Source organism: Streptomyces sp. NPDC001373, assembly GCF_042895815.1.
Taxonomy (GTDB): domain Bacteria; phylum Actinomycetota; class Actinomycetes; order Streptomycetales; family Streptomycetaceae; genus Streptomyces.
In genome coordinates this window covers 56,954-168,000 of sequence record NZ_JBIAWQ010000007.1, presented here as the reverse complement: position 1 = coordinate 168,000, position 111,047 = coordinate 56,954, and the positions used below count along the sequence as shown (strand labels likewise).

Genomic DNA, 111,047 nt, shown 5'->3' with positions numbered 1-111,047 from the left:
CGGGCTGATCAACTCCAAGAGCGGTCTGACCTACCAGGTCACCCAGATGGAGAAGGCCGGGCTGGTCCGGCGCCGCAGCTGCCCCTCCGACGTGCGCGGGGTCTTCGCCGTCCTCACCGACGCCGGCCGGGCCCGGCTGGAGGGGGCCGCGCCCGGCCATGTGAGGGCCGTCCGGGAAGCTCTCGTCGACGTGCTCACCCCCGCGCAGCTGGACGCGCTGGCCGACGGCCTCGGCGAGGTCAGCCGCCGGCTGCGGGAGCAGGGCGGCTGACCTCCCGCCCTCTTGGCCGTTCCTCCCCTGATCCGGCAGCCGGTCGTGGTTGACTTCGAAACCCGGCCGCGAACGGGGCCGGACGGCCGCGCCACCTGGGAGGCAGCTTTGAGGATGCTCATCAACTCCGCGGACACCGTAGTCGCCGACGCGCTGCGCGGTATGGCGGCCGCGCATCCCGACCTCGACGTGGACGTGGAGCGGCGGGTGGTCGTACGGCGCGGCGCGAAGACCGGCGGCCGGGTCGGCCTGGTCTCCGGCGGCGGCTCCGGACACGAGCCCCTGCACGGCGGGTTCGTGGGGCACGGGATGCTCTCGGCGGCCTGCCCCGGAGAGGTGTTCACCTCCCCCGTCCCGGAGCAGATGCTGCACGCGGCGTCCGGCGTGGACTCCGGACAGGGCGTCCTGTTCGTCGTCAAGAACTACACCGGCGACGTGCTCAACTTCCAGATGGCGGCCGAACTCGCCGAGGAGGACGGCCTGCGGGTGGAGCGCGTGCTGGTCAACGACGACGTCGCCGTCACCGACAGCCTGTACACGGCCGGGCGGCGCGGTACGGGCGCCACCCTGTTCGTGGAGAAGATCGCCGGGGCGGCCGCGGAGGAGGGGGCGCCGCTGGAGCGGGTCGCGGCCCTCGCCCGGCAGGTCAACGAGAGCTCGCGCAGCTTCGGCGTCGCGCTGAGCGCCTGCACCACGCCCGCCAAGGGCAGCCCGACCTTCGAGCTCCCCGACGGGGAGCTGGAGCTGGGGATCGGCATCCACGGCGAACCGGGGCGCGAGCGGCGGGCCATGATGACCTCGCGGGAGATCGCGGAGGTGGCGGTGGGCGCCGTACTGGACGGCCTCGCGGAGACGGGCGGCCTGGCGGTCGGACCCGTCCTGGCCCTGGTCAACGGGATGGGCGCGACCCCCTTGCTGGAGCTGTACGGGTTCCACGCGGAGGTCGCCCGGATCCTGGAGGCGCGCGGCGTCCCGGTGGCCCGCAGCCTGGTCGGGAACTACGTCACCTCCCTCGACATGGCGGGCTGTTCGGTGACACTGTGCCGGGCCGACGAGGAACTGCTGAGGCTCTGGGACGCGCCGGTGCAGACCCCGGCGCTGCGCTGGGGCCGCTGAGGAAGCGGGGCACACGGTCATGGACGAAGGGATTGCGGTGCGCGACGCGGAGTTCTTCCGACGCTGGCTGGAGGCCGCCACGGCGGTGGTGGAACGGGAGGCGGACCGGCTGACCGAGCTCGACTCCCCCATCGGCGACGCCGACCACGGCGCCAACCTGCTGCGGGGCTTCACGGCCGTCCGCGCCGGGCTGGCCGGGGCCGATCCGGCGGCCGGGCCCGGCGCACTGCTCCAACTGGCGGGCCGCACTCTGATCTCCACGGTCGGCGGCGCCTCCGGCCCCCTGTACGGCACGCTGCTGCGCCGCGCGGGCAAGGAGCTCGGCGAGGCCTCCGAGGTCTCGGACGCCTCCCTGCAACAGGCCCTGCAGGCGGGGGTGGAGGCGGTGGCCCGGCTGGGCGGGGCGGCGGCGGGTGACAAGACGATGCTGGACTCGCTGATCCCGGGGGTGGCCGCGCTGGGCACGTCCTACCCCGCGGCCCGGGACGCGGCGGAGGCCGGCGCCCTGGCGACGGTGCCGATACTGGCCCGCAAGGGCCGGGCGAGCTACCTCGGCGAACGCAGCATCGGCCACCAGGACCCGGGCGCCACCTCCTCGGCGCTCCTCCTGGCGGCCCTGGCGGACACGGCCGAGGGGGTCCGGTGAACGCGGTGGGCATCGTCCTGGTGTCGCACAGCGCCCAGGTCGCGGAATCGGTGGCACAGCTGGCCCGGGCCCTGGCGGCGGGCGGCGCGGCCGCCCTGGTGGCCCCGGCCGGCGGACGGCCCGACGGCGGCCTCGGCACGAGCGCGGAACTGGTCCTCGCGGCGGCGGCGTCGGTGGACCGGGGAGCCGGGGTCGCCCTGCTGGCGGACCTCGGCAGCGCGGTCCTGACGGTCAAGGCCCTCCTGGAGGACGGCGAACTCCCGCCGGACTCCCGCCTCGTGGACGCACCGTTCCTGGAGGGCGCGGTGGCGGCGGTCGTGGCGGCCTCGACGGGCGCCCCGCTGGAGGCCGTTGCCGTGGCCGCCACGGAGGCCTACGGCTACCGCAAGCGCTGACACCCGGCGGCCTGCGGCGTCCGGGATCCGGGGCGGGAACGGGGTGCACCGCGCGGCGGTGCACCGCACCCGGCCCGGTCCCTGCGGGTCAGCGCCCCCGCAAGCCGTCGAACTCCCGCCGCTCGCGCTTGGTCGGCCGCCCGGCGCCCCGGTCCCGGAGGCCGACCGCCGCGGCCTCCACGGCCGTCGGCACCGGCGGGCTGTTGTCGACGAAGCACTCCACCGCCACCGGCGGCCCCACCCGCTTCGTCACGGGCCTGCGCACCACCACCACGCGCTCCCGCCCCGCGTGGAACAGCCGGACCTCGTCGCCCGCCCGCACCTGCTGGGCCGGCTTCGCACGCTCCCCGTTGACCTTCACGTGCCCCGCCCGGCAGGCGGTCGCCGCGACGGACCGGGTCTTGGTGAGCCGTACCGACCAGATCCAGGCGTCCACCCGCGCGGTACCCGCTTCCAGCGGAGCCGGCCCGGCCGCTCCCGTGCTCTTCGTATCAGCCATGCGCCGAGCCTATCGATCCGGCGGCCCGGAAACGGAACGCTTTTTGGCGGATACCACAAGGACCATGGCATCTGCGATGGAGAACACGCCAAACGAATTGCACATGCGCTCGACCTGCCCCTACCTTGTCGCACATGCAGTCCTACACCATCGGGCAGGCGGCGCGTCTCCTGGGCGTCAGCCCGGACACCGCGCGCCGCTGGGCCGACGCCGGCCGGGTCGCGACCCATCGCGACGAGGCGGGCCGTCGCCTGATCAACGGCCGTGACCTCGCGGCCTTCTCCGTCGAGGTGGGGCAGGGCGCCCACGCCGAGGACGGGGAGCCGTACACCTCGGCGCGCAACGCCTTCCCCGGCATCGTCACGGCCGTCACGCTCGGCGACGTGGCCGCCCAGGTCGAGATCCAGGCGGGCCCCCACCGCCTCGTCTCCCTGCTGACCCGCGAGGCCGTCGAGGAACTCGGACTGGAGGTCGGCATGCGGGCCACCGCCCGCGTGAAGTCGACCAGCGTGCACATCGACCGCACCTGATCCCGGTCCGGCGCGGCACCCGGCCGCCCCCGCTCACCGCGCGCCCCGCGCGCACCCGCCCGCTCCGCCCGTCACGGCGCGGGTCACACCACGCGGCCCGGCAGCGGCCGGCCGCCGACCCGATCCGAGGAGCCCCTGCCATGCACACGATCCTCAACGGCCGCCGCGCGGCCGCCGCCGCGCTGACCGCCGCCCTGCTCGTCCCGCTGTCAGCCTGCGGCGGCAAGGACGACGAGAAGGCCGACGCCGCGGGCACCTCGTCCGCCTCGGCCCCGGCCCCGGCCGGCGCGAGGGCCGCCCACCTCACCGTGCTCGCCGCGTCCTCCCTCACCGACGTCTTCAAGGCGGCCGGCGCGGCCTACGAGAAGTCCCACCCGGGCACGAAGGTGACCTTCTCCTTCGCCGGCTCGCAGGAGCTCGCCGCCCAGGTCAAGCAGGGCTCCCCCGCCGACGCGCTGGTGACCGCCGACACCAGGACGATGGACGGCCTCAGAGGCGAGACCGACGACGCGACGGTCATCGCGAAGAACCGCCTGGTCATCGCCGCCGGCCAGGGCAACCCCTTCAAGATCGACGAGCTCAAGGACCTCGCCGACTCCAAGATCAAGGTCGTCCTCGCGGCGCCGGAGGTCCCGGTCGGCCGCTACAGCAAGCAGATCCTCGACGCCCAGAAGATCGAGGTGAAGCCGGTCTCCCAGGAGCCCAACGTCCGCGCCGTCCTGAGCAAGGTCGAGCTGGGCGAGGCCGACGCCGGCCTCGTCTACAGGACGGACTCCGCCAAGTCCGGCGACAAGGTCGTCACCGTCGACATCCCGGACGCCCAGAACGCCGTCGCCTCCTACCCGGCCGCCACGCTCAAGCAGTCCAGGAACTCCGAGGCCGCGGCCGCGTTCGTGGCCTGGCTGAGCACCCCGGAGGCGCAGAAGATCCTCCAGGACGCCGGTTTCCAGAAGCCGTAGCACCACGGTCCCCCGGGGGCTGTCCGGTCCGGGGGACGGGCAGCCCCCTTCGCCATGCCCCGAACGCGGTGCCCCGCCGCCGTAGGCTCCCCACGCTCCCCCGTCCCGCCCGTCGCAGCAGCTCCCGAGCAGGAACCCCATGAGCAGACTCCGCACCCGTACCCGGCCCCCCGTGACACTGGCGCTCCCCGCGCTGCTCGCCGTCGCGTTCCTGCTCCTGCCGCTGATCGGCATCCTGACCCGCACCCAGTGGGGCGACCTCGCCGAACACCTCACCAGCCCCGGTGTGGTCGAGGCCCTGCGGCTGTCGCTGCTGGTCTCCGCCTGGGCGCTGGGCCTGTCCCTGCTGCTCGGGGTGCCGCTCGCCTGGCTGCTGGCCCGGGTCGAGTTCAAGGGCAAGGCCTTCGTCCGCTCGCTGGTGCTGCTGCCGATGGTGCTGCCGCCGACCGTCGGCGGTGTCGCGCTGCTGCTGGGCTTCGGGCGGCGCGGGCTGCTCGGGCCCTGGCTGGAGGACGCCTTCGGCATCACGCTGCCCTTCCACACCTCGGGCGCCGTCGTCGCGGCCACCTTCGTCGCCATGCCCTTCCTGGTGATCAGCCTGGAGGGGGCCCTCGGCGGGCTCAAGCAGAGCTACGAGGAGACCGCCGCCTCGCTCGGCGCCCCGCCGGTCCGGGTGTTCTTCACGGTGACGCTGCCCATGGTGGCCCCCGGCCTGATCGCGGGCGCGGCCCTGACCTGGGCGCGTGCGCTGGGCGAGTTCGGGGCGACCATCACCTTCGCCGGGAACCTGCCCGGCACCACCCAGACCCTGCCGCTCCAGGTCTACCTGCTGCTCCAGGACCGCCCCGAGGCGGCCACCTCGGTGTCGCTGCTGCTGCTCGCCATCGCCATGGGCGTCCTCATCGCCCTGCGCGGCCGCTGGACCGGCACGCCGGCCGCCGTCCGCACGGCACCCCGGAGCCTGCCCGCGGCCGCCGAGGAGCCCCCCGCCGAACGGAACGAAGGCCTGTGGGACGACGCCGGGCCGGCCGCCGCCGACGACGGCCGCTGGCCCCTGCACGCCGAGGTCACCGGCTTCAACCGGCTGACCCTCGACGCCGATCCGGGCACCACCATCGCCGTGGTGGGCGAGAACGGAGCCGGAAAGACCACGCTCCTGCGCGCCCTGCTCGGCCTGACCCCCCGCGCGCACGCCGAGCTGCGGCTCGGCGACACCGACGTCACAGCCCTGCCCCCGCACCGCCGCCACGTGGCCTGGGTTCCGCAGGACGGGGCACTGTTCCCGCACCTCAGCGCCCTCGCCAACACCGCGTACGGACTGCGCGCCCGCCGGGTGCCGCGCGCCGAGGCCCGCCGGGAGGCGCAGGCCTGGCTGGACCGGCTCGGTGTCGGACACCTCGCCCAGCGGCGGCCCGGTCAGCTGTCCGGCGGGCAGGCGCAGCGCGTGGCCCTGGCCCGGGCACTGGCCGCCCGCCCCCGGCTGCTGCTGCTCGACGAACCCCTCGCCGCCCTCGACCAGACGACACGGGCGCACGTGCGGCACACCCTGCGCAGCCACCTCGCGGGCTTCGGCGGGGTGTGCCTGATCGTCACGCACGACCCCGTCGAGGCGGTGTCGCTGGCCGACCGGGTCCTCGTCCTGGCCGACGGCCGGACCCTCCAGGACGCGCCGCCCTCCGAGGTCACCCGGCATCCGCGCTCGCCGTGGGTGGCCCGGATGCTGGGGCGCAACGCCTGGCCGGGCACGGCCTCCGCCGAGGGGCTCGCGTTGGCGGGCGGCGGGCGGCTGGTGGTGGCCGAGGCCCTCCCGGAAGGGACGCAGGCCCTCGCGATCATCGCCCCGGAGGCGGTGTCGGTGCACCGGGAACGGCCCGGCGGCAGCCCCCGCAACGTCTGGCCCGGCACCGTGCGCGAGGTCACCGCGGTCGGCAGCCGGCTGCGCGTGCTCGTCGGCTCGGCCGAGGCGCCCGACCTGGTCGCGGAGATCACCCCGGAGGCGGCCGCCGAACTGGGCGTGGCCGACGGCGCCGCGGTCTGGACGAGTGTGAAGGCCACCGAGGTCACCCTCGTACGCCTGTAGGCGGTGCCACCGACAGCCAGTCGCGGCCGGGCGCGGCGAAGGCGTCTGCTCCGAACAGGGTCCGGCCGCCGCGGGGCGCCGCGACGGTCAGCACCCCCTCGTCCCGTGCGGCGGCGAAGCGGGGCGCGCCGAGGGTGAGGACCGCCGCCCTCTTCCCGGTCGTGCGGCGGAACTCCGCGAGGCGCAGCATCAGCAGGGCGGACTCCTTGGCGTCCAGGGTGTCCGGCGTGTACGGCAGGACGACGGCCAGCGCGGCCGTACCCGGCTCCCGGGCGGCGGTGTCCAGGGCCTGGCGCAGGGCCCGCATCCGGGCCAGTCCGGCGCCCCGGTCGAGGGTGCGGCGGCGGGTGTCGAGCGGGAGGAAGCGCACCCCGCGGTGCAGGAAGGGCGCCTTCTCCGCGCCGGTCAGAACCAGTTCGGCACCGTCCCCGTCCCCGGCCGCTTCCCCGCCCGCGGCGAACCGCCAGGGCCGTGCCCGGACCCGGGCGGCGGTCGTCACCACCGGGTCGGGCCGGGCGGTGCCGGGGGCGGCGGGCCCGGTGGGCGGGACGGTGGCGGTCAGGGAGTCCAGGAGCAGCCGGCCGGGGCGGGCCCCGGGGGCCGCCGAGAGGCGGGTGACGCGCAGGGGCTGTTCGGCGGTAGCCGGGACCGGCAGCCGGACCTCCCGCCAGCCGGTCCAGTCGACGGCGGGTCCGCGCAGGGTCACGGGCACCCCGTCGGCCCCGGCCAGCTCCACGGCGGGCCGGGCCCCCGAACCGTCCCCGCCGACCCACAGGGACAGGGCCCGGGTCAACTCCGGTACGGGGACCTGGCGGGGCGGGACCGCGGCGGCGCCGGCGCGTGCCTCGATGGCCAGCCCCGGGCCCGGGTGGCCTTCGGCGGGGGCGGCGCCGGGTCCGGTCCAGGCGGCCGCGTCCTCGAAGCCGGCCACGGGGGCGGTGGCCGAGCCGGCGCCGAGGGCGAGTTCGGCGGTGGCGCCGGTGGCCCTGACGGTGGCGGACAGCCGCCCGGCGGCCTGGGCGACGAGGGCCGTGACGGTGAAGCCGCCCCGGCCGTCCTCTGCGACCCGCCAGCGGGTGCGGTCGTAGCGCAGGGTCAGGTCCCGGGGTTCGACGGGTGCGGCGGCGCCCTGGGCGTCGTACCCGCGCAGGCTGAACCCGGCGCTCTGCCCGCGTCCTTCCAGGCCGATCCGGGCGGGGACGGCCCGGACCCCGGCGAGCGGCCCGAGCACGTCGAGCCGCACGGCCCCCTCGGGAGCCCCCGTGGCCGTCCCCGCGGGCGCCCCGTTGCCGGACGCGCCCGTATCCGCCTTCGCTCCCGGAGCCGTTGCGCCGGCCGGGCCCTTCGTTCCGCCCCCGCCGGTCCCTTCTCCGGCCGAGGCCCGGACCGTGGCCGGGCCCGGGCGGTCGGCGCGGTAGACGCCGTCCGGGCCGATCCGGCCGCGGTCGGCGCTCCAGCGCGGGGTCGCGGCGGCCGGGGCGAGCGCGGTGTCGTAGGCGGTGGCGGTGAGGGTGCGGGTCAGGCCCGGGAAGAGCCGGGTGGCGCCTCCGGCGGGCTCGACCCGGAACCCGGCGGGTGTGCCGGGGCCCGCGGGGGCGGTCAGGACCAGGCCGTTGGGCACGGGGCGCGGCCGGCCGTCGGAGGGCGAGTTCTCCAGGGTGGGGGCCCCCGCCCCGGGGTGGGTGGCGAGCAGGGTGGAGGAGCCACCGCCGTCGAGGTTGAGGGCCTCGTACGCGCCGAGCCGGTGCATGAGCGCGCCGAGGCCGGTGAGGGTGAGCCCGCCGCTGTCGCGCCGGCGGCCGTCGACGGTGACCAGGGTCAGCCGCCGGCCGTCCCGTGAGAGCCCGACGGCGGTGCGCGGGGCGGCCGCGTCGTTGGCCTCGCCGTCGTGGCCGACCGGGGTTCCGGCGGCGACCAGGGTCCCCCGCCCGCCGATCGCCGTCACGGGGGCCGGCCCCGACCCGGGCAGTGGCCGGGCGGTGACGTCCACCGCGTCACCCGGGCGCAGCGCGGCGAGCGCGGCCGCCCGGGCGGTGCCGCGGGCGGTCAGCAGGACGGTGCCGGGGGCGGGCCGGGCCGCCGGGGCGGGGCCGGTGGAGGCCACCCGCCCGTCGCGCAGCACCACGGCCGGCCCGGGCCCCAGGGCCGGGAGCTGCTTGCCGCTCCAGTCGGCGGTGTAGGCGGCGAAGCCGTCCGCGGGCGGCCTGGCGGCGTTGTACCCGGCCAGGGGGTGCGTCTTCCCGCCGGGCAGGGTCACCGTCCCGTCGAGGCCCAGGCGCAGCAGGCGGCCGGCTCCGTCCGGGCCGAAGCCGACGGCCGCGCCGCCGCCGGGGCCGGGTGAGGCGGAGTGCAGGAGCCGGCCGGATCCGATGCCGGGGCCGAGGGGGGCGCCGGTGGAGCGGATGTCGAAGAAGTCGCCGTTGACGGCGGCGACCACACGCCGTCCGGGCCCGGCGCGGTGGTGTGCGACGGCCTCGGCGAGGGTGACCGGTCCGGCGGCGCCGCCGGTGCCCAGGTACTCGGCGCGTACGCCGCCGCGCGGGTCGAGGTCGGCCACCAGCTCGTCGATCCGCAGCCAGCGGTCGGCCTCCAGCCGGTCGTACGACTCCAGGCGGATCCCGGGGGCGAGCTGCCGGCCGGTCCGGGCGGTCTCGATGCCCTCGCCGGGGCCGCCGGCCGCGGCGTACGCGGGGACAGGGGCCAGGAAGGCGGCGCTCAGCAGGGCGGGCAGCAGCGGACGAAGGCTCATCACCCCGGCAGGATCGCCATACTGTACGACCATCGGCCCGGAGCCGCACCGCGTGGACCGGCGGGTTCATCCGTTCGCACCCGCCGCGGCGCCGTTCGGCCGCTGACGGCTCCTGGCACCCCGCGGGCCCGCCCGCCTCCTGTCCGGCGGACCTCACCCTCCCGGGTGCCCCGCCTCCGGGACGGTGAACTCGCACCAGACGCACTTCCCGCTCCCCCGGGGCTCCACGCCCCAGCCGTCCGCGAGGCGGTCCACCAGCATCAGGCCGCGGCCCGACACCGCCCAGTCGTCCGCCTCGCGGCGGCGCGGCAGGGCGCTGCTGGAGTCCTCGACCTCGATCCGGATCCGGCCCTGCGCGGTCAGCCGCATGCCGACCTGACCTCCGCCGTCGGTGTGCACGAGGGCGTTGGTCATCAGCTCGTCGGCGGCCAGTTCGATCTCGTCGGCCCGCTCGCGGGCGCCCCAGGCGGCGGCCGCCGCACGGATCAGGTGCCGGGCCAGGGCCGGGCCGTCCGGGTCCCCCGGGGCCAGGTGCTGGCGCAGCGGGCCGCCGTCGGGCGGGGCGGGGGTGCCGCGGCGGCGCAGGACGAGGAGGGCCATGTCGTCCCCGCCGCCCGCGTCCCCGACGAGGCCGCACAGCACGTCGGCGAGTTCCTCGACGTCGGCCGGGCCGTGGCAGGCCGCTTCCATGAACTCCCGCAGGCCGGTCTCGAGGTCCCCGCCGGGCCGTTCGATCAGGCCGTCGGTGCAGAGCAGCAGGGTGTCCCCGGGGTGCAGCTCCATGCTGGTGACGGGGTAGCCGCAGCCGGTGCCGGGCGGGTCGCGCGGGGGCAGTCCCAGCGGGAGCCCGCCCGCCACCTGGACGCGGTGGCAAGTGCCGTCCCCGCGCCGGACCACCGGATCGAGGTGGCCGGCCCGGACCAGGTGCAGCATCCCGGTGTTCAGGTCCACCTCGGCGTAGGTGCAGGTGGCGAAGCGCTCGGTGGCGAGGTCGCGCAGGAAGGCGGAGGCCCGGGCCATCACCGACCCGGGGGTGTGGCCCTCCATGACGTACGCGCGGAGCACGATGCGCAGCTGGCCCATGACGGCCGCCGCGTCCGTGTCGTGGCCCTCGACGTCGCCGATCACCACCCCGACCCGGCCGCCGCCGAGCGGGACGACGTCGTACCAGTCGCCGCCGATGTCCCGCCCGATCCGGGCCGCCCGGTACCGTACGGCGATCCGGGCGCCCGGCACCTCCGGGATGTGGCGCGGCAGCATGGCCCGCTGGAGGCCCTCGGCGAGGTCGTGCTCCTGCTCGAAGAGGATGGCCCGCTGGAGGCTCTGCGCGATGCCGCTGCCGAGCGCGACCAGCAGGTTACGCTCCTCGGCGGTGAAGTCGCCGTCGCGGGCGTAGAGCAGCCCGAGCGCGCCGATGGGCCGGCCCTGGGCGATGAGGGGCAGGTAGACACCGCTGCGGACGGACAGCGGCTCGATGTACGGCCACAGCTCCGGGTAGCGCCGCCGGAACTCCTCCCGTGAGGAGAGGTAGACCGCCTGGAGGGTGCGCACCGCCTGGCTCATCGGCAGCCGCGCGTCGATGCGGGTGTACTCGATCTCGGGGACGTACGCGCCGAGCTTCCCCTCCGCGACCAAGTGGATCCGGCCGCCGTCGACGATGCCCAGCATGACGCTGACGGCGCCGAGATGGCCGAGGCTCTCGGGGTCCTTGAGGATGTCGGTGACGTCGTTGACGGTGCGGGCGTGGGCGAGGATCGCGGCGGTCCGCTCGACGACCCCGGTCATCCGGCGCTGGCCCTCGTCGCGCTCCCCCGCCGCGCCGGGCTCGGCCGGGTCCTGGGCGGCGTCGCGGAGGATCCCGATGATCCGGCACGGGCGGCCGGCCCGGTCGCGCAGGACGTGGCCCTGGAGGTGGGTCCAGGAGGTCTCGCCGTTCTGGCGGAAGGTGCGGAAGTAGGCGCCGTAGTGGCTGCGGCCGTCGCGCAGCGCCTGCTGGACGCGGTGGTCCAGACGGGCCTCGTCGCCGGGGACGATCCGGGTGCGCAGCCCGCCGGGGGTTCCGTCGAACTGATCCGCGGGCAGGTCGAGGACCTCGAGGGCGGTGGCGTCCAGGTGCAGGTGGCCGCTGTCGAGGTCCCAGTCGAAGGTGCCCATGCGGTTGAGCGCGAGGCTCAGTTCGGGCCGCGCGGGCCAGTCGACCGCCGGGGTAGGTCCCCGCTGGTCCATGCAGCCAGGGTCTCACCCTTCCCCGCGCCCGGCAGCGTGCCCGGCTCCCCGCCTTGCCGGGGCCCGTGCCCGGGCAGACGATCGGATCGTCCCCTCTGTCTGCGAAGGGAAACACCCATGCGGCACCTGAGCTGGGCGTACCGGGCCTCGGTCGGGTCGGTGCTGGCGTGCGGACTGGCCGTGGGTCTCGCCACGCCCTCGTCGGCGATGTCGAGACTGGTGAGCCTGAAGCTGAACGCCCCCTACGTGACGGTCTCGTTCCTCGACACCGAGCCCCATGACAGGAGCAACGTCCTCGTCCTGCGCCCCCAGGGCGGCGGGGAGACGCTGCGGGTGATCCTGGCCGACGAGATCCCCGGCGTGGGGAAGACCGTCGTCAGAAGGCTGGACGCGGGCATCCGCCCGGACACCGCCTACTGCGCGGCGGTGGAGGTCGCCACCCCGGCCGCGCAGGAGCCCTCCGCGCTCCCGTCGGAGCCGCCGACCGCGCTGCCCGAACCGGACGGCGTCGGCACCGTCTACGAGACCGGGACGGTGTGCGCCGACCCGCCCGGCCCCCCGCCGCGGCGGGCGGGGGGCCGGGCGCCCTGATGCGCTAGTAGGGGTTCTCCGGAGGGTTGGCCGTCGTGGCCGCGGGGGCGGGCGCCTTGGTGGGCGGCGGGGCGGGTGCCGTGGTGGGCGGGGCTGCGGGAGTGCCGGTGTCCTCCGGCGGGTAGGGCTCCGTGGCGGTCTCGGAGGGCGCCGGCGGAGTGGCCGCCGACGGGGCCGCGCTGGCGGTCTCCGTCGCCGGGCCCGTGGGCTTCGCCGTCGCGGTCGCCCTCCCGGACGGGGTCGCGGTCTCCGTCGCGGCGGACGGGGACGGCTTCGGCGAGGGGGCCGAGGGCGAGGCGGGCGGGGTGGTGGGCACCGGGGTCGGCGTCGGCGGGGGCGGGACGGGCTTGTCGGGCTTCGGGGCGGCCCCGCGCCCGCGTTCGAGCCAGCGGTGGTACTGGTGGTCGTAGATGACGAAGCCGCTCACGATGGTGTCCGCCGGCGCCACGGCCACCACCTTCGCCGGCTCGTACGCGCCCCACGGCGCCCCGGACCGCTTCGGGTTGGCCTGCAGCGGCACCGGCGGACCCAGCGGGTTGCCGCAGGCGCAGCGCACTCTCGGCATCCCCCGGTCGTCCACCAGCACGGCCGTGCCGGCCTGGAGCACCGCCTGGAAGGGGTAGGCGGCGCCGTTGCTGTAACCGTGGTTGGTGACCCGGGTGTCCAGGCGCAGTTGTACGGAGGTGAGCCCGCGCAGGTAGCCGGGCACGGCGCCCGCTTCGATGCCCAGGGCGCCGGCGAAGGCGGCGTTCTTGGCGGGGTCCGCCGACAGCGCCGCGATCTGCTTCTCCACGTCGCAGCTGGCTACGTCCTTCGTGCCGCCGTAGAGGCCGGGCGCGGAGCCGCTGACGCTTCGGGTGGCCGCCCTCGCCGTGGCGGTGGCCGTGGCCGCGCCCGGGCTGGGTGCCGCGCTCTGCGGCGGCGGGGTGGCCTGCCGGGCGGCCGTGGACTCCGTGAAGGGGTCGGGCCCGGAGGCCGCGGCCGGCTGGAGGAACAGCTCGCCCCCGGCCTGCCCGGAGGACCCGCCGGGCCGGGTCAGCACCACGGCCAGGGCGGCGACGGCCGCCACCGCCACGGCCGCCGCGGCCAGCCGGGGCACGGACCGCCACCAGGGCCGCCCGGGCGGCTCCCCGCCACCGCCGGATGATCCTCCGGGAGGCGCGGGCGGCGGGGGTGTCGACCCCCGGTCCCCGCCCGAGAGGGGGCCGGAAGGGGGGCCTGTGGGACGCTCCGACCGCGGCGGCTGCGACGACCCCGGCGGTTGCGAGGAGAACGGCGGCGGCTGCCCACCGGACGGCTGAGTGGTCACGGGCCCTTCCTCCCAAGCACCGAATGAAGAAAGCCGGAGTTGTCCGTATTTCTGACACTCCTGCCGCCCATTGTGTGCGGGGTCCGAGTGGTGGCCGCAAGCCGGGGATGCCACGGTTGCAGGGTGAACAGCACCTCCCCGAAGGCGTGGCGTGACGCCCTCGCCGCCGTCGCGGCGGGCTTCGCGGTGATGACCGCGGTGGCCGCGGCCGGTCTCGCCTGCGCCGGGGCCGCCGATCTGCCGGGCGGCGCGTTCCCCCATGTGGTCGCGGCCGTCGTCGTGATGGCGGCCGGCGGCGACATCGGCGTCACGGGCGACGCCGGACTGCTGGGGGGCGCCGACGCGAGCCTGTCGGTGCTCCCGCTGTCGGTGAGCCTGGCCGGCGCGCTGACCACCGGATACCTGTTCCTGCGCCCGCTGCGCCACCGCGCGGTGGCCGGGCCCCGCGAACTGCTCGCCCGGGGAGCGCGGTCGGCGCTGCTCTGGCTGGTCCTGCTCACCCTCCTCGCCCTCCTCGCGGACCACACCTTCCACGTGCTGGACAGCGGCTCCCCGCTGGAGGACCTGGGCAACCTCCTCGGCTCCAGCCCGACGGTGGGCTTCCGGGCGGACCTGCCCGCCACCCTCCTGTTCGGACTGCTGTGGATCCTGGGCCTGTTGCTGATCGCGCTGCTCGTCTCCCGCCGGGCGCCGCTGCCCGCCGGCCTGCTCCGCTTCCACACCGCGGTGCGGCCGGCCGCCTTCGCCACCGCCGTACTGCTCGTCGGGTACGTGGTCCTCGGCCTGGTGGTCGGCCTGGTGGCGGCCGCCACCCAGGGGCACGCCGCGCGAACCCTGGCCGTGCTCCTCCTCGGCCTGCCCAACCTCGCCTGGATCGGCCTGACCCTGGGCTTCGGAGGCGCCTGGCAGGGCCACGTCGAGGGCCCTTTCGGCCTGCCGGTGCCTCAACTGTTGGACCAGGTGCTGCGCGGACCCGACCTGTCCACCCTCGACGTGTCCTCGCTCGCCGAGCACGACGGCCGGGCCTGGTGGCTGGTCGCCGTGGCCGTCGCCGCCCTGCTCGCCACGGGCGTGCTGGCCGCCGTGCGCTCCCCGGCGGGGGTGCGGCCCTGGCAGCACGCCCTGCACCTGGCGGTGGCGCTCGCGCTGGCCACCCTGGCGGTCTGTCTGCTGTGCCGGATCCAGGCCCGGTTCGGGCTGTCCCTGCTGGGCATCGGGGACGACTCCGGGCTCGGCGGCACGGTCGAGCTGACCGCCTCGCTGTGGCGCGACACCGGCCTCGGCCTGCTCTGGGGCGCGGCGGCCGGCTTCCTCGGCGCCCTCCTGGCCCGCCCCCTGCACCACCCCGGCCGCGTGGACGAACCCGACCCGCCCGCCGGACCCCCTGACACAGAACGGACCCCCTGACACAAACCCCGGCCACCGCCGGCGTCAGGCCCGGCCCCGGAACACCGGCAGCGCCCACCGGGGCGGCGGAGGCGGGGGCTGCGGTCCGGCGGCCTGCGCGAGCGCCCCGGCGTCCGCCACGGCTCCCGAGACCGCGCCGGCCACCGGAGCGGCGGCCGCGGCCGCTCCCGCCCGGCGCAGGGCCCCGGTGAACTCCAGGCAGCTCCCCCAGCGGTCCTCCGGCGACTTCGCCAGGGCCCGGGCCAGCACCTCGTCCACCGCCGCCGTCAGGTACGGTCGCCGGGAGGACGGCGCGGGCGGCGGGTCGAACTGGTGGGCCCACAGCAGGGCCATGTCGTCGTCGCGCTGGAAGGGCGGCCCGCCGGTGAGCATCTCGTACACCACGCACCCCAGGCTGTACACGTCGCAGCGGCCGTCCACGGGCTTCCCGGCGATCTGCTCCGGCGCCACGTAGTCCAGGGTCCCGACGAACTGCCCGACGCTGGTGAACCCGGTCAGCGACAGCGACTTCTTCGTCAGTCCGAAGTCCGTCAGGTAGACGTGCTCGGGGTGTTCGCTGTCCGTGCCGTCCGCGACGAGGATGTTGCCGGGCTTGACGTCCCGGTGGACGAGGTCGTGGTCGTGGGCCGCGTCGAGCGCGGAGGCCACTTGGCCGGCGATCCGGGCGGCGGTGTCCACCGGCAGCGGACCCGTCCGGTCGAGCAGGGCCCGCAGGTCCTGCCCGGCGACGAAGCGCATGGCGATGTAAAGGAGCCCCTCGGTCTCCCCCGCCTCGAAGACGGGCACGATGTGCGGGTGGTCGATGGCCGCCGCCGCCTTCGACTCGTGGGCGAAGCGCTTGCGGAAGGTGTCGTTGCGGGCGAGTTCGGGGGCCAGCAGCTTCAGCGCCACCGTCCGGTCCAGCCGCAGATCGCGGGCCCGGTAGACGACCGCCATCCCGCCGCGCCCGATCTCGCTCTCCAGCAGGTATCCGGCGATCTTCTTGCCCAGCAGCCCGGAGGGCCGGCCGCCCAGGGAGTCGGCGGCCCCCATCAGCGCCCACCGTCCCCGGGCGCGTCGACGACGCGGGTCGGCTCGTGCCCCGGCTCGGGCGGTACGGGGGAACCCGCCGCGGTGGCGGCCTCCGCCGGCGGCGGCGCCGGGGCCGCCTCCCGCTCCGGCTCCGCCGCGGACGAGGCGCCCGGACCCGAGACCACCGCGTAGGTGGCCAGGCGGCTTCCGTCGGCGTACATCCACCGGCGGGAGGTCTCGTCGTAGAGCCACGCCGACTCCCCGTCGATCACGACCCCGACCCGCACTCCCCGTACGGCCCGCCCGAAGTCCTCGCCGGCCGTCCCGCCGCCGGCGTGGTCGCGCACGGCGCTCCGGTAGCGTTCCAGGGCCTCGGCGGCGCGTCCGAGCAGCGGCCCGGGGTCCTCGGTCCGCGCAAGGGACCGGCCCGCCGTGGGCGGCGGCTGCGGCACCGCCACCAGCAGCCGTCCGTCGACCCAGGCGGACCAGCCGTTGGCGCAGAGGATCTCCGTCCACTCGCCGCGCCGGGACAGCAGCTGCACGGGCAGGAACGGGTCCAGGGGCGCGGTCGGCCGGGTCACGTCGGGTGCCTCCCAGGCCGGCAGCCCCTCCTGCGGCACGACGTGGGTGGGGCGGAATTCCGGGATCGGGTCGGGGAAGGTCATCGCCGCGGCTGCTTCCTCATGACGGCCGGCTCCTGCATGCGCAGCAGCCGGGCGACCACCAGGCCGAAGACCACGGCCTGGACGATCAGCATGGCGATGCAGAACAGCCACACCCCGGCCTCGTGGTGGAAGAGCGGGTCCTGCGTGATCTTGCCGGGCATGATCCTGCCGAGTTGGAGGGTGGCGCCCATCGCGCCCATCGCCCACCGGGAGGGCGCCAGCCACGCCACCTGTTCGAGGAAGGGGACGCCGGACAGCTTCAGCAGGCTGCCGCAGAAGACGACCTGCACGATGGCGAGGAGGACCAGCAGCGGCATGGTGACCTCCTCCTTGCGGACCAGGGCGGAGATCAGCAGGCCGAGCAGCATGGCCGTGAAGGACAGCAGCGCGACGGCGATGGTGATCTCGACCAGCGGAGGCATCAGCACGCCCTTGCCCTGCGGGGCGTTGAGGTTCACTCCGGCGAGGGCGATGAGGGTCAGCACGACGGCCTGGGCGATGGTGATGGTGCCGAGCACCACCACCTTCGACATCAGATAGGCGGTGCGGGACAGCCCGACGGCGCGTTCCCGCTGATAGATGACGCGTTCCTTGACCAGTTCACGGACCGCGTTGGCGGCTCCGGTGAGCACCCCGCCGATGGTGAGGATGAGCAGGGCGTTGAGTACGGTCTCGGCGGTGAGGGTGCTCCCCGCGAGCGCGCGCGCCATGACGCCCATCATGAACGGCAGCGCGACCATGATGACGAGGAAGGTGCGGTCGGCGCCGAGCACGGCGGCGTAGCGGCGGACCAGGGTGGACAGCTGGGCGCCCCAGCTCTGCGCCTTGGGCGGCGGCGCCGGCGGGGCGGCCGCGGCCCTCCGTGCGGCCTCCGCCGCGGGCCCGGGCCCGCGGGCGGTGAGATCGACGTAGCGCCGGTGCTCGGGCGAGCCCCGGAAGGCCCCCGCCCAGTCGCGCTCCCGGTCGTTCTCGAAGACCTCGAAGGCCTCGGGCCACTCCGCGAACCCGAAGAAGCCGAGGGCCTCCTGGGGCGGGCCGAAGTAGGCGACGCGCCCTCCGGGGGCCAGGAACAGCAGCCGGTCGCAGACGTCGAGGCTGAGCACGCTGTGGGTGACGACGATGACGGTGCGGCCGTCGTCGGCGAGGCTGCGCAGCATGTTCATCACCGAGCGGTCCATGCCGGGGTCGAGGCCGGAGGTGGGTTCGTCGAGGAAGAGCAGCGAGGGCTTGGTGAGCAGTTCGAGGGCGACGGAGACCCGCTTGCGCTGGCCGCCGGAGAGGCTGTGGATGGGCTGGTCGGCCCGCTGGACGAGGCCGAGTTCGCGGATCACCTCGTCGACGCGGGCCTCGCGTTCGGCCCGGCTGGTGTCCTGCGGGAAGCGCAGTTCGGCGGCGTACACGAGGGCGCGGCGGACGGTGAGCTGGGCGTGCAGGATGTCGTCCTGGGGGACGAGGCCGATGCGGCGGCGCAGCTCGGCGTAGTCGCGGTAGAGGTCGCGGCCGTCGTAGAGGACACTGCCGGTGTCGGCGGGGCGCAGGCCCGTGAGCGCGCCGAGGAGGGTGGACTTGCCGGCGCCGCTGGGGCCCACGACGGCGAGCAGGCATTTGGCGCCCACGGGGAAGCTGACGCCCTCCATGAGGGTCTTGCGGCCGTGGTCGACGGTGACCGCGAGGTCCTGGACGTCGAGGGAGACCTCGCCGGTGTCGGTGTACTCCTGGAGCTGGTCGCCGACGAGGCAGAAAGCCGAGTGGCCGATGCCGACGATGTCGCCCTCGGCGATCACGGCCCGGTTGACGGGGGCGCCGTTGAGGTAGGTGCCGTTGTGGCTGCCGAGGTCGACGATCTCGTACGTGCCGTCGGCGAGGGCACGCAGCTCGGCGTGCCGGCGGGAGACGACGAGGTTGTCGATGACGAGGTCGTTGGCGGCGGGGTCCCGGCCGATGCGCAGGGCGGTCCGGGCGGGCAGCTGCCGGACGCTGGTGGGGCGCCGGAAGGTGCCGGTCATGGCCGGGTTGGTGACGGAGGAGGGGCGGCCCGCGGGGGAGGGGGGCGGCGTGCGGCCGACGAGCAGGACACGGGGGCCGTCGACGGCGTTGCCGAAGCGCAGCTCGGTGCCGGGGCCGACGCTCTCCACGCGGACGCGGTGGCCGTCGGGGGCCCAGGTTCCGTTGGTGCTGTTCTCGTCCTCGACCGTCCAGTGGTCCCCGTCGGGCCGCAGGACGGCGTGGTGCCAGGAGACGCGGGCGTCGTCGAGGCAGATCTCGCAGAGGGGGTCGCGTCCGACGTGGTAGGTCCTGCCGGGGCTCATCTCCGTGGAGCCTCGGGCGGTTTCCAGGACGAGTGCGGGCGCGGTCGGCACACCGGGGCGCTGGACCATGACCAGATTTTCGCACGATCCGTCCGTCCTGGCATAAGCGCAGGTCAAGCGGGTCTTATGGGTAATGACAACGGTGCCCGTTGCAGCCTTTGCCCTCTGCGCCGGGGTGCGCTTCACTTCACGCGTCGGAACCGAACAGACGGGGGACGCCATGACCGGGCGCGACAGCCACGACCACGACCACGATCACTCCCACGGCCACGGGCACGGCCACGCGGGGCACAGCCACGGCGTGGACCCGGACGCCGACCGCCGCTGGCTGGCGATCGCGCTCGCCCTGATCGGCGGCTTCATGGCCGTCGAGGTGGTCGTCGGCGTGGTGGCCCATTCGCTGGCCCTGATCTCCGACGCCGCGCACATGCTGACGGACGCCGTCTCCATCGTCCTCGCGCTGATCGCGATGCGGCTGGCGGCGCGCCCGGCGCGCGGCGGGTTCACGTTCGGGCTCAAGCGCGCGGAGATACTCTCCGCCCAGGCCAACGGCCTGACCCTGCTGCTGCTGGCGGTCTGGCTGGCGTACGAGGCCGTGCGGCGGCTGCTCGACCCGCCGCCGGTGGAGGGCGGGCTGGTGCTGGTGACGGCGCTGGCCGGGATCGTCGTGAACGTGGCCGCGGCCTGGTGCATCTCACGGGCGAACCGCTCCTCGCTCGCGGTGGAGGGCGCCTACCAGCACATCCTCAACGACCTGTTCGCGTTCATCGGGACGGCCGTGGCCGGTCTGATCGTGCTCACCACCGGTTTCGTGCAGGCCGACGCGATCGCCTCGCTGGTGGTGGTGGTCCTGATGGTGAAGGCCGGGTACGGGCTGGTGCGCGAGTCCGGCCGGATCTTCCTGGAGGCCGCTCCGGCACACCTGGACCCGGACGCGGTCGGCGACCGGCTCGTCGTGCACCCGCCGGTGACGGAGGTCCACGACCTGCACATCTGGACGATCACCTCGGGGCAGGCGGCGCTGTCGGCGCACGTGCTCGTGGAGGAGGAGGGCGACTGCCACGCCGTGCGGCGCGATCTGGAGGCGCTGCTGGCGAAGGAGTACGGGATCACCCACACCACCCTCCAGGTGGACCACGCCCAGGACGAGCTGCTCTCGGTCGGCCGGGCGGGCGAGGGGCCGGACGCCGCCGACCCGCACTGCGCGGACGCGCACGGCCCGGTCCACCGCCAGGGCCCCCACGAGCACTGAGGTCCCCCGTACCGGCCCCCGCCCCGGTTCCGATCACTGATCGGGGCCGGGGCGGGGCATGTATGGGACCGTGACGCAGCCGAAGAGGTACAAGCGGAGCGCCGGCCTCCTGCTGTTCCGCAGGGGCCGGGGCGGCGGGGACGGCGGGGTGGAGGTGCTGCTCGGCCACATGGGCGGCCCCCTGTGGGCGGGCCGGGACGCCGGGGGCTGGGCGATCCCCAAGGGCGAGTACGGGCCGGACGAGACCCCGCGCGACGCGGCCCGCCGCGAGTTCACCGAGGAGCTGGGCCTGCCGCCGCCGGAGGGCGAGTACCTGCCGCTGGGCGAGGTCAGGCTGAGCAGCGGGAAGCTGGTGACCATCTGGGCGGTGGAGGGCGAGCTCGACCCCGCGCTGATGGTGCCGGGGACCTTCACCATGGAGTGGCCGCCGCACTCCGGGACCGAGAGCGAGTTCCCCGAGCTGGACCGGGTGGCCTGGTTCAGCCCCCCGCTGGCCCGGACCAAGCTGATCGCCTCTCAGGTGCCGTTCCTGGAGCGGCTCCTGGCACTGCTGGTGGATTGACCTGACCTTTACTTGCCAGCAAACGCCACCTGCGTGGACATTGCACAGATGACGAACGTCGCGCTGGTGGGAACCCTGGACACCAAGGGTGTCGAGTACGGCTGGCTGCGCGAGAGGCTGCTGCGCGCCGGCGTCGAGGTGGTACTGGTCGACGCGGGGATCCTGGGAGAACCCGGGGTCCCCGCGGACATACCGCGCGAGGAAGTGGCGCGGGCCGCGGGAACCGAACTCCCTCGATTACGCACGGCCGACCGGGGCCCGGCCCTGACCGCGATGGCCAGGGGCGCGGAGGCGGCCCTCCTGAGGCTCCACGCCGAGGGCCGGCTGCACGGGGTGCTCGCCATCGGCGGCAGCGGGGGCACCTCCATCGCCACCCGGGCGATGCGGGCCCTGCCGCTCGGCGTGCCGAAGGTGATGGTGTCGTCCATGGCCTCGGGGGACGTGTCCCCGTACGTGGGCTCCTCGGACATCACCATGATGTACAGCGTGGTGGACATCGCGGGGATCAACAGCGTCTCCGCACCGGTGCTGGCCAACGCGGCGGAGGCGGTCGCCGGGATGGCCAAGGGCTTCGCCCGCTCCGCCCTGGACCGCAGCCGCCCGGCCCGGCTCGGCGCGGGAGCGCGGCCGCTGGTGGCCGCCAGCATGGCGGGGGTGACCACGGCCGGCGTGGACGCCGCCCGGGAGCGGCTGACCGAGCTCGGCTACGAGGTGCTGGTCTTCCACTCCAGCGGTACGGGCGGGCGCACCCTGGAGAAACTGGCCGGCCAGGGCGTCTTCGCGGGCGTGCTGGACCTGACCCTCAGCGAGCTCGCCGACGACCTGTGCGAGGGCGTCCTCACCGCCGGCCCCGACCGTCTCAGCGCGGCCGGGCGGGCCGGGATCCCCCAGGTGGTGAGTCTGGGGGCCCTGGACCTGGTGAAGTTCGGGCCGCTGGAGACCCTGCCGGAGCGCGCCCGCTACCGGCGGGTGCGGGTGCACAGCCCCTCGATCACGGTGGTCCGCACGACGCAGTCCGAGTGCGCGGAGCTCGGGCGGCGGGTGGCCTCCAAGCTGCGGGCGGCGACCGGGCCGACGGCGGTCTGCGTACCGCTGCGCGGGCTGTCCACGCTGGGCGCGCCGGGGGGCCCGTACCACGACCCGGACGCGGACGGGGCGCTGTTCTCGGCGCTGCGCGAGGGCCTGCGGGGCAGTGCCGCGCGGCTCTACGACTACGACACCCACATCAACGACCCCGCCTTCGGGCGGGCGGCGGCGGACCGGCTGCACGCCATGATCGGCGCGGTGTCGGCCGCGGCCTGACTCCCCAACGGTCGCGTTCCGGCCGGTTCATGACCGCTTCGCGGCCGTTTCCCGACCTCTGTTGACCGTATGTCCGTCCGAGGACCGGACGGGAGGAGTAGTCGGGAACCGGCCGTGGCTCAATGGTGTCCATGCGTGTGGCCGGTCGGAACCGACCGGTCCGGCTCTGGGTGGAGCCGGTGACGCCACGGAGGGGGGCGGGGATGAGCAACGGCTGGACGGTACCCGGGTACACCGAGGTCCGCGAGCTCGGCTCGGGCGGCAGCGGCCGGGTCGTGCTCGCGGTCCACGACGGCACCGGCACGGCGGTCGCCGTGAAGTACCTCAGCGACCGAATGCGCGAGGACCCGGCCTTCGCAGGGGAGTTCCGGGCCGAGGCCCGGCTGCTGGGCGGCCTGGTCTCCGCGTACGTGACGCAGTTCTACGAGTACGTCGAGGCGCCGGACGGGGCCGCCATCGTCATGGAACTCATCGACGGGGTCTCCCTGCGCTCGGTGCTGCGGGAGTCGGGGCGGACGGACGCCGAGGCCGCGCTGGTGGTCCTCAAGGGCTCCCTGCTCGGACTGGCCGCCGCTCACCGGGCGGGCGTCGTCCACCGCGACTACAAGCCGGAGAACGTGCTGGTGGCGGCGGACGGTTCGTCCAAGCTGGTCGACTTCGGGATCGCCGCGAACCGCGGCACCACCCCCGGGGTGGCGGGAACGCCCGCCTACATGGCCCCCGAGCAGTGGCAGGGGCAGCCGGCCTCGCCGACGGCCGACGTGTACGCGGCCACCGCGACCTTCTTCGAGTGCCTGACCGGCCGCAAGCCCTACGACGGCGCGAACTTCGCCGAACTCGCCGTCCAGCACATCGAGGCGCCGGTGCCGGAGACCGAGGCCCCCGAGCCGGTACGCCCCCTGATCCGGCGGGGCCTGGCCAAGCGGCCGGAGCAGCGGCCGGAGAACGCCGAGGCCTTCGTCGCGGAGCTGGAGGCCGTGGCGGTGGCCGCGTACGGGCCGCAGTGGGAGGAGCGCGGGCAGCAGAAGCTGGCCGCGCTGGCCGCGCTGCTGCCGCTGCTGTTCCCGTCGGCGGGCGACGCGGCGGCGGGCACCACCGCGGTGGCCACCACCTCCATCGGCTCGGGCTGGGCCCCGGGGCGCGGGGGCTGGTTCGCGACCGGGCTGGCTCTGGTGCTGGGCGCGGTGCTGGTGTTCACGACGGACGCGGCCGGCACCCCGCCGTCGCCCTCGGCGCTGAGCGACTTCGCCACCACGAGCCCGGCCGCGCCCGGGTCCACCCCGACGGCCGGCCCGCCGACGCCGGGGCCCTCCCCCACGGCCTCCCCGACGGCTTCTCCCACACCCTCCCCGTCGCCCCCGGGCAGCCCGAGCCCGACGGCCTCGCCGTCGCCCACGCCCACGGCCTGGCCCTCCACCGGCACCAGCCCCTCCTGGAGCCCGACCCCGACGACCGGCTGGCCGCCCACCCCGACGCCCACGCCCACGCCCACGCCCACACTCCAGGTGACCGGGCTGGGCGTCTCCCTGAGGCCCGGGGTGTACCGGGCGGACGCCACCGTCTCTTTCGCGACCCGGGGCAGCGGGCCGGTGACCGTCGTCCTGCAGTGGTTCCTGGGGGACGCACAAGGCGTCCACGCGGTCCCCGACGGCACCGACACGGTCGTGGTCCCGGCCGGAGCGCCCACCACCGTCGTCCGGTCCCACACCTTCCCGCGCGGCCGCGGCTGCTACGCCGGCGTCCGGGTCACCACCCATCCCGCCGCGGCCGACGGCGCGGCCTCCGACTCCCAGCCGCTGGTGCGCTGCACGGACCTGGAGCCCCCCCGATGAGCGATCCGCACGCCCCGCAGGACGAGGACTACAGCGCCACCGTCCTCGGCAGCCACTGGTTCAGCGGCCCGCCGCCCCCGGCGGACGCCGCTCCCGACCGGGTCGAGGGCGCCGTGCTGCGCTTCGGCCCCGGGGTGACGGCGGCCCTGCCGGCGTCCTTCCCCGTGGGGCCGGCGCCGGCTCCCGCGCCGCCCCGGCGGCGGGGCGGCGGCTGGCGGAGGTACACCCTCGCGGCCGTGGTGCTGGCCGGGGTGCTCGCGTACCTGGGCTGGCAGCGGTTCGGGCCGGCCGTCCAGGTGCGCGGGGTGGCGGTGAGCACCGCGCCGCAGGGGCCGGGCTGTGACGCGGCGGCCGACGTGGTGGCCTCCGTACGGACCGACGGGCGCCCCGGGACCCTGACGTACCGCTGGGTGCGCAGCGACGGCACCCGGTCGGAGGAGCTCACGGAACGGGTTCCCAGCGGCCGCACGGAGGCGACCCTCCACCTGATGTGGACCTTCAAGGGCACGGGCACCTACCCGGCCCGGGCGGAACTCCAGCTGCTCTCCCCCACCCTGCGGACGGCGGCGACGGAGTTCACCTACAACTGCCCGCGCTAGCTTGGGTCCGGGGGGCCGTTTCGCGTTCCCCTCCCCCGCCGCAACCGGGGGAGGGAGTCTCAGAACCGCGCGTGGGCGGTGATGTCGGCCTGGAACTCCCCGGTCATCGCGGGGGTCACCGTCGGCCTGCACTGGGCGACGGCCGCCAGGTAGTCGGCCGTGGTCGCGCCGGGCTGGGCCGCCGCGCCGCGCACGCCGGCGGCCTCCAGGTCCCGCTCGAAGGAGACCTGCGCCGCGATCCGCGCCGCGTGCTCGATGTCGGCCGGGGTGAACAGCTCGGTCGCCGCCACCAGGGCCGTCACGTCGACGTCGGCGCGCCCGGCCGTGTAGCGGGACCAGATCGCGGCCCGGGCCCCGGCGTCCGGGGTGCCGATCGGGATCAGGTAGTCGAAGCGGCCGGGCCTCAGGAAGGCCGGGTCGAGGGAGCGGATGGAGTTCGTCGCACAGACCAGCAGCCGCTCGTCGCCCTCCCGGAAGCCGGGTATCAGTTTGAGCAGTTCGTTGGTCACGCCGTGGGCGCCGCCGGACTGCGCCGGCTCGGTGCGCACGGGGGCGATCTCCTCGACCTCGTCGATGAAGACCAGCACCCGTTCCAGCTCGGCGATCCGGGCGAAGGCGTGGCGCAGGGCCGCTGCCAGGTTCCCGCCGTCGGCCAGCCGGGAGGGCAGCAGCTCCACGAAGGGCCAGCCCAGCCGGGAGGCGATGGCCCGGGCGAACGTGGTCTTGCCGGTGCCGGGCGGGCCGAAGAGGGTGATGGCGCGCGGCGGGCGCACCCCGTGCGCGGCGGCCCGCTCGGGTTCGGCCAGCGGGAGCACCACGCGGCGCTCGATGAGTTCCTTCTCCTTCTCCATGCCGGCGACCTCGGCCCACAGGTCGTTCGGCAGGAACCGGCCGCCGAGGTCGTCGAGGAGTGCGGCCGCCGGCCCGTGCAGCGGCTCGGTCTTCTCGAAGTAGGCGACGGCGGGCTGGCGGGTGTAGCCGGCGTTGAGGAGGCCCTCGCCGAGCAGGTCCTCCTCGGGCAGGACGTACGCGATCCGCCCCACGCGGGCGGCCATCAGACGGCGCTCCAGCTCGACCAGCAGGGCGCTGGCCAGGCCGCGCCCGCGCCATCCGGCGGCGATCGCGATGCGCATCACCCAGGCCCGCTCCCCGCTCACGCAGGCGAGGGCCGCGCCGATGGGGACGCCCTGGTGGACGGCGACCACGCAGGGCTGCCGGTCGGTCAGCGCGCTGATGCACTCGGCGAGCGAGAAGACCGACTCCTGGCCGAGTTCGGCCGTCGTGTCGATCAGATGGACCACCGCCGGGAGATCGCCCTCGCGGTAGTCGTGGATGAGCCAGTTCACCGGGTACCGCCCCTCGTTCGTGCTCTTGCGGCGAGGCTAGGGGCGGGCGGGCCCGGCGCTCACGCACCGCCGTGCACAACAGCGGGTGCGGAAACCGTCCGCGGCGTCCATAGACCGGTGCGTTCCGCCGAACTCCCGCCCCGGGGAGGCGGGCCCGTTCATGGCTTCCGACAGCTCCGCGCGGGCCCCGGCATTCACAGCTGATTCATACGGAATTCCGTGCCGGGGCCACAGTTTCCCCGGGGAGGCTCTGTTGCATGATCCAACGCATCCTCCCCCGCAAGGCCGCCGGCCGCCCCCGCGCCCGTGCCCGGCGGGCGTCACGGATCCTGCTCGCGGTGACCGCGATGGGCGCCCTGCTCGGCCTGGACCTGCCGCAGGCCGGGGCGGCGTCCCCGCTCGGGGTGACCGAGGGGGCCCCGGCCGACGCGGAGGCGGGGCGGATCGGGGCGCTGTTCGCGGGCGGGCTCGACGGCGGGCACTTCTGCACCGCTTCCGTGGTGCGCAGCCTCGGCCACGACCTGATCGCCACCGCCGCGCACTGCCTGGACCACCCGGACACCACGGTCTTCGCCCCCGGCTACCGGGACGGCGCGGCCCCGTACGGGCTGTGGCGGCTGACCCGCGTGTACGTGGCCCCGGGCTGGACGGACGGCCAGGACCCCGACGACGACATCGCCTTCGCGAAGGTCGCGCCCGCCGACGCCGGGGAGACCCGGGCCGTGGAGGACGTGGTCGGCGCCTTCCCGGTGGCGGCCGCGCAGCCCGCCGACGTGACGGTGACCGTGCTGGGGTATCCGAGCGTCCTGGACGCCCCGCTGCGCTGCTCCAACGCGACGAACCTGTTCTCGCCGACCCAGCGCCGGATCGACTGCCCCGACCTGAGCGGCGGCACCAGCGGCAGCCCCTGGCTGGCGGGCGGCGCGCTGGCCGGGGTCCTCGGCGGGTACCAGGCCGGCGGCGACGTTCCGGAGGTCTCGTACAGCGCGGTGGTGGGCGACCGGGCGATGGCCCTGTACTGCGAGGCGGCGGGGGTGGCCCGTTAGGCGGTCTGCGGGGGCTGCGGGGGCTCGAACCAGGTCGGCTCCTCGCCGAGGGAGCGGTGGATCCGGTTCAGGGCGAAGGGTTCCAGCGGCGGCAGGGCGTCCGGGGCGAACCAGGCCACCTCCAGCAGCTCCCCGTCGGCCGCGCGGGCCTCGCCGCCGGTGGCCCGGCAGCGGAAGGTGATGTCCTGGTACTGGCAGACGTCGCCGTTGGCATAGGTGACCGGTTCGAGCATCTGGACCAGGACGACCCGCTCGGGGACGCACCGCACCGCCGTCTCCTCGTACACCTCGCGCACGGCCGTCTCGGCGGGCTGTTCCCCGGGCTCGGCTATCCCGCCGACGACCGACCAGCGGCCGGTGTCGGCCCGCCGCCCGAGGAGCACCCGTCCCTCGTCGTCGAAGACGACAGCGGTGACACCGGGCAGCAGGAGGAGCAGGTGGCCGGCGCCGGCGGCCCGGATCTCGCGGATGAACTCGGGTGTGCTCATGCGCCGACCCTACGGGGTGGTGCGGCGAGCCCGGATCCGGCGGACGAGGACGGTGGCGATACCGCCGGCGGCGACCAGGACCAGCGCGTACTCGGGCAGCGGGCCGAGGCGGGTGGCCGGTGTCGTGGTGGAGCGCAGCGGGATCTCGGCGACGAGGGCGTCGGCCGTGAACATCTTCGTCTGCGAGACGATCGTGCCGTCGGGCCGGATGACCGCGCTGACGCCGCTGGTGACGGGGACGAGGACGCTGCGGCTGTGCTCGACGGCGCGGATCCGGTCCATGGCCAGCTGCTGGTAGGTCATCTCGGTCCGGCCGAAGGTGGCGTTGTTGCTGGGGACGGCGATGACCTGGGCGCCGGCCTGGACGGTGGAGCGCACGGCGTCGTCGAAGGCGGCCTCGTAGCAGGTGACCATGCCGACGCCGCTGCCGGCCATGTCGAAGACGCCGGGTTCCTTGCCGGGGCCGAAGTCGCGGCGGACCCGGTCGACGTCGGAGCTGAAGAGCCGCACGAAGGAGCGCATCGGGATGCGTTCGCCGAAGGGCTGGATCTTGCGCTTGTCGTAGGTGTCGACCGGGCCCTTGACCGGGTCCCACAGGATCATGGTGTTGCGCAGCGGGCCGGTCTCGGGTTCGAGGACCGAACCGATTGCGGTGGGCGCGCCGATGGTCCGGACGGCGTTGTCGATGACGGCGTGGGCGTCGGGCTGGGTGAAGGGGTCGATGTCGGAGGAGTTCTCCGGCCACAGCACGAAGTCGGGCTTCGGGACCCGGCCGGCCTTGACGTCGTCGGCGAGCTGGAGGGTGCGGTTCGCGTGGTTGTCGAGGACCTGGCGGCGCTGGGCGTTGAAGTCGAAGCCCGCGCGGGGCACGTTGCCCTGGATGACGGCGGCGACGGCCGTGCCGTCCTCGGCGGCGTCGGAGACCAGCGGGCGGGCCGCGAGGGCCGCGCCGACGGGGGCGGCGACGGTGAGGGCGGCGAGGGCTGCGGCGGTGCGGGTCGGCTGTCGGCGGGCGGTGCGCGCGGCCCCGTACAGGCCGAATCCGCACAGGGCGACGGCGAAGGAGAGCAGCGGGGTCCCGCCGGCGGCGGCGAGCGGTACGAGGATCCCATCGGCCTGCCCGTAGGCGAGCCGGCCCCAGGAGAAGCCGCCGAAGGGGGCCCGGGCGCGCAGGGCCTCGACCGCGACCCAGACGGCGGCCGACCACACGGGCGCGGCGGGCAGCCGGCTGACGAGGGCGATGCCCAGGCCGGCGAGGCCGATGAGGAGCGACTCCAGGGTGACGAGGGCCAGCCACGGCACCGGGCCGACGCCCTCGCTGGTCCAGACGAGCAGCGGCAGCAGGTAGCCGAGCCCGAAGAGGAAGCCGAGCCCGAAGCCGGCCCGGGCGCGGCGGCCGTACAGGCAGCCGGCGAGCAGGGCGAGGGCGAAGGGGGCCAGCCACCACAGGGGGCGGGGCGGGAAGCTGAGGTAGAGCAGCGTCCCGGCGAGCGCGGCCAGGACGGGGCGGGCCAGCCGGGAGGCCCAGCGCCCGCCCGCGCCCGGGGAGCCCGCGGCGACGTCGGCGTCGGTTGCGCGTGGGGCGCCCGCTACGGCTGTTCCGGCGGGCTGCGAGGGCTCGCTCTCGGCGGCCCGGGTGACACTGCTGCTCATCTGGCGGAGTGTACGTGGCCGTGTGCCAAGGGCTGGTAAGGCGGCACCCCGCCGGACACCCGTCCCCGACCCGGGCCTCCGGCTCCAGCCCGGCGGGGGCTCCGGCTCCGGCTCCGGCCCGGGGCCGTGCTCCGGCCCGGGGCCGTGCTCCGGCCCGGGGCCGTGCTCCGGCACGGCACTCCGGCACGGCACTCCGGCACGGGGCTCAGGCACGGGGCTCCGGCATGGGGCTCCGGCTCCGGCCCGGCGGGGGGCTCAGGCACGGGGCTCCGGCTCCGGCCCGGCGGGGGGCTCAGGCACGGGGCTCCGGTTGTGGCCCGGGCGGCCGCTCCGGACCTGCTCCGGTTACGGCCCGCCACCGGATTCCGGTTCCCGTCGCGGACACGGCTCCGGTTCGGGGGCCGGTCAGCGGGCGCGGGCGCGCAGGTGGGCGCGGATGACGCGGACCGCGTTCTCGGCGTCGTCGACGGTGACCGTGAACAGCTTGCCGTCGCCGAGCCGCAGCTCCAGGCCCTCCCCGCGCCGGACGATCACCGCGGTGCCCTTCTCCGGCCGCCAGCGGTACCCCCAGCCGCCCCACTGCCGCGGGGTGACCCGGGGGACGAACTCGGCGGCGGCGACATCCGCGAGGCGGATCGTGCGGCGCGGCAGCCCGATGTGGCCGCAGCGCACCTCCATGGCCTCGGCGTCGATGGTGACGGCCACGTACACGAAGGCGAGGGTGCCGTAGAGGATCAGCAGCCCGGCGGCCAGGCAGCCGATCACGGACATCAGCAGCGGAACGTACCCGGAGGCCCAGGAGTTGTCGACGGCCAGCTCGACACCCAGCGCGAGACAGGCCGCACCGGCCGCGGCGAGCAGCCACTGCGCACGGTTGGAGGCCCGGCCCGTCCAGAGGGGACCCGGGGGGTGACCCGTCATGAGCAGCAGCGTACCCACGTTCCACGGGTACGCCACCGCCCCTGCGCCACCCGGTGCACCCCCCGGCCGGGACGGCGGGAGGCCGGGACGGCGGGAGCCCGGCGGGTCGTCGCGGGGCGGACCGCCGTCCTGAAGGCTCTAGAGGCCGACGGCGGCGTCCTGTGCGACCCCGGCGAGGAGCCGGCCCTCCGCGTAGCCAAGGGCGGCGGCGGAGAGGGTGGACGGGCGGCCGCTGTGCAGGACGGTCAGCCCGCCGGTCCGGGGCAGGCCCGGAGCCGGCTCGGCGCCGATGCGGCGCAGGGCCTGTACGGCGACGGCCTCGGCGGAGCCGTGGTAGCGCAGGTCCGCGCCGCCGGTGCGCCCGGCGAGGGCGGCCCGGATGGCGTCCTCGACGAGCTCGTAGTGCGTGCAGCCGAGGACCACGTCCGTCACGTCGGCCGGGGTCAGTGCGGCTGCTGCGGCGACCGTGCGCGCGACGGCCTCCTCGTCGGCGTGCTCGACGGCGTCGGCGAGGCCCGGGCAGGGCACCTCGGTGACGTCGACGCCGGCGGCGAAGTCACGGATCAGCCCGCGCTGGTACGGGCTGCCGGTGGTGGCGGGGGTGGCCCAGATCGCCACCCTCCGGCCGGCCGCCGCGGCGGGCTTGATCGCCGGGACGGTGCCGATGACAGGGATGCCGGGCTCCAGGTCGGCCCGCAGGGTGGCCAGGGAGTGCACGGAGGCGGTGTTGCAGGCCACGATCAGGGCGTCGGGCCGCAGCTCGGCGGCGGCCCGTGCGACGCCACGAGCCCGCTCGGTGAGGTCGGCGGGGGTACGGGGGCCCCAGGGCATCCCGTCGGGGTCGGAGGACAGCAGCAGATCGGCGTCGGGCCGCAGCCGACGCGTCGCGGCGGCCGCAGCGAGGAGGCCGATTCCCGAGTCCATGAGCGCGATCTTCACCTTGTCACCTTAGTCGACGCCCCCGCCCACCACCCGAACCCCGGCCTCCCGAACCATGCCAGAACACCGCGAACAACCCCGGAATCCGAGGGACGGGCCCCGGCGCAGCCCCACGGCGCCCGGGGCGGGGCTTCGGCCCCCGCGGGAGCGCCCGCGGAGGAACACCCGACGGCGCCGGCCGCGATCGGCCCGGACGCGGGACACACCCCGCGGCCGTCGGCGACACTGCCGCCATGGGCCTCCTCATCGCCGCCTACGCCTCCCTCGCCGCCTGGCTCTGGCTCACCCTCGCCCAGGGCATGTTCTGGCGCACCGACACCCGTCTCCCCCCGCGCACCGCCCCCGCCCGCTGGCCCTCCGTCGCCGTCGTGGTCCCGGCCAGGGACGAGGCCGAGGTGCTGCCGCGCAGCCTGCCGTCCCTCCTCGCGCAGGACTATCCCGGCGAGGCCGGCATCGTCCTGATCGACGACGGCAGCACCGACGGGACCGCCGACCTGGCCCGCCGCCTCGCCGCCGAGCAGCCGGGCCTCCCCCTGACCGTGCTGACGCCCTCCGACCCACCGCCCGGCTGGACCGGCAAGCTCTGGGCCCTGCGCCACGGCATCACCCACGCGACCCGCGGCGCTCCGGACACCCCCGAGTACCTGCTGCTCACCGACGCCGACATCGCGCACGAGCCCGACAGCCTCCGCGAGCTGGTCGCCGCCGCGACCACCGCCGACCTCGACCTCGTCTCCCAGATGGCCCGCCTGCGCGTGGTCAGCGTCTGGGAGCGGCTCGTGGTGCCCGCGTTCGTGTACTTCTTCGCCCAGCTGTACCCGTTCCGCCGGATCAACCGCCCCGCCTCGCGCACGGCCGCGGCCGCCGGCGGCTGCGTCCTGCTGCGGACGGAGGCGGCCGTCCGCGCCGGGATCCCCGACTCCATCCGCCAGGCCGTCATCGACGACGTCGCGCTCGCCCGGGCGGTCCGGGGCTCCGGCGGCCGGATCTGGCTCGGGCTGGCTGAGCGGGTGGACAGCGTGCGGCCGTACCCGGCCCTGGCCGACCTGTGGCGGATGGTGTCGCGCAGCGCGTACGCCCAACTCCGCCACCAGCCGCTGCTGCTGGCCGGAACGGTGGCCGGGCTGGTCCTGGTCTACCTGGTGCCCCCGACGGCCCTCCTCGCCGGACTGGCGGCCGACCGCCCGGCCGTCGCCGCGGCCGGCGGGGCGGCCTGGCTCCTGATGGCCGGCACCTACCTGCCGATGCTGCGCTACTACCGCCAGCCCGCGGTGCTCGCGCCGCTGCTGCCCTTCACCGCGCTGCTGTACCTGCTCATGACGGTCGACTCGGCGGTGCGGCACTACCGGGGGCGCGGGGCCGCCTGGAAGGGCCGAACCTATGCCCGGCCCAGTGACGCCTGAGGCCACCCGGGCGGCGAAAGTCCGCCTTGACGGTGCGTCACCATGACGTCATCCGAGGTCACCGCGTTGTGACGGGCGGTCAGTTCCAAATGCGTGCATGGGCCAACCGACGAGTACGAGTGGTAACAAGGCGGGGTGCATGTGGCGAATCGTGCAGGTGAACCTTAAGTGAAAGCTGTGGCCCTGACCTGGGAATATGCAGGTCAGAGCGGTGTTGGCGCCACCTGGCTATAGACCGCGTGAAGTCGTGGGCTTAACTTGTCTCCCATGACCTCCCCCCGCTCCACTTATGGCGGCGGTTACTACTCCGCGCCCTCCTTCCCGGACACCCCCATCTACGACTCCCTCGTCGCAGAACGCGGGACTCCGCAGATCGCCCCGATCCGCGTTCCGGCCGCCTACGAGTCCCCCAGTGCCGGTTACTCGAGCGGTGGATACCTCCCGGCCCTCGCCTCCTCCATGCCCGCGCTCCCGCCCGCGTCGCCGCAGCCGACGCCGGCCCCCGCGTACGGCTACGGGTACCAGCAGCCGGCCGCGCCGGCCCCGATGCCGGCCCCCATGCCGGTTCCGCTTCAGCACGCGCCCGCCCCGTACGTGCCGCAGCAGCAGCTCGCGCCCCGGGCCGGGTTCGTCCCACAGCCCCAGCCGCAGCAGCCGCGTCCGCTCGCGCCGGGCACCGGGTACGAGGCCATGCGCCCGGCCGCACCGCGCCCGATGGCGGCGCCCGTGCCCGCGGCCGTGCCGACCGCCGCGGCGATTCCCGCGTACCAGGACCCGTACGGAGGCCAGTACCAGGGCCGCGGCTACTGACCGACCCGCCGCCGCGCCGCGGCCGGACCGCACCCCGGCCGCCCTGCGCCGCGGTCCGCTCGCCGCGTCCCGCACGGCCGTGCCCTTGGGTGGTGGCCGATCACCGCGCCCTGCGCGCACCGCGCTGGGGTGCCGGTGCGGGCGGCTGGCAAAATGCCCCCATGTCGAACTTGTACGTCCAGTCCCTCCACGTCCATCCCGTCAAATCGGTAGCGGGGACCGCTCCCGACGAGATGGCCGTGGAGCCCTGGGGCCCGGCCGGTGACCGCCGCTGGGCCGTGGTCGACACCGCGGACGCGATCATCACCCAGCGCCAGCAGCCGCGCCTCGCGCTCGCCTCGGCCCGTCCGCTGGACGGCGGCCGGGTCGCGCTGTCGGCTCCCGGCATGGCGGACCTGGTCGTGGAGGTGCCGGAGCCGGGCCCGCTGGAGCCGGTCGTCCTGTTCGGCAAGAAGGTCGACACGGTGGTCGCCGCGGTGGCCGCCGCCGAGTGGTTCAGCGCCTTCCTGGGGCAGCCCGCGCGGCTGGTCCATCTCGACGACCCGGCCGTCCGCCGGCCCGTGGACCCCGAATACGCGCTGCCCGGCGAAACGGTCAGCCTCGCCGACGCCTATCCCGTGCTGCTGGCCTCCACCGCCTCGCTGGCGGCCCTCAACGCCCTGATCGCGGAGGGGGACCACCCCGAGGAGGGGCCGCTTCCGATGAACCGTTTCCGCCCCAACGTGGTGGTCGGCGGATCCCTCGACGCCTGGGCCGAGGACGGCTGGCGGCGCATCGCGATCGGCGACGCCGTCTTCCGGGGGGTCCGCGAGTGCGGGCGCTGCATCGTCACCACCACCGACCAGGCCACGGCCGATCGCGGCCGGGAACCCCTGAAGACCCTGGCCCGGCACCGGCTCATCGGCAGGTCGCTCGCCTTCGGGCGCCAGCTGGTGCCGGTCGTCCCGGGCACCGTGCGCGTGGGCGACGCGGTACGCGTCCTGGAGTGACCCCGCCCCGGGCGGATCCGGCCCGCCACTGACCGCGGCGGGTGGGCGCACGGGGGGGAATGACACCTTCGAGGGGCTCCCGGGCCGGACCGGAACCAACCGGTGGCGCGGGGCCGTTGGAGCATGCGGGACGAACGGGAACCCGCCGGGGCAGGAGCACCGGATCGGGTGACGGGCGTCCCGCGCGTCCCGGAATGCGCGTCCTCGGGGCATGCGGAAGGCTGGGACGCGCAGACAGACGCAGACTGGCATGGGCAGGGGGAGCCGGACCGTGCGGACGGCAATGGGTGTGTGGCGCTGGCGGCGCAATCCGCTGCGCAGGCCGACCGACCTCGTCGAGGCGTGGGTGGCGTGCGTCGCGCTGGTGTGCGTGCTGCTGGTGGCTCCGGCCGTCGGCTGGGCCGCCGGCCTCCGGGTGGACGGGATCCTCCAGCGCGCGGCGCACGAGCAGCGGCAGGAGCGGTACCTCGTCCCGGCCGTGGTGATGCGGCCCGCGGCGGACCCGGCCGGGCCGGCCGGCGCGGGCGCCGAGCCCTCGGCTCAGCGGACCGCTCCTGCGCGGACCACGATCGTGGCCTCGTGGACCGCGCCCGACGGCACCAGCCACGAGGGCGCGGTACCGGCGGCGGAGGAACCGCCACGTCCGGGCGACCGGTTCCGGATATGGACCGACATCCGGGGCCGGCTCGTGGGACAGCCGCTCGACCCGGGCGCCGCCTCCTTCCACGCCGCCATGGCCGGGCTGGCCGCCGCGCTCACGGCGGCCGCACTCACGGAGACGCTCCGCCGGCTGGTCGTACGAAGGCTCATGCATCGGCGGTACGTGCGTCTGGACCGGGCATGGGCGGCGGCCGGGCCCGACTGGGGCCGGGCGGGTGCGGGCAGCTGACCTGGCAACTCCCGGGCCCCGCGCGCGCTACGGTGGAGCCGCAGGCCCGTCCGGCCGCTTCGGCGCCCGGGAGGGCCGCGGCCGCTTCAGCCGCTCCGGCCGGTCCGGCAGCGCGAGTACGAGGGTGGGGGCACGGCAGCACGATGGCTCAGGGCACGGTCCAGGTGACGCACGGCGGGGCCTCGCGGTGGCGGCGGCGCTCAGGTGAGTATCCGACGCTGGGCGCCGCTCTCGCGGTCGCGGGCGACGGTGACGTGCTGTCCGTCGCCCCCGGCACCTACCGGGAGAACCTGATTCTCCGCCATGCCGTCGTCCTGCGCGGGCCCGAGGGCGCGGCGGCGGGCTCGGTGCGGATCGCCCCGCTCGACGGGGTCGCGCTGACTGTGCGCGCCTCCGCCGTGGTCCAGGACCTCCATCTGGAGGGGGCGGACCGGGCGGCGCCCGCCCTGCTCGTCGAGGAGGGCTCGCCCGAGTTCAGCGACCTGCGGGTGCACACCCGGTCCGCGTCCGGCATCGAGGTGCGCGGCGGGGCCAGGCCCCTGGTGCGCCGCTGCACGGTGGAGAACCCGGCCGGGGTCGGGATCGCCGTCCTGGACGGCGGCGGCGGGGTGTTCGAGGAGTGCGAGGTGGTCGCCGCCGGGCAGGCCGGGTTCTCTGTGCGCGGCGGGCACCCCCGGCTGGAGCGCTGCCGGATCCACCACGCCATGGGCGCGGGGATCGCCGTCACCGGCGAGGGCTCGGGGCTGGAGGCGCTGGGCTGCGAGGTGTACGAGATCAAGGGCAGCGGGGTGCAGGTCTCGGCTCGGGCCGCCGCCCGCCTGACGGACTGCGCGGTGCACCGCACCTCCGGCGACGGAGTCACCCTCGACACCGACGCGGTACTGTCGCTCGCCGGCTGCGACATCCACGACATCCCGGAGAACGCCGTCGACCTGCGGTCCCGCTCCGTTCTCAGCCTCAGCCGCACCACGGTCCGCCGGTTCGGGCGCAACGGCCTGTCGGTGTGGGACCCGGGGACCCGGGTCGAGGCCGAGTCCTGCGAGATCCACGACAGCACGGGCGACTACCCGGCGGTGTGGGTCAGTGACGGTGCCACCGCCTCCCTGGACTCCTGCCGGCTGCACGACGTGCCGGACGCCGTGTTCGTGCTGGACCGGGGTTCGCGCGCCGAGGTGCTCGACAGCGATCTGTCGCAGGTGCGCAACACCGCCGTGTCCGTGAGCGACGGCGCCACCGCCCGGCTGGAGGACTGCCGGATCAGGGAGGCGGGCACCGGTGCCTGGTTCCGCGACCACGGCAGCGGCGGCAGCCTGAGCGACTGCACCGTCGACGGCGTGCAGACCGGGGTGATCGTCAGCAAGGGTGCCGACCCGGCCCTGGAGCGGGTCACGGTCACCTCCTGCGCCGAGGCCGGGTTCTACGTGTCGGCGGGAGGCCGGGGCACCTTCACGGCCTGCCGGGTGACGGGCAGTTCCGGCTTCGGCTTCCACGTCCTCGACGGCTGCCGCAGCGTCCTGACCGGCTGCCACACCGAGCGCTGCGCGCGCGGGGGCTACGAGTTCGCGGAGGATGGCCCGCTCTCCGAGGGATGCACGGGGGACGGGCCGGCGGCCCGGCTCACCGCCGGGGCGGCAGCGGGCGCCCCGGCCGGCGGGGCACGGCCGGCGGCCCGTGCCGCGGCGGCCGCGCGGTACCTCGCGGGACAACCGGCCGAGGCACCCGGGCCGGCGCCGCTGCCGGAGCCCCGGGCGCGGGAGGCGGCGGGCCGTGGCGCGGGCGAGGTGCTGGGGCACCTCGACGCCCTGGTGGGGCTGGACAGCGTCAAACGCGAGGTACGGGCCCTCACCGACATGATCGAGGTCGGGCGCAGGCGGCGGGAGGCGGGCCTCAAGGCGGCCTCGGTGCGCCGGCACCTGGTCTTCACTGGCTCCCCGGGCACGGGCAAGACCACGGTCGCCCGGCTGTACGGGGAGATCCTCGCCTCCCTCGGCGTGCTGGAGCGCGGCCACCTGGTGGAGGTGTCCCGGGTGGACCTGGTCGGCGAGCACATCGGGTCCACGGCCATCCGCACCCAGGAGGCCTTCGAACGGGCGCGGGGCGGGGTGCTCTTCATCGACGAGGCGTACGCGCTGGCGCCGGAGGACTCGGGCCGGGACTTCGGGCGCGAGGCGATCGACACGCTGGTGAAGCTGATGGAGGACCACCGGGAAGCGGTAGTGGTGATCGTCGCCGGGTACACGGAGGAGATGGAGCGGTTCCTGACGGTCAATCCGGGTGTGGCGTCCCGGTTCTCACGGACCATCACCTTCGGTGACTACGGCCCGCAGGAGCTGCTGCGGATCGTGGAACAGCAGGCCGAGGAGCACGAGTACCGCCTGGGCGAGGGAACCGCCCAGGCGCTGCTGGACTACTTCACGGAGCTGCCCAAGGGGCCGGCCTTCGGCAACGGCCGCACCGCGCGCCAGACCTTCGAGTCGATGGTCGAGCGGCACGCGAGCCGGGTGGCGCAGCTGGCCGAGGCGGGCACGGACGAGCTCACCCTGCTGTTCCCGGCGGATCTGCCGGCTCTTCCCGCGCCTTGCTGATCCGCTGGGCGGGCAGCTCCGCGCCCTCCGCCGCACCGGCCCGCGCGGCGGCGGCCAGGCGGGCGAGGAGCGCGTCGCGCTCGGCGGCGAAGGCCGGGTCGGCCTGGTAGTCGCCGTGCCGCAGGATCGGTGCGGGCAGCGGGTGCAGGGGGTCGCGTCCGTAGGCGACCGGGTCGGCCAGGGGCCCCCGGTCCACGGGTCCGTCCCCGTCGGCGCCGGCCGCGACGGGTCCGCCGATGGGATCGGTGGCCCGCCACAGGTTGCGCCAGCAGTCGAGGTCGCGGTGCAGGGCGGCGAGCGGGCCGGGGCCGAAGTAGGCGGGGAACCAGCGGCCGTAGAGCCGGGCCAGCGGTGATCCGTACGTCAGGAGGCCCACGCGGCGGCGGGTGCCGGGCGGCAGCTGCCAGACGGCGGCCGCCGCGAGCACGCTGCCCTGGGAGTGGCCGGAGATGACGAGCCGGCCGCCGGTGCGCGCGGTCCAGCCGGTCATCCGCCAGGTCAGGTCGGGCACGGCCCGCTCGGCGTAGCAGGGCGGGGCGAAGGGGTGGGCGGCGCGCGGCCAGAAGGTGCCGACGTCCCACAGGATCCCGATGGTGCGGCGGGAGGCGGGGTCCCGGTAGGCCCGGCGGCCCAGGGCGACGAAGGCGGCCATCCCGAGACCGATCAGCCAGGATCCGCTGTCCTGGGCGGCACGGGCGGCGGCCGCCGGCAGCGGGTGGGCGCCCCGGGCGGCCTCGGCCGGGACCTTGCCGGTGATCCAGGCCCCGGCGAGGGCGCCCGCGCCGAGCAGCAGGGTGACCGCGCAGACGGCGCCCACGAACCAGGGCGCGGTGTCGGTCAGCGCTGCCGTGGCCCGCGCCCCGGCGATGCGCCGGCTGCGGTCGGGGTCGGGGACGGCCCCGGGGTACTCGGCAGCGACGGTGGCGGCGGCCCTGCGCCGCGCCACGGCGGCCCGGACCCCGGCCGCGGCGGCGACCAGCGCCAGCGCGAGCAGCAGCGGCGGCAGGACGGACGCCTGCCAGGACAGCAGGACGGGCGGTCCGGGCAGTGCGGCTCCGGGCGTTCCGGGGGCGGCGGCCCCGTCGAGCCAGTCGGCGGCGCGCTGGGCCACCCCGCCGGACATGACCCCGCCGAGGGCGCAGCCGAGCAGGGCGGCGGCCGGCCCTCCGAGGCCCCCGAGGGCGGCTCCCGGGGTCGGGGTGCGGCGGTGGAGGCGGCGGGCGACGAGGGCGAGGGCGAGGACGCAGCCGCCCTGGCCGAGCATGAGCACCCCGAAGGCGAAGTCGCCCGGGAGCCGGCCCGTCGAGGTCCAGCCGGGGCGGGACCAGCCTGCGTAGAGGACAGCGGCGGCCAGCAGGGCGAGGGCGCCGGCGGGCAGCAGCGCGATGGCGGCCCGGTCGAGCCGGTGGTCGGGCCGGGCCTCGGTGCGACCGCGCCGGCAGACGACCCACAGCACGGTCGCCGCCCCGGCCGCGAGCAGCGCCTGCACCGCCCAGCCGGTGGCGAGCAGTGCGGGTGCGGTGGCGCTGGAGCCGCGGTCCTCGCGCAGGGCGGGGGCGGCGACGGCGAGGGCCACGGTGAGGAGCCCGGCGGCGGTGTGCGCGGCGCGCAGCCGGGCCACTATCCGGCGGCCGTACCAGAACCCGGGCCGGCCGAGCGGGGCTTCGCCGTGGCCGGCGGCGAACGCCCCCGTGCCGGCGGTTCCGGAGGGCGGCGGCTGGGACTCGTAGGCACTCCAGGTGCGGGCCGACAGGAACCACAGCAGCCCGGTGAGCGCGGCCGGGACGAGGGCGCCGAGCGCGAGACGCCGTCCGGGCTGGGCCCACCACGCTCCGGGCCGCAGGAAGGCGGGCCAGGAGCCGGAGCCGGTGCAGGCGCGGGTGCCCGCGCACTGCCAGGCGAGGAGGTCGAGGGCCACCTCGCAGGCGGCCGCGACGAGCAGCACGGTGAGGCTGAGGGCGAGGAGGCGCACGAGGAGCCCGTACACGCGCACCGCGCACGGCGGCGGCCCGGCGGGGGCCGTGGCGGGCCGGGCCCAGTGGGCGAGGTTGGCCACCATGAACGGCAGGAGCAGCAGCCACAGCGCGCGGGCGCCGTTGCCCGAGGTGAGCCGGGACCAGCAGTAGGCCTCGGGGACGGGCCGTCCGGCGTAGCGCTCGGGGTGGGCCTCGGCGTCGGCGTCCTCGGCACGGCGGAACACGGCCGCGGTGGAGTCGCCCGTCACCCGGACGGGATGCGGATCGCGGAGCAGTTCGCCGGGGGCGGCTCCGGCGACTCCGTGCACGAACAGTTCGAGGGCGAGCGGGGGCGCGCCCGGGGGAACGGCCTCGGGGACGGCGGACTGCGGCATGGGGGCCTCCGCGGGAGGGCGGCGGGTGGGGGCCGGACGCGGGCGGCGGGGTCGGGCCGTTTCCAGCATCCCGCCCGAACCGGCCTCTGCCCAGGCTCCGTTCGCGTGAAGCCGAAGCCGGAGCCGAAGCCGGAGCCGAAGCCGGAGCCGGAGCGGAAGCCTGAGCCGAAGCCGAAGCCGAAGCCGAAGCCGAAGCCGAAGCCGAAGCCGGAGCCGGAGCGGAAGCCGGAGCCGGAGCGGAAGCCGGAGCCGGAGCGGAAGCCGGAGACAGAGCCGGAACCGAAGAGGAAGCCGGAGACAGAGCCGAAACCGGAAGCAGGGCCGGAAGCGAAGCCAGGGCCGGAGCCGAGGCCGGAGCGGGGACGCAGCGCGGCCGGTGCAGGCGACGGCCGGTGAGGGGCCGTCACGAGGGCCCGTCCGGCCCGCGCCGCCCAGGCCCCCGCCCCGTCCGCCCGAAGGGACCCGCACCGCGCGCCGGGCGCAGGCCCCCTCACAGCGCCCCTTCCGCTACCGGCTTCTGACGGCCGGCCGGATAATGTGACGGCATCGCGCTTAGCGCCTTCGCGTCCCAGGGGGTAACGCCATGGCCCGCCGACTCCGCCCCGTGGGGCTGGACTTCCTCGACCACGCCCCGACGCGCCTGGTCTTCACCGCCAGGGCGGCGGCCCCGCCCGCGGCCCTGTACCGGGCGCTCGCCGAGGAGGTCACGGCCTGGCCGGCCTGGTTCGGCGCGGTGTCGCTGGCCCGGCCCACCGGGGGCGGCGCCGGCCGGGAGGTCGGACTGCGGGGCGGGGTCCGTTTCCGGGAGACGGTCGTGGCCGCGGAGGCCCCCCGGCGCTACGCCTACCGGGTCGACGAGACCAACGCGCCGGGCGTGCGCGCCCTGTTGGAGGAGTGGCTGCTGGCCCCGGCCGCCGGGCCGCCCTCCCCCGGCGACCGCTCCCCCGGCACCCTCGTCCGCTGGACCTTCGCGGCCGACGGCCCGGCCCCGTTCCGCCTGGCGCTGGCCGCCGCCCGCCCGGGACTCGGTCACTCCTTCCGCACGGCGGTGCGCGCCCTCGACGCCCGGCTCGCGGCGGCCCCGGGCCACGGCTGATCCGCCGGGCGCCGCAGGGGCGTCAGGCCTGCGGCTCGCGCCAGTCGCCGGTCTCCAGCAGCGTCTCGATCGTCCTGGCGTAGGGCGCGATGTCGAGGCCCTGGGCCGCCAGCCACTCATCCGAGTAGTACTTGTCGAGGTAGCGGTCACCCGGGTCGCAGAGCAGGGTCACGACGCTGCCCTTGCGTCCCTCCGCCACCATCTCGGAGACGATCTTCAGGGCGCTCCACAGCCCGGTGCCCGTGGAGCCGCCGGCCTTGCGCCCTATGGCCTGTTCGAGGGCGCGGCAGGCCGCGACGCTCGCCGCGTCGGGGACCTTCATCATGCGGTCGATGGCGCCCGGCACGAAGCTCGGCTCCATGCGGGGCCGGCCGATGCCCTCGATGCGGGAGCCGCAGTCGCTGCTCGCGTGCGGGTCGTGGTGCGTCCAGCCGTCGAAGAAGCAGGAGTTCTCCGGGTCCGGGACGCAGATGCGCGTGTCGTGCTGCATGTAGTGGACGTAGCGGGCGATGGTCGCGGAGGTGCCGCCGGTGCCGGCGGTCGCCACGATCCACGCGGGCTCGGGGTAACGCTCCAGGCGCAGCTGCTGGTACATCGACTCGGCGATGTTGTTGTTGCCGCGCCAGTCGGTGGCCCGCTCCGCGTAGGTGAACTGGTCCATGTAGTGGCCGCCGGTGCGGGCGGCGAGGTCGGCCGACTCCTCGTACATCTTCATGGAGTCGTCGACGAAGTGGCATTCGCCGCCGTGGAATTCGATGAGCCGGCACTTCTCGGGGCTGGTGGTCCGCGGCATGACGGCGATGAAGGGGACGCCGATCAGCTTGGCGAAGTAGGCCTCGGAGACGGCGGTGGAGCCGCTGGAGGCCTCGATGACCGGGCGGCCGGGGCGGATCCAGCCGTTGCACAGCGCGTACAGGAACAGCGAGCGCGCGAGGCGGTGCTTCAGGGAGCCCGTCGGGTGCGTGGACTCGTCCTTGAGGTAAAGGTCGATGCCCCAGGACTCGGGCAGCGGGAAGCGCAGCAGGTGCGTGTCGGCGCTGCGGTTGGCGTCCGCCTGGACCTTGCGCACGGCCTCCTTGAGCCAGGCGCGGTATTCGGCGTCGCTGCGGTCGATGTCGACGGTGGTCGTCACCGTGCCCGCGGCCACGCGTCCGGCCGGACTCGCGGCCGTGTTCGAGGCCGTCGTACCGGTGGTGCCGGTGGTGCTCATGCGCCTTGCTCCTTAGTCGGTTCCAGGGCCCCCTCCTTTCGAAATGTACCGCCCTCACCTGCGCAAACGGTCACTTTGGGGTTCTATGCGGATCGCTTTCGGTCGCGTTCGGTTGCAAGCGGGGCGACGGTGGGTGACCCTTGAGATTGCGTCACCGAGGGTGCAGCACCCGTAACACTGATGTCGGGGAGTCGCAGCCGTGATCACACATTCCCGCAGGCACTGCGTCGTGGAACTGCAGGCCCTGCCCGCGCGGATCGGCCAGGTCCGCAGGATCGTCTCCGCCCAACTGCGCCACTGGCAGCTCGACCCGCTCATAGACCGGGCTGCGCTCGGCGTGACGGAGCTGCTCAGCAACGTCCACCGCCACGCGCAGCCGGACAAGGTCTGCGTCGTCGAGATCGAACTCCGCCTCGGGCGGCTCACCGTCTCCGTCCACGACAGCGATCCGCGCCTGCCCGTCCGGCGCGAGGCCGATGGCCTGGAGACATGCGGTCGCGGGCTGGCGCTCGTGGAGGCGGTCAGCGAGGCGTGGGGAGCCCGCCCCCAGGCGAACGGACCCGGCAAGGTGGTCTGGTTCTCCATGCGGGCCGCCCCCGTCCCGGCGGCCCCGCCGCACACGGTCCGTATCGGCGTGAACAAGCCCGTACGGGAGCCCGCCCGGGCGGTGCTCACGGCCGTGGACGCACAGACCGTCCCGACGGCCGTGCCGGCGTCGGTCTCGGTCGGCACGGGGCCCGGCTGACACCTCCCGGGGCGGCGGCCGCCCCTGGGGGCCGGGACCGGCCGGTTCAGGCCGCCGCGCCCAGCGTCCCCAGCGGATCGTCCAGCACCGGCTGCCAGGCCAGCTCCGCCGCCCCAACGAGGCTGTTGTGGTCGAGGGTGCAGGGCAGGATCGGCACGCCCCCGCTGCGCCCCCACAGGCTCCGGTCCGCGACCACGGCGCGCAGCCGCTCCGGGTCCGCGTACAGCAGCTCGCGGTGGAGCCCGCCGAGGATGATCCGGTCCGGGTTCAGGATGTTGACCAGGCCCGCCAGGCCCAGGCCGAGCCGGTCGATGAGCTCCTCGGCGGCCGCCCGTACGGCGGGCTGCGCGTACTCGGCGCGCAGCAGGTCCCGGGCCTGCTGGAGCAGCGACACCTCCGGGCCGGGCGTGCGGCCCGCCGCCGTGAGGAAGGCCAGCGGGTCGGCCTCCACGTCCAGGCAGCCCCGGCTGCCGCAGTGGCAGGGGCGCCCCTCGGGGTTGACCGTGAGGTGGCCGACCTCCAGGGCCAGGCCGGAGCTGCCGCTGTGCAGCCGACCGTCCAGCACCAGCGCGCCGCCGACCCCGCGGTGACCGGTGGCCACGCACAGCAGGTGCTGGGCGCTGCGGCCCGCGCCGTGGCGGTGCTCGGCGAGCGCGGCGAGGTTCACGTCGTTGCCGGTCAGGGCAGGTCCGTCGATCCCGGCCGCCTTCACGCACTCGGCGAAGACGGCCCGTACCGGGGAGCCGGCCGGCCAGGCCAGGTGCAGCGGGTTGAGGGCCGTGCCATCGGGCTCGGCGACCGCCGAAGGCACCGCGAGGCCCGCGCCGATGCAGCGCCGGCCCGACTCGGCGAGCAGCCGCGCGCCCGCGCCGACGACCGCGCCGAGCACCTGGGCCGGGTCGGCGGAGACGGTGACCTTGCCGGGAGCGGTGGCCACGATCCGCCCGCCGAGGCCGACGAGCGCGGCCCGGAACCCGTCCGAGTGCACCTGTGCGGCCAGCGCCACAGGACCGTTCTCGTCGACGGCGAGCCGGTGCGAGGGACGGCCCTGGGTGCCGCCGGCGCCGCCCGGCCGGGAGTCGACGCGGATCAGGCCGAGGGCCTCCAGTTCGGCGGCGACGGCCCCGGCGGTGGCCCGGGTGACGCCCAGCTCGGCCGTCAGCACCGCGCGCGTCGGGGCCCGGCCGGTGTGGACGAGCTCCAGCGCGGGGCCCAGGGCGCTGCGGCCCCGTTCCAGTTTGTTCTTCGTGGAAGCCGTGGAGCCCGAAGCCGTCGACGCCGCGGTCTTGTCCCCCACCCCGGGCGGGGCGCCGTTGCCGTTCATACATGGATCCTCGCATGATCGGGAGGTGCGGGGTGCAGCGGCTACGGGTGACCGAGGCCGCCGACCCGCAGGGTGATGTTGAGCCGACCGGTCAGGCCCAGTCCGGACGGTGCGGTGCCGGGGAACACCTTGGGCACCCCGTGGTAGGCGAGCCGGCTCGGGCCGCCGAAGACGAACAGGTCCCCGCTGCGCAGCTCGACGTCCCGGTACGGGCGCCCCCGCGACGCGGTGTTGCCGAAGCGGAAGAGGCAGGAGTCGCCCAGGCTGAGCGAGACGACCGGGGCCGGCGAGCGCTCCTCCGCGTCCCGGTGCATGCCCATGCGGGAGTCGCCCCGGTAGAAGTTGACCAGGGCGATGTCGTAGGCCTCGGCCGGCGGCGGGGGTGTCCCGTAGGCGTCGGCCACGGCCCGCCGCCCCAGCTCGGCGAGCCAGCCGGGCATCGGCTTGACCGGGGCCCCGTCGCCGTCGACGGCGGTGGGCGCGTATCCGTACGGGTACCAGTGCAGGCCCAGGCACACCTGCCGGGCGGTCATCGTGCCGCCGCCGGGGGTGCGGACGGTGCGCAGTCCCGCGGGCGGCCGGGCCCAGGCGCGGCAGGCGTCGAGGAGCTCGCGCTGGCGCCGCGGCCCGAGCCAGTCGGGCAGGTGCACGGCGCCGGGCGCGATCCCGGTACGCCCGCGCGGGAAGAGTCCACCGTCCACCCCTCCATTGTCGGGGGCGGCTGGCACACTCGGGGCATGAAGATCACCGAGTACGTGGAGACGCTCGCGCGGGAAGGCGAGCTGCTGGCCGACGAGGCCGAAGGGGCGGGCACCGACGCCCTGGTGCCCGCCTGTCCCGGGTGGCGGGTGACCGATCTGCTGCGGCACACGGGGGCGGTGCACCGCTGGGCGACGGGGTACGTGACGGACGGCCTGCTGGAGGGGACGCCGTTCCCGGACGCGCCGGAGCTGGCGGGGGCGGAGCTGCTGGCCTGGTTCCGGGAGGGGCACGCGGAGCTGGTGCGGGCCCTGGCCGAGGCCCCGGAGGAGCTGCGCTGCTGGACCTTCCTGCCGACGGCGGCGCCGTCGCCGCTGGCCTTCTGGGCGCGGCGCCAGGCGCACGAGACGGCCGTGCACCGCTTGGACGCCCAGGCGGCGCGCGGAGTGGCCTTCTCCAAGGTGGCGCCGGAGTTCGCGGAGGACGGGGTGGACGAACTGCTGACCGGCTTCCACGCCCGGCCGCGCAGCCGGGTGCGCACCGAGAAGCCGAAGCTGGTCAGGGTCCGGGCGGCGGACACGGGCGCGGTGTGGACGGTGCACCTGTCGAAGGAGCCGGCGCGGACGGTACGGGGGGACACGGGCGATCCCGCGGACTGCGAACTGACCGGCGCGGCGGCCTGGCTGTACGCGGCCCTGTGGAACCGGCTCCCGCTGGCGGGCCCGGGCGTGACCGGTGACACGGCGCTGGCCCGTCTGTGGCAGGAGACGGCGGGCATCTGACGGCGGGCGTCCGGCCGGCGGCCGGGCCGTCGAACGACGGGGCGACGGGGCGACGGGGCGACGGGGCGACGGGGCGGATTCTGCCCCGCTCCCTTCCGCTCCGGGCTCCGGGCCCCGGGGCCATACGCATCCTCGTCGGCGCGGACGGGCCGTGGCCAACCCGAACTTCCGCGACTACCGCATCCCCCGCCTAGGCTGGCGTCCCGCGCACCGAGGTGCTCCTCGTGGACGCGGCGGACTCCGTCGGACCCCCTGCGCTCGAAGGGGATGGCGGAGTACGCCAAAAGGCTCATCGCGGTCGAAGGGCCCTCCGGCCCCCGGCGATGTGGACGGTGCTTCCACAGGCCGCCGGGCCCCAGGCCGCGGGGGACTCGCCGACCCGGCCTCCCATGCCAACCGATGATCTCAGCGCACCCGGCTCCTCGCCGCCGCTGCCCGGTGGCACCCGCGCCGGCGAACGCTCTCCGCGACGCCACGGCCCTGCGCCACCGCGCGCTGCTCCTGACGCCCGAACGGATCTCCAGCCGGCTGAACGCGCAGCAGCCCGTCTCCAACGCCTGAGCCATGGACACCGGCAAGCACGAAGACACCGGTCAGAAGGCCCTCCCGACCGGTGCCGTCATTCATCCTGGGACGGACGACCCGTCACCTCACCCCGTGAGCCCGTGCCGGGGGCGAAGGCTGTGGGTGGCGGCCGTCGGCCCGCCGCCGTCAGACCGCAGCCGAACGACAGCCGTCAGACCGCCGGCAGGCCCACCGCCTGGGCCAGCTGGCCCGCGGCGTGCGCGAAGAGGGCGTCGCGTTCCACGACGACGTTGTCGAACTGGCCGAACAGCTCGAAGGAGACGAGGCCGCCGAGCTGCGCCCAGGCGACGACGAGGGCGGCCGAGACCTCGGGCGGCAGGCCCTCGGCGAATTCGGCCGTCATCCGGCCGGCCTCGGCGCGCAGGGCCGCGGGCAGGGGCGGCAGGGCAAGGCCGTGGCCCTCGTGGGCGGAGCGGAGGATGCCGATCAGGACGTTGGCGACCCGGGAGGCGGGGGCGATGGTGTCCTGGGGCGCGCTGTAGCCCGGGACGGGCGAGCCGTAGACGAGGGCGTACTCGTGCGGGTGCGCCAGCGCCCAGGCGCGGAACGCCTGGCAGACGGCGGTCCAGCGGGCGCGGGGCGGGGCGCCGGCGGCGAGGGCCTCGGCCCCGGCCGCCTCGGCGGCGGCGCCGACGCTGTTGTAGGCGTCGATGATCAGCGCGGTCAGCAGGTCGTCGCGGCTCGGGAAGTAGCGGTAGAGGGCCGAGGAGACCATGCCGAGTTCGCGGGCGACCGCGCGCAGCGAGAGCTTGGCCGCCCCCTCCTCGGCGAGCCTGCGGCGCGCCTCGTCCTTGATGGCGGCGGTGACCTCGATCCGGGCCCGTTCCCTGGCTCCTCGCACGGTACTCATGGGGATCAGTGTGGCATACACGTGGAGCAGTGCACAGAAATCAGAGCACTGCCCACTTTCAAGAGCGCTGCTCTTGTTTTGGCGCGCCGATCCGTGCACACTGACCTCAAGTGAGAGCAGTGCTCTCGCAATCGCAGTCCGCATCGCCCCGGAGGTCACCGTGAACGCGTCCACCCCGCACTACGTCCAGGCCGGCCCGCTCGAAACCCGCTTCAACTCCCTCTTCGGCAAGCTCGCCCGCATCGGCATCAGCCTGGCCGGCACCGCGGAACTGTCGGTGCGCGGCCGCGTCTCCGGCACGATGCAGCGCATCCCGGTCAACCCGCACACCTTCGAAGGCGCCCAGTACCTGGTCTCGGCCCGCGGCCACTCCCAGTGGGTCCGCAACATGCGGGCGGCGGGCGGCGGCGAGCTGCGCGTGGGCCGCAAGGTCCGCGCCTTCACCGCCACGGAACTCACCGACCCGGCGGAGAAGGCGGCCGTGCTGCGCGCCTACCTGGAGAAGTGGGGCTGGGAGGTCAACCGCTTCTTCCAGGGCGTCACGGCGAAGTCCACGGACGCCGAGCTCCGGGCCGCCGCCGGGGACCACCCGGTCTTCCGCATCGCGGTGACCGGCTGAACCCCGACGGACGGCCGTGCTCCCGTACCGCCTCGGCGCGCCCCCGCACCGCCTCGGCGCGCGGCCGCCCCCGCCCCGCGTCAGCTCCGGCCGCTGCGCGCCAGACGGGCGTCCATCAGGTGCAGCGCCTTGCGCGCCAGGGGATGCGTACGGACCAGGTCGGCCAGCGTCGTCGACCCCCGCGTGATGCCCGCGAAGGAGTTCCAGGCGGGCCGCAGACCCGCCAGCGCCCCGTGCATCAACCCCGGACGGGACTCGAACAGGGTCAGCATCCGCTTGCCCACGCTCATCTCGACGCCCAGCCCGGCCTTGACCGCGAAGGCGTAGTTCAGCGCCTGGCGCCGCGCGTCCACCGCGTCCTGCGCCTCGGCGATCTTCGCGGCCCACTCGCCCGCGAGCCGTCCCGAACGCAGCGCGAAGGAGATCCCCTCGCGGGTCCACGGCTCCAGGAGCCCGGCCGCGTCACCCGCGACCAGCACCCGGCCGCGCGACAGCGGCGACCCGGGCGTGCGGCAGCGGGTCAGGTGACCGGAGGAGACGGCCGGTTCGAAGCCGGCCAGGCCCAGCCGGGCGATGAAGTCGTCCAGGTAGCGTTTGGTCGCGGCGCCCTCGCCCTTCGCCGAGATGACCCCGACCGTGAGCGTGTCGCCCTTGGGGAAGACCCAGCCGTAACTGCCGGGCATCGGGCCCCAGTCGATGAGGACGCGGCCCTTCCAGTCCTCGGCGACCGTCGCCGGGACCGGGATCTCGGCCTCCAGCCCGAGGTCCACCTGCTCCATCTCCACCCCGACGTGGGCGCCGATGCGGCTCGCGCTGCCGTCCGCGCCGACCACGGCCCGGGCCAGCACGGTCTCCCCGTCCGCCAGCACCACGGCGACCGTGCGCCGGTCGGGCACGGACGCGCCGTGCTGTTCGACCCGGCTCACGGCCGTCCGCGTCCGCAGCGTCGCGCCGGCCTTCTCGGCCTCCGCGACCAGCGCCGCGTCGAACTCGGGCCGGTTGATGAGCCCGAACAGCATGCGCTTCGATCGCCGGGTGCGCGCCAGCTTCCCGTCGAGGGAGAAGGTGACCGCGTGGACCCGGTCCTTGAAGGGCAGCACGAAGCCCGGCGGCAGGGCGTCGCGCGAGGGGCCGATGATGCCGCCGCCGCAGGTCTTGTACCGGGGCAGTTCGGCCTTCTCCAGCAGCAGGACGCGCCGCCCCGCGGTCGCCGCCGCGTACGCGGCCATCGCCCCGGCCGGGCCGGCGCCGACCACGACGACGTCCCACACCTCGCCGGCGCCGCCGTCCGCCGCGTCCCCCGCCTCCCCGGCCCGGGCCCGGGCCTGGGCCCCGCTGCCGGCCGCGGCCTCGGCCGCCTGCTCCGCTTCCCTGCCGGATCCGCCGTCAATGCTGTCGTCGCTGGTCACGATGTGCTGCTGCTCCTGATCACACGTTGCTCGGATGCCGTGAAGATCCTACGGCGCGCGGCCCCCTCGCCACGCTGTGCGAGGATCGAACGGACCCCGCCGTACCCCGGCGTACACCGTGTACAACGTCGCACCCATGAGGAGCGTGCCCATGTCGCAGAATCCGATCGCCGAGACCGTCGCCTCGCTGATGCCCCGCGCCAAGACGGAGCTGGCCGAGCTGGTGGCGTTCCAGTCGGTCGCGGACTGGGCGCAGTTCCCCAGGAGCGAGAGCGAGGGCGCCGCCAACTGGGTGGCCGACGCCCTGCGCGCCGAGGGCTTCCAGGACGTGGCCCTGCTCGACACCCCCGACGGCACGCAGTCGGTGTACGGGTTCCTGCCCGGCCCCGAGGGCGCCCCGACCGTCCTGCTGTACGCGCACTACGACGTGCAGCCGCCGCTGGACGACGCCGCCTGGATCTCCCCGGCCTTCGAGCTGACCGAGCGTGACGGCCGCTGGTACGGGCGCGGCGCGGCGGACTGCAAGGGCGGCTTCATCATGCACCTGCTGGCGCTGCGCGCACTGAAGGCGAACGGCGGCGTGCCGGTCTCCGTGAAGGTGATCGTGGAGGGCTCGGAGGAGCAGGGCACCGGCGGCCTCCAGCAGTACGCCGAGGCGCACCCCGAGCTGCTGACCGCCGACACCATCGTGATCGGCGACGCGGGCAACTTCCGCCTGGGCCTGCCGACCGTGACGGCGACCCTGCGCGGCATGACCCTGATCAAGGTCCGGATCGAGACCCTGGGCGGGAACCTGCACTCCGGGATGTTCGGCGGCGCCGCCCCCGACGCGCTGGCCGCCCTGATACGCGTGCTGGACTCGCTGCGCTCGGCGGACGGCTCGACGACGGTCGACGGCCTGGCCTCCGACGCGGTGTGGGACGGCCTGCAGTACCCCGAGGCGGACTTCCGCGCCGACGCCAAGGTGCTGGACGGGGTCGAGCTGATCGGTGAGGGGACCATCGCGGACCGGCTGTGGGCCCGTCCGGCCGTCACCGTGCTCGGCATCGACTGCCCGCCGGTGGTCGGCGCCACGCCCTCGGTGCACGCCGGGGCCGGCGCGCTGATCAGCCTGCGCGTGCCGCCGGGCGTGGACACCGCCGAGGCCATCAAGCTGCTGGAGGCGCACCTCGTCGCGCACACGCCGTGGAAGGCGAAGCTGGAGCTGGAGGTCGTCGGCCAGGGCCAGCCGTTCCAGGCCGACACCGCCAGCCCGGCGTACGCGTCGATGGCCGCCGCCCTGCGCGAGGCGTACGACGGCCAGGAGATGCAGATCAGCGGCATGGGCGGGTCGATCCCGCTGTGCAACACCCTCACCTCCCTCTACCCGCAGGCGGAGATGCTGCTGATCGGCCTCAGCGAGCCGGAGGCCCAGATCCACGCGGTGAACGAGAGCGTGTCCCCGGAGGAGCTGGAGCGGCTCTCGGTGGCCGAAGCCCTCTTCCTGGTGAACTACGCGGAGTCCAAGCGCTCCTGACGCCCGCCCGGTGGTCGGCAGTACGCCCAGGGCGCAGTGCGCCCTGGGCGTACTGCGCTCCCGGCGAACCCGAGGGCGCGGGCCGGGTCCGGATGCCTACGTTCTCCGTATGGAACTCGTCGAAGTACTCCCGAACCGGCTGCACATGCTGCGCTTCCCGATCGGTCAGGCCTACCTCTGGCAGGACCGCGGCGGGGAGGCCCTGACCCTGGTCGACTCCGGACCGGCCGGCGCCGCCGACGCGATCGAGGCGGCGATACGCTCCCTCGGGCTCGCGCCCCGGGCGCTGGAGCGGATCGTCCTGACCCACTGCCACCGCGACCACGTCGGCTCCGCCGGCGACCTCGCCGCCCGCCGGGGCGCCGAGGTCCTGGCCCACCGGCTGGACGCACCGGTGATACGGGGCGACCTCCCGGTGCCCGAACCGGTGCTGCTCGACTGGGAAGTCCCGCTGTACGCGCACGGTCTGACGGTGCCCGAGACCCCGCCGACCCGGGTCGACCGGGAGCTGGAGGACGGCGAGGTGCTGCCCTTCGGCGGCGGGGCGATGGTGGTCCACTCGCCCGGGCACACCCCGGGCAGCATCGGCGTCCACCTCCCGGAGCACGGGGTGCTGTTCACCGGGGACTGCGTCGCGGGGGTGGGCGAGGTGATGCTCGGCGTCTTCAACACCGACCGCGCCCTGGCCGTCGCCTCCTTCCACCGCCTGGCCGCGCTGGCCCCGGCTGTGGCCTGCTTCGGCCACGGCGACCCGCGTACACGGGACACGGCGGAAACCCTGAAGAAGGCGGCGGAGGCCGCCTGACCCCGCCCCCCGCCCTGCCCCGCCCCGCAGGCCTACGGCGTGGGCCGGCCCGCCTCCAGGTACAGGGGCCGCCCGCGCTCGCGCGCACGCAGCGCCCCGCGGAGGCGTTCGTACCGCTGCGGCGGCAACAGGGAGGCCGCCTCCTCCTCGGTGACGAACCGCCAGGCCCTCAGCTCCGGCCCCGGCAACCGCAGCCGCGCGGCCTCCGGCTCCGTCAGCCGGCCGCCGTCGAACAGCAGCCGCAGCCCTCCGTAGGCCGGGGACCGCGGCGGCTCCCAGTCGACCACCAGCAGCTCCGGCACCCGCTCCAGCGTCAGGTCCAGCTCCTCCTCGACCTCGCGCACGCCCGCCCGGGCCGGTGCCTCGCCCGCCTCGACGACCCCGCCCGGGAACTCCCAGCCCGGCTTGTACGTCGGATCCACCAGGAGCACCCGGTCCCGGTCGTCGAAGAGCAGCACCCCCGCCGCCACCGTCTCCCGCGTCGGCTCCGGGGTCTGCACGATGTCGCAGACCGCCGCCGTGTCCGTCCGCACGGCGTCGGCGATCCGCCGCGCCGTCTCCCGCACCGTCAGGTGCCCGTTGTCGATGACGTGCGCGTCGGCGGTCAGCCAGCCCAGCGCCTGGCGGTACGCGGGGATGTGGGCGAGGGACCACTGCCGGACCCGTTCGTCCGACGCCTCCGGGTCGCCCGGCCCGCCGCGGTGGGCGATACGCTCGCGCAGGATCGTTTCCGCCGGGGCCAGCAACACGTGCCGCACGGGGATCCGACGGGCCGCGAGCGCCCCGAAGATCTCGTCCCGGTACTCCTGCCGCAGCAGCGTCATCGGTACGACGAGCACCCCGCCCACCTCCGCCAGCACCGCCGCCGCCGCGTCGACGACGAGCCGCCGCCAACTCGGCAGGTCCTGGTAGTCGTCGACCTCGGCGAGGCGTTTGCCCGGCAGGAGGCCGCGCAGCGCGTCCCCGACGAGCTCCGGGTCGTACAGGGTGCTGTCCGGCAGCAGTGCGGCCAGTTCGCGGGCCGTACTGGTCTTCCCGGCACCGAAAGCGCCGTTGATCCAGACAATCACGTCTACCCCTCTCCCATTGGCTCGCCTCCGAAGCCCCCAGTGGCTTGCCCGCCCCACCCTGCCACGGAAACACGCTCTCCGGCCGAGTGCATATCCTCGGGGTCAGAGCGCCCCGCCGCCCCGCCCCCGGAGGTTTTCCCGCCGTGCCGCAGAACCGCCCCCCGTCCGAGCCCCGTTACGGCTCCCGGCCGACCATGAAGGACGTGGCGGCCCGGGCGGGCGTCGGCCTGAAGACGGTCTCCCGGGTCGTCAACGGCGAGCCGGGGGTGACCCCGGACACCGAACAGCGGGTCCAGGACGCCATCGAGGCACTCGGCTTCCGGCGCAACGACAGCGCCCGCGTGCTGCGCAAGGGCCGCACCGCGACCGTCGGCCTGGTGCTGGAGGACCTCGCCGACCCCTTCTACGGTCCGCTCAACCGGGCGGTCGAGGAGGCGGCCCGCGCCCACGGCGCACTGCTGGTCAACGGCTCCAGCGCCGAGGACCCGGACCGGGAGCGGGAGTTGGCGCTCGCGCTGTGCGCCCGCCGGGTGGACGGGCTGATCGTGATCCCGGCCGGCGACGACCACCGCTACCTGGAGCCGGAGATCCGGGCCGGGTGGCGACCGTGTTCGTGGACCGTCCGGCGGGCGGGATCGAGGCGGACGTGGTCCTGTCGGACAGCTTCGGCGGCGCCCGCGACGGAGTGGCGCACCTGATCGCGGCCGGACACCGGCGGACCGGGTTCATCGGCGACCACGCCCGCATCCACACCGCCGCCGAACGCCTGCGCGGCTACCGCGAGGCGATGGCCCGGGCGGGCCTGCCGGTGTCCGGGTCCTGGGTCTCCCTCGGCTCCACGGCCCCCGAGCCGGTGACGTCGGCGGCCCGGGCGATGCTGACGGGCCCGGAACCGGTCACCGCCCTCTTCGCGGGCAACAACCGGGTCACCGTCACCGCCGTACGGGTCCTCGCGGCGCTGACCCGGCCCGTGGCCCTGGTCGGCTTCGACGACTTCAAACTCGCCGACCTGCTGCGCCCCGGCGTCACCGTGGTCGCCCAGGACCCGGCGGCTCTGGGCCGCACGGCCACGGACCGCCTCTTCCAGCGCCTGTCGGGCGCCGGCCTCCCGCCGTCCCGCATCGTCCTGCCCACCCGCCTCGTCCCCCGCGGTTCGGGCGAACTCCCGCCGGCCTCCGGCTGAGTCCCCGTACCACGCCGACGGCCCGGCCCCGGCGGTCCGGGGCCGGGCCGTCGCGGGCGGCTCGGGGTCAGGCCGTCGCGGTCAGGGTCGCCGAGCGGCGGGGGATGGCGAAGGCGTCGAGTTCGGCGCGGGTCAGGCCGGTCAGGGCGGTGACCTCGTCGGCGCCGACGGCGCCGCAGTCGAGGCCGCGGACCAGGTAGCCAGCCAGGGCCTTGGCGGTGGCGGGCTCGTCCATCACGTCGCCCTCGATCTTCGCCACGTACGCCTTCAGGCGGGCCGCGGCGGCCTCCAGGCCCTCGCGGTAGAAGGTGAAGACGGCCGCGTAGCGGGTCGGCAGGTGCCCCGGGTGCATGTCCCAGCCCTGGTAGTAGGCGCGGGCCAGGGCACGGCGGGTCAGGCCGTAGTGCAGCCGCCAGGCCTCGTGGACCTGCTCGGTGGTGCCGACGGGCTTGACGTTCGTCGAGCCGTCGGAGACGCGTACGCCGGTGCCGGCGGCCGCTACCTGCATGACCGCCTTCGCGTGGTCGGCGGCGGGGTGGTCGCTGGCCTGGTAGGCGGCGGAGACGCCGACGCAGGCGCTGTAGTCGAAGGTGCCGTAGTGCAGGCCGGTGGCGCGGCCCTTGGAGGCCTCGATCATCCGGGCCACGGTGGCGGTGCCGTCGGAGGCCAGGATGGACTGGCTGGTCTCGATCTGGATCTCGAAGCCGATCCGGCCCGGGCGCAGGCCGCGGGTGGTCTCGAAGGCCTCCAGGAGCTCGACGAAGGCGCCGACCTGCTCGGCGTAGGTGACCTTGGGCAGGGTCAGGACGAGGCCCTCGGGCAGGCCGCCGTGCTCCAGGAGGCCGGAGAGGAAGACGTCCGTGGTGCGGATGCCGCGGTCGCGGACGTTGGACTCCATGCACTTCATGCGGATGCCCATGTACGGGGCGTTGGTGCCGTTGGAGAAGGCCTCCGAGACGAGGCGGGCGGCGCGGGCCGCGGCCTGGTCCTCCTCCTCGTCGGAGCGGACGCCGAAGCCGTCCTCGAAGTCCACGCGGAGGTCCTCGACGGGCTCGGAGGCGAGCTTGGCGCGGACGCGGTCGTAGACCGGGACGGCCAGTTCGTCGGGGATGCCGAGCACCTCGGCGAAGGTGGCGGCGTCGGGGGCGTGCTCGTCCATGGCCGCGAGGGCCTGGTCGCCCCAGGAGCGGATGGTGCCCGCGTCGAAGACGTCACCGGGTACGTAGACGGTGTGGATGGGCTGGCGGGTGCCGGGGTCGCCCGGGTAGTGGCGCGCGAGTTCCGCGTCCACCGTCGCCAGGGAGGCGCTGATGCCCTCGCTGACCGCGCCTGCGAGGCTCGTCGCCACCTTCTCCTGCTGACCCATCGCACACTCTCCTCTTTTCCACTTCACGGAAGCCTAGATCCGCATAGCAGAATTTAGCCATGGGCCTTCCGCCCCGTCAATGGTCCCTCCAGCGGGTGGGACAAACGACTCGGGGCCGTGCGGCGAGAATCACCACACGGCCCCGGAGGCCAAGAGATGCCCAGGTCAGAGACCGGGCGGCGGGTTTCAGCCCTTGCGCGCCTTGATCTCGCCCGTCAGCTGCGGGACGACCTCGAAGAGGTCGCCGACCACGCCGTAGTCGACCAGGTCGAAGATCGGGGCCTCGGCGTCCTTGTTGATGGCCACGATGGTCTTCGACGTCTGCATGCCGGCCCGGTGCTGGATCGCGCCGGAGATGCCGGTCGCGATGTACAGCTGCGGGGAGACCGACTTGCCGGTCTGGCCGACCTGGTTGGTGTGCGGGTACCAGCCGGCGTCGACCGCGGCACGGGAGGCGCCGACCGCCGCACCGAGGGAGTCCGCGAGCTCCTCGATGAGGTGGAAGTTCTCCGCGCCGTTGACGCCACGGCCGCCGGAGACGACGATCGCGGCCTCGGTCAGCTCCGGGCGGCCCGTCGACTCGCGGGGGGTGCGGGAGACGACCTTGGTGCCGGTCGCCAGGGCGCCGAAGGTGACGGCGAGCGCCTCGACGGCGCCGGCGGCCGGGGCGGCCTCGACCGGGGCCGAGTTCGGCTTCACGGTGATGACCGGGGTGCCCTTGGACACCCGGGACTTGGTGGTGAAGGACGCGGCGAAGGCGGCCTGGGTCGCGACCGGACCCTCGTCACCGGCCTCCAGGTCGATGGCGTCGGTGATGATGCCGGAGCCGATGCGCACGGCGAGGCGCGCGGCGATCTCCTTGCCCTCGGCGGAGGACGGGACGAGCACGGCGACCGGGGAGACGGCGTCGTACGCGGCCTGGAGCGCGTCGACCTTCGGGACGACGAGGTAGTCCGCGAACTCGGGGGCGTCGGCGGTGAGGACCTTGACGGCACCGTGCTCGGCGAGCACGGCGGCGGTGGCCTCGGCACCGGCGCCCAGGGCGACGGCGACGGGCTCGCCGACGCGGCGGGCCAGCGTCAGCAGCTCGAGGGTGGGCTTGCGGACGGCGCCGTCCACGTGGTCGACGTAGACGAGAACTTCAGCCATGGGACTGCTCTCCTGCTTTGCGAGGTGTCTGGGGGCTACCGGGGAGGCCGAAGCCCTTAGATGAACTTCTGGCCGGCCAGGAACTCGGCCAGCTGCTTGCCGCCCTCGCCCTCGTCCTTGACGACGGTACCGGCGGTGCGGGCCGGGCGCTGCGCCGCGGACTCGACCACGGTGTAGGCACCCTCGAGGCCCACCTCTTCGGCGTCCAGGTCCAGGTCGGACAGGTCCCAGGACTCCACCGGCTTCTTCTTGGCCGCCATGATGCCCTTGAAGGACGGGTAGCGGGCCTCGCCCGACTGGTCCGTCACCGAGACGAGCGCCGGGAGGGAGGCCTCCAGCTGCTCGCTCGCGGAGTCGCCGTCGCGGCGGCCCGTGACGGTGCCGTCCTCGACCTTGACCTCGGAGAGCAGGGTGACCTGCGGGACACCCAGGCGCTCGGCCAGGATCGCCGGGAGGACGCCCATGGTGCCGTCGGTCGAGGCCATACCCGTGATGACCAGGTCGTAGCCGGCCTTCTCGACCGCCTTCGCCAGCACCCGGGAGGTGCCGATGACGTCGGTGCCGTGCAGGTCGTCGTCCTCGACGTGGATGGCCTTGTCGGCACCCATCGACAGCGCCTTGCGCAGCGCGTCCTTGGCGTCCTCGGGGCCCACCGTCAGGACGGTGATCTCGGCGTCGTCGGCCTCGTCGGCGATCTGGAGCGCCTGCTCGACGGCGTACTCGTCGAGCTCCGACAGCAGACCGTCGACGTCGTCGCGGTCGACCGTCAGGTCATCGGCGAAGTGCCGGTCGCCGGTGGCGTCGGGCACGTACTTCACACAGACAACGATCCTCAGGCTCACGCCGGCTCTCCTACCGCATCGTCTTTTACTGATACCGCTACTGATACCGCCTTGTGCAGGCAGCATAGGCGCCTTCCGGCGCGGATCCCGGTCGGGGCGGGCCCCGCTCCGAACAGAATGTTACTCGTCAGTACACAGTGGGTCTTCCCCGGTGGCAAGGCCACTGAACTGTGATCTGGCCAACGCCACCCGAACCCGCACCAGCAGGGACGATTCAGTCGCGCAACGCGTTGAAGCGACCCTGGTGGTACAGCAGGGGCCGGCCCTCCCCGGCGGGGTCCCCCGCCACGGCCTCCGCGATGATCACACGGTGCGCCCCCGCGGGCACCCTCGCCACGACGCGGCACACCAGCCACGCCAGCACCCCGTCGAGCAGCGGCACCCCGTGCGGGCCCGGCGCCCAGGCGGTGTCCGGCCCGAAGCGGTCGGCCCCGCTGCGCGCGAAGAGCCCGGCCAGCTCCCGCTGGTGCTCCCCGAGTATGTGGACGCCGAGGTACTCGCCGTCCCGAACGGCCGGCCAGCTGGACGCCCCCGTGCCGATGGTGAACGAGAGCATCGGCGGATCGGCGGAGACCGAGTTGAGCGACGTCGCCGTGAAGCCCGCCGGGCGGCCGCCGCTCTCCGCCGTGATCACCGCGACCCCGGCGGCGTGCCGGCGGAAGACGGAGCGGAGCAGCTCGGGCGAGCCGGGCAGCGGGGCGCGTCCGGGGTCGTCGGGAGAGGTGGGTGCGAGGGGTGCGGGCGAGGCCGTGGGGGCCGTCGTGGCCGTCATGGGGGGCCTTCCTTCTGCCGCGGTGGGTCGCGGGAGGGCGGTCGGGGATCGGGGGTCGGGGGCGTTCAGCGATCCCAACAGCGCGCACTCGCGCACCGGACGAGGTCCACGTGGACCCGCCGGTGGAGAAGGAGTTCATACCGCATGCCGCCAGCCTGGCGATCTCCCGTGTACACAGTCAAGCCGCAGCGGGCAGATGTCAGGCGCGTCACGCTGTGTGCGGGGGCGCGCACCGGCGCACCGGCCCCACAGCCGCACCCAGCGCGGCGATCACATCGGCCTTGCGCGGCATCCCGGCGGCCCGCCGCACGATCCGGCCCGCGCCGTCCAGGACGAACACGGTCGGGGTCTTCTCCACGCCCAGGGCGCGCACGAGCCCGAGGTTGCGCTCGGCGTCGATCTCGATGTGCGCGACCCCGTCCACCATTCCGGCGACCTCGGCCAGGATCCTGCGGGTGGCCCGGCAGGGCTGGCAGAAGGAGCTGGAGAACTGCACCAGGCTGGCCCGCTCCCCCGGCTCCCGGCCCAGTTCCGCGGCGCCCATGCGCCCCTGTACGGCCACCGCCGGGGCGGTCTCCTCGTGTCCGGGCACGCCCGCTCCTGTCTACCCTGTCCCCATGTACGCACCACCCCGGCCGGGGCCGGGAGGCTCTCCCCGTCCGAGCACCGGCCGCGCGCGCGGCATTCCCCGCGTGACGAGGATCTCCTCGGCCGCGGGCGTCTGGGCTGGCCAGCGCGCCGCGTTTCGGGCACGATCCCCATGGTCGCGTACCTACGCTTCCGTAACTTCCGGCCGGGAGCACCTCCCCAGGCAGAAAGCGGGGTCTCCCCATGGCTGAGCTCGTCTACCCCCCGGTGATCGGCGCCGCGCACACGCTGTTCCGCGCGCTCGACATCCGCATCGACATGAAGGGCACCGAGAACATCCCGCGCAAGGGCGGGGCGGTCCTCGTGTCGAACCACATCGGCTACCTCGACTTCATCTTCGCCGGTCTGACGGCGCGGCCGCAGAAGCGCCTGGTGCGCTTCATGGCCAAGGAGTCGGTGTTCCGGCACAAGGTGTCCGGTCCGCTGATGCGGGCGATGAAGCACATCCCCGTGGACCGGCAGCAGGGCGAGTCCGCCTACCAGCACGCCCTGGACTCGCTGCGGTCCGGCGAGATCATCGGGGTGTTCCCGGAAGCGACGATCTCCCAGTCGTTCACCCTCAAGAGCTTCAAGTCGGGTGCCGCGCGCATGGCCCAGGAGGCCGGGGTGCCGCTGATCCCTGTGGCCCTGTGGGGCACCCAGCGCCTGTGGACCAAGGGCCGCCCGAAGAACCTCAGGCGCAGCCACATCCCGGTGACCCTGCGCGTCGGCGAGCCGATCGAGGCGCCGAAGGACCAGTACGCGGGGGCCATCACCCGCCGCCTGCGCGAGCGCGTGCAGGAACTGCTGGAGGCGGCGCAGGCCGCCTACCCGGCCAGGCCGCAGGGCACCGAGGACTCCTGGTGGCTGCCGGCGCACCTCGGCGGAACCGCGCCGACGGCGGCGCAGGTCAAGGAAGCGGGCTGATCCCGGGGCCGCCCCCGGCGGCCTCCGGGCCCGCCGCCGCCCCCTCGCGCCTGCGCCTGCGGTGGGCGGCGACCCGGGCGCGCGTGGCGCAGGCGGGTGTGCAGTAGCGGCGCGCGCTGCCGGGTCCGGTGCCCAGGAAGAGCCGGCCGCAGCCGGCGGCGGGGCATGCACCCCAGGCGATGCGGCCGTACTCCGTGAACAGCTGGGCGAGGGCGAGGGCGCCGGAGGCGAGGAACCAGTCCCCCCAGTCCCCGCCGTCGGCCCGGTCCGCGTGCAGGTGCCAGGGATGGCCGTCGTGCCGGGTCAGCCGGGGTCGGCCGCCGCACTCCTCCAGGAGCGCGTTGAGGGCTTCGGCAGCGCGGTCCTCGTCGGTCTCGGCGAGGACGAGAGCCATGCGCCGCGCCGCGGCGCGCAGGACGGCCGCCTCCGGCTCCCCGAAGGCCTCCGGAACGAGGTCGGCGGGATGCTCCCCTTGCCGGGCGAGCAGCGCGGCGAGCGCGTCGCGCGGCAGGGCGGGATCCGCGCGGACCGCCTCGGCCAGTTCGATCAGGCGTCCGGCCGCCGAGAAGCCCGCGGCTCCCGTGCCCGCCGTGGCGCCGGCCCTGCGCGGGTCCCCCATCACGCGATCCTTTCGCCGTACACCCGTCTGCCGTAACGTCTTTCCGGCACATCACGTTACCGAACGTGGAGGGGGTTCGCCGATGGGCGGGTTCGGACGGTATCTGGCGGCTGCCCTGGCGGCGCGCTTCGCCTCGGAGGGCATGGGGATGGCGGTGGTCCTGCTGGCCCTGGAGCGGACGGGCAGCGCCGCGCACGGGGCGTTCGTGCTGACGGCCTGGATGGCCCCGCACGTGCTGGCCGCTCCGGCCGCGGGCGCCGCCGCCGCCCGGTCGCGCCGGCCCCGGCTGTTCTACGCGGGGGCGCTGGCGGGTTTCACGGCCGCGGTGGCGGCCCTGGCGGCGCTGCTGGGCCGGGCCCCGGTACCGGTGGTGCTGGCGGTGGCGGTGCTGGGCGGGTCCTGCGGTCCGGTGGTGACGGGCGGGCTGTCGAGCCTGGTGGCGGGGCTGGTGCCGGAGGGAGCCCGGCGGGACCGGGCGTACGGCTGGGACGCCTCGACGTACAACGCCGCCGCCGTCACGGCCCCGGCGGTGGTCGGCCTGGCCGGGGCGGCGGTCTCGGCGGGGCCCGCCATGGGGGTGCTGGCGCTGTCCGCGGCCCTCTCGGCGGTCCTGGCCGCGACCCTGCCGTACGGGAGCCCCTACACGGACGCGGGGGCCGGCGCGGGGGCCGGCGGGCACGAGGGGCACGGCGCGGCTCCCCGGCCCGGAGCGGGGGCGGGCCTGGCCGCGCTGTGGCGGGTGCGGGAGCTGCGGGCGATCACCTCGGCCACGACCCTGGCGTTCGTCGGCGTCGGCGCGCTCACCACCACCTCCGTGCTGCTGGCCCGCGGACTCGGCAGCCCGGGCGCGGGCGGGGTGCTGATGACGGCCTTCGCACTCGGCGCGCTGGCCGGGTCGCTGACGCTGGGCCGGATGACGTCGGTGGAGCCGGGCCGGCTGGCGCGCTGGGCGATGGCGGGGACGGGGGCCGCGCTCGCGGTGGCGGCGTCCGCCCCGTCGGTCGTGCCGGCGGCGGCCGCCTTCGCGGCGGCGGGGGTGTGCGACGGGCCTCTGCTGACGGCGACGCTGCGGATCCGGTCGGAGCACGCCCCGGGCGCGGTGCGGGCCCAGGTGTTCACCCTGGGGGCGGGGCTGAAGGTGACGGCCGCTTCGACGGGGGCCGCCCTGGTCGGGCTGACGGCCGCCGCGCCGCCGTGGACGCTGCTGCTCGGGATCGCCGTGCTGCAGCTCGCGGCCGCCGCGCTGCACCTGCTGGTGGTGGCGCGCGGGCGGGTGGCCCGGGCCCCGGCTACAGGGAGGCCGGCAGGTTCCGCCACAGCTCCGGCCGGTCGGCGGACTCCCGGAGGGCCTTGAGCGTGGCCGGGTGCGGGGCGGCGTACAGCTCGGGGTAGTCGGCCTCGCCGAGTTCCGGCCGCACGGGGAAGGCCAGCCGCTCCCGGTCGAGGTCGAAGCGCGCGTCGACGCCGGGCTTGTTGCCGCGCGGGTCCACCCGGGCCCAGCCGTCGCCACCGGGCAGCCGCAGGGCCACGAGGCCGTGGACGGCGGCGTTCGAGCCGTCGTCGTCGGCGAGCAGCTGGTAACACAGGCCCGCGGGGATGCCCTGGGCGCGCAGCAGGGCGACGAGGGCGTGGGACTTGGCGTAGCAGATGCCGTTGCGGGTGGCGAGGACGTCGGAGGCTCGCCAGGAGACCCGGGGGTCGCCGGAGTCGGCGGAGTGCGGGATGGTGTCGCGGACGAATGCGAACGCAGCCTTGGCGTATGAATATGCATCGCCGGTGGTGGACCAGAGAGTGTCGGCCGTGTCCTGGACCAGGGGATGCCAGTGGTCGATGGCCTCACTTGGCGCCAAATAGGCATGAATGTCGGGGTTCTGCTGGAGTAGTTGCATGATCCGCAGCATAGGCATGCCTCCGACCGCAGATCAATGGATTTGCGGTCGGAGGTATATCTATTCAGTTCTCGCGGGGAGTGTCGGCTATCGGGCCAGCTCCTCCTTGAGGGCCTGGAGGAAGCCGTCGACGTCCTCCTCCTGGGTGTCGAAGCTGCACATCCAGCGGACGTCGCCGGCGGCCTCGTCCCAGAAGTAGAAGCGGTAGCGCTCCTGGAGCCGGCGCGTGACGTCGTGCGGCAGCCGCGCGAACACCGCGTTCGCCTGCACCGGGTAGAGGATCTCCACCCCGTCGGTCTCGCGCACCCCGGCGGCGAGCCGCTGGGCCATCGCGTTGCCGTGGCGGGCGTTGCGCAGCCACAGGTCCTTCGCGAGCAGCGCTTCGAGCTGCACCGACACGAACCGCATCTTGGACGCGAGCTGCATCGACATCTTGCGGACGTGCTTCATCTGCCGGACGGCGTCCGGGTTGAGCACCACCACGGCCTCGCCGAACATCATGCCGTTCTTGGTGCCGCCGTACGAGAGCACGTCCACCCCGACCGCGTTGGTGAAGGTGCGCATCGGCACGTCGAGCGAGGCCGCGGCGTTGGCTATCCGGGCGCCGTCGAGATGCACCTTCATGCCCAGGGAGTGGGCGTGCTCGCAGATCGCCCGGATCTCGTCCGGCGTGTAGACCGTGCCGAGCTCCGTGTTCTGGGTGATCGAGACGACCTGGGGCATCGCCCGGTGCTCGTCCTCGAAGCCCCAGGCCTCCTGGTCGATCAGCTCGGGGGTGAGCTTCCCGTCCGGGGTGGGCACGGCCAGCAGCTTGATGCCGGCCATCCGCTCGGGCGCGCCGCCCTCGTCCACGTTGATGTGGGCGCTCTTGGCGCAGATCACCGCGCCCCACCGGTCGGTCATGGCCTGGAGGGCGACGACGTTGGCGCCCGTGCCGTTGAAGACCGGGAAGGCTTCGGCGTACGGACCGAAGTGGCTGCGGAACACCCTCTGGAGGTGCTCGGTGTAGTCGTCCTCGCCGTAGGAGACCTGGTGGCCTTCGTTGGCGAGGGCGATGGCCGCGAGCACCTCCGGGTGGACCCCGGCGTAGTTGTCGCTGGCGAAACCGCGCACGGCCGGGTCGTGGTGGCGGCGGGCGTCGGTCTTGCCGTTTTCGGTTCTCACGGTTGCGGAGTGAGCCACAGACGCTGTCCGTTCACATCGGAGGCGGGCCGCTCCCACACGCCGGCGATGGCCTCGGCCAGCTCCTTGACGTCGGTGAAGCCCGCGAACTTCGCATTGGGGCGCTCGGCGCGCATCGCGTCGTGCACCAGTGCCTTGATCACCAGGATCGCAGCTCCGGCGACCGGGCCCTCCTCGCCCCCGGCCTTGCGGAACGAGTCCGCCATGGCCAGGGTCCAGGCCTCGGCGGCCGCCTTGCCCGCGTTGTACGCGGCGTTGTTGGCGACCGGCTTGTGCGCGCCGGACTGGCTGATCAGCACGTAGCGGCCGCGGTCGCTGCGCGCCAGGGCGTCGTGGAAGGCGAGCGAAGTGTGCTGGACCGTGCGGACCAGGAGCTTCTCCAGGAGGTCCCAGTCCGCCAGGTCCACGTCCGTGAAGGTCTTGCTGCCGCGCCAGCCGCCGACCAGGTGGACCAGGCCGTCGACCCGGCCGAACTCCTTCTCGGTGCGGTCGGCCCAGGCCTTGGTGGCCTCCAGGTCGAGCAGGTCGACGGTGTCACCGGTGACGGTGGCGCCCCCGTGGGCGTAACGGGCGGCGTCCACGGACTCCGCCAGGCGCGCGGCGTCGGCGTCGGCCGCCACCACGGTGGCACCCGCCTCGGCCAGGCGGAGCAGGGCGGCGCGGCCGGCGGGCCCGCCGGCCCCGGCCACCGCCACCACCGCACCGTGGAGCGGGCCGTTCCCGGAGCCGTTCATCTGTGCAGCCTCCTGAGGGCGAGTGCTCACGCGGCGGTCCGCGAGGCGTCGTCGGCGTTCTGCGGGGTGATGCCCTTGGTCGAGGCGATCACGCCCTTGAGCTTCTTGGCAAGGGCCTCGTAGAACATGCTGAGCGGAAACTCGTCCGGAAGCACGTCGTCCACCAGCTTGCGCGGCGGCTGCGTCAGGTCGAGGGCGTCGGGGCCCTTGGCCCACTTGGAACCCGGGTGCGGGGCGAGGTAGGTGGAGACCAGCTCGTAGGCCTTGAACCAGTGAACCAGCTTCGGGCGGTCGATGCCCGCGCGGTACAGGTCCTCGATCTCGGCGCACAGCTGGTTCGTGACCTGCGGGGCACGCATCCAGTCGATCTTCAGCTTGTTGTCCGTCCAGCGCACGACGTCGTGCTTGTGGAGGTACGCGAAGAGCAGCTGGCCGCCGAGGCCGTCGTAGTTGCGGTTGCGGTCGCCGGAGACCGGGAAGCGGAACATCCGGTCGAAGAGGACGGCGTACTGCACGTCGCGCCCGTGCTCGTTGCCCTCGGACTCGAGCTTCACGGCCTCCTTGAAGGCGGTGAGGTCGCAGCGCAGCTCCTCCAGGCCGTACATCCAGAACGGCTGGCGCTGCTTGATCATGAAGGGGTCGAACGGCAGGTCGCCGTGGCTGTGGGTACGGTCGTGGACCATGTCCCACAGGACGAAGGCCTTCTCGCAGCGCTCCTGGTCCTCGACCATGCGGGCGATGTCCTCGGGCAGCTCGATGCCCAGGATGTCCACGGCGGCGCCGGTGACCTTGCGGTAGCGGGCGGCCTCGCGGTCGCAGAAGATGCCGCCCCAGGTGAAGCGCTCGGGGGCCTCGCGCACGGCGATGGTCTCCGGGAAGAGCACGGCGGAGTGGGTGTCGTAGCCCGGGGTGAAGTCCTCGAGGGTGATGCCGAGGAACAGCGGGTTGTCGTACCGGGTGCGCTCCAGCTCGGAGAGCCACTCGGGCCACACCATCTTCAGCACGACGGCCTCGAAGTTGCGGTCCGGGTTGCCGTTCTGGGTGTACATCGGGAAGACCACGAGGTGCTGGAGCCCGTCGGCACGCTGGGCGGCCGGCTGGAAGGCCAGCAGGGAGTCCAGGAAGTCCGGCACGCGGAAGCCGTCCACGACCCACTTGCGCAGGTCGGCGACGAGCGCCTTGTGATACTCGGCGGCGTGCGGCAGCAGCGGGGACAGGGTCTCGACCGCCTCGACGGCGCGCTCGACGGCGGCCTCCACATCGAGCGGGGCGGGGGCGCCCTCGGCCTCGAAGTCGATCGAACCGTCCTTGGCCTGCCAGGGGCGGATCTCCTCCACGGCGGCCTTGAGCTCGAGCCACGCCGGGTGGTCCACCACCCGCGCCCCGGCGGTTATCCCGGCCCCGCCGATGCCCGGCACAAGAGTTTCCGTCATGTCACTTCCTCCACAGGAGAACCTCGCGTTAAGACAGCGTATGCATGCGAGGCTCTCCCGCTCAAGAGGCAACTCGGGAAATTTTTCTGTGACACCCCCTACTCCACCGAAAGTCTTCCCGTGACTCACGGTGGAATCCACCACTCCGCCTAGTAACCGGCGTAGCGTTCGACCTCATCGCCGGACCGCGCGTCCACCCCTCCCCAAAAGTGCGGGATGACCTTCTCACCCCACTGACGCAGGGTCTCCACGCAGGCCTCCTGCGGCACGGTCCCCATCTGGACCGGGCACATCACCTCGTCCGCCGAGCAGGCGCACCGTGACCGGCAGCGTTGGCGATCTCCTCACCGGCGCCGGGCAGACCGCCACAGTGGTCCTCCGCGCACGGCCTCGCCGCTGGACCGACGCGGCCAGCGGCCAGTCGCTCGTCGCCCCAGATCATCCCGTCCCGGTCACAGCCGGGACGGGATGGTCCGTGTCCCTGGTCCCCACCGGTGAACCGGGGATCGAGCCGAGCACCAGCCGCTACTACGAGACTGGAGGAGGCCATCGCGCGTCCGGGCCGGCCTTCGACGGAACGCAGCGCTCCTGCCTGCGCCTGTCCGCGGACGCGCAGAACCTCCAGATTGCGGGCAAGGTGGAGCACGTCGACGCCTTGTACGGGACGACGAGGCACGTCCTCGACGGCGCCGCGAACACCGTGGGTCTCTACTGTGCCACCCCGGTCACCCGGCGGACGGTCACCGGTTCGCGGACCGACGGCTCGGCCCTGTCCAGCCTCCTCACGGGCCTCGCGACGGTCGGCCTGATCACGGACAGCAGCACGCCCGGCGACGGCATCACCGACCAGCCCGGCGAGCAGAACCTGTTGGCGTGGACGTACGATCCGGCGATGGCCCGCCACGTCACCGCGCAGTCGTCCGCTGGCGTCGCCGGCCGGGTGACGCTGGTGCGGATCCGATCCGGTCCACGATCACGTGGTCGAACGTCTGGCTCGGCCTGGCGGGCGTTGACGGGGCGGCCACGCTGTCGAACTGCTACCTCGGGGTATGTGACACCGCGGGTACGCTCCGGGCGGTCACGGCGGACATCTCGGTGAACGCCGGGCTCGCTGCCCCAAACCTGCGGTACTCGAACATGCTGACCGGCCAGACGTCGTCGCCGGCGTCGCTGACGCTGGCATCGCAGTCGACCAGCATCATCAACACGGGCTGGGCCAGCCAGTGGTACGGCGTCTCGTGAATGAAGGCTGCTTCACAACCTGGCCTACCGCCTCGCGTGGGATAAGCCCCCGGCCCGGTACTGGCTCCAGGCCGAGGAGGTGGAGCGGCGGGTGAAGATTCTCAGCGCGCGGTACGCCTCCATCGGCATGGAGCGCGCCGGCCGCGAGCACGACATCTCGTTCAGCGCCGCCTGAACCACCGGCGCCTGACCGGCTCCGGCTCGGTCCGGGCCCCGAGCGGCTCCGGCGGCGGGGCGATCCGGTCCGGCTCCGCCCCGACCTTGTCGGGGTGAACGCAGGCAGGGATCCGGTCGGCGGTGTACCGGTAGCCGTCGGCCGGATCGAACGGGCACTCGCGACTTGGCCGGTCGTAGACCACAAAGCCTTCCCGGGGCAGCCGGTGAACCGGACAGATCCCGCACGCCGGATGGTCCTCGCCTTGGGCGAACGGCTCGCTCATGCCCCCGCACCGTACTCCCCATCTCGAAGAGGAGCAGCGTCATGCCCCAGCCACTCCCTCGCCGAACGCCGCAGGACCGGCAGTTGGCGGAGCAGCCCAGCGAGCGCATCCCCTGGGACGCCTTCGGCGTCAAGGCCGACGTCAGCGCACCCTACGGCCAGCCGTCCCCGACCCTCATGGCCCGAGGGATGCGCGGCTGGAAGAAGCTCGGCACCATGCACACCCGCATCAGCTCTTCCCGCCCCGGCGAGGACGGTCCGGCATGAGCAGACGACCCGACTGGCTCTACGAGGGCGCACGCGTCTTCGATCCCGCCAACGACCGCGAGGCGGTCGTGCAGTTCATCGGCGAGTGGGAAGACCCGCAGACGCGCAGGATCATTCCCGAGGCGGTGTTCCTGCGGCCTGAGGGCGGCGGCCGGGAGTGGATCGTCTCCGACCACAAAGCCCTACCCGAGGCCGACGCCCGCTGAACCCGCAGGCCTCTTTCCCGACCGCGCTTGACCGACCCCTGTCGTAGGACCGCTCCATTGCCCTCCTGCGGCAGGCCCGTCCCTGCGCGCCGGCGCACAGCGTCCCGGCCGACCTCGCTCCGTGGGGGCTGTGTCCCGGCCCGCAGGGCCACGGCACGACCCATCACCCCGACCACCGATCGGAGTCCCATGTCCATCACCTCTCCCGCTCCCGTCACCCCGTGGGGCATCAGCCGTCTCACCCGTACACCACCGCCGTGCAGCTCCCGCACGCCTCCGTCACGATCGACCCCGCCACCCAGCTCGGAGTCTTCCGCGACCGGCACGGCAACGTGGTCGAGATGGGCAAGCACGGCACCAGCAGCGGTACGGGAACCACGACCTCCACCAGCCCCGACGACGCCCGGTTCGCTGCCGCCCAGACGCGCTACGGCCTCGGCGGCGTCCTGCACTCGCTCGGCCGCCCGCTGTGGGTGAACCACCCACTCAGGAACGCGGCGGCCGACTACAAGCCCCACCAACTGGCCCTCGCCCAGCACCTCGACATCGCCGTACCAGACACCCTCATCACCAACGACCCGGACGAGGCGCGCGGCTTCATCGCCACCCACCCCGGGGTGATCCACAAGACGCTGCGGGCGACCTCCTACCAGCGCGACGGCGTACCCGTCGTGTCGTGGGCGGAGCCCGTCACGGCAGAGGAGATCGACGACCGGATCCACGTCGTACCGCACCTCTTCCAGGTACGCGTCGACAAGGCTTACGACATCCGCGTCCTGGTCGTGGGCCACGAGATCTTCGCCGTACGCATCAACTCCGATCTCCTGGACTGGCGACGGGACTACGCTGCGCTGACGTACTCGGTCATCTCCCTGCCCGCCCGGCTGGAGAAAGCCCTGCTCGCCTTCCTCGATTCCTTCGGGCTCGCGTCGGGGAGTTTTGACCTCGCAGTCGACCGCAATGGGACCCACTGGCTGCTGGAACTCAATCCGAACGGCCAGTGGGGGTGGCTGGAGGAGCACACCGGGCTACCCCTGGCCTCTGCCGTCGCCGGCCTGCTCACCCAAGGAGGAACCACTTGATCGATACCAGTTCTGAGCGACAGGATCTTGCCGATCAGCTTGAGGCCGCCGGCGCCATCCGCACGCCGGCGTGGCAGAAGGCCGTTGAAAGCATCCCCCGCGAACTGTTCCTCGCCCCGGGCGTCTTCGTGCCCGCCGGTGCCGGGCTCTGGCGGCCCGTGGTCGCCGCCGACACGGACCCGGCCGAGTGGATCAGGACCGTCTACACCAATGAGTCGCTGGTCACGCAGCTCGACAACCACCTCACCGCCGACCAGGCCCAGGGCTCGGTGGAGGGGATCCCCACCTCGTCGTCCACGGTGCCGGCGCTGGTGCTGGAGATGATCGAAGAGCTGGAGGTCGACGACGGGCACCAGGTACTGGAGATCGGCACCGGGACGGGGTACTCCGCCGCCCTGATGTGCCACCGCCTGGGCGAGGACAACGTGACGACGATCGAGGTCGACCCGGGCGTGGCCGCGCGTGCGGACGCGGCCCTGGAGAGCGCCGGGATCTCAACCTGGACAGTCACCGGCGACGGCCTCCTCGGCCTGCCCCGCCGCGCTCCCTACGACCGGGTCATCGCCACCTGCGGCGTGCGGCGCATCCCCTACACGTGGATCCGGCAGACCCGCCCCGGCGGCGTCATCCTCGCGACGGTCGGGACGTTGGCCACCGGCACCGGCCTCGCGAAACTCACCGTGCGCGAGGACGGGACCGCCGACGGGCGGTTCATCGCACACACCAACTTCATGCTCGCGCGTTCGCAGGCCACCACACCGATCGCCGGAGACCTTTCCTCCCGCGTGGCGTATGCCGACAGTGAGCGGCGGTCCCTCGTCGCCCCGACCGACCTCGACGAGCTGATGCCGGCCTTCCTGGTGCAGCTGGCAGCGCCGACGGCCCAGGTTCTCCGGGTCCGGGACAGCCACGGCGAGCTGCGGGTCCACCTCTTCGACCCCGACCGCGAGAGCTTCGCCGAGCTCCTCCCGGACGGTGACGAGTGGCGGGTCCGCCAGGGCGGCCCGGTCCGCCTGTGGGACGACGTGGAACGGGCGTTGCTCGGGTGGGCCGCCGAAGGACGGCCCGACATCACCGAGGTTCGCCTCCACGCAACCGAGCGCTCCCACACGTACCTGATCGGCAACTCGCCTGACCTGCGCTGGGTGCACCCGCTTCACTGAACCGAGCACCAGCTCCGACAAGCCCGCCCCGCGGCTGGCACCCCTTACGCCGAGACGCCGGCCTGCGCCTTCCTGGGATTCACCTGCGTGGAGCTGCTCCAGGATGTCCATCTGCCGATCGGTCAGTACGACCTCATCGGCCACGGTCACGGCCTGAGCCCATGGCATGGCGTTCTCCCGGAGATGTCGAAGATGTGCCGGGCCCACATCACGGAGCTGCGGTCTGCGACGTGCCAGCCGCTGTGGGCATCGGGCCTGCGGGTGACGTGGTCGTCGACGAACAGGCTCTGCTGGTCCACGGTGATCATTCGCTGGAATCCGCCAGTCATCGCCCGCACCTCCCCACCCGCCGCGATCAGCGCGGCCACGTACGCCTGCGTGGAGCGGTCAGCGGCCGCCGTGGCCGCTCGACGGTGCGGCCTCCATCCTCGTGATCGAGAGCCTGCGAAGCGCCCTTGACGATGCCCTGCGGGTGCTGGACGAGGCGACCCAGTAAACTCACGGACCGCCTCCCCTGCGCTTGAAGCGGAGGCGCCCGCCGAGTCGAACGTATGCGCAGTGAAAATTTCCCGGGTGCGCCCATGTGGGCGAACCACTTCAGCGAGTGGTGCTCGACGGCCCGGATCCGGTCGAATCCCATGCGTTCGGCGAAGACCGCCTGCTCGACGCAGTCGCGGACGACCTGGTGCTCCCGCTCCACGGCGGGGTCGGCCAGCTGAGCCTCGAAGATCACGGAGAATTTCACGATGCCTCCAGAGATGCGTCCCGCGCCCGGTCTTGCTTCGATCAGAAATGTGACCAGTAGTCATATCGCCACCAAGCAAGACCTTCCGCCGACCGCGTGGGCGGTTCTTGGCCTGCTGTCCTTCCCCGGCGAGCGGACCGGGTACGAGCTCAAGAAATGGGCGGACTCCTCCCTCCGCTTCTTCTACTGGTCGCCCGCCATCAGCCAGATCTACGCCGAACTGCGCAGGCTGGAGGAACTCGGGTACGCCTCCTCCGCGCGCTCGGGGCCCGAGGAGGTCCGCAGCAAGCGCCGCTACGCCATCACGGACGCCGGCCGCGAGGCTCTTTCCGGCTGGGCGGCGGACACCGCCGAGGCCGGGCCGCCCGTGCTCAAGCACGGGCTGCTGCTGCGGATCTGGCTCGGACACCTGTCGGAGCCGGAGCGGCTGCGGGCCATGGTGGCGGACCACCTGGAGCGCACCCGGAGCGAACTGGCCGCCGTACGGGAAGCCATGGCGCACGCGGCGGACGTGCCGGAGTGGGCCTTCCCCGCCCTCGCCCTGCGCTGGAGCGAGCGCCGGCACCTGGCCGAGCTGGAGCTGGGCAAGGCCCTGCTGGAGGACCTCGCGGAGGCCGGCCGGCACGCGGGGGCGCACCCCGGGCGGGCGGGACGTCAAGCCGGCGAGGACGCGCCCACCCCCGGGTGACGCGGCGGGGCACCCCCGGGACCACCGCGGGGCTCACGGCCCCGGCGGGAAGCGGGCGGACGGCTTCCGCAAGCCCCCTGCACGCCCGGTCCCAACGCGCGCGGTGCGCACTAGCATGCGTCCTCACCGGGCGCGGCCGGTCGGGACACCGCGACCACGCCGGGAGCCGCCGTCGACGGAAGCGAGAGAACCTTGACTTTCCTCACCATCGGTCACCGCGGGGTCATGGGTGTGGAACCGGAGAACACCCTGCGGTCGTTCATCCGGGCGGAACGCTGCGGGATGGACGTCATCGCCCTGGACGTACGCCTCAGCAAGGACGGCGCCCTCGTCGTCCTGCACGACGCCGAGGTGGACCGCACCACGGACGGCGCGGGCGCCGTCGCCGACCTGACCCTCGCCGAGCTGCGTGAACTGGACGCCGGCCTGGGCGAACGGGTGCCGGTCCTGGAGGAGGTGCTGGACGCCGTCCGGATCCCGCTCCAGGTGTCGGTCCAGGACCCGGCCGCCGCCGGGGCGCTCGTGGAGCTGCTCGTGCGCGAGGACCTCACCGCCCGGGTGGAGGTGGCCTCGGGCGACGCGGAGCTGCTCGGCGAGGTCGCCCGGCGGGCCCCCGGGGTCCGTACGGCACTGCACGTGGAGCGGCCCGGCGCGGACGCCGGGGAGCTGGTGGCGTCGGCCCGGGCGGCGGGGGCCGCGAGCGTCGCGGTCGACATCCGCCTGCTCAGCCTGGAGGTGGTGGAGGCGGCGCACGCGGCCGGGCTGCGGGTGACCGGCTGGACGGTCAACACCCTGGACCGGCTCCGGCTGGCGCGCGCCCTCCAACTGAACGGCGCGGCGACCGACTTCCCGGAGATCCGCAGCACCGGCCGGTTCACGGCCTGAGCCTCCCCGGACCGCCGGGGCCGTGCCCGCCGTCCGGGCGCGGCCCCGGCCTCCGGGGCGCCGCGGCCGTCAGAGCGCCTTGACCAGCCGCTCGAAGGCCAGGTCGTCGCGGAGCGGGATGCCGAAGCGCTCGTCCCCGTAGGGGAAGGGGCTCAGCTCACCGGTGCGCCGGTAGCCGCGGCGGACGTAGTAGGCGATGAGCTCCTCCCGCACGTTGACGACGGTCATCCGCATCTCGGCGACCTTCCAGTCCTCGCGGGCGCGGCGCTCGGCCTCGGCCATGACCTCCTTGCCGAGGCCGGCGCCCTGGAGCCCGGGCCGTACCGCGAACATGCCGAAATAGGCGTGGTCGCCCCGGTGTTCGAGCTGGCAACAGGCGACGAGCTCGTCCCCGCGCTCGACGACGAGGAGCGTGCTGTCCGGATCCGCGATGATCGCGCCCACCCCGCTCGCGTCGGTGCGCCGGCCGTCCAGGAAGTCGGCCTCGGTCGTCCAGCCGGCCCGGCTGGCGTCCCCGCGGTAGGCGGACTCGACGAGGGCCACCAGGGCGGGCACGTCCTCCTCCACGGCGCTGCGGAAGCTCAGGGCGGCGGGCTGGGCGGTGGACATCGGGCGCTCCGTTCGGTACGGCGGCAGAGCGGCGGCATATGACATGCCGCCGGGGTCGCAGAGAGCCTAACCCGGTCCCGCGTGAAGGGGGTGTGAGCAGGGCATCCCTTCCCGTGACGCCGACGAACCGGGAGGTTCCGCCGTGCACGGATCCGCGACGCCCCTCTCCGCCTCCGCCGCCTCCGCATGGCTGCTGGTCCTGCTCTGCGCCGTGAGCGGTGCGTACTGTCTGCTGCGGGCGCGCAGAGCGGACCGCCGGGCCCGCGGCATGGCCGCCGGGGAGGCGGTGATGGGCTTCGGGATGGCCGTGATGGCCGTGCCCTCGGGCACCGGGCCGTGGGGGCCGCAGATCCTCCTCGCGGTCTGCTGCGGGGCCTCGGTGCACGCGCTGTGGCTGCTGCGCGGCGGGAGCCACCACGCGCACCACCTGGTGGGCACGCTGGCGATGGCGTACATGGCGCTGTCGGCGACCGCCGGGCACGTGCACGGCCGGGCGGGGCTGCCGCTGGTGACGGGGGCGCTGCTCCTCTACTACTCGGGGTACGTGCTGCTGGGCGGGGCCCGGCTGGTGACCGCCGGCGGCGCGCTGTCCGCGGGGGGCGGCCCCGGGGATGCGGGGGGCGGCGCCGGGGATGCGGGGGGCGGCGCCGGGGATGCGGGGGGCGGCGCCGGGGGCACGGGGGGCGGCGGGGCCGGGGAGCTCGTCCGGGCCTGCCGACTGGCCATGGGGATAGGGATGTTGGCGATGCTGCTGAGCATGTGACGGCCCGCCGGCGGGGGCCGCGCGGGCCGGAACGTGTCCTGCGTCACCAATCTCCCCGGCCCGTACCCGTAGGTAGCCCGGCGCTCATAGGCTGGCCGACATGATGGTCCCCGCCGCCCTTCTGCTCCTCGGCGCCCTGACCGCGTTCCTCGCGCCGCGCCTGCTGGCCCGCGCCGCCTGGCCCGATCGGGAACCCGTGGTCGCGTTGTGGGTGTGGCAGTGCGTGGTGGGCGCGACGCTGCTGTGCCTGGGGCTGTCGATGCTGCTGAGCGCGGCCGCCGCCTGGCAGGCCGTACGGGGGCGGCTGTTCGCGGCGGCCCCGCACGGGGTGGTGGACGCGTACGGGCTGGGCCCCGGGGGCGGGCACTGGGCCGCGGGTACCGCCCTGGCGCTGGCCTGCGGGGGCCTGTGGACCGGAGCGATGCTGACGCGGGAGGTGCTGCGGGCGCGGGCCCGGCGGCGCGCCCGGGGGGCCGAACTGCGGCTGCGGGCCCCGCTGCTGCCCGGCGAGGACCCCGCTGCGGGGCGGCTGGTGGTGCTGGAGGGACCGCGTCCGGAGGCCTGGTGGCAGGCCGGGCCGGCGCCGCGGCTGGTGGTGACGACGGCGGCGCTGGGCCGGCTCAAGGGGAGTCAGCTGGACGCGGTGCTGGCGCACGAGCAGGGGCACGTGGCCGCCCGGCACGACTGGCTGCTGCACTGCTCGCGGGCGCTGGCGCGGGGGTTCCCGCAGGTGCCGGTGTTCGCGGCGTTCGAGGCGGAGATGGACCGGCTGGTGGAACTCGCCGCCGACGACGTGGCCTCGCGCCGCTACGGGCGGCTGACGATCGCACTGGCTCTGGTCGGGCTGAACGAGGACCGGGGCGTCTTCGGCCCCGCCTCCGCCCAGGCGCACGTGCCCGAGCGGGTACGGCGTCTGCTGGCGGCCACGCCCCGGCTGTCCGCCGGACGCCGGCTGCGGCTCACGGCGCTGGCCACGCTGCTGCCGGCGGTGCCGCTGGCGGTGGCGTTCGTACCGGGGCTGAGCGCGCTGGCCTGACCTGGCCCGCCGAACGCGCCCGCCCGAGGCGATCCCCCGCGTCGCCTCGGGCCGACGGCTTCGCGCTGAGTATATTGGCTCGAAGCCAGTCAACGCAGGAGTAAGCATGTCCCCGCGCAGCGCATCGGTCAATGAAGAATTGCGCAGACGTTCCCGGGAGCGGCTGCTGCAGGCCACGGTCGAACTGGTTGCCGAGCGCGGCTACGAGGCCACCAAGCTCGGCGACATCGCCGACCGGGCGGGCGCGGCCCGCGGCCTGGTCTCGTACTACTTCCCCGGCAAGCGGCAGCTGCTCCAGTCGGCGGTGCACCGGCTGATGCACCTGACCCTGGAGGAGGCCCTGGAGCGCGAGCCGCGCACGGACGACGGCCGGGAGCGGCTGGCCCGGGCGGTCGACGCGATCCTGGGGCTGGCCCGCGACCAGCCCCGGCTGATGCGCACCCACATGGCCGGGATCCTCCAGGCGGAGGGGTTCATCAGGTGCCCGGAGCAGCAGCGGCTGGCGCAGCTGCTCCGGGACACGGTCACGCGGTACGGCTCGGCCGACGTGGACACCGACTACCCGATGCTGCGCGCGCTGCTGATGGGTGCGGTGGTGGCGGTCCTGCTGCCGGGGGCGCCGATGCCGGCGTCCCGGCTGCGGGCGGAGCTGTTCCAGCGGTACGGGCTGGAGTGGGAGCGGGGGTTCCCGCCAGACGGGGGGCCGCCCGGCGGAACGTTTCCTCCGTGAGTCCGGTCAGTGGTACTCGGGCTGGCTCTGGACGTTGAGCCGGTCCATCCGGACCCGCTTGGCGCTGTCGGTGCGCCGGTCGTCGAGCCTGAGCACGTCCAGGCCCTTGACGATGTCGTTCGAGTAGACGTGCCCGTTGTAGTAGTACGCCGACCAGGAGCCGCCGAGGCCCAGTTGGTCGGTGGTCAGCGGGCCGCGCTCGAAGTAGCCGATCTCCTCGGGGGCGGCGGAGTCGGTGAAGTCCCACACCGAGACCCCGCCCTGGTACCAGGCCTGGACCATGATGTCGCGGCCGTCGCCGACCGGGACCAGCGAGCCGTTGTGGGCCACGCAGTTCTCGGTGTCGGCCTGGTGGCGCGGGATCTTGAAGTAGCCCCGGAAGACCAGTTTGCGCTGGTCGCCGCGGCCGGTGATGTCGTAGATCCCGTCGGCGCCCCGGTTGGGGCCGGTGGCCTCGTTGCAGGTGGCGGCGCCGCCGCCGCCCAGCTCGTCGGTGAACACCACCTTGTCCGCGCGCTCGTTGAAGGTCGCCGAGTGCCAGAACGCGAAGTTCACGTTGTCCTGGACCCGGTCGATGACCCGCGGGTGCTCGGGTTCGCTGATGTCGAAGAGGATGCCGTCGCCCATGCAGGCTCCGGCGGCGAGGTCCTCGGAGGGCAGCACGGTGATGTCGTGGCAGCCGGTGGTCTTGGAGACCCCCGGGTTGGTGGGCGCGCCGGGGTTGCCGCCGTCCGGGAAGAGCACCGGGAAGCCGACGACGGCCGCCCGGGTCGGGGCCTTCCTGGGAACCTTGACCACGGAGATGCCGTCGTGCGGGGGCTGGCAGTCGGGGAAGGCCTCGCTGGGCGAGTAGGAGGAGACGTAGAGGTAGATGTCGCGGCCGCCCGGCACCAGCGTGTGGGTGTGCGATCCGCAGGCCGTCTCGACGGACTTGATGTACTTGGGGTTCTTCTTGTCCTTGATGTCGAAGATCTTGATGCCCTCCCAGGAGGACTTCTCCGTGGCGGGCTGCGAGACGCTGTTGCAGGAGTCGTCGCTGCGCGAGGAGTCCGTGGAGAGGAAGAGCAGGTCGCCCGAGACGGAGACGTCGTTCTGGCCGCCGGGGCAGAGGACCTGGGTGACGGTCTTCGGGGCCCTGGGGTCGGCTATGTCGTAGATCGTGAAGCCGTCGTAGTTGCCGGCGTAGGCGTAGTCGCCCTGGAACGCCAGGTCGGAGTTGATGCCCTTGAGGTTGGCGTTGGGGATGTTGGCCAGGGGTTTGACGTTGGCGCTGTGCACGACCTCGTCCTGGCCGGGGATCTCCCCGGGGGCGGGGTCGCGGCCCGGCGCGAGGTCCGCGCTCTGCCGGGAGCCCGCGCCCGGGGACGAGTCGCCGGGGTCGGGGCTGGCCGCCGCCGGTCCGGCGGCGGCAAGGAGCGTAGTGAGGAGTCCGGCGGCCGCCAGGGCCGCCCCCAGACTCCGGTGGCGCACTCTGACGGTGTGCAGCAAGGTCACTGTGCCTCCCGTGGGGGCCCTGCGCTCCGTTCCCGGGTGGGGAGCGGAACCTGGACCCCGGCAGTATCTTCCTTTCCATGGACATGGCAAACGCGTTACTCGGCCGATTCCTGGGGGCGGCGCTGGCCGCCTCACTCCTCCTCCCCGTCGCCGGCTGCACCGGCGGCGGTTCCCCGCGGGGAGCCGGCGACGGCTCGCCGGTGGTCGTCGCACCGGGCCGGCCGGGAGAGCGGTCCCGGACCCTCACCCCCGAACAGGCCGCCCGGCAACGGCCCGACGACAGCCCCAACGCCGCCGACCGGGCGTACGTGCGGCGCATGATCGAACACCACCGGCAGGCCCTGACGATGAGCGCCCTGGCCCCCGACCGGGCCTCGGCGGACGGGGTCAGGCGGCTCGCCGAGCGCATCGCGGCCGCGCAGGGGCCGGAGATCGGGGCCATGGAGAAGTGGCAGGCCCGCTACCCCGCGCCGGCCGGCGACCCCGGCGGGCACGACCATGGCGCGATGCCCGGCATGGCCACGGAGCAACAGCTGCGCGAGCTGGCGGACGCCCGCGGCGCCGCCTTCGACCGGCTCTTCCTCTCCCTGATGACCGCCCACCACCAGGGGGCGGTGACGATGGCGGGCGAGGCGCTGGCCCAGGGGAACAACGGCGCCGTCGAGGAGATGGCGAACGAGGTGGTGGCCGTCCAGAGCGCCGAGATCCACCGGATGCGCGCGATGGGCTGACGGGCGCGGAGGCCGGTGGCATCCTGGGGAGCACCTGCGGGAGGGAGTTCCGCCGTGCTACGTGTCGCCGTCGTCGGCTCGGGCCCCAGCGGGGTCTACGCCGCCCAGACACTGGTCGAGCAACGTGAGGTCCCGGGTGTGCGGGTCGACGTGCTGGACCGGCTGCCGGCTCCGTACGGCCTCGTCCGGTACGGGGTGGCCCCCGACCACGAGAAGATCAAGTCCCTGACCGGAAACCTGCGCTCCGTACTGGAGGACGAGCGGATCCGGTTCCTCGGGAACGTGGAGGTCGGCAACGGACCGCTGACCTCCGCCCGAATGCTGGAGCTGTACCACGCGGTGGTCTACTGCGTGGGCGCGGCGCGGGACCGGACGCTCGGGATCCCCGGCGAGGAGCTGGCCGGGGTGCACTCCGCTACGGCCTTCGTGTCCTGGTACAGCGGGCACCCCGACGCGGGCTCCTTCGACCTGGGCGGGGTCCGCTCGGCCGTGGTCGTCGGGGCGGGCAACGTCGCGGTGGACGTGACCCGGATCCTCGCCCGGGGCGTGCCCGAGCTGGAGCCCACCGACATGCCCCAGCCGGCGCTCGGCGCGCTGGCGGACAGCGGGGTGCGGACGGTGACGATGGTGGCCCGGCGCGGCCCCTCGCAGGCGAAGTTCACCACCAAGGAGCTCCGGGAGCTGGGCACCCTGCCCGGGGTGGGCATCCGCGCGGACGCCGCCGAGCTGGCCCTCGACCCGGCGTACGCCGACCCGGCCGCGGCGGCGGCCCTGCCCGCGGCGGCCCGGCGCAACCTGGAGGTGCTGCGCGGCTGGGCCGGGGGCCCGGAGCCCGGCGGGGGCCGGGAACGGGAGGTCGGCCTGCGCTTCTGCCTGCGCCCGGTGGAGGTGCTGGGCGGCCCGGACGGCCGGGTCCGCGGGATGCGCTTCGAGCGGACCGCGCCGGACGGCCGGGGCGGGGTGACCGGTACGGGCGCCCACGAGGACGTGGAGGCCCAGCTGGTGCTCCGCTCGGTGGGCTACCTGGGCGTCCCCCTGCCCGGCCTGCCCTTCGACCCGGCCACCGGCACCGTGCCGCACGCGGCGGGCCGGGTGGTCCGCGCCGGACGCGCCTCGGCGGGCGAGTACGTGGCGGGCTGGATCAAGCGGGGGCCGACGGGGGTGATCGGCACCAACCGCCCCTGCGCCAAGGAGACGGTCTCCTCCCTGCTCCAGGACGCGGGCGCCCTGGCCCGCCGCGACCTCTCCGGCGACCCCCTGGACGCACTCCGCGCGGCGGGCCTGCACCCGGTGGAGTGGCCGGGCTGGCTGTCGATCGAGGCGGCCGAGGCCGAACTGGGCCGCTCCCTGGGCCGCCGCTCGGTCAAGATCCCCGACTGGCCGGGCCTCCGCGCGGCGGCCGGCCTGGCGTAGGGTGCCGGTCCCGTCTCGGGTCTGGGGGTGGTGCACGGGGAAGCCGCTACGGCGGGGCGCCTGCGGGGTTCTGGCGGCGCTCGTCTGCGGGGTCGGTCGGCGGTCCGCATCGGACCCGACGCGCCGCCCGACGACCGCGGGCCCGGGCCCGGGCCCGAAGGCCACGGCGCGGCAGACCTCTCCGGTCGGAGCACTGGCCGAGCCAGGGGCTGTCGTCACACTCCCGTCTGCCGCTCCCCCAGCCTCGCCTCCTGGGCGGCGGCCGCCGCCAGGAGGGTGTCGAGGAGGCCGGGGAAGAGGGACTGAAGGTCCTCGCGGCGGAGGCCGTTCATCTTGGCCGTGCCGCGGTAGGTCTGGCGGACGACGCCGCTCTCGCGCAGGACGCGGAAGTGGTGCGTCGTCGTGGACTTGGTGACCGGCAGGACGAAGTCCGAGCAGGCCAGCTCGACCTCCCGGTCCGCGAGGTCGCGGACGATGGACAGCCGCAGCGGGTCGGAGAGGGCGTGGAGCACCCCCTCCAGGCGGATCTCGTCCGCCTCGGGGTGGGCGAGGGCACGGGGCGCGTCACGTTCCGTCATGTCCTGCTCCACTCCTTCGGGTTCCGGCCCGGGCCTCGGGGCCCGGGTCCCATCGTACGAGAACCTTCGTACGAACGGGCCGGGGGCGGCGCCGGGGACCGGGTGTACCCCGCGCCGCCCCGCCTTCACCAGGCGCGCTGGTACTGGCCGGGGACCGGGAGCTCCGCGCCCAGTTCGGCCGCCGCGCGGCGGGCCCAGAACGGGTCGCGCAGCAGCTCCCGGCCGAGGAGGACGGCGTCGGCCTCGCCGTTGGCCAGGATCTTCTCGGCCTGCTCGGGCTCCGTGATCAGGCCGACCGCCGCGACCGGGAGGGTCGTCTCGGCCTTGACCCGGGCGGCGAAGGGCACCTGGTACCCGGGACCCGTGGGGATCTTCACGCGGGGGGCGAGCCCGCCGGTGGAGACGTCGAGCAGATCCACGCCGTGCTCCTCCAGCAGGGCGGCCAGCCGGACCGTCTCGTCGGCGGTCCAGCCGTCCTCCTCCAGCCAGTCGGTGGCCGAGATCCGGAAGAACAGCGGGAGCTCCTCGGGCCACACCGCCCGCACGGCGTCCACGACCTCCAGCGCGAAGCGGGTGCGGTTCTCGAAGGAGCCGCCGTAGGCGTCGGTGCGCCGGTTGCTGTGCGGGGAGAGGAACTCCCCGATGAGGTAGCCGTGGGCGCCGTGGATCTCGAGGACCTCGTAGCCGGCGGCGAGGGCCCGCTCGGCGGCGGCCGCGAACTGGCCGGTGATCTCGTGGATCTCCTCGGTGGTGACCGCGTGCGGCACGGGGTGGCCCTCGTCGAAGGCCACGGCGCTGGGGGCGCTGGGCCGCCAGCCGTGCGCCTCCTCGCCGACCGGGCCGCCGCCCTTCCACGGCTGGTCGGTGGAGGCCTTGCGGCCGGCGTGGCCGATCTGGATGCCGGGGACGGAGCCCTGGGACTTGACGAAGGAGGTGATCCGGCGGAGGGCCTCGACCTGGGTGTCGTTCCAGATGCCGAGGTCCTGCGGGCTGATCCGGCCCTCCGGGGAGACGGCGGTGGCCTCCTGGATGATCAGGCCGGTGCCGCCGGTGGCGCGGGCCGCGTAGTGCGCGAAGTGCCACTCCAGGGCCACTCCGGCGTTCGGGCCGAAGGCCTCGGCGCTGTACTGGCACATCGGCGCCATCCAGATCCGGTTCGGGATGGTCACCGACCGGAGGGTGTAGGGCTGGAAAAGGGCGGCGAAGGCAGCGGGTGCGGCACTCATGGGGTTCTCCAGATGTCACCGGACGCGCACCGGGGATCGATGCGGCGCTAAGTACGAGAGATACCGTACTACGAAATCTCTCGTAGTACGAGACCTCCCGTACAAGCGGCTCGGGCGTGCCCCGCCAAGCCTCCGGCCCCGCCTCGGCGGGCCCTGTCAGTGGGTGGGTGCACACTGACGGGAAACCTGCCGTATCAGGACAAGGACGTCCGGAGGTGTCGGCCATGACCGACGTGCTGCTGCTCGCTGGGACCCGCAAGGGGCTGTTCATCGGCCGGCGCCGGGGCGCGGGCCCCTGGGAGTTCGAGGGACCGCACTTCAACGCCCAGGCCGTCTCGGCGGTCGCCATCGACGCACGGGGCCCGGCGGCCCGCCTGCTGGTCGGCGGGGACAGCTCGCACTGGGGACCGTCGGTCTTCACCTCCGACGACCTCGGTGGCAGCTGGCAGGAGCCCGCCGCGCCCGCCGTGAGGTTCCCGAAGGACACCGGCGCCTCCCTGGAACGGGTCTGGCAGCTGCACCCGGCCGGCCCGGAGGCCCCGGGCGTGGTCTACGCGGGGACGGAACCGGCCGCCCTGTTCCGCTCCGTGGACCGGGGCGGGTCCTTCGAGCTGGTCCGGCCGCTGTGGGAGCACCCGACCCGCTCCGCGTGGGTGCCGGGCGGCGGCGGCGAGGGGCTGCACACGGTGATCACCGACCCCGCCGACCCGGCCGCGGTGACGGTGGCGGTCTCCACCGCCGGGGTGTTCCGCACCCGGGACGGCGGCGCGAGCTGGAGCCCGTCCAACCACGGGGTCTCGGCGGTGTTCCTGCCCGACCCGAACCCCGAGTTCGGCCAGTGCGTGCACAAAATCGCCCAGGACGCCGGGAACCCGGACCGGCTCTACCTCCAGAACCACTGGGGGGTCTACCGCAGCGACGACGCGGGCGCCGAGTGGACCGACATCGGATCCGGCCTGCCCTCCGACTTCGGCTTCGCCGTCGCCGCCCACCCGCACCGCCCGGACACGGCGTACGTCTTCCCGCTGAACGCCGACTCCGACCGGGTCCCGGCCGGGCGCCGCTGCCGCGTCTTCCGCACCCGCGACGCCGGCGCCACCTGGGAGCCGCTGGCCAAGGGGCTGCCCGACGGGGACCACTACGGCACGGTGCTGCGCGACGCCCTGTGCACGGACGACGCGGACCCGGCGGGCGTCTACTTCGGCAACCGCAACGGCGAGCTGTACGCCAGTGACGACGACGGCGACAGCTGGCGGCTGCTGGCCGACCACCTCCCCGACGTGCTCTGCGTCCGGGCCGCCGTGCTGCCCTGAACCTCCCGCGCAAGGGTGCCCGCGTCTGGGAGGCTGGCGGGCATGAGCGCGCACGAGTCTCCGGAACTGCGGCAGTTGACCCGGCCCGAGGAGGTCTCCCCGGAGCTCCGGGAGGAGCTCGTCGACTGCTGGGAGGCGGTGGTCAACTCCGGCGGCGCGGTCATCGCCGCCGAGTTCCCGCTGCCTCCCGTGCGCCGCTCCCATGTGGCCCCCGTGGTCGACGGGCTCGTCCGCTCCCTCGACCCCGACCTCGGCAGGCTGCTCGTCGCCACCGTCGGCGGTGCGCTCGCCGGCTGGCTGGTCGTGCGCCGCGACCGCCACCCGCTCGTCGCGCACCGCGGGGCGGTCAACCACGTCCAGACCCTCCCCCGGCTGCGCGGCCGCGGGATCGCCACCGCCCTGATGAACCGGGTCCCGGCCCTCGCCCGGGAGGAGATGGGCCTGGAACGGCTGGCCATCGCCGTCCGGGGCGGCCTCGGGCTGGAGGACTTCTACCGCGGGCTCGGCTGGGTGGAGGTCGGCCGGTGGCCGGGCGCGCTGCGGGTCGCGCCCGGCGACGACCGGGACGAGATCCTGATGAGCCTCGTCCTCTGACAAAAATGCCCCGCGGGGGTTACGGTCTTATGACCGTTCGCCGGCACCGGTACGCATTCCTCGACGGAGAGGAACAGCTGGGATGAGCAACGACCCCTCGTACAGCGACCCTTCGCACGACGCCCCCCTGTACCTGGAACCGAGGCTCGCACCGCGCGCGGCGGCCCTCCTGGAATCGCCGGCGCTCCTGCACACCCTCGTCGACGCCCTCGGATCCCCACTCAACGTGATCCTGCCCGACCAGATCGCCGACAACGTCCGCGGCTTCCGCGCGGTGTTCGCCCGTCACCGGCTCGCCGGACGCGTGTTCTTCGCGCACAAGGCCAATCGCTCCAGCGCCCTCGTCCGCCGGCTCACCACCACCGGAGCGGCCCTCGACGCCGCCTCGCTCACGGAGTTGCAGCACGCCCTGGGATCCGGATTCGCCGGAGCCGACGTGATGGCGACCGGCCCCAAGGACCCCGAGTTCCTCTGGCTCGCCGCGCGCAGCGGGGCGCTCCTCAACGCCGACGGGCCCGGCGAGCTGGAGCGGGCGGCTGCCGTCGTGCGCGGGCACGGACTGCCGCGCCTGCGCGTGCTGGTGCGGCTGTCCGGCTTCGAGGCCGCCGGGGCCCGGCGGCTCTCACGCCGCAGCCGCTTCGGCACCTCCGTGAAGTCCCTGCACCACCTGCTCGACGTCCTCGACCGCCACCGCGCGGAACTGGAGCCCGTCGGCGTCGGCTACCACCTCGACACCACCAGCGTGGAGGAGAAGGCGACGGCGCTCGAGGGCTGCCTGCACGCCATGGAGGAGCTGCGGATCCGCGGCCTGCGGCCGACGGCGATCGACGTCGGCGGCGGCTTCGGTGTCGGCTACCTGGCCCACGCCGCCCAGTGGGAGCGCTACACCACCGAGCTCACCCGCGCCGTCATGGGCACACGCCCGCCCCTGTCCTGGGGCGGCCACGGCTACGGACTGCGCGCCGAGAACGGGACGCTCCGCGGCGCGCTGGGCCTCTACCCGGCCCACCGGCCCACCGTCGGCCCCGGATACCTCGACGAACTGCTCGCGCATCCGGCGCCCGGGCTGGGCCGCCCGCTGGGCACCCTGCTCCTGGAGGGCCTCTACGACCTCTACGCCGAACCGGGCCGTGCCCTGGCCGACCAGTGCGGGCTCACCCTCGGCAGGGTCCTGGAGGTGCGGGACTCCGACGGCGGGGAGAAGCTGGTGCGCCTCGCGATGAACGCCGGCGACGTCGGCCTGGAGGACCACGGGGTCCTCGTGGACCCCGTGGTCCTGCCCCGCAGCCCGGCCCCGCCCGACGCGGGGGCGCCGGTGGCGGTGCACCTCATGGGCAACCTCTGCCTGGAATCGGACCTGATCACCCGCCGGACCGTGTTCCTGCCCCGGCAGCCGCGCCCCGGCGACCTCCTCGCCTTCGCCAACACCGCCGGCTACTGCATGGACTTCGGCGCCACCCGCGCCCAGGGGCAGGCCGTCGCGCGCAAGGTCGCCGTCCACGAGGCGGAGGACGGCGGCTGGCAGTGGTGCCTGGACGAGCAGTACTGGCCGCTCACACGGACGGGGGAAGCCCAGGGATGAGGTACGACAGCATCACCGAAGCGATCGGCGGGACACCGCTGGTCCGCATCGACCCGGCCGTGCACGGCCTGCGCCACATCGACCTCTACGCCAAGCTGGAGATGCTCAACCCCTTCGGCTCGCTCAAGGACCGGGCCGCCTGGAACATGACCCGCGCCGCGCTCGCCGGCGCCGCCGAGCGCGGCGAGACGGTCGTCGAACTGTCCAGCGGGAACACCGCCAAGGCCCTGGCCCTCATCGCCGGACTGCACGGACTGCCCTTCAAGAGCGTCACCAACCGGATGCGCATACCCGAGGTCAAGGACCTGCTCCTGCTGCTCGGCGCCGAGATCGAGGAGCTCCCCGGCCGCAGCGAGTGCCTCGACCCCACCGACGAGGACGATCCGCTGACCCTCTTCCACCGGCAGCTGAACCTCCCCGGCAGCGCCCATCTCCACACCGACCAGTACTTCAACCCCCGCAACACCGAGGCCCACGCCTCCGGGACCGGCCCGGAGATCATCGCGGACCTGGACGGCCGGGCCCCCGACTGGTTCGTCGCCTGCGTGGGCACGGCCGGTTCCTCCACCGGGGTGGCGCGGGCGCTGCGCGCGCACGACCCGAAGGTGCGCGTCCTCGGCCTGGTCGGCGAGAAGGCCGACTTCATCCCGGGCATCCGCACCATCGACGAGGTGCAGGAGGTCGGCATCTTCGACCCGGCCACCTACGACACCCTGGAGCCGGTCACCTCCGACGAGGCGATCGAGGGGATGCTGACCCTGCTGCGCCGCTGCGGACTGCTCGCCGGACCGACCGGTGGGGCCGCCTACTTCGGCGCGGTCCGCCATCTGCGGGAGCTCGACGCCGGGCTGACGGAGCGCAGGACGGCGGTGTTCATCGTCTGCGACCGGGTGGAGAGCTACACCGGCTACGTCCGCCGACGCCGCCCGGACCTCCTGGGGCTGCCGCCCGTCCGGAACTCGGTCGCCACCCTGACCGAGGCCGAAGCCGCCTCGGCCGCCGTCATCGGCGTCGACGAGGCCCGCAGGTGGATGGCGGAGCGCGACCCGCTGGTGGTGGACCTGCGCGGCCCGTTCGCGTACGCCGCGCTGCACATCGAGGGGTCGGTGAACATCGTGGACGAGCTCTTCGACGAACTCGTACGGGGCGGGCTGCCGTTCGGCCGAAGCCGGCCGGTGCTGCTGGCCTGCCCGGTCGGCGAGAAGTCGGCCCTGTACGCGGCCCTGCTGACCCGCATGGGCCACCCCGACGTCCGCAGCCTGGCCGGCGGGATCATCGCCTGGCGGGACGCCGGCGCTCCCCTGGTGCGTGACTGACATGGCCGCCCCCGCCGCCGAGCTGGCGGCGCTCGCCGACTGGCAGCGCCCGCTGCGCGCCCAGTTCCCGATCATCGGGAGCAACCCGGACCTGGTCTACCTGGACAGCGCCGCCACCTCCCAGAAGCCGCAGCCCGTCCTGGACACGGTGCAGGCGTACCTGACCACGTCCAACGCCAACGCGGCCCGCGGCTCCTATCCCTGGGCCAACACCACGACGGCGCTGGTGGAGGGCGCCCGGGAACGGGTCAAGCGCTTTCTGGGCGATCCGGATCCGGAGCGGTCCTCGGTCCACTTCACCAGCGGGACCACGGAAGGGCTGCGGACGGTGGCGCGGGACTGGTTGCCTGCCCTGCTCGTCGACGGCGACGAGATCGTCGTCCCGTTCGCCGACCATCAGGCGAACCTGTCCCCGTGGCTGGAGGCCCGGGACCTGCTGGCCCGCCAAGGGGTGCGCGTACGAGTCCGGGAGCTGCCGTACCAGGCGGCTTCCGGGGACTACGATCCGCGGGCGCTCGCGGCGGTGACCGGGCCGCGGACCCGTTTCGTGGCCGCCACCCACGTCCACCACGTCTACGGGGCCGACATGAACGTGCACCGGATCCGCCAGGTGGTCGGGCCACAGGTGCCGATCTGTCTGGACGCGGCGCAGAGCATCGGCCACCTGCCGGTCTCGGTGGCCGGCCTCGACGTGGACTTCGTGGTGTTCTCCGGCCACAAGGCGATGGCCCTGCCCGGGTCGGGCGCGATCTGGGCCCGCGGGCTGCGCGGCCCGCGTTTGCGGCCCGGCGGCTGGAGCGGGACCCCGAACACGGCCGGGATAGCGAGCCTGGCGGCGGCCCTGGACTGGCTGGACGCCGCCGGCACCGGCCGGATCGAGCGCTGGACGGTGGCGCTGACCGCGCTGCTGACCGACGGGCTGGACCGGCTGGACGCCTACGAGGTGCTGGGCTGCCGGACCAGCCTGGCGGCCGGGTCACGGGCCCAGCGGCGGCGCAGCCTGGTCACGTTCCGCCATCGGGGGATCGACTCGCGGGATCTCGGGTTCATCCTTTTCAGTCACGGGTTCATGGTGCGGACGGACGGCCACTGCCAGGCCGGAACCGGTGCGCGGGAGGGCTCGGTGCGCGTCAGCCTGCACGTCCACAACACCCCCGAGGAGGTGCGACGGCTCCTCGCCGCCCTCGCCAGTCTGGAATGATTTCCATGAGCGGGTTGCGGCTTCGGCGACGGAGGCAGTGCGAGCGGCATGGGTGCGGGCATGGGTGCGGGCGCGGGTGTGAGTACGGGGACGGCGGCGCGCTGGGTCGAGCGCTGGGAGCGCCAGCAGCAGTTGTACGCGGTCGACCGCGAGGAGAGGTTCGCCGTCATCGCGGACCTCGTCGAGCATGTCGCGGGCGGCCGGCCGGCTCCGCTGGTGCTCGACCTGGGCAGCGGCCCCGGGTGCCTGGCCGCCCGGCTCGCCGCCCGCCTGCCGGGCGCCGAGGTGGTCGCGGTCGACGCGGACCCGCTGCTGCTGGAACTGGGCAGCGCCCACTACGGCCGGGCCCTGCGCTTCGTCAACGCGCTGATCGGCGAACCGGGCTGGCTGGACCGGCTGGGTCTGGACCGGACCGCGGACGCCGTGGTGTCGACCACCGCCCTCCACTACCTGGGGGAGCGGACCCTGCGCCGGGTGTACGGGGAGCTCGCCGGGCTGCTGCGGCCGGGCGGGATCCTGGTCAACGGCGACCACATCAGCCCGGACTCGGCCAGGATGTCCGAACTCGCCCGGGACGTCGGGCGCCGTCACGCCGCACGCCATGCCGTGTGCGGACACGAGGAGGACTGGGAGTCCTGGTGGTCGGGAGCGGCCGGCGACCCGGAGCTGGCCCCCCTGCTCTCCCACGGCGGGGAGGGAGGGCGGGCGCCGTGCGAGGGCAACGACCTCACGGTGTCCGGCCATGTCGCGCTGCTGCGCGAAGCGGGGTTCACGGACGTGGGGGCCGTCTGGCAGGTCGGCCCGAGCCACGTTCTGGCCGCCGTCCGCTGACCGGCGGGCTCGGCCGCCGGCCGCGGGGGGTTACGGAAGGCGCCAGTCGACGGGTTGGCCGCCCTCGCGGGTGAGCAGCTCGTTGGCCCGGCTGAAGGGGCGCGAGCCGAAGAAGCCGCGGTCCGCCGACATGGGCGAGGGGTGCGCCGACTCGATCGCCGGGAGGCTGCCGAGCAGCGGCCGGCAGTTGCGGGCGTCGCGGCCCCAGAGGATGGACACCAGCGGCGTGCCGCGGGCGGCGAGCGCCCGGATGGCCTGCTCGGTGACCTCCTCCCAGCCCTTGCCCCGGTGCGACCCGGGCTTGCGCGGCGCGGTGGTCAGGGCCCGGTTGAGCAGCAGCACGCCCTGCCTCGCCCACGGGGTCAGGTCCCCGTTGGAGGGCCTGGGCAGCCCCAGGTCCGTGTGCATCTCCCGGAAGATGTTCTCCAGGCTGCCCGGCACCGGCTGCACCTCGGGGGCGACCGCGAAGCTCAGCCCGATGGCATGGCCGGGTGTCGGGTAGGGGTCCTGTCCGACGATCAGTACGCGGACGTCGTCGAAGGGCTGCTGGAACGCGCGCAGGACGTTCGCCCCGGACGGGAGGTAGGTCCGGCCGGCCGCTATCTCGGTCCGGAGGAAGTTCCCCATGCCCGCGATGCGGTCCGCGACGGGTTCCAGGGCCTTCGCCCAGCCCGCCTCGACAAGTTCGTTCAAGGGTCGTGGTGCCACGCTGCGTCACTCTACTGGGTCACACTGACAGGCCGTTACCGGCACGTTCCGTCGACCGCCGCTTGCCGTCCGTCAGTTGATCCGCTTGAAGTGTGTATGACATTCAACGGATAAATGAGGACAGATGCCACCTCGGCGGGCCCTGCCCGAACACCTGCTTCCGATAAGCCAGTAGCATGCGGCGCCATGAGCTCCCCCACTGGGCCCGCAAACGGCCTGCCCGTACGAATGCCGCGACCCCGCCAGACCGGACGGCACCGCCGGCCCGAGCCCGCGGTGGCGCCCGAGGGCGCGCCCGCGCTGGTGCTCGCCGTGCCCGGTGCCCCCTCGGCGGCCTCCCGGAGCCTCGCCGAGGAGATCATCAGCATCGGCCGCTCCGAGCTGCCGGGCCTGGAGGCCCGGATCGGATACCTGGAGGGCGAGGACACCGAGGACAGCGAGTTCCCCTCGCTGTCCGGCGTGCTGAGCGCCGTCGCCGAGGAGCGGACCGTGCGTGCGGAGTTCGCCCGCGCCGCCGGCCACGAGGTGCCCGCGCCGACCGGTCCGGACGCCGTGGTCGTGCCCCTGCTCGCCGGACCGGACGCCGACCTGCTGCGCCGGATGCGCCAGGCACTGATGGACTCCTCGGCCGCCGCCGAGCTGGCCGACGTCCTCGGCCCGCACCCGCTGCTGGCCGAGGGCCTGCACGTGCGCCTCTCCGAGGCCGGCCTGGCCCGCGCCGACCGCGCCCGCCTATTCACCGTGGCCACCGCCGCCGACGGCATCATCCTGGCCACCACCGGCGGCGAGGAGGCCGTCCAGGCCGCCGGGATCACCGGCATGCTGCTGGCCGCCCGGCTCGCGGTGCCCGTGATGGCCGCCGCGCTGGACCAGGAGGGTTCCGTGGCCGCGGTCGCCGCGGAGCTGCGCGGTGCGGGCGCGGTCCAGCTCGCGCTGGCGCCCTACCTGATCGGCCCGGAGGCGGCCGACGGGCTGCTGGACACGGCCTGCAAGGAGGCCGACTGCGCCACCGCCGAGGTGCTCGGCGCCTACCCGGCGCTCGGCAAGCTCGCCGTCGCCCAGTACAGCGCGGCCCTGGGGATCCAGCTGGGCGCGCCGGCGCAGTAGGAGCACGGGAGGAGGGCCCGTCCGCTTCCGGGCGGGCCCTCTCCCCGCTGCGCCGGCGCCCGGTCCGCCCCTCCGGCCGCCCGCCGCCCCTGTCCGGCGGCGGAGTTCAGCCGAGGACCACGCAGGAGGCCGCCGGTGCGGGCGTCGAGCCGGCCCGGACCGGGCGGCCGGTCCGGGGGTCCACGTCGAACCAGGTGACGTCTCCCGAGCGCTCGTTGACCGCGTACAGGCGGCGTCCCGCCGGGTCCGCGGCGAGGTCGCGCGGCCACCGGCCGCCGCAGCCGACGATGCTCGTGGAACGCGGCTCCTCGGGGCCGCCGGCGAGCGAGAACGTGACCAGGGTGTCGGTCCCGCGGACCGCCGCCCAGACGAAGCGGCCGTCGGGCGAGACGATGATCGCCGAGGGATAGGCCCGTACACCGTCCAGGCCGCCCGCTGGGGCGACCGGGACCTCCCGGACCGGGTCGAGCAGCCCCGAGCCCGCGTTCCAGCGGCAGACGGTCAGCAGCGGTTCCAGCTCGTGCAGGACGTACGCCACCCCACCCGACGGGTGGAAGGCGAGGTGGCGCGGGCCCGTCCCGGCGCGCAGCGGGGCCACCGCGTGGACGCGCGGCCCGCCGGTGGCCGGGTCGGGCGCGAGGACCCGCACCTCGTCGGTGCCGAGATCCACGCCGAGCACCCAGCGGCCGGAGGGGTCGGGCAGCACCTGGTGGGGGTGCGGCCCCGCCTGGCGGTCGGCGTCGGGGCCGGAGCCCTCGCACTCCAGGACCGAGGCGGGTGCCGAGAGGCCGCCGTCGTCGGCGAGCGGCAGGCTGCTGACGCTGCCGGAGGCGTAGTTGGCGGTGAGCAGCCTGCGCCCGGCCAGGCAGAGGTGGGTGGGGCCCGCGCCGCCGACCGCGACGGGGGCGCCGAAGGGGGCGAGCCCGCCGGCGGTGGGGCGGAAGGCTCCCGCCGCGCCCCGGTCGGCCTCGCTGACCGCGTAGAGCACCCCCGCGCCCCGGTCGAGCGCGAGGTACGAGGGGTCCGGCAGGGAGCCCTCCGCCGAGAGGGGGGCCAGCGCCCCCGTGGCCGGATCCACGGCCGCGGTGATGACACCGCGGCCGCCCCCCGAGGTGAACGAGCCGATGTAGGCCCGGTGTTCGCCGCCGTGGTCCGTGCTGTGCGCGCCGCCCACCGGTGCCCCTCTCCGCCGTCCCGGATCCGTTCCGAGCCGACCGTAACAGAAGGTCTAGACCAAGTCCCGCCCCCAGGCCCGTTCCTGCGCGCCCTCGTGGTGCACGTACGCGGTCGCGCTCGGCCGGTCCTCGTAGGTCCGGTGGAAGACGGGGGTGGCGGCGCCGGAGATGGGCGGGACGATCCAGGACCAGTCCGCGCCCACCGGGCGGCCCTTGCTCTCCTCGCGCTCCAGGTGCGAGAGGAACCGGCGGGACTCGGTGTGGTGGTCGGCGATGGTGACCCCGGCCCGGTCGAAGGAGTCCAGCACGGCCCGGTTGAGCTCGACCAGGGCCCGGTCCTTCCAGAGCGAGCGGTCGCTGGAGACGTCCAGGCCGAGCCTGCGGGCCACGGCCGGGAGGAGGTGGTAGCGGTCGGTGTCGGCGAGGTTGCGGGCGCCGATCTCGGTGCCCATGTACCAGCCGTTGAAGGGGGCGGCCGTGTAGTGGATGCCGCCGATCTCCAGGCACATGTTGGAGATGGCCGGAACGGCGTGCCAGCGCAGCCCCCAGTCCGACCAGTCGTCCCGCTCGTCGGGGTGGCGGATCGGCACCTCCAGCACCGCGTCGGCGGGGGTGTCGAACCAGCGGGGCTTGTCGTCGACGCCCTGGACCACCAGGGGGAGGAGGTCGAAGGGGGTGCCCGGGCCGCCGGCCCAGCCGAGGCGCAGCAGGGCCTCGGTGAGTGGTCTGTTGCGGGCGTCGCCGACGGTTATCGACGGGTGGTCCCCGTAACCGGCGTAGCGCACCAGCTGCTCGCTCCAGATCAGCGGGCCCGGCCGGCCCGGGGCCTCGGGGGCGAAGACCGTGATCGTGGGCCGGACCCGGCCGCCGTTGGTGGCCTCGCGCAGGTGCTCGAAGCACTCGGCGGCGATGTCCTCGGCGTCGGTCAGCCCGCGGCGGTCGCGGACCCGCAGCGAGTTCCAGTAGAGCCGGCCTATGCAGCGGTTGCTGTTGCGCCAGGCCACACGGGCCCCGTGGACCAGCTCCTCGGGGGTGTGACGGTAGGTGCCGGTCTCCGCGAGCTCGGCCCGTACGGCGGCGAGCCGGGCGCGCGGATCACCGGCCTGCGGATTCTCCCGGTGGAAGAGCCGGATGAACTCCTCGGCTTCCTCCCACACCTGAGCCTCGCTCGAGTGCTTCTGCAGAATTTCCATTCCGGGCGGTTACCCCCTGTCCGGACAGATCCACCCTGTACATGCCGGATGAATGTGCAGTGACCAATCACCCGTTGTACATGCCGCAGGTCAGCACCGGGCCCCTGGCGCCGACGGAACACCCCTCCGAGTGATCTTCAAGCGTTGGCCTGCGGTGAGGCGGTGGGGTGCCGTACCATCCCCGGAATTCCGGGAGTCGGGGCCCCGGCTGTCGGCGGGCGGGCCGGGTCAGCCACAGGGGCGGCTCATGAACAGCGCCTGCTCCCCCGCTGCCGGCGTGCCGTCGTAGAGGGCGACGTCCAGGCCGCAGAGGGTGAATCCCATCCGCCGGTAGGCGTGCACGGCGGGGGCGTTGACCGAGCTGACCTCCAGCCACAGGTGCGCGGCGCCCCGTTCGCGGGCGAAGCCGGCCGCGAGGTCCATCAGGGCCCGGCCTATGCCGCGGCCACGGTGGGCCGGCGCGACCTCGATGTCCTCGACGATCAGGCGCCGGTTCCAGGAGGCGTAGCGGACGGCGGCGAACCCGCAGAGGGCGCCGCCGTCGAGGGCGACGAAGGTCCGGGCGTTCCCGTCCCCTCCTTCTTCCCCTTCTCCCCCTTCGTCGCCGCCTGACCCGCCCGGCTCCTCGGACGGGAAGACCTTGTGGAGCGGCGGGTCCACCGGCACCTCGCGCAGGGCGAACCCGCTCTCGGAGCGGTCGACCTCGAAGACGGTCGGGGTGCGGAAGGAGCCGTCGAGGGCCTCGATGGCCGCCCGGTCCCCGGGGCGGGCGGTGCGGAACTCCACGGTCGGGGCGCCTGGGGTCGTCATGTCCCCGACCGTACCGCCGTCCCGACGCGCGCGGGGGCGCTTCGTCAGGCGGTGACGACCAGCGGGGCGCGGGGGTCGGTGCGCAGCGGGGTGGCGAGGGCGGCCAGGGCCGTTTCGAGGCCGTGCAGGTGCGCCAGGGCCGGTTCGGCTCCCGCGGGGCCGGCCGGGGTGGCTGGGGCGGCGCCCTCCGCCGCGCCCTGCGGGGCGGTGAGCGCCTCCACGGCGGCCTCGACCCGCCAGCAGGCGGCGGCGAGCCGGGCATCGTGGGAGGCCTGGGGGTCGGCGGCGACGGAGACGAGCCCGCGCACCTCGCGGGCGCAGTCGTCGAGCAGGGCCAGGACCTGGCGGGCGCGGGCCTTGCGGGCACGCAGCGGGCTCAGCGGGTGGACCAGGGGCGCGAGCGCCATCCGGACCCGGGCCAGGAGCAGGTCCAGTTCGGCGGCGTGCGGGGCGGGGTCGGCGTCGGGGTCGCCGGCGAGGCGGTCGAGGGAGGCCGCGGTGGAGGCCCGTACACAGTGCAGGGCGCGCTGGATCCAGGCGTCGTTGGCGGCGTGCGTGGTGACCGGAAGGATCAGGGTGACGCCGAGGACCGCGCCGAGCGCGCCGGCGGCGGTCTCCTCGAAGCGCAGGAGCAGCAGCCCGGGGTGGAGCACACCGAGGAGCCCGTAGAGCAGCCCGGCCATCACGGTGACGAAGAACATCATCCAGGAGTACGAGGGGGCGGCCGTGTAGAAGATGCCGAACACGCAGACGGCGACCAGGGCGGCGGTCGGCGCGGGGGCGCCGTGCAGGGGTACGGCGACCAGCAGGCCCGCCGCGATGCCCACGACGGTGCCCAGGACCCGGCGGAAGCCGCGGACCAGGGTCTCGCCGCGCGAGGCGGTGTTGACGAAGATCCACCAGGCGGTGCCGACGGCCCAGTACCAGCGGTCCTCGGACAGGAACTGGCCGACGGCGAGGGCGAAGGCACAGGCGGCGGTGGCCTGGAAGGCCTGGCGGGTGGTGGGCCGGGCGAGGCCGGTGCCGGGCAGCGGCGGCGGGGCGGCGGCCGGGGGCGTACGGCGCTCGATGGGCCACAGCACGAACCGGACGGCCCCGGCCGACAGCAGCGCCAGGGCGACGGCGGCGAACAGCTCGGGCAGCTGGGCGGGCCGGGCGTGCAGGAACTGGGTGACGAAGAACATCATGAAGCCGAAGACGCCGAGGGCGTGGCCGCGCGGCCCCCACCGGCGGGCGTAGACCCCGGCGAAGACGACGGCGAGCCAGGCCGCGTCGCGCACGGGCGGCATGCCGTGCAGGGAGGTGGCCAGGACCAGGACGGGGAAGCCGGCGACGGGCAGCAGGGCGGTGGTCACCCGCTGGGCGCGAACGTCCGCGTCGAGGACGGTGAACAGGGCGAGCAGGGCCGCGAGCCCGCCGGTGATGGAGGCGATGAGCGAGAGCCCCGCCAGTTCGGCCGTGGCGACGGCGAGGCCGGTGCCGATCACCGCGCGCGTCGAGTTCCTGAGTCTGGTGCGCCCCGGATCCGGAGCCGTGAACATCCTCTTCATCGGCGGTGTGCCGCCCCCCTCGGAGTGGTGCGCGCCGGGCCGGTGTCCGCCCGGGGGTGGTGGGCGGCGTACGGGCACGGCGAAGGCGCCGCGCTCCGGTCCGGCGTCGTTGCCGGCCGGCGCTGCGCGGCGCCGAAAGTACATGGATACGACACAGATAAGCATCCGCAGGGGCATTGGCTCAAGGCGGGCTCCCCCCGCTGGGCCATTGGCCCAGTTCCCCGCGTGCGTTTCCGGCCGCGGGCGGGCCAACGGACGCCGGTGTGCCGGGTCGTCCGCATCGGTCCCGGGACGTGCCGGGTGGCGGGGCTGCGGCGCCGGTGGCCACGATGGACGCATGAGCGGCGGAGCGGCGGACGTGCTCATCGCGGGCGCGGGCCCGGTGGGGCTGACGGCGGCGGTGGAGCTGCGCAGGCGCGGGGTGTCCTGCCGGATCGTGGACCGGCTGCCGGCCCGGCTGCCGTACGCGAAGGCCGTGGGCGTCCAGCCGCGCACGCTGGAGCTGTGGGACCGGACGGGCCTGGTCGCGGACGCACTGGATGTGGCGGTCCCGCTGCGCGGGCAGCTGGTCTACGTCGACGGCGAGGAGCGGGAGCCCGTGCGAATGGCACTGCCGCCGGAGGTGCCGTACGGGTTCGCCGCGCTGCCGCAGTACGAGACGGAGCGGATCCTGGAGGCCTTCCTGGCCCGTTTCGGGACCGGGATCGAGCGGGGCACGGAGCTGGTGTCCTTCACGCAGGACGGCGACGGGGTGACTGTCCTGTTGACGGGACCGGACGGCGGCGAGGAGCTGCGGACCCGGTACCTGGTGGGGTGTGACGGGGCGCACAGCACCGTCCGCAAGGGGCTGGGGCTGGCGTTCGGGGGCGGGGCCTTCCCCGAGGAGTACATGCTGGCCGACGTGGAGGTCGGCTGGGACCTCCGGTACGGGTACGCGGTCCGGGCGGTGCACCACGACGCCGACGGGCGGATCGACGACCTGCTGGTCTGCGTCCCGCTGCCCGGGCCGGGGCGCTACCGGATGTCCATGCCGGTGCCGCCGGAGCTCTCCACTGCCGCCGCGCCGGCGGAGGGCGACGCGGTGGCGCACGGGCTGGAGGGCTCCCGGGCCCCCGCCCTCTCCGACGTGCAGGCCGTGCTGGACCGGATGGCGCCCCGGCCGGTGACGGCCTCCGCGATGCGCTGGTCCTCGGTGTTCCGGATCAGCCACCGGATCGTGGACCGCTACTCCGACGGGCGGGTCTTCGTCGCCGGGGACGCGGCGCACATCCATCCGCCGACCGGTGCGCAGGGAATGAACACCGGCATCCAGGACGCCTGGAACCTGGCCTGGAAGCTGGCCCTCGCCGTCGGCGGCCGCGCGCACCCCGGGCTGCTGGCCAGCTACGACGCCGAGCGCCGGCCGGTCGGCGAGGAGGTCGTCGGCCGGACCGTGCGCCACGCCCGCCGGACCCTCGGGGCGGCCGACGAGGAGACGGATGCGCTGCTGCGGGAGGCCCAGCTGCTGGTCGGCTACCGCGGCAGCCCGGTCGTCCTCGGCCCCGCCCCGGGGGCGGCCGACGGCGCCGGACCGGGGCCCGGCGACCGGGCGCCCGACTGCGGCGGGCTTGCCGGGGAGATCCCCGCCTATCCGCTGCGGCTCCACGACCTGCTGAGGGACCGCGAGCACGTGCTGCTGGTGTACACCGACGGCGCGTGGGACGCGTACGTTCCCGGACTCGCCGCACTGACGGGCGGGTCGCCGGCGGGGCGGCTCACGGCGTACGCGGTCCTCACCGAGGGCGGGACCGCGCCCGCCGGGGCCACGCCTCTGCCGGTGTACCGCGACGCGCGGGGCGAGTTCGCCCTGCGCTACGGGGTGCGGGAGCCGACCGCCTTCGTGGTGCGCCCGGACGGCTACCTGGGGGCGCGGCTGTGCCCGCCGACCGCCGAGGGGCTGGCCGGCTACCTCGCGAAGGTCTTCTCCTGAGAGGTGTCCCCGGTCGGCTCGGTCGGGACGCACAGGACCGGGACCGGGGAGAGGTGCAGGAGCTTGTGCGGGGTCGAGCCGAGCAGGGCGCCGCGGATCGGGCTGTCGCCCCAGGTGCCGACGATGATGACCCGGGCGCGGTGCCGTTCGGCGGCGGCGAGCAGGGCCTGGGCCGGCCGGTCGTCCATGACCTCGACGGTCGAGGGGACCCCGGCCTCGTCGGCGGCCTCGACGGCCCGCGCGAGCGCGCTGCGGCCCGCCTGGAGGACGGCCTCGCGGTGGGCGCGGTACTCCTCCCCCGCGGCGCCGGGTACGGCGGCCCCGTAGACGAGGACCAGCGGTTCCCCGAAGGCGGAGGCCACCTCCAGCGCGACGCGCAGGGCGCGCTCCGCGCCGGGGGACTCGTCATACCCGAGGACCACGGACATCCGGACCTCCTCGGTTCTTCCGGCCGCGGACGAGGGCCGGGTCGACCACGCCCCGGCGCTCCTGCCAGAACCTGCCGTCGCGGACCCTCCAGAAGCACATGAGGAGCACGCCGGCCACCGCGATGCCGATCCCGATGACCAGGGGCGGGCCGAGGCCGAGCCAGGAGACCCCGCTGGCCGAGTTCCCCGGGTCGGACATGTCCCCGACGGACTCCACGAGGAGCCAGGCGAGCAGCCCGGCGCCGACCAGCGGGCCGAGGCCGATGAGCACGAAGTTGTGCACGTTCGCCAGCAGGTGGCGGCGGTAGTAGACCACGCAGGCCACGCCGGTGAGCGCGTAGTAGAAGGCGATGAGCAGCGAGAGCGCGGTGAGGGAGTCGAGCAGGGCGTTCTCGCTGATCCGGTTGACGGCGAGGTACCAGGCGATGGCGATGGCGGCCACCCACCAGGTGCTGACGTCGGGGGTGTGGAAGCGGTGGTGGATGTGGGCGAGGTGCGGGGGCAGGGCGTGCCGGCGGGCCATGGACAGGGCGGTGCGGGAGGCCGGGATGATCGTCGTCTGGGTGGAGGCGAGGGCGGAGGTGCAGACGGCGAGGAGCACCATCCAGTCCCAGCCGCCCATCACCTCCTGCGCGAGGACGGCGAAAATCGCCTCCTCCTCTCCGGCGTTCTCGGCGAGGAAGGCGGTCCCGGCGTAGGCCACGATGGCGAAGCCGACGGCCAGGTAGGTGACGAGCAGGATCAGGGTGGACCAGATGCCGGCCTTGCCGGGAGCGGTGGCCGAGTCCTCGACCTCCTCGGTGAGGTTGACGGCGGACTCCCAGCCCCAGTAGATGAACACGCCGAGCAGCAGGCCGCCGGTGAGCGCGGCGCCGCCGGCGCCGAAGGGGTTGAGCCAGGTGACGGACGGGTGGATCCCGCCGAGGGTGCTGGTGCCGGCGTAGACCCGGTAGAGGGCGACGACGGCGAAGACCAGGAGGAAGAGGACCTGGGCGAGGATGAGGATGTCCTGGAAGTGCGCCGACACCTCGGTGCCGATGACGCACATCGCGGTCATCGCGAGGATCACCACGACGGCGAGGGTCTGGCGGACCACGGTGTCGGCGGCCAGGCCGTCGAGGCCCGCGGCGAGGAGCCCGAAGTGGACGGCGACGTCGGCGAGGGAGCCGATGACGAGGACGCCGGTCATGGTGATGGCCCAGCCTCCGAGCCAGCCCGCCCAGGGGCCCATGGCGCGGCTCACCCACGAGAAGGTGGTGCCGCAGTCCTGGTCGACCTTGTTGAGGTAGTAGAAGGCGGCGGCGATGAGCAGCATCGGTACGAAGGAGGCCAGCATCACGCCCGGGGCGTAGATCCCGACGAGGGCGACGATCGGGCCGATGACGGCGGCCAGGGAGTAGGCGGGCGAGGTCGAGTTCAGGCCGATGACGAGCGCGTCGAGGAAGCCGATCGCGTTGGCCTCGAGGGTGTCCTCGCCGGAGTCGGCGTCGGGGAGGCTGCCCTCCGGTCGGCCGCGGTCGCCCTGGTCCATGTACGCATGGTCACGCGGGGGCCGGGGGTGCGCGAGGCGGCACGGGTCGTCCGGGTGGCTGCGGCCGGCGCCCCGGCGGGGGCGTCGGCCGGGGGCTGCACCGGCACCCGGAGAGCGCCTTGCCGCCGCGGGACGGGGTGGTGCCGGGCCACGGCACCCCGCCCGGGCACGCCTGCGCGGCGGCCCTGGACGCGCTGTGCCGGGCGCTGCCGGGGCCGTCGGGTGCCCCGCGGGTGGGTCCGGCCGGGCGGGGCCTCAGGGGCGGGTGTTCCAGCCCGCCACCACGGGGAGGCCGTGCTCCGTGGAGAGCACGCTGACGGTGCCGGTGCGCAGCAGGAAGAGCCGACCGTGTGTCGGGGGCAGGCCGAGGTACCGGGCGGTCAGGACGCGCAGGAAGTGGCCGTGGGCGACGAGGACGACGTCGCCCCCGTCGGCGCGGAGCACCTCGTCGGCCCGGGCCAGGACCCGGTCCGCGCGGGCACCGACCTGCTCGGCGCCCTCGCCCGGGTGGCGGGTGTCGCCCGGCGGGACGCCGTCGGTCCACAGCGACCAGTCGGGCCGGGCCCGCTGGATGTCGGCGGTGGTGACGCCCTCGTAGCCGCCGTAGTCCCACTCGTGGAGGTCGGGGTCGGGGATCCGGCCGGAGAGCCCGGCGAGTTCGGCCGTGGCCACGGCCCGGCTCAGCGGGCTGGTCAGCACCAGTGCGGGGTGCCGGTCGCGGAAGTAGGGGGCCAGCGAGAGGGCCTCGTCGGCCCCGCGGGCGGTCAGCGGGACGTCGGTGAGCCCGGTGTGCCGCCCGTTGGCGCTCCACGCCGTCTCGCCGTGCCGCACCAGCAGAAGATCACTCATGCCCCGGACCCTACGGGGTGGGCGCTCGCGCCCGGCATGCCGGACCGGTGGAGCGGGGCGGGCGTGTCCTTGTCGGGTGTCATGGACGTGCGCGCGTGCGGGCGCTGACCCTCCTGCTGCTGGTGCCGGCTTGGGTGACCGGGCTGGTCAAGGCGGTCAGCCTGCTGGCCCTGGGGCCGTTGTTCACCGCCATGCAGACGGGCCACGTGCTGTTTCTGTCGTTCGGGTTGGCCGGCTGTCCCTGCCGTCCTTCTCGGTGGGGGCGGTGTGCGCGGCCCGGCCGGAGGGGCGGCGCAGGCCCGGGGGCGGCCCTGGTTCGCGCCCCGGCGCCGACCCGCCGAGCAGGCCCGTCATGGAGCGGAAGCCGGTCCCGGAGGCCGGCGCGGACAGGTGCCCCGCGCAGCCCGCCCGCGAACATGGAGGCCACCGCCCGCGCCCGCCGCCCCCACGCCCCCGTTCCGTACCCGAAGGCACGTCTCTTCCGGATCTTGCGGGTCAGGCCGGATCCGGAAGAGACGGCCTAACGCGTGGCGCCCGGCCGTCCCGCGCGGAAGCGGGCCTGGGCCTCGGAGAGGTCCACCACCGGCTCGGGGTAGTCGTACCGGGCCCGCTCCCCGGCGGGCAGCCGCCAGGGTTCGTGGACGCGGGGCGCGGGCAGGGCGGCCAGTTCGGGGACCCAGCGGTGGACGTAGCGGCCCTCGGGGTCGTACCTCAGGCCCTGGCGGACGGGGTTGAGGACCCGGTTGGGGCGGGTGTCGGTGCCGGTGCCGGCCACCCACTGCCAGTTGAGCTGGTTGTTGGCGAGGTCCCCGTCGACGAGGAGGTGGAGGAAGTGCCGGGCTCCGGTGCGCCAGTCGGCGTAGAGGGTCTTGGCGAGGAAACTGGCGGCGAGCAGCCGGCCCCGGTTGTGCATCCAGCCCTCGTGGCGCAGCTGGCGCATGGCCGCGTCGACGACCGGGTAGCCGGTGCGGCCGTCCTTCCAGGCCTGGACCTCCTCCTCGGCGTCGCGGCCGGTGCGCCAGCGGTCGTGGCGGGCGCGGTAGTCCTCGGCCGCGGCCGAGGGGCGGGCGGCGAGGACCTGGTGGTGGAAGTCGCGCCAGCACAGCTGCCGGACGAAGGCATCGGCGCCGGGGCCGCCGGCGGAGCGGGCGCGCTGCACGGCCTCGACGGGCGAGAGGGTGCCGAAGTGCAGGTGCGGGGAGAGACGGGAGGTGGCGTCGGCGGCGAGGTCGTCGTGGGCGTCCTCGTACGCGGCGATGCCGGAGCGCAGCCAGCGGGTCAGCAGCCGGCGGGCTTCCGCCTCCCCGCCGCGCGCCAGGCCCGGAGAGGTCCCGGTGACGGCGGAGCGGCGGGGCGGGTCCTCGGATCCGATGCCGTCGGGGACGCGGACGACGCGTGGGGCGGCGCCCGCCTTGCGCGTCGGCAGCTCGCTCCAGCGGCGCAGGTACGGGGTGAAGACGGCGAAGTGGTCGGAGCCCGGGCTGCCGGGGAGGACCGCGCCGGGGGCGACCGCCGTGACGACCGCGTCGTGCGCGTGGAGGCCGGCGCCCTGCGCCCGCAGAGCCGTGCGCAGGCGCCGTTCGCGGGCCTGGGCGTAGCCGCTGACCCCGGCGGCGAGGTGGACCTCGGAGGCGTCGGCCTCCCGGGCGAGGGTGCAGACCTCCTCGACCACGTCGCCGGAGCGCAGGACGAGGCGGCCGCCGCGCTCGCGCAGTCCGGTGTCGAGGTCGGCCAGGCAGTCGGCGAGGAAGGCCGTCCGGTTCGGCACGGCGAAGCCGGCGCGCTCGACGGCCCGGTCGCGGACGAAGAGCGGCACCACCCGGTCGCAGGAGGCCAGGGCGGCCCGCAGCGGCGGGTGGTCGTGCAGGCGCAGGTCGCTGGTGAACAGGACCACGGCGGTCTTCACGGCGCTGGCCTCCCCCGTCCGATGCATGGGCGATCCGGGCTTACAGGACCATTGGTAGATTCCTGTCATGGCGGTGGACGAGCTCGACACCCGGATCCTGCGTCTGCTGATCGAGCAGCCGCGCACCAGTGTCCGCGAGTACGCCCGGATTCTCGGCGTGGCGCGCGGGACTCTCCAGGCCCGGCTGGACCGGCTGGAACGCACGGGGGTGATCACCGGCAGCGGCCCCGTGCTCTCCCCCGCCGCGCTCGGGCACCCGGTGCTGGCCTTCGTGCACATCGAGGTCACCCAGGGGCACCTGGACGACGTGGGCGACGCCCTGGCCGCCGTACCGGAGATCATCGAGGCCTTCTCGATCACCGGCGGCGGGGACCTGCTGACGCGGGTGGCCGCCCGGGACAACGCCCATCTGGAGGACGTGATCCAGCGGCTGATCCGGCTTCCGGGGGTGGTCCGCACCCGGACCGAGGTGGCGCTGCGGGAACGGGTCGCGCACCGGCTGCTGCCGCTGGTCGAATCGGTGGGACGGGCGGCCCGCACATCCTGACGGGATGGCGGTGGCCTGCGGATCCGCCCGGGAGGCCACCGACGCCGCACTGGAGGGCAGCGGGCCGGACGCCCTGCCGACCACGGCGGTCCCCGCCGAGGAGGCCGGACGGGGCAGGCCCGCGCTGGACGTGTTCCCGGAGGCGGCCCGCCGGCCCGGCGCGGCCCCGGCCTCCTGCGTGGTGGTCGAGGACGCCGCTCCGGGTGCCCTGGCCGCCCGCGCCGCCGGAACGGCCTGCCTGGCCGTGCCGGACCTGGCGCAGGACGCGGGCGACCCGGCCTTCGCCGGCGCGGGCCTGCTCTTCGCGGGAGGCCGGGCGGAGTTCGGCGCGGCCGCCGCCGAGGAGTGGCTGGGCTCGCTCGGGACCGGGTGAGCGGGGCCGCCGCCGCCCGGAGCTCAGCCCATGACCCGCGGCAGACGCAGGCTGAGCAGGACCGTCAGGACGATCAGCCCGAGCTGCACCAGGAGGGTGACGGCGAGGGCGTCGCGCATCCCGGACCCTGCGGCCAGCGCGAGGAAGAGGCTGCCGACGGTCGCCACGCCCAGGGCGAGCGAGGACTGCTGCGTGGTGACCATGACCCCGCTGCCCACCCCGGCCCGGTCCGCCGGCACGTCCGAGAGCATCAGCCGCATCAGCACCGGCAGTTGGAGGCCCTGCCCCAGGCCTGCGACGGCCACCCCGGGGGCGAGGGCCGCGAGCCCCAGGTCGGGCCAGCCGCGCCAGACGGTCACCAGCAGCAGGCCGATGCCGGCCGCCTGGACGATCCCGCCGGCGGTGACGACCCGGCTGCCGAAGCGCCCGACCAGCCGGGGCCCGGCGAGCGAGGCGGCGAAGAAGGCCAGGGCCATCGGCACCAGGGCGAGCCCCGCCGACACCGGGCCCATCCGCAGCCCCTGCTGGAGCGCGACGGCGACGACGAACATGAAGCCGCTGAAGCCGATCGAGAACGGCAGCAGCATCACCAGCCCGCGCCGCAGCGACACCAGCCGCAGCAGGCTCGGCGGTACCAGCGGGGTGCGCCCGAGACGGTCGGCGCGGCGCTCGGTCAGGTAGAAGGCCACGGCGGCGAGCGGGGAGACGGCCAGCGAGAGCCAGGTCCACAGCGGCCACCCGGCCGCCCGGCCCTCCGCCAGCGGGAGCAGCAGGGACACGAGCGTGAGGCCCAGCAGCAGCGTGCCGGGGACGTCGACCGACGCCGGGCGCTCGGAGCGGGTCTCGGGGACGGCCCGGACGGCGAGCACCAGCCCGAGCAGCACGACCGGCACGTTCACCAGGAACACCGACCGCCAGCCGGAGCCGGCCACGTCGGCGGCCACCAGGACCCCGCCGAGGATCTGCCCGGCGACCATCGACAGGCCGGCGGTGGCCCCGTACAGGCTCATCGCGCGGGCCCGGCGCGGCCCCCGGGTGGTGGCCTGGATGGTGGCGAGCACCTGCGGCAGCATCAGCGCCGCCGCGGCGCCCTGGGCCACCCGCGCCCCGACCAGGGTCCAGGCGGTGGGGGCCAGGCCGCAGGCGAGGGAGGTGACCCCGAAGGCGGCCATGCCGATGAGGAACAGCCGGCGCCGGCCGGCCGTGTCACCGAGGCGGCCGCCCAGCACCAGCAGCACCGAGTAGGCGACCCCGTAGCCGCCGACGACCAGCTCCAGCATGGCCGGACCGGCGGCGAGGTCGCTGTCGATGGCGGGCAGCGCCACGTTGACGATGAAGAAGTCGATGAGCGGCAGGGCCGCGCCCAGCAGCACGGTGAACAGCCCGAGCGGCGAGATCCCCTCGGACCCGTCGGCCGGGGTCAGGGCGGCGGTGGGGGTGGACGGAAGGGGTGGCGTTCGTACGGTCGTTTCGGTCACGGAAGAGACGATGCTCCCTCGCTGAGCCTGGTACCAGAGTCTCCTCATCCTGGTACCAGGAGTACCTGGAAACCGGCTGTGCGATGCGGCAGGCTGGACCCATGACCACTGTGGCCCCACCGAGCGACCTGCGCCGGCACGAGCTGGCGGACTTCCTGCGCAGCCGCCGCGAGCGGATCACCCCCGAGCAGGTCGGGCTGACCCGCGGCCGCCGCAGGCGCACGCCCGGGCTGCGCCGCGAGGAGGTCGCCCAGCTCTCCGCCGTCGGCGTCACCTGGTACACCTGGCTGGAGCAGGCCCGGGAGATCCAGGTCTCTGCGCAGGTGCTGGACGCCCTCGCGCGCGCCCTGCTGCTGGACTCCACCGAGCGCGCGCACCTGTTCGCGCTGGCGGGCGGTGTCGACCCCGCACCGGACACCCGCTGTCCGAGCGTGACCCCGGCGCTGCGGGCCATGCTCGACCAGCTGGACCCGATCCCGGCGTGCGTGCAGAACAGCCGGTACGACATCCTCGCGTACAACTCCACGTACGGGCGGCTCCTGTGCGACCTGGACCAGCTGCCGCGCGAGGACCGCAACTGCATGTGGCTGGCCTTCACCGACCCCGAATGGCGGGCGTCGCTCGCCGACATGCCGGACGTGAACCGTCTGATGGCGGCCAAGTTCCGCGCCTCGATGGCCGGCCACCTGGCCGAACCCGCCTGGAAGGCCCTCCTGGCCCGCCTGGAGGCGGCCTCGCCGGAGTTCCGGGAGATCTGGGCGCGGCACGAGGTGGTCGGGCTGGGCAGCAACAGGAAGTACATCCGCAACGCCCACGTGGGTCTGCTCCGCCTGGAGCACACCAGCCTGTGGCTGGGCCCGGCGGCGGGCCCCCGCCTGACGACCTTCGTCCCGCTCGACGAGGAGACCCGCCTGCGCCTGGTGGAACTCCGCTCCCTGGCGCCGGCCGCGGCCTGAGGCCGGGGCGGATCCGGTCCGCCCTCCCCGGGGAAGATCCCCCACACCCCGCGAAGTTGGTAGAACCGTGAACGAAACAGTGCGGGACGTGGTGGACGTGGACGTGGTGGTCGTGGGGGCCGGGCAGGCGGGGCTGTCCAGTGCCTACCACCTGGCCCGGGCCGGCATCGGGCACGTGGTGCTCGACCACTCCCCCCGGCCGGGCGGGGCCTGGCAGTTCCGGTGGCCCTCGCTCACCTACGGCAGGGTGCACGGGATGCACTCCCTGCCCGGGATGGAGCTGACCGGCGCCGATCCGCTGCGGCCGTCGTCGGAGGTGATCGGGGAGTACTTCGCGGCGTACGAGGAGCGGTTCGGGCTGCGCGTGCGGCGGCCCGTGGACGTGACGGCCGTACGCGAGGGCGGGGGCGGGCGTCTGCTGGTCGAGTCCCCGTCCGGGAACTGGGCGGCACGGGCACTCGTCAACGCCACCGGGACCTGGGACCGGCCGTTCTGGCCGCGCTACCCGGGGCAGGAGCTGTTCCGCGGACGCCAGCTGCACACCGCGCACTACCCGGGTCCCGGGGAGTTCGCCGGGGCCCGGGTGATCGTGGTGGGCGGGGGCACCTCGGCGGTGCAGCACCTGCTGGAGATCTCCGAAGTGGCGGCGGCGACCACCTGGGTCACCCGCAGGCCGCCCGTGTTCCGCGAAGGCGGCTTCGGCGAGGCCGAGGGCCGGGCGGCGGTGGCGCTGGTGGAGGAGCGGGTGCGCCGGGGCCTGCCCCCGCGGAGCGTGGTCAGCGTGACCGGGCTGCCGCTGAGCGCGGCCGTACGGGCGGGGCTGGAGTCCGGGGTGCTGGACCGGCTTCCGGCCTTCGCCCGGATCACCCCGTCCGGGGCCGTCTGGGCGGACGGGCGGCGCGTGGAGGCCGACGTGATCCTGTGGGCCACCGGCTTCCGGCCCGCCGTCGACCACCTGGCCCCGCTGCGGCTGCGCGAGCCGGGCGGCGGGATCCGGGTCGAGGGCACGCGGGCGGTGCGCGACGAGCGGGTCCACCTGGTCGGCTACGGGCCCTCGGCGTCGACCGTCGGCGCCAACCGGGCGGGCGGGGCCGCCGTCCGGGAGATCGGCCGCCTGCTGGCCCGGGGTCCGGCGATGTCAGCCCTGGTGTGACCCCGCCGGGCCGCTGACGGGGAGCACCGGCCGGCCGCAGGTTCCCGGCTTCGCCCTCGCCCTCGGCGGCGGTCTCCTGCGGCCGGGTTCCCCGCGGTCGGGTTCACGGCGCTTGCGCGCGCTCCATGGCCAACGCACCCCGCCCGCCCCCGCTCTTCCCGCCTTCCGCACCGGCGGCCGGTCGCAGGCGGGGGGCGGCGGGGCCGCCTCTCATTTCGGAGGCGCGCCCGGAGTGGCGGGCCGGGCCGGGGGGCCCGCCTGGGCGCGGGCCGGGCGGCCGGGGGCCGTGGCGGCGGGCGGGCCGGAGGCCGCCGCGCGGAGCCGGTTGAACTCGGCCACGTGCTTGCGGTGTTCCTCGTAGGTGGCGGAGAAGCGGGTGTCGCCGGGCTTCACGGTGACGAAGAACAGCCAGTCGCCGGGGGTCGGCGCGACCGCGGCCGCCATGGCCTGGAGGCCGGGGCTGTCGATGGGGGTGGGCGGCAGGCCCTGGCGCTCGTAGGTGTTGAAGGGGTGGTCGATCCGGGTGTCCGCGAGCCTGGTGTCCACGGTGGTGCGGTTCAGCGCGTAGTTGAGGGTGGAGTCCATCTGGAGCGGCATCGACCGGGCGAGCCGGTTGTGCACCACCCGGGCGACCTTGCCCATGTCCGCCGGATTGTCGGCCTCCGCCTCGATGATGCTGGCGAGGGTGGCCGTCTGGTACGGGGTCATGCCGTGGGCCCGGCCGCCCTCGGCGACCGCCTTGGTGGCGAGCTTCTGGTTCGCCGTCCGCACCATGGCGGCGAGCAGGGTGGCCGGGGTGGACTTCGAGGTCACCGGGTACGTCGCCGGGAACAGGTAGCCCTCCGGGTTGCCCTTCGCCTCGGCGGGCAGGGGCAGGCCGGCCGAGGCCACGACCGTTGCGGTGGCGCCCGCGGGGAGCCGGAGCTCCTTGTCGATGGCAGCGTAGACCTGCGGGGCGCGCCACCCCTCGGGGATCAGCAGGCGGCGGGGTGCCTCGGGCGCCTGCGTGCGGGACAGCTGGGGGATGAGGACCGCCGCCCCGAACCCGATCCCGAGCAGTGCGGTGAACAGGAGCAGCAGACGGCCTCGGCGGGTGAGCCGGGAGCGGCGCTGCGGCGGCTGGTACGCGTGAGGCATACCGGCACGCTAGCGCTCACACCGTGAGGTTCCCGGCATCACACCCCGCCGCGATCATACGATCACACGTTCACCGGAGCGGGTGCGGCGTCCGCGTCCCGTCCCTGCTCCCGCTCGGGCGTACACCCCCTCTGGGGCGTGTGCACGGCGTCGCGGTCCCTGCGGACCAGCGCGGCATAGCGGCCTCCGGCCCCCAGCAGCTCCTCGTGCGTGCCGCGTTCGGCGATGCGGCCGGCGTCCAGGACGACGATCTGGTCGGCGTCCCGGATGGTGGAGAGGCGGTGCGCGATGGTGATGGTGGTGCGGCCCCGCGAGAGGTTGTCGATGGCCCGCTGCACGGCATGCTCGGTGCGGGTGTCGAGGGCGCTGGTGGCCTCGTCCAGAATGAGCACCGGCGGGTCGCGCAGGATGGTGCGCGCGATGGCCAGGCGCTGCTTCTCTCCCCCCGAGAACCGGTAGCCGCGCTCGCCGACCAGGGTGTCGTACCCGTCGGGCAGGGACTCGATGTGCTCGTGGATCTGCGCCGCGCGGGCCGCCTCGGTGATCTCCTCGTCGGTGGCGTCGGGCTTGGCGAAGCGCAGGTTGTCGGCGACCGAGGCGTGGAAGAGGTAGGTCTCCTGGGAGACCACGCCTATGGAGCGGGCCAGCGAGTCGAAGTCCAGGTCGCGCACGTCCACCCCGTCGAGGACGACCTTTCCGCCGGTCACGTCGTAGAGGCGGGGCACCAGGTAGCTGAGGGTGCTCTTGCCGGAACCGGTCGGCCCGACCACGGCCAGGGAGCCGCCCGCCGGGACGGTGATGTCGATGCCCGTGAGGGTGGGGCCGGTCTTGGCCTCGTACGCGAAGTGCACGTCCTCCAGGCGGACCTCGCCCTTGGCGCGGCCCAGCCGGACCGGCTCCTCGCGCTCGGTGATGTCCACCGGCAGGTCGAGGTACTCGAAGATCCGGGCGAAGAGGGCGAGCGAGGTCTGGATCTGCACCCCGGTCGACAGCAGGCTCACGGCGGGCCGGAACAGCCCCTGCTGGAGGGTGACGAAGGCGACGAGGGTACCGACGGAGAGCGAGGGGGCGCCGGTCTGCAGGGTGATGCCGGCGGCCCAGTAGATCATCGCGGGCATGGCCGCCATCACGATGCCGATGGTGGACATCCGCCAGCGCCCGGCCATGCTGGAGCGCACTTCGAGGTCCACCAGCTTCTCCGACTCCTCGGCGAAGGCGGCGGTGAGGGACTCGGAGCGGCCCATGGTGCGGCCGAGCAGGATGCCGCTGACCGACAGCGACTCGGTGACCGTGGCGGCCATGGCGGCCATCTGCTTCTGCCGCTTCGTGGTGATCTTCTTGCGCTCGCGTCCGACGCGGCGGCTGATCCACACGAAGAGGGGCAGCAGGAGCAGGGAGACGAGGGTGAGCCGCCAGTCGAGCGCGAGCATCGCGACGACGGAGGCGATGACGGCGGTCAGGTTCGACACCAGCGAGGTCGCGGTCGAGGTGACCGTCGCCTGCATGCCGCCGATGTCGTTGGCTATGCGGGACTGCACCTCGCCGGTCCGGGTGCGGGTGAAGAAGGCCAGCGGCATCCGCTGGAGCTGGGCGTAGACGGCGGTGCGCAGGTCGTGCATGACGCGCTGGCCGACCGTGGTGGAGATGAGCGTCTGGAGCACGCCGAACACACTGGTCACGACCGCCGTGAGGATCATGCCGAGCGCCAGCAGGCTGAGCAGCCCAGTACGGCCCTGGGGGATCGCGACGTCCAGGATCTCCTTGAGCAGGAACGGCGAGGCGACGCCGACCAGCGAGGACGCGCCGACCAGCGCGCCGACGACGGCGAGGCGCCCGCGGTAGGGGCGGAACAGGCCGAGGATGCGGCGCAGCTCGCGCGGCCCGTCGGCGGGGGCCGGGCGGCTGGGGTCGAGGGCTTCGTTCGATGGGGTCCACTTCGGCTCGTCGCTGTGCATGGGCCTCCTTCCGCCGGGGACTTCAAATGAGCCTAGCTCATTGTTACCTATACTCACAATGAATGCGGTCCTGCTACTGTTCCCAGTATGAGCACCGGTTCCGAGACCGACACCCGCGATTCGACCGACGGCGTCCTCGCCGAGCAGCTGCTGCGCCTCACGCGCCGGCTCCACCGCATCCAGAAACGCCACATGGAGCCGCTCGGGATCACCCCTGCCCAGGGCCGGCTGCTGCGGATCATGGCGCACTACGCGGACGGCCAGCCGCCCCGAATGGCCGACCTGGCCGCGCGCCTCGAGGTCGTACCCCGCGCCGTGACCACCCTCGTCGACGGTCTGGAGGCCGCCGACTGCGTGCGCCGCGCACCCGACCCCGCGAACCGGCGCGTGATCCGCATCGAGCTCACCGAAACCGGTCGCGCAACGCTGCGCCGTCTGCGCAACGCGCGTACGGACGCGGCAGAGGAGATCCTGGCTCCGTTGACCGCCGAACAGCGCGAGGTGCTCGGCGGCCTGCTCGACGCGCTCGCGGACGTCCCGGCGGAGCGCCGCTGCTGAAACGGCCCCCCGGCGGGCGCCGCGGGCGGCGGGCCGGGCGTCCGCACGGACAAGGGACCGCACATGCCGCTGCTCGAACCGAAGCCGGGAGCCCTGCGCCCGCGCCCCGGCGCCCCCGCCCCCGACCGGGTCCCCGACCGGACGGCCGCCGGCACCCCGCGGACCCTGCGGGAGGAGCTGACCGCCCTGCTCGGTGCCGAGAAGGTGCTGTGGCGGGTCTCCGACCTGGTCCGCTACGCCACCGACGCCTCCCCGTACCGGTTCGTCCCGCAGGTGGTGGTGGTCGCCGAGGACGTCGACGACGTCTCCGCGGTGCTCTCCTACGCCCGCGGCCGCCGGCGCGAGGTGGTCTTCCGCGCCGCCGGCACCTCGCTCAACGGCCAGGCGCAGGGCGAGGACATCCTGGTCGACGTACGCCGCCACTGGCGGGGCGTCGAGGTTCTCGACGCGGGGCGCCGCGCCCGGATCCGGCCCGGCACGACCGTCTTCCGGGCCAACGCCGCCCTCGCCCGGCACGGCCGGGTCCTGGGCCCCGACCCGGCCAGCGCCGTCGCCTGCACCCTGGGCGGGGTCGTCGCCAACAACTCCTCCGGCATGACCGCCGGCACCAGGAGGAACGCCTACCGCACACTGTCCTCCCTCACCCTCGTCCTGCCGACCGGGACCGTGGTGGACACCGCCGACCCGCTCGCCGACGAGGAACTGGCCCGCGCCGAGCCGGAGCTGTGCCGGGGGCTGATGGAGATCAAGCGGGACATCGAGGCGGACCCGGCCCTCGTCGCCCGGATCCGGGCCAAGTACGAGATCAAGAACACCACCGGCTACCGGCTCGACGCCTACCTGGACGGCTCCACGCCCGTCGAGATCCTGCGCGGCCTGGCGGTCGGCTCCGAGGGCACCCTGGTCTTCATCGCCGAGGTCGTCCTCGACACCCTCCCCCTCGACCGCGAACTCTCCAGCGCACTGCTCTTCTTCCCCTCCCTGCCCGCCGCGGCCGCCGCGGTCCCGCTGTTCAACGCGGCCGGAGCCCTCGCCGTGGAACTGATGGACGGCAACACCCTGCGCGCCGCGGCCGGCGTCGCCGGGGTGCCCTCCGACTGGGCCGGGCTGTCCCGGGACACCGCCGCGCTGCTGGTGGAGTTCCGCGCCCCGGACGCCGCCGTACGCGCGGAGTACGAACGCCGGGCGGCCGCCGTCCTGCCCTCGCTGGAGCTGGTCGCGCCGGTCCCCTCGGTCACCAACGCCTTCACCCGCGACCCGGCCGTCATCGCCGGCTACTGGAAGGCCCGCAAGGCCTTCGTCACCGCCGTCGGCGGCGCCCGGCCCCCGGGCACCACGCTGATCACCGAGGACTTCGCCGTACCGCCGTCGCGGCTCGCCGAGGCCTGCGGGGCGCTGCTGGCCCTCCAGGCGGAGCACGGCTTCGACGCGGCCGTCGCCGGGCACGCGGCCCACGGCAACCTGCACTTCCTGCTGGCCTTCGACGCCGCCCGGCCCGAGGACGTCGACCGGTACGCGGCCTTCATGGAGGCCTTCTGCCGGCTCACGGTGGAGCGGTTCGACGGCTCCCTGAAGGCCGAGCACTCCACCGGCCGCAACATGGCCCCCTTCCTGGAGCTGGAGTGGGGACCCCGGGCCACCGGGCTCATGTGGCGCACCAAGCGGCTGATCGACCCGGAGGGCGTCCTCGCCCCGCGGATCCTCCTCGACCGCGATCCGCGGGCCCACCTGCGCGGCCTGAAGACGATCCCGCAGGTGGAGGCGGTCGCCGACCCCTGCATCGAGTGCGGGTTCTGCGAACCGGCCTGCCCCAGCGGGGACCTGACGACCACTCCGCGCCAGCGGATCGTGCTGCGCCGCGAGATGACGCGCCAGCCGCCCGGCTCCCCGGTCCTCGACGGGCTGCTCGACGCCTACGGCCACGACGCCGTCGACACCTGCGCGGGCGACTCCCTCTGCGGGCCCGCCTGCCCCGTCGGCATCGACACGGGCGCGCTGATGCGGGACTTCCGCCACCGGCTGCACGGTCCGCGCGAGGAGCGTGCCGCCGCCCTGGCCGCCGTTCGGTTCCGTACCGTGGAGGCCGCCGTGCGGCTGGCCGTGGCCGCCGCAGACCGGGTCGGGCACCGGCTGCCTGCTACCGTCACCCGGGTGGCGCGCAGGGTGGTGCGCCCCGACCTGGTACCGCAGTGGCCGCCGGGGATGCCAGGGGCGGCGCCGCGCCGGCTGCCCCCGACCCGGCGGGTGGGCGCGGCCGGCGTGTACTACCCGGCGTGCGTCAACCGGATCTTCGGCGGCCCCGGGGACCGCTCCGGGCCCTCGCTGCCGGAGGCGGTGGTGGCCCTCGCGGAGCGGGCCGGCAGGCCGG

104 protein-coding genes and 2 pseudogenes (2 of these 106 running past the window's edge) are annotated in these 111,047 nt (G+C 74.7%); 58 read left to right on the top strand and 48 right to left on the bottom strand.

Going from position 1 to position 111,047, the window contains the following annotated elements; genetic code table 11:
* From ACFY15_RS18325 to ACFY15_RS18310, 4 genes are all read left to right on the top strand, one after another.
* Window positions 1-271: the 3' portion of a MarR family winged helix-turn-helix transcriptional regulator gene (locus ACFY15_RS18325; protein WP_390686580.1), read on the top strand. The gene continues 194 nt to the left of window position 1, outside the view; the window shows 271 of its 465 coding nt (coding positions 195-465); the start codon falls outside the window, past its left edge; it ends in the stop codon at window positions 269-271.
* A gap of 108 nt (window positions 272-379) precedes the next feature.
* On the top strand, window positions 380-1,387 hold the full coding sequence (dhaK, locus tag ACFY15_RS18320) for a dihydroxyacetone kinase subunit DhaK (protein WP_390686581.1): 1,008 nt from the start codon (window positions 380-382) through the stop codon (window positions 1,385-1,387).
* Between the two features lie 37 nt (window positions 1,388-1,424).
* A complete protein-coding gene (gene dhaL / locus ACFY15_RS18315; protein WP_390686725.1) occupies window positions 1,425-2,033 on the top strand; it encodes a dihydroxyacetone kinase subunit DhaL in 609 nt (202 codons plus the stop codon).
* Entirely contained in the window at window positions 2,030-2,428 is a 399-nt protein-coding gene (locus ACFY15_RS18310; RefSeq protein WP_390686582.1) for a PTS-dependent dihydroxyacetone kinase phosphotransferase subunit DhaM, read from the top strand. Before dhaL ends, ACFY15_RS18310 begins: the two co-directional genes overlap by 4 nt.
* An 88-nt stretch (window positions 2,429-2,516) precedes the next feature.
* On the opposite strand, the gene ACFY15_RS18305 is transcribed toward ACFY15_RS18310, so the two are convergent.
* Complete coding sequence (locus ACFY15_RS18305; RefSeq protein ID WP_390686583.1) at window positions 2,517-2,927, bottom strand: RNA-binding S4 domain-containing protein; 411 nt, start codon at window positions 2,925-2,927, stop codon at window positions 2,517-2,519.
* A 134-nt stretch (window positions 2,928-3,061) separates the two neighbouring features.
* Between ACFY15_RS18305 and ACFY15_RS18300 the strand changes: the two genes are divergently transcribed.
* The 3 genes from ACFY15_RS18300 to ACFY15_RS18290 all read left to right on the top strand — a co-directional run bounded on the left by ACFY15_RS18300 (window position 3,062) and on the right by ACFY15_RS18290 (window position 6,496).
* The gene (locus ACFY15_RS18300; RefSeq protein ID WP_390686584.1) at window positions 3,062-3,457 is read left to right on the top strand and encodes a molybdopterin-binding protein; all 396 of its coding nucleotides are present in this window, start codon (window positions 3,062-3,064) and stop codon (window positions 3,455-3,457) included.
* A 140-nt stretch (window positions 3,458-3,597) separates the two neighbouring features.
* A complete protein-coding gene (gene modA / locus ACFY15_RS18295) occupies window positions 3,598-4,416 on the top strand; it encodes a molybdate ABC transporter substrate-binding protein (RefSeq protein WP_390686585.1) in 819 nt (272 codons plus the stop codon).
* A gap of 139 nt (window positions 4,417-4,555) precedes the next feature.
* The gene (locus ACFY15_RS18290; RefSeq protein WP_390686586.1) at window positions 4,556-6,496 is read left to right on the top strand and encodes an ABC transporter permease; all 1,941 of its coding nucleotides are present in this window, start codon (window positions 4,556-4,558) and stop codon (window positions 6,494-6,496) included.
* On the opposite strand, the gene ACFY15_RS18285 is transcribed toward ACFY15_RS18290, so the two are convergent.
* Together ACFY15_RS18285 and ACFY15_RS18280 are read right to left on the bottom strand one after the other, a co-directional pair.
* Window positions 6,477-9,245: a phosphodiester glycosidase family protein gene (locus ACFY15_RS18285; RefSeq protein ID WP_390825792.1), complete on the bottom strand. Its 2,769-nt coding sequence runs from the start codon at window positions 9,243-9,245 to the stop codon at window positions 6,477-6,479. The two genes, ACFY15_RS18290 and ACFY15_RS18285, sit on opposite strands and share 20 nt — an antisense overlap.
* Before the next feature lie 153 nt (window positions 9,246-9,398).
* Window positions 9,399-11,471 (bottom strand): SpoIIE family protein phosphatase, encoded by a 2,073-nt coding sequence (locus tag ACFY15_RS18280; protein ID WP_390825791.1) that lies wholly within the window; start codon window positions 11,469-11,471, stop codon window positions 9,399-9,401.
* 117 nt (window positions 11,472-11,588) lie between these two features.
* Here ACFY15_RS18280 and ACFY15_RS18275 point away from each other — a divergent pair, with 117 nt between their 5' ends.
* A complete protein-coding gene (locus ACFY15_RS18275) occupies window positions 11,589-12,062 on the top strand; it encodes a hypothetical protein (RefSeq protein WP_390686589.1) in 474 nt (157 codons plus the stop codon).
* Window positions 12,063-12,066: 4 nt separating this feature from the next.
* Here ACFY15_RS18275 and ACFY15_RS18270 read toward each other — a convergent pair whose 3' ends face one another.
* A complete protein-coding gene (locus ACFY15_RS18270; RefSeq protein ID WP_390825790.1) occupies window positions 12,067-13,371 on the bottom strand; it encodes a DUF6777 domain-containing protein in 1,305 nt (434 codons plus the stop codon).
* A gap of 123 nt (window positions 13,372-13,494) precedes the next feature.
* On the opposite strand from ACFY15_RS18270, the gene ACFY15_RS18265 reads away from it, so the two are divergent.
* Window positions 13,495-14,778, top strand: coding sequence for a streptophobe family protein (locus tag ACFY15_RS18265; RefSeq protein ID WP_390686591.1), 1,284 nt, complete (start codon window positions 13,495-13,497; stop codon window positions 14,776-14,778).
* 24 nt (window positions 14,779-14,802) lie between these two features.
* Here the strand turns inward: ACFY15_RS18265 and ACFY15_RS18260 are convergent, their stop codons facing one another.
* The 3 genes from ACFY15_RS18260 to ACFY15_RS18250 are packed head-to-tail and all read right to left on the bottom strand — an operon-like array spanning window position 14,803 to window position 18,832.
* Window positions 14,803-15,810 (bottom strand): serine/threonine-protein kinase, encoded by a 1,008-nt coding sequence (locus tag ACFY15_RS18260; protein WP_390686592.1) that lies wholly within the window; start codon window positions 15,808-15,810, stop codon window positions 14,803-14,805.
* Window positions 15,810-16,454, bottom strand: coding sequence for a hypothetical protein (locus ACFY15_RS18255; protein ID WP_390686593.1), 645 nt, complete (start codon window positions 16,452-16,454; stop codon window positions 15,810-15,812). Before ACFY15_RS18255 ends, ACFY15_RS18260 begins: the two co-directional genes overlap by 1 nt.
* Window positions 16,451-18,832 (bottom strand): FHA domain-containing protein, encoded by a 2,382-nt coding sequence (locus ACFY15_RS18250; RefSeq protein WP_390825789.1) that lies wholly within the window; start codon window positions 18,830-18,832, stop codon window positions 16,451-16,453. The genes ACFY15_RS18255 and ACFY15_RS18250 overlap by 4 nt, the downstream gene beginning before the upstream one ends.
* A gap of 151 nt (window positions 18,833-18,983) precedes the next feature.
* Between ACFY15_RS18250 and ACFY15_RS18245 the strand changes: the two genes are divergently transcribed.
* From ACFY15_RS18245 to ACFY15_RS18225, 5 genes are all read left to right on the top strand, one after another.
* Complete coding sequence (locus tag ACFY15_RS18245; RefSeq protein ID WP_390686595.1) at window positions 18,984-20,015, top strand: cation diffusion facilitator family transporter; 1,032 nt, start codon at window positions 18,984-18,986, stop codon at window positions 20,013-20,015.
* Between the two features lie 70 nt (window positions 20,016-20,085).
* On the top strand, window positions 20,086-20,577 hold the full coding sequence (locus ACFY15_RS18240) for an NUDIX domain-containing protein (protein ID WP_390825788.1): 492 nt from the start codon (window positions 20,086-20,088) through the stop codon (window positions 20,575-20,577).
* A gap of 48 nt (window positions 20,578-20,625) precedes the next feature.
* Window positions 20,626-21,879: a Tm-1-like ATP-binding domain-containing protein gene (locus tag ACFY15_RS18235; RefSeq protein ID WP_390686597.1), complete on the top strand. Its 1,254-nt coding sequence runs from the start codon at window positions 20,626-20,628 to the stop codon at window positions 21,877-21,879.
* A gap of 203 nt (window positions 21,880-22,082) precedes the next feature.
* Entirely contained in the window at window positions 22,083-23,711 is a 1,629-nt protein-coding gene (locus tag ACFY15_RS18230) for a serine/threonine-protein kinase (protein ID WP_390686598.1), read from the top strand.
* Window positions 23,708-24,310: a hypothetical protein gene (locus tag ACFY15_RS18225; RefSeq protein ID WP_390686599.1), complete on the top strand. Its 603-nt coding sequence runs from the start codon at window positions 23,708-23,710 to the stop codon at window positions 24,308-24,310. The genes ACFY15_RS18230 and ACFY15_RS18225 overlap by 4 nt, the downstream gene beginning before the upstream one ends.
* A 59-nt stretch (window positions 24,311-24,369) precedes the next feature.
* On the opposite strand, the gene ACFY15_RS18220 is transcribed toward ACFY15_RS18225, so the two are convergent.
* A complete protein-coding gene (locus ACFY15_RS18220; protein WP_390686600.1) occupies window positions 24,370-25,656 on the bottom strand; it encodes an ATP-binding protein in 1,287 nt (428 codons plus the stop codon).
* A 257-nt stretch (window positions 25,657-25,913) separates the two neighbouring features.
* Between ACFY15_RS18220 and ACFY15_RS18215 the strand changes: the two genes are divergently transcribed.
* A complete protein-coding gene (locus tag ACFY15_RS18215) occupies window positions 25,914-26,702 on the top strand; it encodes a trypsin-like serine peptidase (RefSeq protein WP_390686601.1) in 789 nt (262 codons plus the stop codon).
* Here the strand turns inward: ACFY15_RS18215 and ACFY15_RS18210 are convergent.
* The 4 genes from ACFY15_RS18210 to ACFY15_RS18195 all read right to left on the bottom strand — a co-directional run bounded on the left by ACFY15_RS18210 (window position 26,699) and on the right by ACFY15_RS18195 (window position 30,703).
* A complete protein-coding gene (locus tag ACFY15_RS18210) occupies window positions 26,699-27,190 on the bottom strand; it encodes an NUDIX domain-containing protein (RefSeq protein WP_390686602.1) in 492 nt (163 codons plus the stop codon). The genes ACFY15_RS18215 and ACFY15_RS18210 overlap by 4 nt on opposite strands.
* A 9-nt stretch (window positions 27,191-27,199) precedes the next feature.
* On the bottom strand, window positions 27,200-28,843 hold the full coding sequence (gene lnt / locus ACFY15_RS18205; RefSeq protein ID WP_390686603.1) for an apolipoprotein N-acyltransferase: 1,644 nt from the start codon (window positions 28,841-28,843) through the stop codon (window positions 27,200-27,202).
* Between the two features lie 405 nt (window positions 28,844-29,248).
* Window positions 29,249-29,764 (bottom strand): hypothetical protein, encoded by a 516-nt coding sequence (locus tag ACFY15_RS18200; protein ID WP_390686604.1) that lies wholly within the window; start codon window positions 29,762-29,764, stop codon window positions 29,249-29,251.
* A gap of 138 nt (window positions 29,765-29,902) precedes the next feature.
* Window positions 29,903-30,703: a glutamate racemase gene (locus ACFY15_RS18195; protein ID WP_390686605.1), complete on the bottom strand. Its 801-nt coding sequence runs from the start codon at window positions 30,701-30,703 to the stop codon at window positions 29,903-29,905.
* Between the two features lie 233 nt (window positions 30,704-30,936).
* Here ACFY15_RS18195 and ACFY15_RS18190 point away from each other — a divergent pair, with 233 nt between their 5' ends.
* The 5 genes from ACFY15_RS18190 (at window position 30,937) to ACFY15_RS18170 (ending at window position 37,379) form a co-directional block, all read left to right on the top strand.
* Window positions 30,937-32,106: a glycosyltransferase gene (locus ACFY15_RS18190; protein ID WP_390686606.1), complete on the top strand. Its 1,170-nt coding sequence runs from the start codon at window positions 30,937-30,939 to the stop codon at window positions 32,104-32,106.
* Window positions 32,107-32,373: 267 nt separating this feature from the next.
* Entirely contained in the window at window positions 32,374-32,916 is a 543-nt protein-coding gene (locus tag ACFY15_RS18185; RefSeq protein WP_390686607.1) for a DUF6643 family protein, read from the top strand.
* Window positions 32,917-33,077: 161 nt separating this feature from the next.
* A complete protein-coding gene (locus ACFY15_RS18180; RefSeq protein ID WP_390686608.1) occupies window positions 33,078-33,905 on the top strand; it encodes an MOSC domain-containing protein in 828 nt (275 codons plus the stop codon).
* Window positions 33,906-34,176: 271 nt separating this feature from the next.
* Window positions 34,177-34,794: a hypothetical protein gene (locus ACFY15_RS18175; RefSeq protein ID WP_390686609.1), complete on the top strand. Its 618-nt coding sequence runs from the start codon at window positions 34,177-34,179 to the stop codon at window positions 34,792-34,794.
* A 143-nt stretch (window positions 34,795-34,937) separates the two neighbouring features.
* Window positions 34,938-37,379 (top strand): right-handed parallel beta-helix repeat-containing protein, encoded by a 2,442-nt coding sequence (locus ACFY15_RS18170; RefSeq protein ID WP_390686610.1) that lies wholly within the window; start codon window positions 34,938-34,940, stop codon window positions 37,377-37,379.
* Here ACFY15_RS18170 and ACFY15_RS18165 read toward each other — a convergent pair.
* Window positions 37,330-39,729 carry a hypothetical protein gene (locus tag ACFY15_RS18165; protein WP_390825787.1) on the bottom strand — a complete coding sequence of 800 codons (2,400 nt, stop codon included), beginning with the start codon at window positions 39,727-39,729 and terminating at the stop codon, window positions 37,330-37,332. The two genes, ACFY15_RS18170 and ACFY15_RS18165, sit on opposite strands and share 50 nt — an antisense overlap.
* Before the next feature lie 583 nt (window positions 39,730-40,312).
* Here ACFY15_RS18165 and ACFY15_RS18160 point away from each other — a divergent pair.
* Window positions 40,313-40,825 (top strand): SRPBCC family protein, encoded by a 513-nt coding sequence (locus tag ACFY15_RS18160; RefSeq protein WP_390686612.1) that lies wholly within the window; start codon window positions 40,313-40,315, stop codon window positions 40,823-40,825.
* A 22-nt stretch (window positions 40,826-40,847) separates the two neighbouring features.
* Here the strand turns inward: ACFY15_RS18160 and ACFY15_RS18155 are convergent, their stop codons facing one another.
* Window positions 40,848-42,035 (bottom strand): PLP-dependent cysteine synthase family protein, encoded by a 1,188-nt coding sequence (locus tag ACFY15_RS18155; RefSeq protein WP_390686613.1) that lies wholly within the window; start codon window positions 42,033-42,035, stop codon window positions 40,848-40,850.
* 199 nt (window positions 42,036-42,234) lie between these two features.
* Between ACFY15_RS18155 and ACFY15_RS18150 the strand changes: the two genes are divergently transcribed.
* A complete protein-coding gene (locus tag ACFY15_RS18150; RefSeq protein WP_390686614.1) occupies window positions 42,235-42,780 on the top strand; it encodes an ATP-binding protein in 546 nt (181 codons plus the stop codon).
* A gap of 46 nt (window positions 42,781-42,826) precedes the next feature.
* On the opposite strand, the gene ACFY15_RS18145 is transcribed toward ACFY15_RS18150, so the two are convergent.
* On the bottom strand, window positions 42,827-44,104 hold the full coding sequence (locus ACFY15_RS18145; RefSeq protein WP_390686615.1) for an ROK family protein: 1,278 nt from the start codon (window positions 44,102-44,104) through the stop codon (window positions 42,827-42,829).
* A 41-nt stretch (window positions 44,105-44,145) separates the two neighbouring features.
* Window positions 44,146-44,805 carry an alpha-ketoglutarate-dependent dioxygenase AlkB family protein gene (locus ACFY15_RS18140; protein ID WP_390825786.1) on the bottom strand — a complete coding sequence of 220 codons (660 nt, stop codon included), beginning with the start codon at window positions 44,803-44,805 and terminating at the stop codon, window positions 44,146-44,148.
* A 36-nt stretch (window positions 44,806-44,841) separates the two neighbouring features.
* Between ACFY15_RS18140 and ACFY15_RS18135 the strand changes: the two genes are divergently transcribed.
* Both ACFY15_RS18135 and ACFY15_RS18130 read left to right on the top strand, forming a co-directional pair.
* Window positions 44,842-45,585: a maleylpyruvate isomerase family mycothiol-dependent enzyme gene (locus ACFY15_RS18135; RefSeq protein ID WP_390825785.1), complete on the top strand. Its 744-nt coding sequence runs from the start codon at window positions 44,842-44,844 to the stop codon at window positions 45,583-45,585.
* Between the two features lie 399 nt (window positions 45,586-45,984).
* Window positions 45,985-46,146, top strand: coding sequence for a hypothetical protein (locus ACFY15_RS18130; protein ID WP_390825784.1), 162 nt, complete (start codon window positions 45,985-45,987; stop codon window positions 46,144-46,146).
* 175 nt (window positions 46,147-46,321) lie between these two features.
* Here the strand turns inward: ACFY15_RS18130 and ACFY15_RS18125 are convergent, their stop codons facing one another.
* Window positions 46,322-47,020, bottom strand: coding sequence for a TetR/AcrR family transcriptional regulator (locus ACFY15_RS18125; RefSeq protein ID WP_390825783.1), 699 nt, complete (start codon window positions 47,018-47,020; stop codon window positions 46,322-46,324).
* Between the two features lie 160 nt (window positions 47,021-47,180).
* On the opposite strand from ACFY15_RS18125, the gene ACFY15_RS18120 reads away from it, so the two are divergent.
* Entirely contained in the window at window positions 47,181-47,639 is a 459-nt protein-coding gene (locus ACFY15_RS18120; protein ID WP_390686620.1) for a nitroreductase/quinone reductase family protein, read from the top strand.
* A gap of 80 nt (window positions 47,640-47,719) precedes the next feature.
* Here ACFY15_RS18120 and ACFY15_RS18115 read toward each other — a convergent pair whose 3' ends face one another.
* Window positions 47,720-48,910, bottom strand: coding sequence for a geranylgeranyl reductase family protein (locus ACFY15_RS18115; RefSeq protein ID WP_390686726.1), 1,191 nt, complete (start codon window positions 48,908-48,910; stop codon window positions 47,720-47,722).
* A gap of 289 nt (window positions 48,911-49,199) precedes the next feature.
* Here ACFY15_RS18115 and ACFY15_RS18110 point away from each other — a divergent pair, with 289 nt between their 5' ends.
* The gene (locus tag ACFY15_RS18110; RefSeq protein ID WP_390825782.1) at window positions 49,200-50,564 is read left to right on the top strand and encodes a dipeptidase; all 1,365 of its coding nucleotides are present in this window, start codon (window positions 49,200-49,202) and stop codon (window positions 50,562-50,564) included.
* Window positions 50,565-50,673: 109 nt separating this feature from the next.
* Complete coding sequence (locus tag ACFY15_RS18105) at window positions 50,674-51,369, top strand: MBL fold metallo-hydrolase (RefSeq protein ID WP_390825781.1); 696 nt, start codon at window positions 50,674-50,676, stop codon at window positions 51,367-51,369.
* Window positions 51,370-51,401: 32 nt separating this feature from the next.
* Here ACFY15_RS18105 and ACFY15_RS18100 read toward each other — a convergent pair whose 3' ends face one another.
* The gene (locus ACFY15_RS18100) at window positions 51,402-52,439 is read right to left on the bottom strand and encodes an NUDIX domain-containing protein (RefSeq protein WP_390825780.1); all 1,038 of its coding nucleotides are present in this window, start codon (window positions 52,437-52,439) and stop codon (window positions 51,402-51,404) included.
* Window positions 52,440-52,633: 194 nt separating this feature from the next.
* Here ACFY15_RS18100 and ACFY15_RS18095 point away from each other — a divergent pair.
* Window positions 52,634-53,622 (top strand): annotated as a pseudogene (locus tag ACFY15_RS18095) (LacI family DNA-binding transcriptional regulator).
* 67 nt (window positions 53,623-53,689) lie between these two features.
* Here ACFY15_RS18095 and ACFY15_RS18090 read toward each other — a convergent pair.
* From ACFY15_RS18090 to ACFY15_RS18070, 5 genes are all read right to left on the bottom strand, one after another.
* Window positions 53,690-54,988 (bottom strand): DUF6986 family protein, encoded by a 1,299-nt coding sequence (locus ACFY15_RS18090; protein WP_390686624.1) that lies wholly within the window; start codon window positions 54,986-54,988, stop codon window positions 53,690-53,692.
* Between the two features lie 186 nt (window positions 54,989-55,174).
* A complete protein-coding gene (locus ACFY15_RS18085; RefSeq protein WP_390825779.1) occupies window positions 55,175-56,137 on the bottom strand; it encodes an electron transfer flavoprotein subunit alpha/FixB family protein in 963 nt (320 codons plus the stop codon).
* Between the two features lie 56 nt (window positions 56,138-56,193).
* Window positions 56,194-56,979: an electron transfer flavoprotein subunit beta/FixA family protein gene (locus ACFY15_RS18080; RefSeq protein WP_390825778.1), complete on the bottom strand. Its 786-nt coding sequence runs from the start codon at window positions 56,977-56,979 to the stop codon at window positions 56,194-56,196.
* Between the two features lie 214 nt (window positions 56,980-57,193).
* Window positions 57,194-57,751: a flavin reductase family protein gene (locus tag ACFY15_RS18075; protein ID WP_390686626.1), complete on the bottom strand. Its 558-nt coding sequence runs from the start codon at window positions 57,749-57,751 to the stop codon at window positions 57,194-57,196.
* A gap of 208 nt (window positions 57,752-57,959) precedes the next feature.
* Window positions 57,960-58,295: a TlpA family protein disulfide reductase gene (locus ACFY15_RS18070; protein WP_390825820.1), complete on the bottom strand. Its 336-nt coding sequence runs from the start codon at window positions 58,293-58,295 to the stop codon at window positions 57,960-57,962.
* Between the two features lie 287 nt (window positions 58,296-58,582).
* On the opposite strand from ACFY15_RS18070, the gene ACFY15_RS18065 reads away from it, so the two are divergent.
* Window positions 58,583-59,305, top strand: a complete 723-nt coding sequence (locus ACFY15_RS18065; protein ID WP_390686628.1) for a lysophospholipid acyltransferase family protein — start codon at window positions 58,583-58,585, stop codon at window positions 59,303-59,305.
* Here the strand turns inward: ACFY15_RS18065 and ACFY15_RS18060 are convergent.
* A complete protein-coding gene (locus ACFY15_RS18060; protein ID WP_390686629.1) occupies window positions 59,289-59,924 on the bottom strand; it encodes a CGNR zinc finger domain-containing protein in 636 nt (211 codons plus the stop codon). The two genes, ACFY15_RS18065 and ACFY15_RS18060, sit on opposite strands and share 17 nt — an antisense overlap.
* Window positions 59,925-60,006: 82 nt before the next feature.
* On the opposite strand from ACFY15_RS18060, the gene ACFY15_RS18055 reads away from it, so the two are divergent.
* Window positions 60,007-61,278 (top strand): MFS transporter, encoded by a 1,272-nt coding sequence (locus ACFY15_RS18055; RefSeq protein WP_390825777.1) that lies wholly within the window; start codon window positions 60,007-60,009, stop codon window positions 61,276-61,278.
* On the opposite strand, the gene ACFY15_RS18050 is transcribed toward ACFY15_RS18055, so the two are convergent.
* The 4 genes from ACFY15_RS18050 to ACFY15_RS18035 form a co-directional block, all read right to left on the bottom strand.
* Window positions 61,214-61,813: a transglutaminase family protein gene (locus ACFY15_RS18050; RefSeq protein ID WP_390825776.1), complete on the bottom strand. Its 600-nt coding sequence runs from the start codon at window positions 61,811-61,813 to the stop codon at window positions 61,214-61,216. The two genes, ACFY15_RS18055 and ACFY15_RS18050, sit on opposite strands and share 65 nt — an antisense overlap.
* 87 nt (window positions 61,814-61,900) lie before the next feature.
* On the bottom strand, window positions 61,901-62,995 hold the full coding sequence (locus tag ACFY15_RS18045; protein WP_042816954.1) for a low specificity L-threonine aldolase: 1,095 nt from the start codon (window positions 62,993-62,995) through the stop codon (window positions 61,901-61,903).
* Window positions 62,974-63,729 carry an SDR family NAD(P)-dependent oxidoreductase gene (locus ACFY15_RS18040; protein WP_390686632.1) on the bottom strand — a complete coding sequence of 252 codons (756 nt, stop codon included), beginning with the start codon at window positions 63,727-63,729 and terminating at the stop codon, window positions 62,974-62,976. The genes ACFY15_RS18045 and ACFY15_RS18040 overlap by 22 nt, the downstream gene beginning before the upstream one ends.
* A gap of 26 nt (window positions 63,730-63,755) precedes the next feature.
* Complete coding sequence (locus tag ACFY15_RS18035; protein ID WP_390686633.1) at window positions 63,756-65,162, bottom strand: DUF6421 family protein; 1,407 nt, start codon at window positions 65,160-65,162, stop codon at window positions 63,756-63,758.
* Between the two features lie 319 nt (window positions 65,163-65,481).
* Between ACFY15_RS18035 and ACFY15_RS18030 the strand changes: the two genes are divergently transcribed.
* Window positions 65,482-66,261 carry a hypothetical protein gene (locus tag ACFY15_RS18030; RefSeq protein ID WP_390825774.1) on the top strand — a complete coding sequence of 260 codons (780 nt, stop codon included), beginning with the start codon at window positions 65,482-65,484 and terminating at the stop codon, window positions 66,259-66,261.
* Window positions 66,258-66,404 (top strand): hypothetical protein, encoded by a 147-nt coding sequence (locus ACFY15_RS18025; RefSeq protein ID WP_390825773.1) that lies wholly within the window; start codon window positions 66,258-66,260, stop codon window positions 66,402-66,404. The genes ACFY15_RS18030 and ACFY15_RS18025 overlap by 4 nt, the downstream gene beginning before the upstream one ends.
* Before the next feature lie 161 nt (window positions 66,405-66,565).
* On the opposite strand, the gene ACFY15_RS18020 is transcribed toward ACFY15_RS18025, so the two are convergent.
* The gene (locus ACFY15_RS18020) at window positions 66,566-66,844 is read right to left on the bottom strand and encodes a hypothetical protein (RefSeq protein WP_390825772.1); all 279 of its coding nucleotides are present in this window, start codon (window positions 66,842-66,844) and stop codon (window positions 66,566-66,568) included.
* Between the two features lie 41 nt (window positions 66,845-66,885).
* Between ACFY15_RS18020 and ACFY15_RS18015 the strand changes: the two genes are divergently transcribed.
* The 4 genes from ACFY15_RS18015 (at window position 66,886) to tgmC (ending at window position 69,561) form a co-directional block, all read left to right on the top strand.
* On the top strand, window positions 66,886-67,110 hold the full coding sequence (locus ACFY15_RS18015; RefSeq protein WP_390825771.1) for a hypothetical protein: 225 nt from the start codon (window positions 66,886-66,888) through the stop codon (window positions 67,108-67,110).
* A complete protein-coding gene (locus ACFY15_RS18010; RefSeq protein WP_390825770.1) occupies window positions 67,107-67,316 on the top strand; it encodes a hypothetical protein in 210 nt (69 codons plus the stop codon). The genes ACFY15_RS18015 and ACFY15_RS18010 overlap by 4 nt, the downstream gene beginning before the upstream one ends.
* 221 nt (window positions 67,317-67,537) lie before the next feature.
* Window positions 67,538-68,398 carry a putative ATP-grasp-modified RiPP gene (locus ACFY15_RS18005; RefSeq protein ID WP_390825769.1) on the top strand — a complete coding sequence of 287 codons (861 nt, stop codon included), beginning with the start codon at window positions 67,538-67,540 and terminating at the stop codon, window positions 68,396-68,398.
* Complete coding sequence (gene tgmC, locus ACFY15_RS18000; protein WP_390825768.1) at window positions 68,395-69,561, top strand: ATP-grasp peptide maturase system methyltransferase; 1,167 nt, start codon at window positions 68,395-68,397, stop codon at window positions 69,559-69,561. Before ACFY15_RS18005 ends, tgmC begins: the two co-directional genes overlap by 4 nt.
* Window positions 69,562-69,707: 146 nt before the next feature.
* On the opposite strand, the gene ACFY15_RS17995 is transcribed toward tgmC, so the two are convergent.
* On the bottom strand, window positions 69,708-69,890 hold the full coding sequence (locus tag ACFY15_RS17995) for a hypothetical protein (protein ID WP_390825767.1): 183 nt from the start codon (window positions 69,888-69,890) through the stop codon (window positions 69,708-69,710).
* 26 nt (window positions 69,891-69,916) lie between these two features.
* The gene (locus tag ACFY15_RS17990; RefSeq protein WP_390825766.1) at window positions 69,917-70,306 is read right to left on the bottom strand and encodes a hypothetical protein; all 390 of its coding nucleotides are present in this window, start codon (window positions 70,304-70,306) and stop codon (window positions 69,917-69,919) included.
* Between the two features lie 13 nt (window positions 70,307-70,319).
* On the opposite strand from ACFY15_RS17990, the gene ACFY15_RS17985 reads away from it, so the two are divergent.
* Window positions 70,320-70,994: a helix-turn-helix transcriptional regulator gene (locus ACFY15_RS17985; protein ID WP_390825819.1), complete on the top strand. Its 675-nt coding sequence runs from the start codon at window positions 70,320-70,322 to the stop codon at window positions 70,992-70,994.
* A 192-nt stretch (window positions 70,995-71,186) separates the two neighbouring features.
* Window positions 71,187-71,879 (top strand): glycerophosphodiester phosphodiesterase, encoded by a 693-nt coding sequence (locus ACFY15_RS17980; RefSeq protein WP_390686641.1) that lies wholly within the window; start codon window positions 71,187-71,189, stop codon window positions 71,877-71,879.
* A gap of 69 nt (window positions 71,880-71,948) precedes the next feature.
* Here the strand turns inward: ACFY15_RS17980 and ACFY15_RS17975 are convergent, their stop codons facing one another.
* Window positions 71,949-72,488, bottom strand: coding sequence for a GNAT family N-acetyltransferase (locus tag ACFY15_RS17975; protein ID WP_390825765.1), 540 nt, complete (start codon window positions 72,486-72,488; stop codon window positions 71,949-71,951).
* A 142-nt stretch (window positions 72,489-72,630) separates the two neighbouring features.
* Between ACFY15_RS17975 and ACFY15_RS17970 the strand changes: the two genes are divergently transcribed.
* The 3 genes from ACFY15_RS17970 (at window position 72,631) to ACFY15_RS17960 (ending at window position 75,017) form a co-directional block, all read left to right on the top strand.
* Window positions 72,631-73,251: a DUF5134 domain-containing protein gene (locus ACFY15_RS17970; protein WP_390825764.1), complete on the top strand. Its 621-nt coding sequence runs from the start codon at window positions 72,631-72,633 to the stop codon at window positions 73,249-73,251.
* Window positions 73,252-73,351: 100 nt separating this feature from the next.
* On the top strand, window positions 73,352-74,287 hold the full coding sequence (locus ACFY15_RS17965; RefSeq protein ID WP_390825763.1) for a M56 family metallopeptidase: 936 nt from the start codon (window positions 73,352-73,354) through the stop codon (window positions 74,285-74,287).
* Window positions 74,288-74,393: 106 nt separating this feature from the next.
* Window positions 74,394-75,017: a TetR/AcrR family transcriptional regulator gene (locus ACFY15_RS17960; protein WP_390686646.1), complete on the top strand. Its 624-nt coding sequence runs from the start codon at window positions 74,394-74,396 to the stop codon at window positions 75,015-75,017.
* 6 nt (window positions 75,018-75,023) lie between these two features.
* On the opposite strand, the gene ACFY15_RS17955 is transcribed toward ACFY15_RS17960, so the two are convergent.
* Window positions 75,024-76,511, bottom strand: coding sequence for an LVIVD repeat-containing protein (locus ACFY15_RS17955; protein WP_390686647.1), 1,488 nt, complete (start codon window positions 76,509-76,511; stop codon window positions 75,024-75,026).
* A gap of 77 nt (window positions 76,512-76,588) precedes the next feature.
* Between ACFY15_RS17955 and ACFY15_RS17950 the strand changes: the two genes are divergently transcribed.
* Window positions 76,589-77,242: a DUF305 domain-containing protein gene (locus ACFY15_RS17950; RefSeq protein WP_390825762.1), complete on the top strand. Its 654-nt coding sequence runs from the start codon at window positions 76,589-76,591 to the stop codon at window positions 77,240-77,242.
* 54 nt (window positions 77,243-77,296) lie between these two features.
* Window positions 77,297-78,655: an FAD-dependent oxidoreductase gene (locus ACFY15_RS17945; protein ID WP_390825761.1), complete on the top strand. Its 1,359-nt coding sequence runs from the start codon at window positions 77,297-77,299 to the stop codon at window positions 78,653-78,655.
* A 215-nt stretch (window positions 78,656-78,870) separates the two neighbouring features.
* On the opposite strand, the gene ACFY15_RS17940 is transcribed toward ACFY15_RS17945, so the two are convergent.
* Window positions 78,871-79,233, bottom strand: coding sequence for an ArsR/SmtB family transcription factor (locus ACFY15_RS17940; RefSeq protein WP_390686650.1), 363 nt, complete (start codon window positions 79,231-79,233; stop codon window positions 78,871-78,873).
* 125 nt (window positions 79,234-79,358) lie between these two features.
* A complete protein-coding gene (locus tag ACFY15_RS17935; protein ID WP_390825760.1) occupies window positions 79,359-80,459 on the bottom strand; it encodes an NADH:flavin oxidoreductase/NADH oxidase in 1,101 nt (366 codons plus the stop codon).
* A 224-nt stretch (window positions 80,460-80,683) separates the two neighbouring features.
* Between ACFY15_RS17935 and ACFY15_RS17930 the strand changes: the two genes are divergently transcribed.
* The 6 genes from ACFY15_RS17930 to ACFY15_RS17905 all read left to right on the top strand — a co-directional run bounded on the left by ACFY15_RS17930 (window position 80,684) and on the right by ACFY15_RS17905 (window position 87,296).
* Window positions 80,684-81,772 carry a WD40/YVTN/BNR-like repeat-containing protein gene (locus ACFY15_RS17930; protein WP_390686652.1) on the top strand — a complete coding sequence of 363 codons (1,089 nt, stop codon included), beginning with the start codon at window positions 80,684-80,686 and terminating at the stop codon, window positions 81,770-81,772.
* A gap of 42 nt (window positions 81,773-81,814) precedes the next feature.
* Window positions 81,815-82,366: a GNAT family N-acetyltransferase gene (locus ACFY15_RS17925; RefSeq protein WP_390686653.1), complete on the top strand. Its 552-nt coding sequence runs from the start codon at window positions 81,815-81,817 to the stop codon at window positions 82,364-82,366.
* Window positions 82,367-82,448: 82 nt separating this feature from the next.
* Window positions 82,449-83,948, top strand: coding sequence for a Y4yA family PLP-dependent enzyme (locus tag ACFY15_RS17920; RefSeq protein ID WP_390825759.1), 1,500 nt, complete (start codon window positions 82,449-82,451; stop codon window positions 83,946-83,948).
* On the top strand, window positions 83,945-85,264 hold the full coding sequence (locus ACFY15_RS17915) for a pyridoxal-phosphate dependent enzyme (RefSeq protein ID WP_390686655.1): 1,320 nt from the start codon (window positions 83,945-83,947) through the stop codon (window positions 85,262-85,264). The genes ACFY15_RS17920 and ACFY15_RS17915 overlap by 4 nt, the downstream gene beginning before the upstream one ends.
* 1 nt (window position 85,265) lies before the next feature.
* Entirely contained in the window at window positions 85,266-86,465 is a 1,200-nt protein-coding gene (locus tag ACFY15_RS17910) for an aminotransferase class V-fold PLP-dependent enzyme (protein WP_390825818.1), read from the top strand.
* 48 nt (window positions 86,466-86,513) lie between these two features.
* A complete protein-coding gene (locus ACFY15_RS17905) occupies window positions 86,514-87,296 on the top strand; it encodes a class I SAM-dependent methyltransferase (RefSeq protein WP_390825758.1) in 783 nt (260 codons plus the stop codon).
* A gap of 30 nt (window positions 87,297-87,326) precedes the next feature.
* On the opposite strand, the gene ACFY15_RS17900 is transcribed toward ACFY15_RS17905, so the two are convergent.
* Entirely contained in the window at window positions 87,327-88,004 is a 678-nt protein-coding gene (locus tag ACFY15_RS17900; protein ID WP_390825757.1) for a uracil-DNA glycosylase, read from the bottom strand.
* Between the two features lie 186 nt (window positions 88,005-88,190).
* Here ACFY15_RS17900 and ACFY15_RS17895 point away from each other — a divergent pair, with 186 nt between their 5' ends.
* Window positions 88,191-89,111: a sirohydrochlorin chelatase gene (locus ACFY15_RS17895; protein ID WP_390686658.1), complete on the top strand. Its 921-nt coding sequence runs from the start codon at window positions 88,191-88,193 to the stop codon at window positions 89,109-89,111.
* Window positions 89,112-89,217: 106 nt separating this feature from the next.
* Here the strand turns inward: ACFY15_RS17895 and ACFY15_RS17890 are convergent, their stop codons facing one another.
* The 4 genes from ACFY15_RS17890 to ACFY15_RS17875 form a co-directional block, all read right to left on the bottom strand.
* Window positions 89,218-90,285, bottom strand: a complete 1,068-nt coding sequence (locus ACFY15_RS17890; protein ID WP_390825756.1) for a lactonase family protein — start codon at window positions 90,283-90,285, stop codon at window positions 89,218-89,220.
* A gap of 54 nt (window positions 90,286-90,339) precedes the next feature.
* The gene (locus ACFY15_RS17885; RefSeq protein ID WP_390825755.1) at window positions 90,340-91,479 is read right to left on the bottom strand and encodes a nitric oxide synthase oxygenase; all 1,140 of its coding nucleotides are present in this window, start codon (window positions 91,477-91,479) and stop codon (window positions 90,340-90,342) included.
* A gap of 228 nt (window positions 91,480-91,707) precedes the next feature.
* On the bottom strand, window positions 91,708-92,289 hold the full coding sequence (locus ACFY15_RS17880; protein WP_390686661.1) for a GNAT family N-acetyltransferase: 582 nt from the start codon (window positions 92,287-92,289) through the stop codon (window positions 91,708-91,710).
* Window positions 92,290-92,333: 44 nt separating this feature from the next.
* Window positions 92,334-93,839, bottom strand: coding sequence for an FUSC family protein (locus ACFY15_RS17875; protein ID WP_390825754.1), 1,506 nt, complete (start codon window positions 93,837-93,839; stop codon window positions 92,334-92,336).
* 337 nt (window positions 93,840-94,176) lie between these two features.
* Between ACFY15_RS17875 and ACFY15_RS17870 the strand changes: the two genes are divergently transcribed.
* Entirely contained in the window at window positions 94,177-95,808 is a 1,632-nt protein-coding gene (locus ACFY15_RS17870) for an FAD-dependent monooxygenase (protein ID WP_390825753.1), read from the top strand.
* Here the strand turns inward: ACFY15_RS17870 and ACFY15_RS17865 are convergent.
* The 3 genes from ACFY15_RS17865 to ACFY15_RS17855 all read right to left on the bottom strand — a co-directional run bounded on the left by ACFY15_RS17865 (window position 95,784) and on the right by ACFY15_RS17855 (window position 98,616).
* On the bottom strand, window positions 95,784-96,236 hold the full coding sequence (locus ACFY15_RS17865; RefSeq protein ID WP_390686664.1) for a universal stress protein: 453 nt from the start codon (window positions 96,234-96,236) through the stop codon (window positions 95,784-95,786). The genes ACFY15_RS17870 and ACFY15_RS17865 overlap by 25 nt on opposite strands.
* Window positions 96,214-97,767: an APC family permease gene (locus ACFY15_RS17860; protein WP_390686665.1), complete on the bottom strand. Its 1,554-nt coding sequence runs from the start codon at window positions 97,765-97,767 to the stop codon at window positions 96,214-96,216. The genes ACFY15_RS17865 and ACFY15_RS17860 overlap by 23 nt, the downstream gene beginning before the upstream one ends.
* Before the next feature lie 255 nt (window positions 97,768-98,022).
* On the bottom strand, window positions 98,023-98,616 hold the full coding sequence (locus tag ACFY15_RS17855) for a histidine phosphatase family protein (RefSeq protein WP_390686666.1): 594 nt from the start codon (window positions 98,614-98,616) through the stop codon (window positions 98,023-98,025).
* A gap of 17 nt (window positions 98,617-98,633) precedes the next feature.
* Between ACFY15_RS17855 and ACFY15_RS17850 the strand changes: the two genes are divergently transcribed.
* Entirely contained in the window at window positions 98,634-99,140 is a 507-nt protein-coding gene (locus ACFY15_RS17850) for a DUF1275 family protein (RefSeq protein ID WP_390825752.1), read from the top strand.
* On the opposite strand, the gene ACFY15_RS17845 is transcribed toward ACFY15_RS17850, so the two are convergent.
* A complete protein-coding gene (locus tag ACFY15_RS17845; protein WP_390686667.1) occupies window positions 99,137-100,522 on the bottom strand; it encodes a cryptochrome/photolyase family protein in 1,386 nt (461 codons plus the stop codon). The genes ACFY15_RS17850 and ACFY15_RS17845 overlap by 4 nt on opposite strands.
* 67 nt (window positions 100,523-100,589) lie before the next feature.
* On the opposite strand from ACFY15_RS17845, the gene ACFY15_RS17840 reads away from it, so the two are divergent.
* Together ACFY15_RS17840 and ACFY15_RS17835 are read left to right on the top strand one after the other, a co-directional pair.
* Window positions 100,590-101,069, top strand: a complete 480-nt coding sequence (locus ACFY15_RS17840; protein WP_390686668.1) for an Lrp/AsnC family transcriptional regulator — start codon at window positions 100,590-100,592, stop codon at window positions 101,067-101,069.
* A 4-nt stretch (window positions 101,070-101,073) separates the two neighbouring features.
* Entirely contained in the window at window positions 101,074-101,442 is a 369-nt protein-coding gene (locus ACFY15_RS17835; RefSeq protein WP_390686669.1) for an HAD-IA family hydrolase, read from the top strand.
* A gap of 23 nt (window positions 101,443-101,465) precedes the next feature.
* On the opposite strand, the gene ACFY15_RS17830 is transcribed toward ACFY15_RS17835, so the two are convergent.
* A complete protein-coding gene (locus ACFY15_RS17830; RefSeq protein ID WP_390686670.1) occupies window positions 101,466-102,920 on the bottom strand; it encodes an MFS transporter in 1,455 nt (484 codons plus the stop codon).
* 101 nt (window positions 102,921-103,021) lie between these two features.
* Here ACFY15_RS17830 and ACFY15_RS17825 point away from each other — a divergent pair, with 101 nt between their 5' ends.
* Window positions 103,022-103,876 carry a helix-turn-helix domain-containing protein gene (locus ACFY15_RS17825; RefSeq protein ID WP_390686671.1) on the top strand — a complete coding sequence of 285 codons (855 nt, stop codon included), beginning with the start codon at window positions 103,022-103,024 and terminating at the stop codon, window positions 103,874-103,876.
* A 61-nt stretch (window positions 103,877-103,937) separates the two neighbouring features.
* A pseudogene (locus tag ACFY15_RS17820) lies at window positions 103,938-105,029 on the top strand (FAD-dependent oxidoreductase); the annotation flags it as partial.
* Between the two features lie 210 nt (window positions 105,030-105,239).
* Here ACFY15_RS17820 and mltG read toward each other — a convergent pair.
* Entirely contained in the window at window positions 105,240-106,166 is a 927-nt protein-coding gene (gene mltG / locus ACFY15_RS17815; protein ID WP_390686672.1) for an endolytic transglycosylase MltG, read from the bottom strand.
* 62 nt (window positions 106,167-106,228) lie between these two features.
* Window positions 106,229-108,121 (bottom strand): ABC transporter ATP-binding protein, encoded by a 1,893-nt coding sequence (locus ACFY15_RS17810; protein WP_390686673.1) that lies wholly within the window; start codon window positions 108,119-108,121, stop codon window positions 106,229-106,231.
* Window positions 108,122-108,208: 87 nt separating this feature from the next.
* Here ACFY15_RS17810 and ACFY15_RS17805 point away from each other — a divergent pair, with 87 nt between their 5' ends.
* Both ACFY15_RS17805 and ACFY15_RS17800 read left to right on the top strand, forming a co-directional pair.
* Window positions 108,209-108,679 (top strand): MarR family winged helix-turn-helix transcriptional regulator, encoded by a 471-nt coding sequence (locus tag ACFY15_RS17805; RefSeq protein ID WP_390686674.1) that lies wholly within the window; start codon window positions 108,209-108,211, stop codon window positions 108,677-108,679.
* Between the two features lie 63 nt (window positions 108,680-108,742).
* On the top strand, window positions 108,743-111,047 hold the 5' portion of the coding sequence (locus ACFY15_RS17800; protein ID WP_390825751.1) for an FAD-binding and (Fe-S)-binding domain-containing protein. The gene runs 617 nt beyond the window's last position; the window shows 2,305 of its 2,922 coding nt (coding positions 1-2,305); the start codon lies at window positions 108,743-108,745; its stop codon lies beyond the right edge, outside the window.

Bases quoted from the DNA above. Each gene is read 5' to 3' on its own strand.
- ACFY15_RS18305 (WP_390686583.1), bottom strand. From the start codon at position 2,927: ATGGCTGATACGAAGAGCACGGGAGCGGCCGGGCCGGCTCCGCTGGAA.
- ACFY15_RS18300 (WP_390686584.1), top strand. From the start codon at position 3,062: ATGCAGTCCTACACCATCGGGCAGGCGGCGCGTCTCCTGGGCGTCAGC.
- modA (WP_390686585.1), top strand. From the start codon at position 3,598: ATGCACACGATCCTCAACGGCCGCCGCGCGGCCGCCGCCGCGCTGACC.
- ACFY15_RS18290 (WP_390686586.1), top strand. From the start codon at position 4,556: ATGAGCAGACTCCGCACCCGTACCCGGCCCCCCGTGACACTGGCGCTC.
- ACFY15_RS18285 (WP_390825792.1), bottom strand. From the start codon at position 9,245: ATGAGCCTTCGTCCGCTGCTGCCCGCCCTGCTGAGCGCCGCCTTCCTG.
- ACFY15_RS18280 (WP_390825791.1), bottom strand. From the start codon at position 11,471: ATGGACCAGCGGGGACCTACCCCGGCGGTCGACTGGCCCGCGCGGCCC.
- ACFY15_RS18275 (WP_390686589.1), top strand. From the start codon at position 11,589: ATGCGGCACCTGAGCTGGGCGTACCGGGCCTCGGTCGGGTCGGTGCTG.
- ACFY15_RS18260 (WP_390686592.1), bottom strand. From the start codon at position 15,810: ATGGGGGCCGCCGACTCCCTGGGCGGCCGGCCCTCCGGGCTGCTGGGC.
- ACFY15_RS18255 (WP_390686593.1), bottom strand. From the start codon at position 16,454: ATGACCTTCCCCGACCCGATCCCGGAATTCCGCCCCACCCACGTCGTG.
- ACFY15_RS18250 (WP_390825789.1), bottom strand. From the start codon at position 18,832: ATGGTCCAGCGCCCCGGTGTGCCGACCGCGCCCGCACTCGTCCTGGAA.
- ACFY15_RS18245 (WP_390686595.1), top strand. From the start codon at position 18,984: ATGACCGGGCGCGACAGCCACGACCACGACCACGATCACTCCCACGGC.
- ACFY15_RS18235 (WP_390686597.1), top strand. From the start codon at position 20,626: ATGACGAACGTCGCGCTGGTGGGAACCCTGGACACCAAGGGTGTCGAG.
- ACFY15_RS18230 (WP_390686598.1), top strand. From the start codon at position 22,083: ATGAGCAACGGCTGGACGGTACCCGGGTACACCGAGGTCCGCGAGCTC.
- ACFY15_RS18225 (WP_390686599.1), top strand. From the start codon at position 23,708: ATGAGCGATCCGCACGCCCCGCAGGACGAGGACTACAGCGCCACCGTC.
- ACFY15_RS18215 (WP_390686601.1), top strand. From the start codon at position 25,914: ATGATCCAACGCATCCTCCCCCGCAAGGCCGCCGGCCGCCCCCGCGCC.
- ACFY15_RS18210 (WP_390686602.1), bottom strand. From the start codon at position 27,190: ATGAGCACACCCGAGTTCATCCGCGAGATCCGGGCCGCCGGCGCCGGC.
- lnt (WP_390686603.1), bottom strand. From the start codon at position 28,843: ATGAGCAGCAGTGTCACCCGGGCCGCCGAGAGCGAGCCCTCGCAGCCC.
- ACFY15_RS18200 (WP_390686604.1), bottom strand. From the start codon at position 29,764: ATGACGGGTCACCCCCCGGGTCCCCTCTGGACGGGCCGGGCCTCCAAC.
- ACFY15_RS18190 (WP_390686606.1), top strand. From the start codon at position 30,937: ATGGGCCTCCTCATCGCCGCCTACGCCTCCCTCGCCGCCTGGCTCTGG.
- ACFY15_RS18185 (WP_390686607.1), top strand. From the start codon at position 32,374: ATGACCTCCCCCCGCTCCACTTATGGCGGCGGTTACTACTCCGCGCCC.
- ACFY15_RS18180 (WP_390686608.1), top strand. From the start codon at position 33,078: ATGTCGAACTTGTACGTCCAGTCCCTCCACGTCCATCCCGTCAAATCG.
- ACFY15_RS18170 (WP_390686610.1), top strand. From the start codon at position 34,938: ATGGCTCAGGGCACGGTCCAGGTGACGCACGGCGGGGCCTCGCGGTGG.
- ACFY15_RS18165 (WP_390825787.1), bottom strand. From the start codon at position 39,729: ATGCCGCAGTCCGCCGTCCCCGAGGCCGTTCCCCCGGGCGCGCCCCCG.
- ACFY15_RS18160 (WP_390686612.1), top strand. From the start codon at position 40,313: ATGGCCCGCCGACTCCGCCCCGTGGGGCTGGACTTCCTCGACCACGCC.
- ACFY15_RS18155 (WP_390686613.1), bottom strand. From the start codon at position 42,035: ATGAGCACCACCGGCACCACCGGTACGACGGCCTCGAACACGGCCGCG.
- ACFY15_RS18145 (WP_390686615.1), bottom strand. From the start codon at position 44,104: ATGAACGGCAACGGCGCCCCGCCCGGGGTGGGGGACAAGACCGCGGCG.
- ACFY15_RS18135 (WP_390825785.1), top strand. From the start codon at position 44,842: ATGAAGATCACCGAGTACGTGGAGACGCTCGCGCGGGAAGGCGAGCTG.
- ACFY15_RS18130 (WP_390825784.1), top strand. From the start codon at position 45,985: ATGATCTCAGCGCACCCGGCTCCTCGCCGCCGCTGCCCGGTGGCACCC.
- ACFY15_RS18125 (WP_390825783.1), bottom strand. From the start codon at position 47,020: ATGAGTACCGTGCGAGGAGCCAGGGAACGGGCCCGGATCGAGGTCACC.
- ACFY15_RS18110 (WP_390825782.1), top strand. From the start codon at position 49,200: ATGTCGCAGAATCCGATCGCCGAGACCGTCGCCTCGCTGATGCCCCGC.
- ACFY15_RS18105 (WP_390825781.1), top strand. From the start codon at position 50,674: ATGGAACTCGTCGAAGTACTCCCGAACCGGCTGCACATGCTGCGCTTC.
- ACFY15_RS18090 (WP_390686624.1), bottom strand. From the start codon at position 54,988: ATGGGTCAGCAGGAGAAGGTGGCGACGAGCCTCGCAGGCGCGGTCAGC.
- ACFY15_RS18085 (WP_390825779.1), bottom strand. From the start codon at position 56,137: ATGGCTGAAGTTCTCGTCTACGTCGACCACGTGGACGGCGCCGTCCGC.
- ACFY15_RS18075 (WP_390686626.1), bottom strand. From the start codon at position 57,751: ATGACGGCCACGACGGCCCCCACGGCCTCGCCCGCACCCCTCGCACCC.
- ACFY15_RS18070 (WP_390825820.1), bottom strand. From the start codon at position 58,295: ATGGGCGCCGCGGAACTGGGCCGGGAGCCGGGGGAGCGGGCCAGCCTG.
- ACFY15_RS18065 (WP_390686628.1), top strand. From the start codon at position 58,583: ATGGCTGAGCTCGTCTACCCCCCGGTGATCGGCGCCGCGCACACGCTG.
- ACFY15_RS18060 (WP_390686629.1), bottom strand. From the start codon at position 59,924: ATGGGGGACCCGCGCAGGGCCGGCGCCACGGCGGGCACGGGAGCCGCG.
- ACFY15_RS18055 (WP_390825777.1), top strand. From the start codon at position 60,007: ATGGGCGGGTTCGGACGGTATCTGGCGGCTGCCCTGGCGGCGCGCTTC.
- ACFY15_RS18050 (WP_390825776.1), bottom strand. From the start codon at position 61,813: ATGCAACTACTCCAGCAGAACCCCGACATTCATGCCTATTTGGCGCCA.
- ACFY15_RS18040 (WP_390686632.1), bottom strand. From the start codon at position 63,729: ATGAACGGCTCCGGGAACGGCCCGCTCCACGGTGCGGTGGTGGCGGTG.
- ACFY15_RS18035 (WP_390686633.1), bottom strand. From the start codon at position 65,162: ATGACGGAAACTCTTGTGCCGGGCATCGGCGGGGCCGGGATAACCGCC.
- ACFY15_RS18020 (WP_390825772.1), bottom strand. From the start codon at position 66,844: ATGAGCGAGCCGTTCGCCCAAGGCGAGGACCATCCGGCGTGCGGGATC.
- ACFY15_RS18015 (WP_390825771.1), top strand. From the start codon at position 66,886: ATGCCCCAGCCACTCCCTCGCCGAACGCCGCAGGACCGGCAGTTGGCG.
- ACFY15_RS18010 (WP_390825770.1), top strand. From the start codon at position 67,107: ATGAGCAGACGACCCGACTGGCTCTACGAGGGCGCACGCGTCTTCGAT.
- ACFY15_RS17995 (WP_390825767.1), bottom strand. From the start codon at position 69,890: ATGACTGGCGGATTCCAGCGAATGATCACCGTGGACCAGCAGAGCCTG.
- ACFY15_RS17985 (WP_390825819.1), top strand. From the start codon at position 70,320: ATGCGTCCCGCGCCCGGTCTTGCTTCGATCAGAAATGTGACCAGTAGT.
- ACFY15_RS17975 (WP_390825765.1), bottom strand. From the start codon at position 72,488: ATGTCCACCGCCCAGCCCGCCGCCCTGAGCTTCCGCAGCGCCGTGGAG.
- ACFY15_RS17965 (WP_390825763.1), top strand. From the start codon at position 73,352: ATGATGGTCCCCGCCGCCCTTCTGCTCCTCGGCGCCCTGACCGCGTTC.
- ACFY15_RS17960 (WP_390686646.1), top strand. From the start codon at position 74,394: ATGTCCCCGCGCAGCGCATCGGTCAATGAAGAATTGCGCAGACGTTCC.
- ACFY15_RS17950 (WP_390825762.1), top strand. From the start codon at position 76,589: ATGGACATGGCAAACGCGTTACTCGGCCGATTCCTGGGGGCGGCGCTG.
- ACFY15_RS17940 (WP_390686650.1), bottom strand. From the start codon at position 79,233: ATGACGGAACGTGACGCGCCCCGTGCCCTCGCCCACCCCGAGGCGGAC.
- ACFY15_RS17935 (WP_390825760.1), bottom strand. From the start codon at position 80,459: ATGAGTGCCGCACCCGCTGCCTTCGCCGCCCTTTTCCAGCCCTACACC.
- ACFY15_RS17930 (WP_390686652.1), top strand. From the start codon at position 80,684: ATGACCGACGTGCTGCTGCTCGCTGGGACCCGCAAGGGGCTGTTCATC.
- ACFY15_RS17925 (WP_390686653.1), top strand. From the start codon at position 81,815: ATGAGCGCGCACGAGTCTCCGGAACTGCGGCAGTTGACCCGGCCCGAG.
- ACFY15_RS17920 (WP_390825759.1), top strand. From the start codon at position 82,449: ATGAGCAACGACCCCTCGTACAGCGACCCTTCGCACGACGCCCCCCTG.
- ACFY15_RS17915 (WP_390686655.1), top strand. From the start codon at position 83,945: ATGAGGTACGACAGCATCACCGAAGCGATCGGCGGGACACCGCTGGTC.
- ACFY15_RS17910 (WP_390825818.1), top strand. From the start codon at position 85,266: ATGGCCGCCCCCGCCGCCGAGCTGGCGGCGCTCGCCGACTGGCAGCGC.
- ACFY15_RS17905 (WP_390825758.1), top strand. From the start codon at position 86,514: ATGGGTGCGGGCATGGGTGCGGGCGCGGGTGTGAGTACGGGGACGGCG.
- ACFY15_RS17895 (WP_390686658.1), top strand. From the start codon at position 88,191: ATGAGCTCCCCCACTGGGCCCGCAAACGGCCTGCCCGTACGAATGCCG.
- ACFY15_RS17885 (WP_390825755.1), bottom strand. From the start codon at position 91,479: ATGGAAATTCTGCAGAAGCACTCGAGCGAGGCTCAGGTGTGGGAGGAA.
- ACFY15_RS17880 (WP_390686661.1), bottom strand. From the start codon at position 92,289: ATGACGACCCCAGGCGCCCCGACCGTGGAGTTCCGCACCGCCCGCCCC.
- ACFY15_RS17875 (WP_390825754.1), bottom strand. From the start codon at position 93,839: ATGAAGAGGATGTTCACGGCTCCGGATCCGGGGCGCACCAGACTCAGG.
- ACFY15_RS17870 (WP_390825753.1), top strand. From the start codon at position 94,177: ATGAGCGGCGGAGCGGCGGACGTGCTCATCGCGGGCGCGGGCCCGGTG.
- ACFY15_RS17865 (WP_390686664.1), bottom strand. From the start codon at position 96,236: ATGTCCGTGGTCCTCGGGTATGACGAGTCCCCCGGCGCGGAGCGCGCC.
- ACFY15_RS17860 (WP_390686665.1), bottom strand. From the start codon at position 97,767: ATGGACCAGGGCGACCGCGGCCGACCGGAGGGCAGCCTCCCCGACGCC.
- ACFY15_RS17855 (WP_390686666.1), bottom strand. From the start codon at position 98,616: ATGAGTGATCTTCTGCTGGTGCGGCACGGCGAGACGGCGTGGAGCGCC.
- ACFY15_RS17840 (WP_390686668.1), top strand. From the start codon at position 100,590: ATGGCGGTGGACGAGCTCGACACCCGGATCCTGCGTCTGCTGATCGAG.
- ACFY15_RS17835 (WP_390686669.1), top strand. From the start codon at position 101,074: ATGGCGGTGGCCTGCGGATCCGCCCGGGAGGCCACCGACGCCGCACTG.
- ACFY15_RS17825 (WP_390686671.1), top strand. From the start codon at position 103,022: ATGACCACTGTGGCCCCACCGAGCGACCTGCGCCGGCACGAGCTGGCG.
- mltG (WP_390686672.1), bottom strand. From the start codon at position 106,166: ATGCCTCACGCGTACCAGCCGCCGCAGCGCCGCTCCCGGCTCACCCGC.
- ACFY15_RS17810 (WP_390686673.1), bottom strand. From the start codon at position 108,121: ATGCACAGCGACGAGCCGAAGTGGACCCCATCGAACGAAGCCCTCGAC.
- ACFY15_RS17805 (WP_390686674.1), top strand. From the start codon at position 108,209: ATGAGCACCGGTTCCGAGACCGACACCCGCGATTCGACCGACGGCGTC.